This window comes from Serratia sp. PL17 (assembly GCF_017832355.1).
In the GTDB taxonomy this organism is placed as follows: domain Bacteria; phylum Pseudomonadota; class Gammaproteobacteria; order Enterobacterales; family Enterobacteriaceae; genus Serratia.
In genome coordinates this window covers 1-113,887 of the sequence record NZ_JAFIBY010000008.1, presented here as the reverse complement: position 1 = coordinate 113,887, position 113,887 = coordinate 1, and the positions used below count along the sequence as shown (strand labels likewise).

The following is a 113,887-nucleotide window of genomic DNA, read 5'->3' as shown; positions in this document are numbered from 1 at the left end:
GACCTGATGCTGGGCCGAAAGCAGCCGTTCAGGCATCATGGCGTTACTGTCATCCAACGAAAACGACAGTGGGAAGCGGCTTAAAGGCAGTTGTTTTACTGCAACCGGCACCGGATTGGTGCCATCGGTCACCGAGATTACCAGCGTACCCTGCTGCGGCAAAGCGTTAGTCGCCTGCGGCGATAACGTCACGTTAACAGCAAGTTTAACAGTTTCTCCGCCCGCCTGGGTTTTTGCTTGTTCAATGCTGCGCTTTATCACTTCAGCACGTTGATCGTTAGCCGGCAGCAGCTTCAACATCACCTGCCAGGCACCGATCGCCTGCTTGAAATCCCCTTGCTCGAAGGCGTTAAACGCCAACAGGCTCAGCACCCGCAAATTGGTATGATCTTCGGCGATCATCTTGCGCAGCATCTGTGTGGCTTGCTTGTTATCCTCTGGATCATTGGATCGCGTCAAGACTTCTGCATAACCGAGGCGCACTTCCAGACTATTCGGATCCAGTTGATAAGCATGCGCAAATGCTTGGGTCGCCGTGGTCGCATTATTCAGCGCCATGCCGACACGCCCCAACATCATCCAGTCATTGATATTGCGATCGTCCTGCTGCAACGCAGTGCGTAGGCCCAATCCAAGACGGGCGATCTCTTCCATACTTAGCGGCTGGGCGCGTTCATTGACAACGCGCGCGCGCAGTTCTGGCATTTGGGCTTCCACCTGTTGCCAGTCCAGCACCTGCGCCAATCCGCCGGTTTTCAGATAAAAACCCACAGTGACCACAACCAGCAGCACAACACCCGGCACCAAAGCCCAACGGTTGATCGGCTTGGCCTGCGTTTCTTGCTGGCCAGGTATGTCGTTCAGCAGGTTTTGCTGAAGCTCCTTCACCAACTCCGGGCGCTCTGCAACCACGCCCTGCTCTTCGTCCTGCTCAAGCTCGTGCAGGCGATCCTGGTAAAATGCCTTGTTCAACGCATCCCGGCTCGCGGCCGTGTTTTTGCCGCTGTGGCGCATTGCCGGCACCACCAGCAACGCCGCAGCGCCAACCAGCAACACAATAATCATCAGCCAAAAAGCCATTAGGGTTTCTTCCTGTCAGTCTCTTTCAGCAGCGCCGCCAGACGCTGTTGCTCTTGCTCGGAGAATTCATCGCTCGCATTAGCGGTACCGGCACGGCGATGGCGAGTGCGCAGTATCACCACCGCCCCGCCAATCAGTACGAACAGCAACGGGCCAACCCACAAGATCAACGTCGCCGGGGTCACCGGGGGCTCGTAGGTAACAAAATTGCCGTAACGCGCGACCATGTAATCGATGATCTGCTGCTTATTCTGTCCCTGCATCATCAATTCGTACACTTTGGTACGCATGTCTGCCGCGATGATGGCGTTAGAGTCGGCAATGCTGTTGTTCTGGCATTTCGGGCAGCGCAGTTGTTCTGTCAGTTCACGGTATTGCTGTTCCTGCTCCACCGATGTGAACTGATAGGTATCGATAGCCGCTGCTGCGCTCCAGCTCAGCAATGCGGCAAATACCAAGACAATCAGCTTCATGCCTCACCCCCGTACTTTCTGTACAGTGGTAATACTTCCTGCTGCCACACGCGTTCGTTCATATCCCCAGCGTGGCGATAGCGAATAATGCCTTGTCCGTCGATCAAGAACGTTTCCGGTGCACCGTACACCCCCAAATCCAGCCCCAGCATGCCATCGCCGTCATACAGGCTCAGCGCGTAGGGGTTGCCCAGCGAGTTCAACCAAGTGACCGCTTTGCTACGATCATCTTTGTAGTTCAATCCCACTACGCGGATGCCACGCGTGGCCAGGGTATTGAGATATTGGTGCTCGGCGCGGCAGGTTGGGCACCAGGTCGCCCAGACGTTTAGCAACATCGGTTTACCGTTGCGCAGCACGGCCTGATCGTAGGTCTTGCCGGGTTGATCGAGGGATTCCAGCTTGAAGGCCGGTACAGGTTTGCCGATCAACGCCGATTCCAGCATCGTCGGGTCTTCACCACCGGCGTTACGCGTCAACTGCACCATAAATGCCGCCACTAACAGCAAGAACAGGATTAACGGAATAAACAGCAGTTTACGGTTCATGCCTGCTCCTCCAGTTTGCCTTCACGCTTGAGTTTCTTGCTCATACGATAGCGTGGATCGAGTATGCACAGGATGCCGCCCAGCGCCATAAACACCCCACCGAACCAGATCCAGCGTACGAAAGGTTTGTAGTACAACCGCACGGCCCAAGAGCCGTCGTCCAGCTCCTCACCCAATGCCGCATACAGATCGCGGCTAAAACCGCCGTCAATCGCCGCTTCGGTCATCATGCTGCGTGCCACACTGTAATAGCGCTTTTCTGCGTGCAGAGTCGCTTCCGGCTTGCCGTTTCGGGTGACATCGATGATGCCAACACCACCGCTGTAGTTCGGTCCGCGAATATCATGCACGTCACGGAATACAAAGTGATAGTTATGAATGTCTACGCTGTCGCCGGCCTTCATGCGCACATCGCGTTCCACACTGTAGTTCTGGCTAAATGCGATGCCGATCACCGTCACCGCGACACCAAGGTGGCCCAACACCATACCCCAGTGGCTACGGGAAAGATGGCGCAGGCCGCGCCAGAACCCGTGACGATGCGTCGCACGTTCGTGCAACTCCATCAGCGTCAGGATAATCACCCAAACCGCCATGATCAGCCCTACCACCGTCATCCCGGCAATGCTGTCTTGCAACAGCCACGGCAACAGAATGGACAGCACCAGCGTAATCACCAGCGCTACGCTCAGACGGCGCCACAGCTTGGTCGGCTCATCACGGCGCCAGCGCACCAAAGGCCCGATGCCCATTAACAGCGCCATCGGCGCCATTAGCCAGGTGAACATGGTATTAAAGAAGGGCTCGCCAATTGAGATGCTACCCAGCCCCAACTGTTTGTGCACCAGCGGTAACAACGTACCCAACAGCACCACCAGCATGGCGGCGATCAACAGCACATTGTTACCTAACAGGAAGGTTTCACGCGAGAAGGTTTCGTGCTGCACCCGGCTACGCACTTGCCCGCCCTTGACCGCATACAGCAGTAAAGAACCACCGATTACGATGACCAGATAGGCGAGGATAAACATGCCACGCGCCGGATCGGACGCAAAGGAGTGCACCGAAACCAACACGCCTGAACGCACCAGGAAGGTCCCCAGCAGGCACAGCGAGAAAGCGGTAATGGCCAGCAATACCGTCCAGGCCTTGAAGGTACCGCGCTTCTCAGTCACTGCCAGTGAATGCATGAGCGCCGTACCGGCCAACCACGGCATAAATGACGCGTTTTCGACCGGATCCCAGAACCACCAGCCCCCCCAGCCCAGCTCGTAGTACGCCCAGGCAGAACCCAGCACGATTCCCATGGTGAGGAACACCCAGGCCGCCGTAGTCCAGGGGCGTGACCAGCGTGCCCAGGCGGTATCGAGCCGGCCGGCCATCAATGAAGCGATGGCAAACGCGAACGCCACCGAGAAACCGACATACCCCATGTACAACAACGGGGGATGGAAAATCAGACCGATATCCTGCAGCAGCGGATTGAGATCGCTGCCGTCGATCGGGAAGTTCGGCAGTGTGCGGGTGAACGGATTGGACGTCATGATGATAAACAACAGGAAACCTGCGGTAATCATGCCCATCACAGACAACACGCGCGCCACGGCATCCTGTGGCATCGAACGGCTGCACAATGCCACGGCCAGCGACCAGCAGCTCAGCAACAGCACCCACAGTAACAGCGACCCCTCATGGGCGCCCCAGGTAGCGGCAATGCGGTAATACACCGGCAATTGGGTGTTAGAGTTGGCGGCCACATAGGCCACGGTAAAGTCATTGACGACAAAAGCATATACCAGGCAGATGAAAGCCATCGCAATGGCGGCAAACATACCGTAGGTCAACGGGCGGGCGACCGCCATCATGCGACGGTCCTGACGCGCAGCGCCCCATTGTGGATAAATACTCAGCAGGAGCGAGATCGCTAATGCCAGGCACAGCAGAAAACTTCCCGTTTCCGGCATCATGATTTAGCGCCCTCATTCTGCGGAGCCGCATAGGTCGACGCCGGTCCTTTATGGTTTTCTTTCATTGCATCAGCCACTTCCGGCGGTGTGTATTTTTCATCATGTTTCGCCAGCACTTCACGGGCATTGACCACGTTGCCTTCACCCAGCACACCTTGTGCCACCACACCCTGCCCTTCGCGGAACAGGTCCGGCAGGATGCCGGTGTAGGTGACATCAATCGCGCCACGTGCATCGTAGACTTTGAAGCTGACCTGTAATGTTTTCTGATCGCGCTTCACCGATCCTGGCATCACCATGCCACCGATACGCAGGCGTTGCCCCACTTCCGGTTTTTCATGATTTTCGCCCTTGCCCAGCAGAATTTCACTCGGGGTATAAAACAGATCGATGTTGGAACGCAGCGCATACAGCATCAGGGTTGCAGTAAGCGCGACGCCGATCAGCACTACAATCGCCAGGTACAGGCGACTTTTACGACGTGGATTCACAATGATTTCTCCCGCGAGTTAGCGGATTTTTGTTTCGACTGCTGCGACTGACGAATCCGTCGTTCGCGCGCCTGACGACGGCCAATCTCACCCAGCAATTGCCGGCGCTGCCAGAAGGTGTGGACGACCAGGCCCAACAACGAGAGCAGCGTAATAGACACCGCCAGCCAGACGTAAAAGGCATACCCCCCCATAGCGAAGAACGCCTGCCAGCTCGTAAATGCGGCATTCATGATTGGCGCTCCTTATTGATCAGGCTGGCAACCCACGGACGCTGACGTTCCTGAGACAGGATCAGATTACGCAAACGCATCAGCGTGAGGGTGATAAAGAAAAGCAGGTAACCGAGGATTGCCCAGCGCAGCGGGGTTCGCATGCTTGGCGCTATACTCTGTTGCATATTAGTCGAACCCTGATGAAGCGTATTCCACCATTCGACAGAGAAATGAATAATCGGGATATTCACCACCCCGACCAGCACCAAAATGCCCGCGGCGCGGCCTGCCAGACGCCGGTCTTCGAAGGCGTTGTACAGCGCAATAATGCCGATATAAAGGAACAGCAGCACCAACTCGGACGTCAGACGCGCATCCCACACCCACCAGGTCCCCCACATCGGCTTACCCCAGGCAGAGCCGGTGACCAGGGCAATAAAAGTAAATACCGCCCCCACGGGCGCCATCGCAGCGACAACGGTATCCGACATTTTCATCTGCCACACCAGACCGATAAAGGCGGCAACGGCCATCGAACCGTAGATCCCCATCGACCACATGGCAGCCGGCACATGGATATACATGATGCGGAAGCTATCACCCTGCTGATAGTCCTTCGGGGCGAAGCCAAAGCCCCATACCCAACCCAGCAGCAGACAGGCTGCACCGGCTAGCCCCAGCCAGGGGATAAAACGTCCACAGACGTGATACAGCCGTTCAGGCTGGGCAAATTGATGTAACCATTTCCACATTGTCGTCATTGCTCACGGTAAATTTATACGGTGGCCGCCCCGTCTACCGAGGCGACGAAAATTACTTGTGCGGTGGAACACGCTCTTTGTGGCGTTAACCCGCGTTTCAATAAGTTAGCTAGTGCACGCTCACTCGCAGCGCTGCTGCGGTGGCAAAAGGCGCCAGCGTGATGCTGCCCGCCAACATCGCCCCCAGAATTGCCAGGTAACCGTCTATTGGCATGCCCATAGAGGCGGCGTCGATGGCGGCGGTGGAAAATATCAGCACCGGTATATACAGTGGCAATACCAGCAGACTCAGCAGCACGCCACCTTTGCGTAACCCAACGGTCAACGCCACACCGATAGCACCAATCAAACTGAGCGTCGGCGTACCCAGCAAGAGCGTCAACGCAACCGCCTGCCAGGTATTTATGTTCAACGACAGCAACAAGGCCACCAGCGGCGACAGGATTAACAAGGGCAAGCCGGTGACGACCCAGTGAGCACACACTTTGCCTAACACCGTCATTGGCAGCGGCGTCGGCAACAGCAGAAGTTGCTCTAGCGAACCATCAAGAAAGTCATCGCGGAACAAGCGCTCCAACGACAACAACGCCGCCAACAACGCAGCGACCCAAATTATCCCCGGCGAAATGCGCGCCAGCAGCTGTGGTTCTGGCCCAATACCTAACGGAAACAGCGTGATAACGATCAGGAAGAACCACAGTGGATTGACGATTTCCGACCCTTTGCGAAAGGCAATCTTCAGCTCACGGCGCAATACAGTCAGAAACATCAAAAGTTCTCCACGCGGTTTTCCGTCAGGCTGATTTTCCTTACAGCCTGTGTCGCGCCAGCCAAATCCTGATGCGTAGTCAACAATACCATGCCGCCCTGCTGCGCATGTTGCTCAAAAAGGCTAATCAATTCAGCCACGCCTTGCTTATCGATTGCCGTTAGTGGCTCATCCAGGATCCAAAGTGGGCTGTCGCTGAGCCACAGGCGAGCCAACGCAACCCGGCGCTGCTGCCCAGCGGAAAGCTGCGCCACCGGTAAATCTTCATAGCCCACCAACCCCACTTGCTCCAACGCCTGCCAAATCGCCTGGCGATCGGGTGACGTGCGCACTGCCTGGTAAAACTGCAGGTTCTCAAAAGGGGTCAACATGGTTTTAATCCCCGGCTGATGGCCGAGAAACAGTAAATCCTGATGGTAGCGTTCGCGCTGGCGTAACGTATTTTGTCCGTGCCAGCAGACCTCTCCGCTATCTGGCCGAGCCAAACCGGCCAAAATGCGTAACAGGCTGGTCTTACCCGCACCGTTTGGCCCTTCAACCTGAATAATATCGCCCGGCGTTACCCTAAAGCTTAACGCGCTAAACAGGGTGCGTTCATCTCGGACGCAACTCAGATTTTTAGCTTCCAGCATCGGGAGAACTCATATTTTTCTTTGGGATAGCGATCATAGCATAAGCCATCTGCAGCACGTACCCCGCGACAGGCCGCTCAGCTACTCCAATAGGGGTAATATTGCGTACCAGATCAAGAATGCGTAGAAAAAAACGGCGGCGTTAAAGTCTTGTTACTTTTTTCTGCCATTTGCAGCATGGCTTTCGCGGGAGCGCTGGGCCAACTACGCTTAATGCGTGGCCTTGGCAGCATCAATGGAGAGAGCAGATAATGAGCGACCAACACCCTCACCCGCAGGCAGATACGGATAATGACGTGCAAGTCGAAAGCAAGGAGCATGAGCAGGGCAAGAGCGAAATCGAGATAAAAGAAGAGAATTTACCTTCACGCGCGGCGGCAGTACATGAGCAGATCCGCATGGAAGGTGAGAAAGAGCTGGAACGCGACGGCTGGGCGTTACTGTGGTCAGCGGTGGCTGCCGGGCTGTCGATGGGCGCCTCGTTGATGGCGAAAGGCATTTTTCACGCCCGCTTGCCGGACGACCCCAGCCGCTTCTTTATCGAAAATATTGGCTACACCTTTGGCTTTATCATCGTGATCATGGCGCGTCAGCAGTTGTTTACCGAGAATACCGTGACCGCCGTACTGCCGATCATGCATAAACCGACACCGAGAAATATCATCATCCTGCTTCGCCTGTGGGGTGTCGTGTTGCTGGGTAACCTGGTTGGCACCGGGCTGGCGTCGCTGGCATTTATCCATATGCCGATTTTTGATGAAAATACCCGGAACGCCTTCGTTAGCCTGTCTGAAGAGGTCATGCAAAACTCACCGTCGGAAATGTTCGCTAACGGCATTCTGGCCGGTTGGATCATTGCAACCATGGTGTGGATGTTTCCGTCCGCTGGCGCAGCCAAGATTTGGGTGATCGTACTCATGACCTACCTGGTGGCGATTTGCGATCTCACCCATATCGTGGTCGGATCGGTAGAGATCCTTTATCTGGTGTTTAGCGGCATCATTCCGTGGCACGATTTCATCTACCCGTTCGCTATCCCTACGCTAGCAGGCAACATTATTGGCGGCACCTTTATCTTTGCGTTAATCAGCCATGCGCAGATCCGCAACGACATGAGTGACAAAAACAAGGCTGAGCGGCTAAAGGCAGAAAAACAAACCGACAAGACAAGGAAACCGTGATCGCGATCAGCGCAGCAGGCAAAATTCAACGCATATTGGCGATGTAATGAGCAAACGCACCGCTAAGCGCTTATTCTGCGGGTAAAAAAAGGTATACTACCCCGGCAGCCTCAGGTTGCCAGCCCGCAGCGTCCCCGTAGTTAAACGGATATAACAAGCCCCTCCTAAGGGCTAGTTACTGGTTCGATTCCAGTCGGGGACACCATTCCGATGCCGAACAAAATCTACTTTACTCAAAAAACAATGAGTTAACCAACTCACTTTGTCTTCTATACTCTACCGAAACTCTACCGAATTCTACCCACAGCCACGCTTAATTGTCGGTACAAAAGTTGGTATGGCAGGTTCGATTTACGCCACACAGCCATAAATCACGTTAAATGGAAAACTCAGCGTGTTTCATTAGAAAACACGCTGAGAGAGAAAATCAGCGATATACCGGGTTACTCATAACGGAATAACGGCCACTGCCGTACAGCGCAATCACAACGGCTGCCATGAAGTAATACACGATATCTTCAATCGCCCACGCGCCGACCGGTGACAGCGCGAAAGTTTGGTGGATACCGACCATCAACCACGCAACAACCATAGTGGCTGCGGCTGACAGCGCTGCAAGACGGGTGAAAATGCCCAGCATAATCATGATCGGGGCAATGACTTCCCCGATGATCACACCATACGCCACGAACGCCGGGACTCCATAGCCTGCCAGCATGCCTTCAATCCCGGCGAGGCCATCGTGCACCTTGTGCCAGCCATGGAAAATCAGCAGACCGTAGGTGATTCTCAGCAGTAAAATGGCCAGATCAGGTTTGTTCAGCGCAGTGGTAAAGCGGATATAAAGTTGCCTCATCATTATCACTCCCGAAGACGTTTTCTTGTTTCTATAAAGTAATTGCTAATCGCTAAACGAGTGGAGAATTATTCTCATTTGGGTTGATCTGGGTTAAGTTTTGTCCAGTTAATCCAGTGGCATAAAGGGATTTGAGGGGCATTGAAACGAAAACATTGCATTGCAGCATTCTACAACGGCACCCGCCACAGTCATTTCAGTGGCATTGGTCCTGAAGCCTTCGAAAGGCCTCTCAGGGTTACCAGGATAACGCATGACCCGGTTTCAGAATCTGGCACAGTGTCGACTATTAAAGGTATAATCCCAGACACGATTTAATCGATTTTAGAAACGAACATGACAAAACTCACATTACAAGAGCAGATGCTTAAAGCTGGACTCGTCAGCAGCAAGAAGCTAGAAAAAGTGCAAAGAACGGCTAAAAAGTCACGCGTCCAGGCTCGTGAGGCGAGAGAAGCCGTAGAATTAAACAAGAAGACGCAAATCGAGCGTGACAAACAGTTAAGTGAGCAACAAAAACAAGCGGCCTTATCGAAAGAGTATAAAGCGCAGATTAAACAACTCATTGAAATGAACAGAATCGTTATTTCAAAGGGTGATATTAGCTATAACTTCACAGATAATAATCTGATCAAAAATATCTCTGTAGATAAGGCGACTCAAACCCAATTGATCAATGGTCGCCTCGCCATTGCCCGCCTGATTACTGACAATAACAGTGAGGGTGAGTATGCGATTATACCTGCGGTCGTAGCCAATAAAATCGCACAACGGGATGCGAGCTACATTGTATTAAGCGCTGAACTCACTCAGGAAGCGCAAGACGAGGAAGATCCTTACGCAGATTTTGTTGTCCCTGATGATTTGATGTGGTAACCAAGCTCCTTAGGGCAATGGACTGTCATCCTTGCCCGCCCCCTTCCGTACCGTTGAATTTTCTGCATAAAAAACACGTCATAAAAAATATTACCCCCACATGCCAGCGTGGCTAAAAAACACGTCAATTCGTATTTTAGTTACCTTCATTAAAATGTTACCATTATTACATCACGTGAATGGAGTAATAACATGTTCCCCAACAAGAAGTATTCAAAAAGAGCAAGTCCACTGACGAGCTATCAATTTTCTCGCTTGCATACTTTTGAATGTGTTGCCCGCCACTTATCCTTTTCATTGGCGGCAGAGGAACTTTCAATTACCCCCAGCGCTGTAAGTCATAGAATTAACCTGTTAGAAAAAGAACTGGGTTTTCTTTTATTTCAACGATTTCATCGCAGAATTACGCTAACACCTGAAGGCGAGCGTATGCAGTGGTCGTTAAGCCATTCCTTCGACGCCCTAACCCAAGAAATTCTTGATATTAGAAACCGTGAATTGACGGGCACCTTGACCATTTACTCGCATCCTTCGATTGTACAATGTTTACTGATACCCAGAATCAGCGATTTTACTGCTCAGTATCCCACCATTCATTTAAACATTCTCACGGGCCAAGAAAATATCAATCTGGCCAATCGAGGCGTTGATTTAGCGCTGTATTTCGGTCGCCTGCCATCGGGCAAGCAACTGGACGAAGCCTTTATGCACGAGTCTATGGTCCCAATCTGCACTGCGCAATACGCCCAAAAGCATAATCTCTACAATGCGCCTGAAAACCTGGCCGATTGCACTCTGCTGCACGACCGATACAACTCGGGTGAAGACGAGTGGCTAACCTGGTCACAACATTTTGAACTGGGGTTGGATACCGACAGCAAAAGCATGGAATTCGATCGCTCAGATCTGGCCGTGCTGGCGGCAACGCAGCATCTTGGCGTCGCAATGGGCCGGCTTAATCTGGTGCAAGACTGGATTAAAAGCGGAGAGCTGATTATTCCGTTTACCAATATGACTCTGCCTTGCGAACATTGTTATTTTATTTCAACCACCACCGAACGCCAGTGGCCGAAGATCATCGCTTTCAAACAGTGGATGATGAAGATAGCACCTCTGGCCTGATGGCCGGAGGTATGAGCAGAGTGCGTATTACCATTTCTTTGGAACATAGGAAAAATCCAGCGCACAGCTGTACAAACGCCCTGACTTCGAATAATAAATATGCTTACGGTTGTTATCCCATGCTACAGAGTCATTATTAGTAAAGGTTATTATTTCCACCGGCATCTGATTAGGCAATCGCCCTCGCCGGGTGTTTTCCATCACAAAAAAATCACCGTTATCACTTAAGGTTATTAAAGGATAACCCCAGGCATATTTGGATATTTGCAGAGTAATAGTGAATTGGCTTTCGCAGATCATTTGGTAGCTGTGAATATCAACATCCATAATTTATATTTTTTTGGTACTATCCTTCTGTCAACATGGAAAAAAAGAATATGACACATCCTCACCACGAATAAAAAATGGCGATATGTGAACCTGATAAACACGTAGTCTTTATTCTTTATAGACGACTATTTCCTGGTACATTTTAATCACCTCACTATCACTGTCCACGTCACCGGTATATTCCGTCTGCTGTGCCACGTGAATAACCTTCCAACCACGCTTAGCTAAGTCAGGAATAGTGAACTGACCGACTCCGCGGCAAGTAAAAGTCGTATCATCGCTCAACCTTAACTTGCCAATACTCGCATAATCATATGACTGCGAATGGCAGACGTGAGACTCCGCCGCCATTAGCGGCAATGAAAAAAGCCCTATCAACAGTGCGAAATAAAATCTCATAGCGTTCTAAACGTCCCTTGTTAGCTCGGTAAATTTTGTAAAATAAAACGAAAAAACCACGTATTAAACTGTCTCTGGCCGCAATGAAATTACACGGCATATGGCATTCTCTGACAAGTGAAAAATATAATGCTTTGTGTTAGCTGAGTTCATCCGAACGCTGTCCCCCTAACCGGTCGATACGTTGAAGCCCGCCATAACGCCGGTTTCTTGCACGCCCGCCCTTGCAGGTGATTAAAAACAAATCAAATAATTAGCAAGAAAAGTAACTTTTTGTGATCAAAATCGTGTTAAATATGCGCCCGCTTTTACAAAACCAAGAAAAGCGATGAAAACGCTCAGGAAATTTACTGAGCCAATCACTGATACCCGAAGGTCCAGTGAGAGTGGCAAGCATACACAGGGATATAAAATGACATACACATTGCGCGCATTAACCCAGGCCGTTGCTCTGGGACTGATCGTGGGTAGTACTTCTTTTGCTGCCCAAGCTGAAATCACTTTGCTGAAGCAGGACCCGCAGGCGGGCGATCCGCTGAGCCGCCTTAACTTTACGGTCGGTGGCAGTATCCGTCCGCAGTTCAACAATATGACCGGCGATGGCGATAAGGGCTCTTACAAGCGTAACGGGTTCGACGGAGGCACCCGCTTCCGCTTTGCCGCTGATTACTACCTGTTCGATGACATTAGCTGGATCAGCTATTACGAGCTGGGCGTGAACATTCCTGCACTCTTCAACTGGGATAATCACTATGCCGATGGTGCCAACAACACCAGCCGCCGCATGCTATATACCGGTCTGAAAAGTAAAACCTGGGGACAATTGACCTTTGGTCAGCAAAACAGCGTGTACTATGACGTAGTCGGCGCCAAAACCGATATCTGGGACTATGACATGCTGGCCCAGGCTCCGGGGAACGGCATCAACGGCGATTACGACGGTTCTTACCGCTCACGCAAAATGCTGAAGTACAAAAATACCTTCGGTGACGCGGACGTTTATGCGTCCTATCTGTTCAGCGACAACGAATATCTGCCGGGTAATGGCCTGCGCTACAAGCGTGAAGGCGGCGGTTCATTGGGCGTGGATTACCACCTGACGCCTGATCTGACCTGGGGCACCGCGTGGAACTATACCCGTGCAGAGATGCGCGATCCCGCTACCCACACCACCAAAGATTATGACCAAAACATTCTGGGTACTGCGCTGAGCTGGAAACCAGATAACTGGACACTGACCTTCGGCGGCGGTTGGTACAACAACTTCCTGACCACCAAGAAAGCCAACGTTAACGACTACTTCGCCGGTGACGCTTGGGGCATTGAGTATCTGGCCGGTTACACCCTACCTGTGGGGCAATATGCGGTGAAATCCGTGATGCCATACTTTATGGGTGACCGCCTGCAGTACGTGAGCGGCCGCGATTATCAGCGTATCGATAACGGTCTGGGCGTTACCGTACAGTTTGATTACGGCTTCCGCGTCGATGTGGAACACGTGCTGACGTCAAGCACCGACAATCTCGGTGATATGACACTGGTACGCCTGCGTTACGATTTCTAATCCCTACCGACGTAAAAAAGGCCGCTTCAGCGGCCTTTCTCATCAGTGCTCACGAGTTTAGAACCCGCCGCGCGCCGAACGGCCCACCGCCTCTCCCAACTGCCACACTGCCATCGCATAGTGGGTGCTGTGGTTATAGCGGGTAATGGTGTAGAAGTTAGGTAATCCATACCAATACTGATAGCCGGTGCCAATATCCAGACGCAGCAGGCTGGCCTCTTGGTTATCGCCCAAGGAACCCTGTGGAGTCAGGCCTGCCGCTGCCAGGCTGGCAACGGAGTAACGCGTTTTAAACCCATTTTCCAACCCTGGCGCCTGGCCGTTAGCCTGCACCGCAACAGGTTCGCCCTTGGCCCAGCCGTGTGCTTTAAAGTAGTTAGCCACACTGCCAATCGCATCCACCGGATCCCACAAGTTAATGTGACCATCACCGTTAAAGTCTACAGCGTAACTTTTGAATGAGGATGGCATAAACTGGCCGTACCCCATCGCTCCGGCAAATGAACCACGTAGATCCAGCGGATCATCCCCTTCAGTGCGTGACATCAGCAGGAAGGTTTCCAGCTCGCCGGCAAAATAATCGGCACGGCGGGGATAGTCGAAGGCCAAGGTAGCCAGCGCATCAATAATACGGGTTTTACCCATCACGCGGCCCCAGCGGGTTTCAACACCGATAATACCGACAATGATTTCGGGTGGTACGCCATAGACCTGATAAGCACGCTGCAGCGCATCCTGATACTGGTTCCAGAACTGCACGCCATTTTGCACGTTATCCGGCGTAATAAATTTATTGCGATAGCGCAGCCAGGAGCCGTTCGGTCCTGAGGGTGCCTGTGTGGATGGCGTTGGCGCTTGGCGATCCATCAACCGCAACACGGAATCCAGTCGCTTGGCTTGGGCCAGTACATCATGCAGCTGTTGACGATCAAAACCGTGTTCCTGAACCATTTTATCGATAAAACGGGCCGTATTGGGGTTATTGGCAAAATCACCGCCCAGTGGCTGACCGGAATGCGCTGGCGTCAGCAGGAACCCACCTTTCACCGTGCTGTCCTGAGGCGTAGCTGGGGTCGGCTTCGGCCCGCTGCTACAGGCAGTGAGTAAGGTAAGCAGGGGGAGAAGAGCAACTAAATGACGCATCGGATATCCATATAAGCCAGGCCAGTGATAAGTGGTGATTATGTTAATCCATTGTCTGGTGCGAACAAACTGGATTATGTCGCTCATCACAAGGCGGTAAGCCAAAATAGCCAAAAACGTGATTTGAAGCACAGAAACAAAGAATTAGTTAGGGTAGGCAACTATTCCGCCGAAACGTAAACCTTGATTAAATGAGAACAATTATCATATTGACACGCCACAGCGCATCACTACACTGCCCCTCTTTTTGGCTGCAACCCTGTCAGCAATGACGGATACAACGGAATGTTATTTTGGATTCTCTCGGACAGATCGCTAAAAATGTCTTTAAACGCCGCATAGCACGCAAGGAGTATGTTTTCTCCGTGATGGTGTTCGCCGCGGGCCTGGCACTGTTGTTATACCTGTCACCTTATCTCGATCAAAATCTCTTCCGAACTTACGCGCACAGTGATATCAGCACGTTTTTTGCGGTGTTTGTCTACCTGCTGTGCATTATGCTGTGGTCACTGTGTTGGATAGGTTTAACCCTTTGGCTGGTAGCCCGCACCGCATTTCGCCTTAATGACATAGGTACACCTGGTTGGCCTCTGGCGTTAGCCCTGTATCTGCTCAGCGTGGTGAATAATTATTACCCCGGCCCAGTGACGCGCTGGCTCATCATTATTAGCCTGATTGGCCTGTTATGCGCGTTGTTGTTGCCTACGGGATTATGCACGCGTAAACCGATGAAGGCCTGACCATCGCCACTGGCTATCTGCACGCCGAGCGGTCACAATGCCGCATTACTTCGCGCCAAACAGGAAATACCATGTCTTGCCACTACCCCGCCCATTACAGCTTTGATAACGATAGCGATGCCTGGCAGATCCACTTTCGTGATTTTCCTGAACAACAGGCCGCCTGCTATAAGCGTGAAGATGTAGAGCTTGAAGCCCAGGAAAGCCTGTTGATTGCCATCAAGCTGGAAATGGAAGAGGGCCGACCGGTACCTCCCCCTTCCCGCGCCTTACCGGAAGAATTAGCGATCCATGTGCCCGTATTGGTCAAACTCAAACTCGAACTGCATAACATTATGCTGTCCAGCAGCGCCTCTAAAGCCTCTCTGGCACGTCAATTAGGGTTTAACGCTGGGCAGATGGATCGCCTGCTGGACGTCGCCTACGCCTCAAAAGTGGAAGCGCTGGAGCAAGCCCTCTACCTGTTAGGATATGAAGTTCAAACCTCGGTAGCAGAGATTCGCCAGCAATAAGATAAATATTTTTTGCGGGGGCTAAATATTCTTCATTTTTCGCCGATGTGTTCATTACCGAACCATCAAGAGCAAAAGTGAAGGCTAAAAATGGAGTGGAGTCGCCGTAATATTTGGACCGTTATTCTGCTGTCGTGCCTTGTCTTCTGGGTCATCTTGTTGACGGGCGCAAACGCCGTCGCCTGATCCCTTTTCATAACATCACAGCAAACATAATGATAAAGCCCGTTTCAACGGGCTATTCCCTTCTTTTACCTGATAAAAAAGGTAAATAAAAATCGTTTCAAAACAGTAATCCTTGGTTAATAAACCGTCAAAAAGTGTGATCAAAAACACAGTATTGTAATCATGCTCATATTGGGAGTACATTAGCCCCGATCCTGTCGTGGTTCATGTTTTACCTCACGGACGTTGAAACACGACAACCGGATAATCTGTGGCCAAGGACGTTGTTCTTCATGTTGAAGGATCCGCCTAATCGCCACAAAGTATCCACAAAATACTCAGCACAACAATCGGGATCATTGGCTTGCGAGGGACTCCAAAAGGGAGTTGTTCAGTGAAATATTTTGTTATGGGCGTTTCATTCATGTTGGTTACATGGATTGGCACCTTTATGCTGATGGTTGCATAACCAAGGCATGACCAGGAACATAGATAAAGGGGCGCATAAGCGCCCCTTTGTTGTTTCTGCACGCGGCTATTTTCCCGGCATCATGCGGCGCAAGGTGTCATCCTTGCGCAGATAATGGTGGTATAGCGCCGCCAGCGTATGTGCGCCAATAATAAAATAGCCGGTATTGGCGAGCGTTTCGTGCGTGCTTTTAATCACGCTACGCAGCACCGGATTGGGTGTGACGACTTGCGGAACTTGCCAGCCCAGCAACACCCACTCTTTACCCCCATAAACCAGCGTCAGAACACCCAGCACCGGTAAGGCCAGGAACAGCACATAAAGCAGCACGTGGAAAATTTTGGCCCCCCACTCCTGCCATTCCTCAAGGGGTGGCGTGGTCGGCGGTGTGGCATAACGCCGACGCAATCCAAGCCGGATGAACATCAACAAGAAGACCATCAGGCCAAAGTTAAAATGCAGATTTTTGACCAGTGACGCCATATCATCCGGTACCGAATCTTTCAGCAGCATGGCTGAGTAAGTGAGGATCACCATCAATAACGTCAGCCAGTGCAAAACAATCTGTGATTTCGCGTAACGTTTGCCCATACACTCTTCCTGATAAATAAAGAAAATCTTATTGAAGGATAGTGGGTAAATGATGAAGAAAACCTTAGCAGAAAGAAAAAAGGCCGGAGCGAATGCACCGGCCTAGAGGAATTATTTGGTTGGCGTCGGGCTACTTTTGGCTGGCTTAATCAGCCCGTCAGCCCGGAACATGGCTTTGATACCGCGCACGGCCTGACGGATACGGTCCTGGTTTTCGATCAGCGCGAAACGCACGTGGGTATCACCGTAGTCACCAAAACCGATGCCTGGCGATACGCAGACCTTGGCTTCCGCCAGCAGACGCTTGGCAAACTCCAGTGAACCAAGGTGCGCATAAGGCTCTGGGATTTTTGCCCAAACGTACATTGAGGCTTTCGGGTTCTCCACCATCCAGCCCGCTTCATGCAGCCCTTTTACCAGCACATTACGGCGTTGACGATATTGCTCTGCAATATCCAACACGCATTGCTGATCGCCTTCCAGTGCCGCAATAGCCGCTACCTGTAAGGGGGTGAAGGTGCCATAGTCGTGATAACTCTTGATACGCGCCAGTGCGTTGACCAGCTCAGGATTACCGACCATGAAACCAATTCGCCAGCCTGCCATATTGTAGCTTTTCGACAGCGTGAAAAACTCCACCGCAATGTCCTTGGCACCAGGAACCTGCATAATGGATGGCGCTTTCCAGCCGTCATACACGATGTCGGCATAGGCCAGATCGTGGATCACCAGTACATTGTATTGTTTAGCCAGCGCAACTACGCGCTCAAAAAAGTCCAGCTCTACGCATTGCGCCGTCGGATTCGATGGGAAGCCGAGGATCATCATTTTCGGGCGCGGAATGGTTTCGCGTATGGCACGCTCCAGCTCACCAAAGAAATCCACACCGTCCACCAGCGGTACCGAACGCACCTGGGCCCCGGCAATCACCGCACCGTAAATGTGGATCGGGTAGCTTGGATTTGGCACCAGCACGGTGTCGCCGTGATCGAGCGTCGCCAACATCAGGTGCGCCAGCCCTTCTTTTGACCCTATGGTGACAATGGCTTCGCTTTCGGGGTCGATCTCCACCTGGTAGCGATCGGCGTACCAGCGTGAAATAGCACGGCGCAAACGCGGGATGCCGCGCGAGGTGGAATAACCGTGGGTGTCGTCACGTTGTGCAACGGTGCAGAGTTTTTCCACAATGTGCGGCGGCGTTGGCCCGTCGGGGTTGCCCATGCTGAAATCGATAATATCCTCGCCGCGACGGCGTGCGGCCATCTTCAGTTCGGCGGTGATGTTAAATACATAAGGGGGGAGACGTTCAATACGCGTGAAACGGCGTTGCGGACTATTATCAGCCATAGATACCTCGAAGAGACGTTAGCGCCCGGACCATCCGAGCGACGCTGGCCAACCTAAGATTGACCGGATATTGAACATATCTCAGCCTTGGCAGGCTTGTCGATACCCGGCACAACATTTTTATTTGACGCCCCTAAACTCCGACACCAATAACCCGAACTGCCAGTCATCGCGCCATTGCCCCGCCAACTGGTAGTTCTCGCGCAACGTGCCCTCCAACAGAAAGCCACAGGATTCCAGCAGTCGGCGCGAAGCAATATTGCCCTCGGTCACCGTGGCTGTCAGCTTATGAAAATCGCAGGCGTTAAAAGCAAAATCCAGCACTGCCCGCAGAGATTCCTTGCCATAACCCTTACCCTGCGCGAGCGGCAGGCTGCCATATCCCACTTCTGCCTGCCGGTAGGGGTGCCATTGTGGGCGAAAACCGGTCATACCAACCGCGTCTTCACTGGCCTTTTCTCTCATCACCAGGCACAGCCACTGCTCCCCATATTTGTCCCAGGCGGGGAGTCGGGCCTCAAAACGCGTGCGAATTTCTGCTTCACTGAGCGGGTCGGCAATATAACGAATCACCTCTGGATCCTGATACAGACGCAGGAACAGCGGCCAATCGTCGGCAGTGATTGACTCCAGGATCAAACGTTCAGTGACCAGTTTCATTGTTTCTATCTCCTAAAAACATAGACCTCCGAAAAACGAAAATGAGGAAGTTACGAATGAAAGATATCCCTTTATTTTCCTCTATTAAATCCAGATAATCATTAACGTTAAAACAACAAAACCATAACGCCTTACCCGGTCCCCTACAACCGTTCGTCGTTGCCTGCTGGCAGCGAGAGGAGAACACCATGGCTTCTTTACGCATTGACGATATTCCAAGCGCGATTAAAAACGTCAAACAGCAACTGCGGCAAGCATTACCAAATTACCGAGAGACTTTCCTGGCGCTGGAGGACAATATCCGCCAGCAAGTCGAGAAAATCCGCCAGGAATTGGCAGCGGGTGAGAACCCGGTTCCGCAAATCGATGCCGAAGATATCCTGCAACAACGCGTCAGCGAACAGCAAAAAAAACTGATTAAACAGCGTGGCGCATGCGCCATCCGTGGCGTATTTCCCCGTGAAAAAGCCGCGGCCTGGAACCGTGAAATCGGTCACTACCTCGATCGCAACAATTTCGTCGAACGCTTGAAAGGCGCGGCCGAAGACAACTATTTCGGCAAACTGGCTGCCAGCAAGCCGCAGATTTACGGTATTTACTGGTCAAAACCGCAGGTAGAAGCGCGCCAGGACGCACGCATGCATGCGGTACAAGTATTCCTCAACAGCCTATGGGAAACCGAAAGCAACGGTAGACAACATTTTGATCCAACGCGCGTCACGACCTATGCCGATCGTACTCGTCGCCGTCCGCCAAACTCTTCATCGCTGGGCCTGTCGCCGCACGTAGACAGCGGCACCATTGAGCGTTGGCTGGATGAGAACTTCCGCTATGTCTATCGTCACGTGTTCTCCGGCAATTGGCAATCGTATGACCCGTTCGCCGCCGATGGCCGTACTGAAGTACGTGAGATCGCCTCTCCGGCTGTGTGTTCGATGTTCCGTACCTTTCAGGGATGGACGGCATTGACGCCACAGCGAACCAACGCAGGCACACTGAATCTGGTCCCCATCGCCAACGCCATGGCCTATGTGCTGCTGCGTGCGCTGCAAGATGACGTCGCCGATGACGATCTGTGCGATGCCGCGCCTGGCCGCGCACTGTCAATCTCGGAAAAATGGCATCCCCTTTTATTAAGTGGGATTTCCCCTATTCCTGATTTAGAGCCCGGCGACACCGTTTTTTGGCATTGCGACGTCATCCATGCGGTAGAAAACGAACATAACGGCGAGTTCGACAGCAACGTGATGTACATCGCCGCCGCGCCAGGTTGCGAGAAAAACGATGCCTACCTGCAACGCCAACTGCCCAGTTTTATCTCGGGCAGAACACCGCCGGATTTTGCGCCAGATGATTTCGAAGTGGATTTCATTGGCCGTGCCACCGTCGATTTGCTGACGCCGCTCGGCAAGGAACAGTTAGGTATCAAGTAACGTTATCCCCGTGGTGCGCCGCTCGGCCGCCACGGGGTCACTAGGCTGTGATATACTTCCCTCCCTATTCCCACCGCAACGAGAGCCTGTCGTGCACCCTTTTTTTGAAATGCTGCTAGCGGTGTTTGACCGCGCCGCGTTGATGCTAATTTGCCTGTTCTTCCTCACCCGCACCCGGCTGTTCCGCCAATTGCTGCAAAAAGAGGACCATACGCCGCTTGAGCTGGGCATGGTTACCGCCATTTTCTCGCTGTTTGCGCTGTTCAGTACTTACTCCGGTGTCAATGTTGAAGGCTCGCTGGTCAACGTGCGGGTGATTGCCATTATGGCTGGCGGCATTTTGTTCGGGCCTTGGGTGGGGGTCATCACCGGCATCATCGCCGGGGTGCACCGCTACCTGATCGATATCGACGGCATTACCTCCATTCCTTGCCTGATCACCAGCATTATTGCCGGTATCAGCGCCGGTTATATCAATCTGAAGGTAAAAAAGGAGCAGCGTTGGCGCGCCGGGATCCTCGGCGGCATGTTGTGCGAATGCCTGACCATGCTGTTGATTGTGCTGTGGGCTAAGCCGACCGAGTTAGGGCTGGATATCGTTTCCAAAATTGCGCTACCGATGATCCTTGGCACGGTGTGTATCGGCCTTATCGTGCTGCTGGTGCAAAGCGTTGAAGACGAAAAAGAAGTGATCGCCGCCCGCCAGGCCAAGCTGGCGTTGGACATTGCCCGCAAAACCCTGCCCTATTTCCGCAATATTAACAGCGAATCGCTGGCGACCATCTGCGACATCATCCGCCATGATATTCAGGCCGATGCGGTAGCCATCACCGATACTCACCAGGTGTTGGCTTACGTTGGCGTGGGCGAAGAAGCTTATCCGATGGGCCGTGAAGGGTTGAGCCGAGTGACGCGGGAAAGTATCCGGCACGGCAAGATCATCATCAAAAACAACCTGGAGAACCCCGCGACGCCGCAAATCCACTCGCAGTTGGTGATCCCGCTGTGGGAAAAAGGTGAGGTGACTGGCGCGCTGAAAATTTACTACTGCCATGCCCACCAGATCACCAATACGCTGAAAGTCATGGCCGTTGGCCTGTCGCAGATTATCTCGACCCAGATGGAGGTGTCGCGTATTGAGCATCTACGCCAGATGGCGGATAAAGCGGAAATGCGCGCCCTGCAGAGCAAGATTAACCCGCACTTTCTGTTTAATGCGCTGAACGCCATTTCCTCTTCAATCCGCCTCAATCCAGACACCGCGCGGCAGTTGATTATCAATCTGTCACGCTACCTGCGTTATAACCTGGAACTGAACGACGAACTGATCGACATCCGTAAGGAACTGCATCAGATCCAAGACTATATTGCGATCGAACAAGCGCGGTTTGGCGCCAAATTGACGGTGATTTATGACATCGATGACGATATTTCGGTGCGTATTCCCAGCCTGCTGATCCAGCCATTGGTGGAGAATGCCATTGTACACGGCATCCAACCCTGTAAAGGCAAAGGTGTCGTGGTGATTGCCGTGAAAGATCAGGGCGACAGGGTTAAAATTTCGGTCAAAGACACGGGGCACGGTATCGATCAGAAGGTCATCGACCGCGTCGCCCGCAACGAAATGCCGGGGCACAATATTGGCTTACTGAACGTACATCATCGGGTCTCTTTGCTGTACGGTGAAGGGCTGCGTATCCGCCGCCTGGAACCCGGCACTGAAATTGCCTTTTACATCAGCAAAAATGGCGGCAAACTGCAGGTGGAAAACGGCGGACTGCCGGCCGGGGAGCCATCATGAAAGCCATCATTGTTGAAGACGAGTTCCTCGCCCAGGAAGAACTCAGCTACCTGATCAAAAAACACAGCAATATTGTCATCGAAGCCACCTTCGAGGATGGATTGGATGTGTTGAAATACCTGCAAAACCATCAGGTCGATGCAATTTTCCTCGACATCAACATCCCGTCGTTGGATGGGGTTCTGCTGGCGCAAAACATCAGTAAGTTTGCCCACCGCCCTTCGATCGTATTTATCACCGCCTATAAAGAGCACGCGGTTGAAGCCTTCGAGATAGAAGCGTTTGATTACATCCTCAAGCCTTATCATGAAGCGCGTATCGTCACCATGTTGCAAAAGCTCGAAGCGTTGCATAACCGCCCCGCGGCCCTGCCGGAACAAGCCAGCGCACCAAGCCGCAACAAGAACAGCATTAATTTAATCAAAGACGAACGGATTATCGTTACCGACATTAACGACATCTATTATGCCGCTGCCGATGAAAAAGTGACGCGGGTCTACACCCGGCGCGAAGAGTTTGTGATGCCGATGAACCTCACCGAGTTTTACGGCCGCCTGCCTGAAGAACATTTCTTCCGTTGCCACCGCTCTTATTGCGTCAATCTGTCGAAGATTCGCGAAATTGTGCCCTGGTTCAACAATACCTATATTCTGCGGCTGAGCGACCTGGATTTCGAAGTGCCGGTCAGCCGCAGCAAGGTCAAAGAGTTTCGCAAACTCATGCGGTTATGATCGCCAGCGATTACCAGCGCGGCCCAGGAGCATAGTAATAGCCCGGAGGGGGTGGCGGTGGCATACGGTAATGCGGTCGATCGCGCCATTCACGCCGTGGCGGGCCGTAATAAATCACCCGTGGCGGCGGGCCATAATAATAACCACGCGGGCGCTCATAAACCCGATGTTCAGACCACCAACGAGGATCGCGCCAGCGGTAACCGTCCCAATAATGGCCACGGTTATCACGATCGCCAATGTGCAATGACAAACCTGGCACATTCACGCCGATGGAGACGTCCGCATGGCTCACCAACGGCAGTGACAGCAATGCGGCCAATAACAACACTATTTTCTTCATTTCAACGACTCCTGCAGAGCGGAACCCGTCCGTTCACAGATAACATAGATCTGCGCCAAGCCCCGCTCTATAGGAACAATGCCCATTTACGCCATTCACACACATCCTTCACAATTCGAACACAATCGTAATGGGGAGATGCGCGATAAATCGCTAACATTCTTGATGTAGATCACGTGGCATCAGGTGCATTTCATCCCGTTTTAGCCCCTAAAACGGCAACTCATGCACCGCCAGATGCATTTCATTCCTTCCCCTGTGCAACTCATTCCCGATCCGCCGTCGTGTGGTACTACCAGCCATATAATATGCCCATACCGCGGGGTTCACGACACCGCCCGCAAATTTCAGCCAACGGCTAACGCCCGGCAATGCACATACAGGAAGGAGCCCGGCCATGAACACCAAACCGGCAAATCGCAGCTTAATCGTTCTGGGTACCATCATCTGTCAGATGGGCCTCGGTACTATCTACACCTGGAGCCTGTTCAACCAGCCGTTGGTCGACAAGTTTCACTGGGGCCTCGGCGACGTCGCGACCACCTTCTCCATCACCAGTTTCTTCCTGGCTTTTGCCACGCTGTTTGCCGGTAAGCTGCAAGAGCGTTTCGGTATCCGCAACCTGACACTGTGTTCGGGTATTTTGGTTGGCCTGGGTCTGATTGCCAGCGCTTACGTCAGCTCACTGGACATGATTTATCTGCTGGCCGGCGTAGTGGTCGGCTTTGCGGTCGGTATTGCTTATATCTCCACCCTGTCTAACCTGATCAAATGGTTCCCAGCCAACAAAGGGCTGATCTCCGGTATCTCTGTGGGTGCTTTCGGCAGCGGTAGCCTGTTGTTCAAATACGTTAACGCCGCGCTGATTGCCGACATCGGCGTCTCGTCCGCTTTCTTCTACTGGGGTGCCATTGTGATGGCGCTGATTGTACTGGGTTCCCTGCTGCTGAAAGAACCGGTGCTGGTGAGCAAATCTGCACATCAAAGCGCAGGCAGTTTGGGCAATGACTTCAGCGTACGTCAGATGTTGGCGACCAAAGAAGCCTACCTGCTGTTCACCATTTTCTTCGCGGCCTGCATGAGTGGCCTGTACCTGATTGGTATCGTGAAAGACATGGGCGTTCAACTTGCAGGGATGGATTTAGCGACCGCCGCCAATACCGTGTCCGCCGTTGCTATCTTCAACACCGCAGGGCGCATCATTCTGGGTACGCTGTCAGATAAAGTGGGCCGCATGCGCGTCATTAGCTTCACCATGCTGGTTACCGTGCTGGCGATTGTGGCGCTGAGCTTCCTTACCCTGAACCACACGCTGTTCTTTATCTGCGTCGGCGCCGTCGCCTTCTGCTTTGGTGGCAACATTACCGTATTCCCAGCGATTGTCGGTGACTTCTTCGGCCTGAAAAACCACAGCAAAAACTACGGCATCATCTACCAAGGTTTCGGTTTGGGCGCACTGGCCGGTTCGTTTGTCGCCAAATACTTCGGCGGCTTCCACGCGACCTTTATGGTGATTGGCGGACTGTCTGTTGTTTCTCTGGCTATCACCCTGTTCATCAAGGCACCAAAAGCGGTGGCGCAGGAAGAAGAAGACTTCCCACAGGCGGATCTGGTCAAAGCCTAATCCCTTGAATGACAAAAGGGGCGCAACCCACGGGTTGCGCCCCTTTTTTTATCACGGCTTTCGGTTACAAATGCATACCCAGCGTCTGGCGCAAGTGAGCGCCAGCACCCAGTAAACCGGGTTGCCCATGGGTGATCATAAATACCGGGATATCCTGTACGTAATCCTTGAAACGCCCTTTATCCTCGAACGCCGCACGGAAACCGGAGGCTTTGAAGAACGCCATAAAGCGCGGCACGATACCACCGGCAATATAAACACCGCCAAAGGTGCCCAAATTCAGCGCCAGGTTGCCGCCAAAGCGGCCCATGATCACGCAGAACAACGACAGAGCACGGCGGCAGTCGATGCAGCTATCAGCCAAGGCGCGTTCGGTAATGTCCTTCGGCTCCAGTTTTTCTGGCAGACGCTTATCTGACTTGACGATAGCGCGGTAGAGATTGACCAATCCTGGCCCAGATAGCACGCGTTCTGCGGAGACATGCCCAACTTCAGCGCGTAACACTTGCAGAATGATATCTTCTTCTTCACTGTTCGGTGCGAAATCAACGTGCCCCCCCTCACCCGGCAAGCTCACCCAGCGACGGTCAACGTGCACCAGATGCGCGACCCCTAACCCCGTACCGGCACCATATACCGCGATCGGTTTATCTTTCTGCGCACTGCTACCGCCAAACTGCAATACGTCGTCTTGCGACAACATCGGGATCGCCATCGACACGGCGGTAAAGTCATTGATCACTTCCAGATGACTCAGCCCCAGATTGGCCTTTATCTCTTTGATTGAGAATGCCCAGGTATGATTGGTCATGGCCACCCAGTCTTCAGTGACAGGACAGGCAATCGCAATACAGGCATCCTGAACCTGGATATTCTGCTCTTTTAAATATTGGCGAATCACGGCTTCCAGGCTGTCGAACTCCAGGCCGGAATAGGTTTTCGCCTGGGTAATTTCACCCGTCGCCACAGTGCACAACGCAAGGCGGGCATTGGTGCCGCCTACATCACCTACGAGGGCATAAGTCATCAGTATCTTCTCCGCAAAATGAATAATAGAAAGCTGCCCACACTGTAAAATCCCACTGCAAAAACAACAATCACCATCCTCTGCGCGGCCATCCATTAGCGATCTTGATCACAAAAAACGGTTCAGCCAACCCTTTCCAACCCCATTTGAAACAAATTGCGGCAAAAAACGGGCCACGGTCACTGTTAACCGTCATGACAGAAAGGCACTATTAACCGGCTGCGGCCTTTACGCCCGGCCAGAAATATCTTTGCGTGCCTGCGTGCCGATTGTCTGGCAAGCTGTGGCCACAACCATCACCCGTTCGGCCTGCCATCCAGGGCCATTGATAAGGGATCCCTGCATGCTGCACCCGCGCGCCAATGCCATGTTGGCTTTCGCTCTGCCCGCTCTCGTTATCGGTTCGGCCTCAAGCCTGGTCCTCATTCTGGTGATGAAATTCGCCGATGCATTGCAGCGGCTGCTCTGGGTGAATATTCCTGCGGCGATGAATATCGATACCCATTCGCCCTGGTGGCTGATCGGCATTCTGACGCTGACCGGCGTCGCCGTTGGGCTGATTATCCGCTACATGCCTGGCCATGCGGGGCCTGATCCGGCCACTGAATCGCTGATCGGCATGCCACTGCCGCTTTCGGCACTGCCGGGTCTTGCGCTGGCACTGATCGTTGGCCTGGTGGGCGGCGTCAGTCTGGGGCCGGAAAACCCGATCACCGCCATCAATATTGCGCTTGTCGTGGCCATGGGCTCGCGTCTGCTACCCAAAGTCCCACGGATGGACTGGATTATTCTGGCTGCGGCCGGCACCATCGGCGCACTGTTTGGTACCCCGGTCGCGGCAGCCTTGATCTTCTCCCAAACCCTGGCGGGCAATAATGATGTACCGCTGTGGGACAGGCTGTTTGCGCCGTTGATGGCGGCGGCGGCCGGTGCCGTCACCACGCAGCTCTTTTTCACCCCAAACTTTGCACTGCAGATCGATGCCTATGCCGCTACCCGGCTGACGGATATTTTCAGTGGCTCGATCGTCGCCCTCATCGCCGTCGCACTGGGCATGGTGGCCGTATGGAGCTTTCCTCATGCCCATCGCCTATTCCACTCCATTAAAAATCCGGTGCTGATGTTGGGGCTAGGTGGCTTTGTACTGGGATTGCTGGCGTTGATCGGCGGTGATATCACCCTGTTTAAAGGGCTTGATGAAATGAAACGGCTGGCGATTGACGAGAGTTTCTCCGTCACGGAGCTGTTGCTGATTACACTGACCAAACTGGCAGCACTGGTGATTGCTGCCGCCAGCGGTTTTCGCGGCGGACGTATTTTCCCTGCGGTCTTTATCGGGGTGGCGTTGGGCCTGATGCTGCATCAGCACGTCCCGGCGGTACCGGCTGCTATTACCGTATCCTGCGCCATTATGGGGTTAGTGCTGGTGGTAACGCGTGATGGTTGGCTTAGCCTGTTTATGGCCGTTGCCGTCGTGCCAGAATTGCACCTGCTGCCTGTGTTATGCGTCGTGATGTTGCCCGCATGGCTGGTACTGGCGGGCAAACCCCTGATGTTGGTGGGCAGACGCCAACCGCCCCACGACGATTAGGCCAGCGCGTATTCCGCCGCAGCGCGCGCATGGATGGCGGTCGTGTCAAATACCGGCACTGACGCATCCTGCGCGCCAACCAGCAAACCAATCTCGGTGCAGCCGAAAATAATGCCTTGCGCCCCCTGCTGTTCCAGGTCACCGATAATACGGCGATATTCGTCGCGTGACGTATCGCGGATTTTCCCCAGGCACAATTCTTCATAAATAATGCGGTGCACAATGTCACGATCGGCCGCCACCGGGGTCACGACTTCTATGCCAAATTTTTCCTGCAGCCGCCCGCGATAAAACGCCTGCTCCATAGTAAAGCGCGTACCGAGCAGCCCGACACGGCGAATATCCTGTTGCCGTACCTGCAGCGCCGTTGCGTCGGCGATGTGAATGAGCGGTAATCCGCTTGCCTGTTCAACCGCATCCGCCACCTTGTGCATCGTGTTGGTGCAAATGACGATGGCCTGCGCCCCCGCGGCACGTAGTGAGGCCGCCGCCGAGGCTAACAAGCGCCCTGCGCCGTCCCAATCGCCCTGATGCTGCAGGCGTTCCACCTCGTGAAAATCAACACTGTAGAGAACGATTTTGGCCGAATGCAGACCCCCAAGCCGGTCTTTCACCTGCTCATTGATCATGCGGTAATAGGGAATGGTCGATTCCCAACTCATTCCCCCCAGCAGGCCCAATACTTTCATCGTTTTCTCCTCAGTCATATTGCGGTCACTGCTCGACATTACCTGAGAATGACAGCGATGACGACGCCTTATTTAGCGGAAGAGTTGGCGGGTTGACGCGCATCAAACCAACGCTGGCGCAGCGTATCGTAGACCCAGTTATAAAGCATGGTGTACGGCAGGAAGAACAGGAAGAAACCGATCTCCAGCATAAACGCCTGCAGTAAAGAAATACTTAACATCCAGGCGGCGATAGGTACACCGATCAACACGAATCCCGCCTCAAAGCCCAGGGCATGAAACACCCGCACTTTAAGGTTACGTACCACACGGCCCACAGGCCACAAACGGTCAAAAAGGGTGTTATAAACCATATTCCACACCATAGCGACGGTGGACAACATCACCGCCAACGCACCGACCTGCACCATCGAACGGTTAAGCAACCACGCACCCAATGGGGCACAGATCATCACTGCGATGGCTTCAAACCCGACGGCATGGACGATACGTTCAATGAAAGACTTGTTTTGCAGTTGCATACATCACCTATTTTTTACCCTATTCATTGGTAAGGGCGCTGTAATCCGCGCCCCTATGACCAGGAACGAACTTATTCGCCCCTGACGAAAACCAGGTGATTATTATCGTATTTTTGATTAGATTAAAGATAGGTTCCATCGATAAAGTAGATACATCATGCGTTATTCCCCCGAAGCCTTACAGGCGTTTGTCGAAGCGGCCGCCCTCGGTTCCTTCTCTGCCGCCGCCCGCAAACTGCGCAAAAGCCAGTCAACGGTCAGCACGGCCATCGCCAACCTGGAAGCCGATCTCGGGTTAATCCTGTTCGATCGCCAGGCCCGGCAACCGGTCTTGACCGCTGCCGGGCACAAAGTCTTGGGTCACGTGCAGGAAATCCTCGCCGCCAGCGAGCGATTGGACGCACTGAGCATTCGGTTGGCGGACAACATCGAGCCGCGCCTCAGCCTGGTGTTCTCCGACACCTATCAGCCGAAGCACCATGACCGACTGATGCAACTTTTCGAGCAACGCTATCAGGATATCGAACTGGAGTGGATGATCGCCGAAGAAGGCGACGTGCTAGATCTGCTACAAAGCGGTCGCGCGCACATTGGCATGGTTGAAGTACAGGCCAGTTACCCACCTGACATTGGTTTTGCACGGCTGCCGGAGCAGACGGAAATGGGGTTGTTCATCGCGCATACGCACCCATTGGCGCAGACTGTCACCCCAACGCCTGAACAACTGTCCAGTACGCGTCAACTTATTTTGAACACCTATACCGGGGCTGTTCCCCCCCGCTCTGGCGGTTTGGTATGGTCTGCACCCAGCTACCTGCTGTTGCTGGAAATGGCAGAGCAAGGGTTCGGTTGGGCGGTACTGCCACACTGGCTGGTTAAGCAATATGGCCACAACAAACTGACCGAGTTACGCCCGCGCGGCTGGCCCAAGCTGATATCGGTGGATGCGGTGTGGTCAAAGCTGACCCCGCCGGGGCCGGCGGGGTATTGGATGTTGGAGCGGCTACTGGAAAGCGATCAAGATCAGGCCGCCACGTTACGTGACTGAATCGCGCGCGAGATGGTGTCCAGTAATTCGGGGATATCCATCTTCGGCAGCACCACTTCAACAAAAGCCAGTTGCTGGCTGTCCGCTAACGCTTTTAAAGCCTGGCGTAGCTGTTCCGGTTCGGTGACTCGCAGCGTTTTCACCGGATGCTCACCCGCCAATGCCTGCGGCAGCAGCGTCCAGTTCCACTGAGCGATATCGTTATAACGCTGCTGCGGGCCGTGGATTGCCCGTTCAACGGTATAACCGTCATTATTCAGCAGGAAGATCACCGGTTTTAGCCCATCACGCAACATCGATCCCAGTTCTTGCGCCGTAAGCTGCGCCGAACCGTCGCCGATCAACAGCACCACCCGCCGATCTGGCTCCGCCGTTTGTGCGCCGAACGCCGCCGGCAGGGTATAACCGATAGACCCCCACAGCGACTGGACGATAAACCTGCATCCCTGAGGCAGGCTAAGCCCCGCTGCGCCAAAACAGGCGGTGCCCTGTTCGACGATCAGGATATCGTTTGGCCGTAAAAAGTCCTGAATCTGCTGCCAAAAGCCATGTTGATCCAACCCTGTCCCCGTGGGGCCCGGCAACGTTGGGCGCTGGATAGTCGGTAATTGCCACTGTTTCGCCAGCGACAACGTTAATTGGTGTAGGGCGATGATCGCATCATGCATCGGGATCTGGCTGAATACCTGATGCCCAACGCGTGCTTCAAATGGCTGCACATCAATACGCTTCTCCACAGGCAAATGATGGGTGAAACCAGCCGTAATGGTATCGGTGAAACGCACGCCGACGGTAATTACCACGTCTGCATTCTCAATCAGCTGTTTCACCTGCGGATCGCTGGCTGCCCCAGCATAGGTGCCCGTAAAGCAGGCATGCGTTTCGTCCAACACGCTCTTTCCCATCAGCATCGTTGAATGCGGCATGTCGACCTCCGCCATCCACTGTTCCAACCCCCTTTCAGCACCAAAACGTTCCGCCAAAAAATCGGCCAGCAAAGAAACCCGTCGTGCAGGAAGCAACATCTCACGTGCGGCCGCGACAAATGCCTGCAGTGATGCCTGTGAAAGATTAGCCTGCCGCAACATAAGCGGTGTGGGTCGGGACGCCAACGGCGCTTCTGCCACCTCACTCGGCAGCAACAGGTAGACAGGGCGATGCTCAAACAGCGCGGTGGTCAGCAGGCGATCGATCTCTGCTTCTGCGTTGTCGGCAGTGAGGCTGGCCTGCGCCACTGTCACTTCTTTCGCCATCCGGGCAAAATGACCAAAATCCCCATCCCCCAGCGAATGGTGCAGTAAATCCCCAGCACGCTGCGCGCGTAGCGCCGGGGCACCAACGACATGGATCACCGGCAAATATTCTGCATAGCTGCCCGCAATGCCGTTGACCGCACTGAGTTCACCGACGCCAAAAGTGGTCAACAAGGCCGCCGCCGGTTTGCAACGCGCATAACCATCTGCTGCATAGGCAGCGTTAAGTTCATTGGCACATCCCACCCAGGTGATCTGCGGGTGAGCGATGACGTGATCGAGAAACTGCAGATTGTAGTCCCCAGGCACACCGAAGAAATGCCGGATACCAATCTGAGCTAAACGATCGAGTAGATAATCAGCCACCGTATAGTTTTTACTCATGATCATCACCTACCAATGGTTGTAATTTCTACTACTAAGTATCGAAGAAATTGCACAAATTTCGAACTTTGCGCTTAAAAGGCAATTGGCAACCTTGCGTTACATCCCCCGCTTTGGCATTTATGATAAATCCCCCATCAACGGGGTGAATCGTCACCCGCCAAGCGTGATCAAGCGCTCTGACAAAGACAGTGAAAACGCATACACTAAAATTCATTTCATCTCTGCTGAAAAGGGTTTGTATGCTTTATCAGGCTGATTCTTCACGCTATCAAAGTATGGAATACAGCCGCTGCGGACGCAGTGGTCTAAAACTCCCGGCAATCTCACTGGGCTTATGGCACAACTTTGGTGACACGACGCTGTATGACAATGCGCGTAAACTGATCCACTGCGCGTTCGATCACGGCATCACGCACTTTGATTTGGCAAACAATTATGGCCCGCCTCCCGGCTCCGCCGAGGAAAACTTCGGCCGCATTCTTAACGCGGATTTGAAGCCCTGGCGTGATGAACTGATCGTCTCCTCAAAGGCCGGTTACACCATGTGGCCGGGCCCTTATGGCGACTGGGGATCGAAAAAGTACCTGGTTGCCAGTCTGGATCAAAGCCTGCGGCGCATGGGCCTGGAATACGTCGACATTTTCTACCACCATCGCCCTGATCCAGATACACCACTGGAAGAAACCATGGCCGCGCTGGATCTGCTGGTACGTCAGGGCAAGGCGCTCTATATCGGGTTGTCCAACTACCCCGCCGACCGTGCGCGCCAGGCGTTCGGCATTCTGCAAAAGCTGGGCACGCCCTGTGTCATCCACCAGCCCAAATACTCTCTGTTCGAGCGTTGGGTTGAACCCGAATTATTGGATACGCTGGAAGAGCACGGCGTGGGTTCCATTGCCTTTTCACCGCTGGCAGGTGGCCTGTTAACCGATCGCTACCTGCATGGCATCCCGCAAGACTCGCGCGCCGCCAGCAGCAGCCAGTTCCTTCAACCCGGTCAGCTCACAGAGGAAAAGCTAGAGAAAGTCCGCAGACTCAATGCGCTGGCACAACAACGGGGGCAGAAGCTGTCGCAGATGGCATTGGCTTGGGTATTACGTGGCGATCGCGTCACCTCAGTGCTGATTGGTGCCAGTAAAACCAGCCAAATTGAAGACGCCGTTGGCATGCTGAACAACCGCACCTTCAGCGAAGATGAAATCGCCCAAATTGAACAGATACTAATGTAATCGCTTACAGTTATCGCCGGAATACCTCCCGGCGATAACCCCACGACGACAGACAAATCTTAAATCGTTCGCCCCACCCCGCTTTTCAGAATCCCTCTAAGATTCAACCCTATCCGCAACGGTTAATATGCCAATATTGCAGGTAAAACTATAAGGCTGTTTTATAAACTGATGAACGCGCTTCATTATCGATAAAACCGGCCAAACCGCTGCGGCGGATAGGAGTATTCATGTTTAAACCTCTGTTATTGGCCGCCCTCTTGGTGGTATCGACAGTGCCCGCCGTACAGCAGGCAAAGGCTGAAGGCATCAATATCGATTTGATGCCAGGCGTTTCACTACGCATAGGCGAACAAGACAACCGCGGCCGCTATTGGGACGGTTACGACTGGCGCGACCGTGACTGGTGGCAAGGCCACCAAGGCCGCTATCTGGGCGACCGTAGCCGGCGGGGATATTACTGGGACGGTTATCGCTGGCGCGACAACGACTACTGGCGCAAAAATTATTACTATCATGATGGTCGCTATCGTAAATACGATAAGCACTACTATAAGCATCATGATAAGCACCATTGGAAAGATCGGCGTCATGATGACCGTGATCATCGCCGCCATGGCAATGACGATCGCGACGATTAACGGCAAAAACCGGCATGATCCCCTAATGCCGGTAAGTTAATGTTTATCCAAAATGTGGGCAACGTTTCGGTCGAGCAAGGCCCCTAAGAACTTCAGGGTGCCTTGCTCGTTTATCGACCGGAAATAACGTGACACTCGCTAAAAACACCTTATTGGGTGCCCGCTCAAAGAACACTGCTCACCAACAGATAACCATTTAGCCCAATCACCACCAGCACAATCAACTTACCTGTCGCCTGTATAGTGCGGCTGTTCACCATATCCCCCATCAGCTCACGATTACCGGTGAACGACAGCAGCGGCACCAGAGCCAATGCAATACCGAAACTCAGTAAAACCTGGCTCAACACCAGAATGCGCGTCGCATCCATCCCCAACATAATGACGATAAACGACGGCAACATGGTAACGACCCGGCGTACCCACAGCGGTATGTAAAAGCGAACAAAACCTTGCATCACCACTTGCCCCGCCAGTGTTCCCACTACGGTGGAAGACAACCCAGCAGCTACCAGGCTCAGCCCGAAAATGGTTGCCGCCGCCTGGCCCAACAAGGGTTGTAGCGTCAAATAGGCCTGATCGAGATCGGTAATCCCGCTGTGGCCATTAAAGTGGAAAGCCGCAGCGGCGGTAGCCATCATCGCCAGATTTACAAACCCAGCAATGGTCATGGCAATAGCAACGTCAACCTTGGTGGCCGCGTAACGATCGGCCTTTGAGTTTTCCCCAGCGGTCTGGGTTAACGATGAATGCAGATAAATAACATGCGGCATGATGGTCGCCCCCAGCACACCTGCCGCCAGAAATACCGCATCGCCGTTCGGCAAATCCGGTATCGCCATGCCTTTTAATAATGGCCCCAACTGCGGCTGCGAAAACACCAGTTCCACCATGTACGCCAACGCGACAAACAATAGAAGGCTGCCGATCACCCATTCCAAGGGTTTCTCACCGCGTTTTTGCAACATCAGGATCAGGAAGGTGGCAATACCTGTCAGGATCGCGCCCTCCAGCAGCGTAACACCCAACAACAGTTTGAAGCCGATCGCCGCACCGATAAACTCGGCCAGATCGGTTGCCATTGCAATGATTTCTGCCTGCACCCAATAGGCCCAGACGGCCGGACGAGGGAAACGATCGCGAATATGCTCCGCAAGGTTTTTACCGGTAGCAATACCCAGTTTGGCGGACAACAGCTGGATCAGCATCGCCATGACATTGGCCCACACCACCACCCAGAGCAAGGTATAACCAAAAGAGGCACCGGACTGGATATTGGTGGCGAAGTTGCCAGGATCGATATAGCCGATAGCCGCGATAAAGGCGGGCCCCATCAGAGAAAGTTTGATCTTCCTGGATGAGCCCTGGGGACTTTCAGCCACACGACTGTTCAGCATTTTCTGAACCCTTACTTCTAATAAGCCTGTGGTTATCTTATGTAAATGATAATAATTATCAAGTGCATTTAGAGCGGTAATACTTATCTCTGTAATAGAGGAAAACGACGGGTTTAACGAAGGGTTTCGGCCAGAGGTGAACATTTTCCGCACTCTTCCGGGCCGAATTCAGAGCATAAAAGGACTTATAATCAAATTTATGCATGAATAGGAATTTCATATGCATTCATTAACCTATTGATTTTTTATGCTTTACCGTACTATTTTAAGACGTTTCCCACTATGATTTTCCATATTTGCAATAGAGCTCTCGTTTTTAAACGTGGCGTTACATAAAATGACATCCGAAATTCAGCCTGCCTCAAGTTTGGAGCAAACATGTCCCATATTGCGCACTTTGCGTTGGCGTTAGTGGTGGTCGCGATCCTGGCACTCTTGGTGTGCCGCGATCGTAAAAGCATCCGCATTCGCTACGTTATTCAACTGTTGGTTATTGAAGTACTGCTGGCCTATTTTTTCCTGCATTCGGAAGCGGGTTTAGGCTTTGTAAAAGGATTCGCAGCGCTGTTTGACAAGCTGCTCGGGTTTGCTGGGCAAGGGACTGAGTTTGTATTCGGTGGCATGGGTGATAAAGGTCTGGCCTTCTTCTTCCTGAAGGTTCTGTGTCCAATCGTCTTCATCTCCGCACTGATCGGTATTCTGCAATACATTAAAGTACTGCCGTTTATCATCCGGATTATTGGTACCGTGCTGTCAAAAGTAAACGGTATGGGCAAGCTGGAATCGTTCAACGCCGTTAGCTCATTGATCCTGGGCCAGTCTGAGAACTTCATTGCCTATAAAGATATTCTGGGCAAGATGTCAGAAAAGCGCATGTACACCATGGCGGCAACCGCGATGTCTACGGTTTCCATGTCCATCGTTGGTGCTTACATGACCATGCTGGATGCCAAGTTCGTGGTCGCGGCACTGGTTCTGAACATGTTCAGCACCTTTATTGTGCTGTCATTGGTCAACCCGTACGACACCAGTAAAGAAGAAGAACTGCATCTGGGCAATTTGCACGAAGGCCAGAGCTTCTTCGAAATGCTGGGTGAATACATCCTGGCTGGTTTCAAGGTAGCTATTATCGTTGCCGCAATGCTGATCGGCTTTATCGCCCTGATCGCCGCGCTCAACGGCCTGTTCAGCGCCATCTTTGGCCTGAGCTTCCAGGAAATTCTGGGCTACTTCTTCTATCCATTCGCTTGGATTATGGGTATTCCTAAGCACGAAGCGTTGCAGGTTGGCAGCATCATGGCGACCAAACTGGTTTCCAACGAATTCGTCGCGATGATGGAACTGCAGAAAGTCTCTGCTGAACTGTCACCACGCAGCATGGGTATTCTGTCCGTGTTCCTGGTGTCCTTCGCCAACTTCTCTTCCATCGGTATCGTTGCCGGTGCGATTAAAGGGCTGAATGAGCATCAGGGCAACGTGGTGTCTCGCTTCGGTCTGAAGCTGGTTTATGGTTCTACACTGGTCAGCATCCTGTCTGCATCCATCGCAGGCCTGGTTCTGGGCTAAGCCAAAACCCTATGACACAAAGGTCGCTTCGGCGGCCTTTTTTATTGTCTGGGATTTAACATCAGGCAGGAAAGACAGAAAGCAAAAAGCCGACCCTAAGGTCGGCTTTTCAAATGGTGGTGGAGCTAGACGGGATCGAACCGTCGACCTCTTGCATGCCATGCAAGCGCTCTCCCAGCTGAGCTATAGCCCCACAAAAGTGGTACGCTTTAACCGGCGTTACGGTATTCCCCAACCTTTCTGAGATAAAGGTTGGTGGAGCTAGACGGGATCGAACCGTCGACCTCTTGCATGCCATGCAAGCGCTCTCCCAGCTGAGCTATAGCCCCAATCCACAATCACAAAATCCTGTGAACGGGGCGCATAATATGAAACCCCTGAAACACTGTCAACGGCTAAATTGAATTACTCAGCCAAGCGCTGAAAAAGCCGCCAAATCAGCGCGTTTCACGCTAAAAAATCGCGTTTATGGGTAAAAATCAGCCGCAGCAAGCGCCATATCACAAAAACCAAAAAACCTTATCCATTGTGTTGATTTTTAATTAATGGAATGTTAGCGATTTAGGCTTGAGTCACCCGCCCCACAGGCATAGACTGCCCCCGTCGTAAATTCCACAACTATAAACCGAGTCAGTTATGTCGTTGCATTCACCAAAAGAAATCGCTGCGCTAGCCATTCAGGCAGGCGTAAACAAAAGCCAGGCGTCACTCGCCAACCTGCTCATTCTGGGCTTTCTCGCCGGGGCCTTTATCGCGACCGGCTTCCTGCTGGACATCCACGTTATCGGCACCTTACCGGCCGAATGGGGCTCCTTCGGCGCATTGCTTGGCGCCGCTGTCTTCCCGATCGGGCTGATCCTGACCCTTCTTGCCGGTGGTGAGTTACTGACCGGTAATATGATGACATTACCGATAGCCTGGTTTGCTCGCCAGATTTCGTTTTTCGCCATTTTGCGCAACTGGTTCTGGGTCACGCTGGCCAACTTCGTCGGCAGCGTGGCTGTCGCCTATTTCTTTGGCCACCTGCTTGGCCTTACAGAGGGCGCATTCCTGCACAAAACCCTGTCCATCGCACAAGCCAAGGTCGATGCCGATTTCCTGCACGCATTCATTTCCGGCGTCGGCTGCAATTGGCTGGTGTGTTTGGCAGTATGGTTAGCCTTTGCCAGCAAAGACGTGCCGGGCAAAGTGATTGGCATGTGGTTCCCGGTGATGGCTTTTGTGGCTATTGGTTTTCAACACGTGGTGGCAAACATGTTTATAATCCCGGCCGCTATCTTTGCCGGTGGCATGAGCTGGAGCCAATATCTGCCCAACTTCACCGCCGTATTCCTCGGTAACGCATTGGGAGGTGCAGGCTTCGTCGGTTTGATGTACTTCCTCGCTTACCGCCCTGCCGTTCCTGCCAGCGAACAGGCCTGATCGGCGCAGATAAAAAAAAGCCCCGGGATAACTCCACGGGGCTTTTTTATTTACAGGCTCAGAAACGATCAGGCCTGGGCTTCACGTCCGGCGATGTAAGCCAGCGCCAGATCAATACGCTGCAGAGAACGTGCCTGACCAATAGCATGTACGGTAACATCCATACCCGGTGACTGGCCGGCACCCGTGACCGCTACGCGCAGCGGCATGCCGACCTTGCCCATACCGACACCCAGCTCATCAGCCGTGCCCTGAATGGCGTCATGCACGTTTTCTGGCGTCCAGGTAGTGATAGCCGCCAATTTGGCACGTACGGCCTCCAGCGGCTGGCGTGCAACCGGACGCAGGTGTTTTTTGGCAGCGTCAGCATCGAACTCACTGAAGTCTTCGTAGAAGTAACGGCAAGACTCCGCCATTTCCTTCAGGGTTTTACAACGCTCGCCCAACAGCTTAACGATGTCTTTCAGCTCAGGGCCATTACGGGTTTCGATACCCTGTTGTTCAACGTGCCACGCCAGGTACACCGCCACTTCTTCAGCCGGCATATGGTTAATGTAATGGTGGTTCAGCCACTGCAGCTTCTCTGTATTGAAGGCACTGGCAGATTTGTTGATCGCTTCCAGAGTGAAATACTCTTTCATCTCATCAATAGAGAAAATTTCCTGGTCGCCATGGGACCAGCCCAAACGTACCAGGTAGTTCAGCAGCGCCTGCGGCAGGTAGCCGTCGTCACGATACTGCATCACACCTACTGCCCCATGACGTTTAGACAGTTTTTTGCCGTCGTCGCCCAGGATCATCGAAACGTGCGCGTATTCGGGTACCGGTGCGCCCAGCGCTTTCAGGATGTTGATCTGGCGCGGGGTGTTGTTGATGTGGTCTTCACCGCGGATCACGTGGCTGATTTCCATATCCCAGTCGTCTACGACTACGCAGAAGTTGTAGGTCGGTGAACCGTCGGTACGACGGATGATCAGATCATCCAGCTCTTGGTTGCTGAATTCGATCGGGCCACGGATCTTGTCATCAAAGATGACCGAACCTTCCTGCGGGTTACGGAAACGTACCACGTGTGGCTCGTCATCTGTATGGCTGCACTGGCTGTCCCGGCAGTGACCGTCGTAACGCGGTTTTTCGCCGTTTTCCATTTGCTTTTCACGCAGCGCTTCCAGACGTTCCTTCGAGCAATAGCATTTATAGGCGGTACCCTGCACCAGCATGTCGTCAATTACCGCGTTATAGCGATCAAAACGCTTGGTCTGGAAGTACGGGCCTTCGTTCCAATCCAGGTTTAACCAGTTCATGCCATCCATAATTGCGTCGATCGCATCCTGGGTTGAACGTTCCAGGTCGGTATCTTCGATACGCAGAACGAACTCACCGCCCGCATGGCGAGTGAATAACCAGGAATAAAGCGCAGTACGGGCGCCACCGACGTGAAGATAGCCGGTTGGGCTCGGTGCAAAACGGGTTTTGATTTTCATTGGGTTCACTGCCTTATTACGCAACGCGTGTCAGCGGTTGCCGACGATTGCTCGGAATTTAAAAAAGTGGGCAACATTGTATCACCACGCGCTAATTCCTCAACGCCGACACGATATTGCTGCGCCTGATTTCGCTCTCTCTGAAACGCGTTTCGCATAACAATGTGCAAAGAATCATCATTGCCGGTTATAAATATCGCATCCTGTTTAAATTTGCGGCGAACGATTGAAATCATTTTAAAAACCGTTGACTCACTTTCAACTATCCCTATAATGCGACTCCAACAAGACGGGGCGATTAGCTCAGTTGGTAGAGCATCTCCTTTACACGGAGGGGGTCGGCGGTTCGAGCCCGTCATCGCCCACCATCTTGTTGAGCAGTAAAGCAGTAAGAAATGAGAAGAATGAGGGTGATTAGCTCAGTTGGTAGAGCATCTCCTTTACACGGAGGGGGTCGGCGGTTCGAGCCCGTCATCACCCACCACTCATTCTCTTGTTTAGCAGTACCCGGAAGTCCTGAAGTGGGTGATTAGCTCAGTTGGTAGAGCATCTCCTTTACACGGAGGGGGTCGGCGGTTCGAGCCCGTCATCACCCACCACTTCTGCGGGTCGTTAGCTCAGTTGGTAGAGCAGTTGACTTTTAATCAATTGGTCGCAGGTTCGAATCCCGCACGACCCACCAATACAGAAAAAAGCGCCTTTTGGCGCTTTTTTCGCATCTGTGCCCCACTCCATTTCCCAAACACCTCTGCCTCAACGTGCACAGCGTCGTGCTGGAGGAGAACCTGCGTTCAGGTTCGAGCCGAGCGAAGCGAGACGACAACGCGCAGCGTTGCCCGCAGGGTGAGGCCAAAGGCCGAATCTATCCCGCACGACCCACCAATACAGAAAAAAGCGCCTTTTGGCGCTTTTTTCGCATCTGTGCCCCACTCCATTTCCCAAACACCTCTGCCTCAACGTGCACAGCGTCGTGCTGGAGGAGAACCTGCGTTCAGGTTCGAGCCGAGCGAAGCGAGACGACAACGCGCAGCGTTGCCCGCAGGGTGAGGCCAAAGGCCGAATCTATCCCGCACGACCCACCAATACAGAAAAAAGCGCCTTTTGGCGCTTTTTTCGCATCTGTGCCCCACTCAATTTCCCAAACACCTCTGTCTCAACGTGCACAGCGTCGTGCTGGAGGAGACAAAATTGGCCTGACAATTTTGAGCAGCGCTTGAGTTTGGTGACAACGTTGTCTTTACGTCCGAGCTACCCGGGCCTAGCACACCGAGGGGCCATTATGGGACACGTCCGTGTGTCCCACCCTTCGGGCCGACTGGAAGTCGTTCCCATTTGCTCCCGGCAAATGGGTCGGCGGGCAAGCCGCTACGACCCCTTTGGCACGCTCTCCCTAATAACGGGCTTTATCAGCAGTCTGAGGCGCTTTTTTCGCATCTGTCGTTCGGCCCCCCCATTACCTTTTCCCTCCTTGCTAAGCCCATGAAAAAAGCGCTGCAAGCAGCGCCCTATGGTCATAAATAATTCGAGTTGCAGAAAGGCGACAAGAGCGAGACAAATCGGCTTTAGCTGATTCGGGTGAACGCTTGCAGTTAACGCCCCCTGCAGCTTGAAGTATGACGGGTATATCAGGCCGCCAGCGTCGCCCCGCCATCAATCACAATATCCTGCATGGTGATATGACCGGCACGATCGGAAGCCAGGAACAAAATCGCATCGGCGATTTCCTGCGGCTGAGCTATTTTCCCCAACGGAATACCCAGTTTGAACTGTTCCGGGAAACCGTTAATCGTTTTCTGCTCACCCGTTTCGTCCTGCCACATACCACGCTGCATTGGCGTATTGGTTGAACCCGGCGAAACCAGGTTGCTGCGAACGCCATAAGGGGCCATTTCCAACCCTACGGTCTGGCACAGGCTACGCAATGCCGCCTTGGAGGCACAGTAGGCCGCCATGCCGACACGCGGCACATGGGCTGCGTTGGACGCCACACTGACAATCGCACCACGCCGTTGACGGCGGAACACCGGCAAGGCATGGCGGAACATATTGAATGCCCCACCCGCATTGACAGCCAGACAAGCCAGCCAATCCGCAGCGCTGGTTTCATCCGTCAGCCCCATACGCAGAATACCCGCCCCATTCACCAGCACGTCTAATTCACCCTGCTCAGCCAACAAACGTCCGCACACAAGATCGACAGCATCACTGTCGGCGATATCCAGTACTTCGGTACGGAAGGCATATTCCGGCTCGCCAAAGTGCTTATCAAAACCAATCACCTCGGCACCGGCCCGCATAAAGGCTAACGCCGTTTCCAAACCAATCCCGGCCCCTGCACCAGTGACCCAGACGCGTTTACCTGCAAAATCGCCCGGTTGCGCCATCAGGCTTTCCCCTCTGACAACAGCGCCCACCAGCCATCAATGCTCGGGTTCTTGGCCAGGGCGATAAAATCGATATCGCCACGGATTTTACGCCAGCGCGCGGCCAGCTCCATAATGCGCACCGAATCCAAACCGTAGTCGATCAGGTTTTCGTCGTCACCCATGTCCTCGCTGTCTTCGTCGAGGAAAGGCATGATTTGCTGACGCAGTGCCGCCTTACTGGCGATTCCTGGCAACAGTTCGGCGGTCGTTACCACACGGCCACAACGGCCTGCGGTATAGCGCAACGCCATCAGATGCTCTTCACGAGAGAAGTCGGCCAGGCCGTCAGCCACCATAAACGGCTGAATATTGCGCATGAAGGCATCAATCGCCGTGGTCATACAACCGATATGCGCGTACACACCGCAGATAATCAACTGATCGCGGCCTGATTCCTGCAGAATGTCCTGCAATGGTGAGCGGTGGAAAGCACTGTAGCGCCACTTCACCAATACAGTATCGTCGTCTTCCGGCGCCAACGCGGCAACCACCGCCTGCTGTTCCGGATGTTTATTCAAACCCGGTCCCCACATGTCATTGAGCAAAGCGCGATCTTCATCGCTTTGCTGGTTCGGTTGGGCGGTATAGAACACCGGGATCCCCTGTGACTTGCAGTAACGGCGCAGGTTGGCAATGTTCTCCACCACCTGTTTGATCAACGGGCTGTCTTCGCCCCAGAAATTCAGAAAATACTGCTGCATGTCGTGGATCAGCAGTGCAGCGCGCTGCGGTTCCACCGCCCAGGTCACTTTGTTGGTTGGCAGCTCAGCCTGAGTCGGCAACGCGTAATCATTAAGTTTTGGAATGGCCATGACTTATTCTCCCTGGACCAGAGTCAGTTGTTGCGCTTCCAGGCGTTGGCGCAACAGTTTTTTATCCACTTTGCCAACCGGGGTGAGCGGCAGCGTATCAACCTGTATAAAACGGTCGGGTAATTTGAATTCGGCCACGCCCTCGGCGCGTAAATGGCGACGCAGCACGACCGGTTTCAGTGCCGTGGTGGCGATAATATAGGCGCAGCTTTTTTCGCCCATCAGCTCATCCGGCATCGATACCAGCGCCGCATTGATCACTTCCGGATGACGCAACAGCAGATTTTCGATTTCCTCGGCGGCGATCTTTTCCCCGCCGCGGTTGATCTGATCTTTCTGTCGCCCTTCAACCTTCACATAGCCGTCTTCAGTCAGGCTGATCAGATCGCCGGAACAGTAAAACCCGTCGTGATCAAAAGCCGCCGCGTTATGCTCCGGGCTTTGGTAATAACCGCGGAAGGTATAGGGCCCGCGGGTCATGAGACGCCCGGTTTCCCCTACCGGCAGCGGGTTGCCATCATCATCGGCCACCCATAACTCGTCATCCGGTGACATTGGGCAGCCCTGGGTCGTCAGAATATGCCGGTCGTCATCATCCAGCCGGGTGTAATTCACCAGGCCTTCAGCCATACCGAACACCTGCTGTAACTGACAGCCGATTTCCGCAGGAATACGCGCCGCCAGCGTTTCCCCCAGCTTGGCACCGCCCACCTGCAGCAGCTTAAGGCTGGTCAGTTGTTGGCAAACGCCCCACTCTTCAATAGCCTGCAGCCACAGCGTCACCGCCGGTGGTACGAGCGCCGTCACATTAATCTGATGCTGTTCGATCAGTCGGAAGCATTGTCCGGCATCGGGATCGCTGGCAAACACCACCAACCCGGCACCATAGAAAACCCCCAGGACACCCGGCGAGCTCATTGGGTAGTTATGCGCAACCGGCAATGCGCACAGGTAGCGAGTATCCACGTCGAAATGACAGATCTCCACGCTACGGCGGATGCTGTAGTAGTAATCATTGTGGGTGCGTGGAATGAGCTTTGGCGTCCCGGTGCTGCCACCAGACAGTTGGAAAAATGCCACCTGGTCCGCCGGGGTTGGCGCAGCAACAAAATCACCGCTGTCCTCTTCCAGCCAGGCTGACAGTGACAGTTCGCCCCCCTCCTGGCTACGCAACCCCACCACACGCAAGGAAGGATGCTCGGCACGGAACGCCGTCAGGAATTCGTCGTTACCAAACAGAGCATGCTGACGGTCGGCAATCAGTAATGCCGGTTTGATCTGCGCAGCATATGCATTTAGCTCGTTGCGTTGATGACTGAACAATGCGTTTACGGGCACAACACCCATTTTCAGCAACGCAAAAAACGTCACATAGAACTCGACCACGTTACCCAGCTGTACCAACGCGGTATCACCGCTTTGCATGCCCCGGCGCTGAAGGGCGGCAGCCAGCCGATCGGAAAGCTGGTTAAGCTGGCGATAGCTCAGGCTACGCTGTGGGTCGATCAACGCGATGGCGTCATTTTTGGCCTGACGAGTGGCGATGTCGGTCAAGGGCCGATCGGTCCAATATCCGCGTTCACGATAACGACGGGCTAAATCATCAGGCCAGGGGGTAAAAGCAATACTCATGGGAATGTCTATCCTTGGTTCAGGCCAAACGCCCGCGAAATGGTACTGAGTTTGGTGCCGGTTTCATGCCATTCAGATTCCGGCGAAGAGTCTTGCACTATGCCGGCACCGGCAAACAGTCTCACCTGGTTGCCCTGCACCGTGCCGCAACGAATCGTGACCACCCACTCACCGTTACCTTCAGCATCACACCAGCCGACAATCCCGCCAAACAGGCCGCGATCAAAGGGTTCAAGTTGTTTAATCACCTGGTGTGCCAATGCCGTCGGCGTACCGCACAGCGCAGGCGTCGGGTGCAGCAGGCAGGCCAGCGAGAGCGCATTCTCCGCACGGCTGGCTGCCTCACCGTCGATCGGTGTGGACAGGTGCCACAGCGTGGTGGTGCTCAATAATTCTGGCGTGGTTGGGATATTCAGATAGCTGCAGCGTTCTGTCAGCACCTGCCGCATCCCTTCGGTGACAAACTGGTGCTCATAGCGATCTTTTTCTGATACCAACAGCTGTTGACTGATCTCGCGATCTCGCTGTGGATCGGCATGGCGTCGAGCGGATCCTGCCAATGGGTTAGAGAAAAATTGTGCGCCGGACTTACGTAGCAGAAGTTCTGGGCTAGCGCCCAGCAATGCCCCCTGATCCAGCGGTACGTGGAAGTGGAAACCATGCGGGTTCTGGGCGATGATACGCGCCATCAACGCCTGGCGGTCCACCGGCTCACGCGTTTCAATCTCCAGCAGACGCGACAGGACCACTTTATCCAACTGGTCGCCTTTGGTCGCCTCTACCGCATCCGCCACCATTTGCATGAAGGGTTGCTGGGCAGGCACTTCTCTTTGCCGGGTAATCTCCGGCAAAGCGTCCTGTGGGGATGTCACGCTGGCCAAAAAGGCATCGCGTTCAAACCATTGGGTGCGCTGGGGAATAAACAGCGCTGAGGGTTGATGAGTGTCAAAAGGGATCGCACCGCACAAAACCGGGTTCTTAACTCCCGCCAGTTTGGCCTCGGCAAACGCATGCTGCACCGCCTGTTGGAATTCGCCATTCAATTGGTCGCCATCCAGGGCCGGCAGCGTGATTTTGGCGAAGCAGCCTTGCGTGCTCAGGCTACGGAAAGGAGAGGTAAAGAAAAAGCCGGAAGTCGGCGACACACCTGCGACAGGCTGTTCGCTGCCCTTGCTTTGTGGCTTCTTCTGCCCGGTACCCTTTGCTGTCACACTCATCGGTTCTCCCTTTCGTATCATTAACAATAACCTGTATAATAATGATTATCATTTGTATTGAATCGCGTTAAATTACCCTCGTGAATATGCTATGTCAATAAATGTAAACAGTTCTTCCAATCATAATCATGATATAAAACCAGCAGCTTTAATTATATAAATGATAAGTATTACTATTTAACGTCTGAGGAATGCTTTATGAAGAAGAATCTGCTCATCAGCCTGGCGCTATTTGGCATGATGGCTATCGGTGCAGCCCATGCCGCAGACGCTGGCTGGCCGCGTAAAATTGAAACGTCACACGGCGTGGTGACGCTCGCACAGCCCCCTGCCCGTATCGTTTCCACCAGCGTTACCGTTACCGGCACCCTGTTGGCGATCGACGCGCCGGTGGTCGCCAGTGGTGCCACTACGCCCGGCAGCCGTCTGGCTGATTCACAGGGCTTCTTCCACCAGTGGAGCGCTATTGCGGCGCAACGCGGCGTTAAACGCCTGTACATTGGTGAACCCAACGCCGAGGCCATCGCCGGTGAAGCCCCGGACCTGATCATTATTTCGGCAACCGGTGCCGATTCCGCCCTGCGCTTGTACGATCAACTCTCCGCCATTGCCCCGGTGTTGGTCGTCAATTACGACGACAAAAGCTGGCAGGCGTTGGCGACTCAATTGGGTCAGGCCACTGGGCATGAAGCCCAGGCACAAAAAGTCGTCAGTGATTTCGATGCCCGCGAGAAATCGCTGAAACAGCGTATGACCCTGCCGGAACAACCCGTCTCCGCCTTGGTATTCAGCGCCGACGGTAAGTCTGCCAATCTATGGACCGCTGAATCTTCCCAGGGCCAAATGCTCAAGCAGCTTGGTTTTACGCTGGCCGTCCCACCCGCCAAGCTGAACAACAGCCGCAGCATGGGAATGCGCAAAGACATTATTCAACTTAGTGGAGAGAACCTGGCGGAAGGCCTGAACGGCCAGACGCTGATGCTATTTGCCAACAACGACAGTGACGCGCAGCGGCTGATGGCGAATCCTTTCCTGGCTCATCTGCCGGCAGTGCAACACAAGCGGGTTTATGCTCTGGGGAATGATACTTTCCGACTGGATTATTACAGCGCCAGCAATCTGCTGACGCTGTTGGAAAAACAGTTTATTTCTCAGTAGATTCTGCGGCGGGCTGGAGATCATTTTCTTGCCCGCCACTGCCAACCTGACGCAAACCACGCATCGCGAAAGCCAGCACTACGCCGAGTACCGCAACACCAAAACCAAAGCTGGTTGATGTCATCGCCGGCAGCATAAACGCCCCCATCGCCCCTAACAGCAACGCACCCAGAGCATCCCCTACCACGTTTTGCGCCGTCCACAAGCCATTAATACGCCCAAGGAACGCATCAGGCGTCAGGTTCTGGATCAACCCGTACTGCAACAGTGAGTTCAACGCACTCAGGTAACCGAAAACCACCAGGAAAAACAGCGCCAGGCCATACCACGGCATGAGACCGAACAGACCAATGGCAATAAAGGCGCCAATCGCCGTCATCAGCATCATCCAACCCGGACGTGCAACCTGGGCAACTCGCCCACTGGTGAAAGCCCCTATAGCCGCACCCAGTGGAACAGCAGAGTACATAAAGCCCAATTGTGCTGCGCTGACATGCCACATGCCGGACATGGCCGGATACAGTACTCGCACTGCACTGGCCATGGTCAGCAATGCGCCGATCAGCGCCACCATACCGATCACCCGGTTGCGGAACAGGAAGCCGAAACCGCCGGCGAGCGCACGCAGCGGGTGCTCACGCGGCTGCGGTGGCGGCAACAGCTGAGGCAGACGCAGTAAAGGGATCAACGTCAGCAAGGTCCCAAACGCCGCCAAACCGTAGTTCCACGTCACACCGGCATTGGCGATCACCAAACCCCCGATCGCCGGAGAAAGGATTGAGCCAAAGCGGACGGTCAACATGCTGATAGCCCCGGCCTGCACGATATTTTCACGCCCTACCAGCGCGGGCGTTGCCGCCAACAGTGCCGTAACGCCGACCGCACCAAAGAAACCGTCCCAGACCGCCAACAGATAAATCAGCGTCAATGAAGGTGCTGGCAACGCGGCGTTCAGACACAGACCGATAAAACCAATGCCGCAAGTGGAGCGCGCAAACAAAATCAGACGGCGACGTTCGTAGCGATCGGCCAGTACACCGCCCATCAGCAACCCGGCAAACATGCCGCTACCTGCCAGCGTTACGGACAACCCGACCAACAACGTCGATCCGGTCAAGGCTTGAATCTGAACCGGGATCGCAATGGCCATCAATCCCAGTGCGAGAATGGAAATAAAGCGCGCACAGAATACGGCGCGAAAAGCGCCATTGGTCTTAAGCAGGCCAAAATCAAGCAAAATAGAGGGCTTACTCATCAGCTTTCTCACCACAACTAAAGAAAAGGGGCAGCGTCTATAGCCAAAATAATTGGCGTTGCATCAAGGCGGCAAGAGCGAGCATCCCCAGGGTGCTTACTCAAGTAAGCCACCGGGCCAGCGCTCGCAGCCAACACAGATGCAGCTTCAAGAATGAAGGGTATGTGCTGCAATAGCGAAGGAACTCATGGTACCATAGATGAAAACAATCAATAATGATAATAAATATCATTTATATTCAATTAAATAATGGATTGTTATGTTACGGATTACACGCCATTGCACACAGCCCGTTCCCACCTCAGGGGGGCGTCACCTTGGGGGCACTCCCCGTTCATTTCGCCGCAGGCTGTTTGGTCTGCTGATTGCTCTTTTCGCACTGTTGGTCATCATGCTGCTCAGCCTGTCGCTTGGCGCCAAGTCTATTCCCTTTGATACGGTTATCCAGGCGCTGAATGGGCAATGCAGCGGGGCGGATTGCACCATCATTACCAATGCCAGGCTGCCACGCACGCTGGTTGGCGTGTTGGCGGGTATCGCATTGGGTCTGTCTGGGGTACTGATGCAAACCCTCACCCGCAATCCGCTGGCCGATCCCGGTATTCTTGGGGTTAACGCCGGTGCGGGCTTTGCCGTAGTGCTGGGTATCACCTTCTTTGGTGCCGCCAACATCAGCCAATATCTGTGGTTCGCCTTTGCCGGTGCGATGTTTGCCGCGCTGCTTGTCGCACTGATCGGTGCTCTGGGTGGCAGCAGTTTGAACCCGGTGCGCCTGACGCTAGCCGGGGTCGCAATGGCGGCGGTGCTTGAGGGACTGACCTCTGGGATTTCCCTGTTAAACCCGCTGGTGTTCGATCAGCTGCGTTTTTGGCAGGCCGGTTCTCTGGATATTCAAAATATGCAGGTGGTGCGTACCGTCGCCCTGCCGATCTTATTGGGCACGCTGATTACGCTGTGGATGAGTAAGTCGCTCAATAGCCTGAGCATGGGCAATGAATTGGCTACCGCACTGGGTACCGGCATTGTTCGTACCCAGTTGTTGGGCCTGCTGGCGATTACCTTACTGTGCGGCGGTGCTACAGCTGCCGTCGGTCCGATTGCCTTTGTCGGCCTGATGATGCCGCATATTGCCCGTCGGTTGGCCGGTTCAGAGCTGCACTGGATGCTGCCCTGGACGCTGGTATTGACCCCTATCCTGCTGCTGAGCGCCGACCTCCTCGGTCGTTTCCTGGTTGCCGGTGAATTACGTGTCTCCATCGTCACCGCCCTGATTGGTGCACCGCTGCTGATCGTGCTGGTGCGTCAGCGCCATATGTTCAGGAGGCAGCGCTAATGTCGATGTCTGCAGCCCGTCGGATGGCTAACCACAAAATTCGCGCCTTGTCGCGTCCGACGCTGACCGCGATGTTGCTCATGTTGGCCGCTCTGGGGCTCGCCATTTACGCCCTGGGCTCTGGCGCACTGTCGCTGAGTGCCTCGCAGGTGATCGACGCCTTGCGCGGTGAAGGCCCGGCAAACCTGGCGGTGATCGTCACCCAATGGCGCTTGCCACGCGTGATGATGGCTCTGTTGCTGGGGGCGGCGCTCGGCCTCAGCGGGGCCATTTTCCAATCGATATTGCGCAACCCGCTCGGCAGCCCTGACGTAATTGGCTTTAACACCGGCGCCTACAGCGGCGTATTGGTAGCCATCGTATTGTTTAATGGAAGTGTCTTCGGCATCACCGCTGGAGCGTTGGCCGGTGGCTTACTCACCGCCGCGTTGATTTATTTGCTGGCGTGGCGAAATGGTGTCGAATCATTCCGTTTGATTATCGTTGGCATTGCGGTGCGTGCCCTGTTGGTCGCCGGTAATACCTGGCTTCTTATCAGCGCCTCGCTGGAATCAGCGATGTCTGCCGGGCTGTGGAACGCGGGCTCACTTAACGGTGTCAGTTGGGCGAAAAGTCTGCCCGTACTGGTCGTGATTGTACTGTGCTGCCTGCTGTTATTGACGCTGGCTCGCCGTATGCGGCTGCTGGAAATGGGGGATGACGCCGCCTGCGCGCTCGGTGTGTCAGTGGAACGTTCGCGCGTATTGCTGCTGCTGGTCGGGGTCGTCCTGACGGCGGCCGCAACCGCCGTGGCGGGGCCCATCTCCTTTATCGCACTGGTGGCACCGCAGATTGCGCGACGCCTGTGCGCCAACCGTAGCGTACTGCTGCTGACTGCTCTGACGGGCGCCCTGCTGCTGCTGCTCGCCGATGTCGCCGCACAACGCCTGTTTATGCCTTATCAGTTGCCGGTCGGTGTACTCACCGTCAGCCTGGGTGGCATTTACCTGATTTGGTTATTAATCCGTGAGTCACGAACAAAATGAATGCTGATCCCTTGCAGACCGCGCCATTGCGCGCTGAACACCTGACGCTCGGTTATGACAAAAAAATCGTCGCAAGCGACCTTTCCGTCTCCATCCCGCACGGTGAACTGACGGTCATTATCGGGCCAAATGCCTGTGGAAAATCTACCTTGTTGCGCACCCTCAGCCGTCTGATCCAACCACAGGCAGGCGCGGTCTGGCTAAACGGCAAACAGATTAGCGAATATGCGACCAAAGAGGTGGCACGCCAACTGGGGTTGCTGCCGCAAAGCTCAACAGCGCCGGGCGACATTACCGTGTTTGATTTGGTGGCCCGAGGCCGCTATCCGCATCAGCGTCTGTTCAGTCGCTGGCGTGAGGAAGACCAACAGGCAGTGGAACAGGCCATGCGTTCGACCGGCGTTTTTGAGCTGTCCGAACAGCCGGTGGATACGCTTTCTGGCGGGCAACGCCAACGCGTGTGGATTGCGATGGTATTAGCGCAGCAAACACCGCTGTTGCTGCTGGATGAACCGACCACCTGGCTGGATATCACCCATCAGATAGATTTGCTGGAGCTCATGCGCCAGTTAAACCGTGAAAACGGTCATACGTTGGTGGTCGTGCTGCACGATCTTAACCATGCCTGCCGTTATGCCACGCATCTGATCGCCATGCGAGACGGCAAGGTCGTTGCCGAAGGTGCGCCTAAGGATATTGTGACGCCGGAACTGATCGAAAAGGTGTACGGCCTGCGCTGCATGATCATTGATGATCCGGTTTCGCACACGCCGTTGGTGGTACCACTGGGTAAGTAATCGAGATTGTAGGGGCCCAGCATGCTGGGCCCGCGTTAATCGGGACGAATGTATTCATCCCCTACCCTCACTGGGGATTACAACGCTCGAAGTATGCGGTTCAATAACGGCCCCAATACTTTGAATGAGGTGGGTGAAACGATATCTACGTGCGCACAATCGAGTTCATGCACCTGCAAGGTATCCACGTATTTCGCCCAGGTCTGCTGGACATCCATCCCTTCCTGCAAGGTCTGACGTGCAACAAACAGCGTCGCCTGCCCTTTGAAGTTCGCCGTATTGGTCGCAGAAAGCAGGCGTACCGAGTCGGCGTAGTTGGCTTCGATATTATCGAACATCGCCACACGGGTTTCACCCAATGCCGGATCAAGCGCATCCTCGGACACTGCCAGGAATTGCTGACGTTCGCGCTGAACTTCTTTTAGCACGTTGTCATCCAGCATCACGTCCCAGTTCTGCGTTTCCGGCGGGTAGGTATCCAGCAACCCAAGGAAGGCCACGTCTTCACCCCGCGCCTGCAACCTGGCTGCGATACCCTGTGCCAACGTGCCACCCAGCGAATAACCGATAAAGTGATACGGACCGTGCGGCTGCACCTGCAATACTTTCTCCAGATGCGCGTCGCACACCTGATCCATGTGCTCACTGAGCGCCAGCGGGCCGTCGGGGCGCGGTGACTGAATCCCCACCAGCGACCAATGCTGATCGATATAGCGCGGCAGTACGCTGAACTGCCAGGAGAATCCAGAGGCCGGATGCAGACAGAACAACGTCGGCCCCTCGGTGGTACGCAGTGGCAATATGCTGTCAAAACCCGTCTGGTCCGCTTCTTCCTGCGTGCGCTCTTGCGCCAGCAACTGCGCCAGTTGTTCCACGCGAGAAGCGACCATCACCTGCCCGACAGACACCGCCTTGCCCAGATCACGACGCAGTTCCGCCGCCAGGCGCATCGCCAGCAGCGAGTGCCCGCCGAGAGCGAAGAAATCGTCGTCGGCAAAGACAGTTTCACGCTGCAGCAACCGGGCGAACACGGTGGCGATTGCCGTTTCCAGCCCCGCTGCAGGTTCACGCCCTGCGGCTCTGACGCCGCTTTGCGGTTGCGGTAAAGCTTTACGATCCAGCTTGCCGTTGGCACTCAGCGGCAGAGACGCCATCTCAACCAACGCTACCGGCACCATATGTGGCGGCAGACGATCGGCCAGCGCAGCACGCAGCGCGTCCAGATCAAGACGTACGTCCGGCTGCGCCACCAAATACCCCACCAGTTGGCGGGCATCGCCGCCGGCAGAATCGGTTGGCGTATTATTCAGCACCAGCGCATGCGTAACCGCCTGCTTGATGCCCGGCAACGACAGCAGCGCATGATCGATTTCACTCAGTTCGATGCGCTGACCACGAATTTTTAATTGATCGTCACTACGGCCAAGGTATTCGACCTCGCCGCCTGGCAACCAGCGGGCAACGTCGCCCGTGCGGTACATTCGGCCACCCTTACCCTCAGGATCGGCCACAAAGCGGCTGGCCGTCAGCTCCGGTCGCCCCAAATACCCCTGTGCCAGCTGTACACCGGTAAGATACAAGTCGCCAGCAACACCCGGCGGCACCGGACGTAGACGGGCGTCAAGGATGCGCAACCCGGTATTCCACACCGGCAAACCGATCGGCACGTTAGCCCCCGTGACAGCGGCCAACGCCTCGCCCCAAGCCGGGTGCCAACTGACATCCACAGCGGCTTCGGTCGGACCATACAGGTTGTGCAACGGGACAGCGGTGCGGCTTTGCCATAAGCGACACAGCTCGGCAGGCAGTGCTTCGCCGCTGCAGAACACCTGTCGTAATGGTGCGCAGCAGGCCACCGCGTGTCGGCTGTCTAGCGCCCCCACAAAGGCCGCCAGCATCGAAGGCACAAAGTGCATGGTGGTCACCCGATACCGGTCAATCAATTGCAGCAGCTGTTCCGGATCGCGATGCGCCTCCGGCGGTGCCATCACCAATTGCGCCCCCACCATCAGCGGCCAGAAAAACTCCCACACCGAAACATCAAAGCTGCAAGGGGTTTTCTGCAACACCACGTCGCCCGCGGTCATCGGATACTGATGCTGCATCCACAACAAACGGTTGACGATCGCCTGGTGACCCACCAGCACACCTTTTGGCCGCCCGGTCGAACCCGAGGTAAAGATAATGTAGGCCGGATGATACGGCGTAGGCCCGTGGAGCACAGCATCCGCTGCACTGTCAGCCGCCAGCGGTGCGTCATACAGGAAAATATCGCCCTTGCCGGCAAAACGCGCTTGCTGGCCAGGTTCGGTGATGATCAGGCGTGGGGAGGCGTCCTCCAGCATCATGCTGAGGCGTTCGTCAGGATAACCGGTGTCCAGCGGTAAATAAGCCGCGCCAGCCTCAACAATGGCCATTAATGCCAACGACAGGAACACGGAACGCGGCAACGCGACGGCGACGATATCCCCAGGCTGTACGCCCTGAGCGGTCAATTGGCGCGCCAACGCCATAACCTGTTCACGCGTTTCCCGGTAGCTGAACTGGTATTGCGCATCAGCCAGTGCCGGGGCATCCGGGGTTTTCAGCGCCTGGTCTGCCAACAGGTCTGTCAGCGTTTGCGGTGCCACCGGATGCGCAGTGTCGTTAACCCTGGCCAGCAGTTCATGATCTTGCTCGGTAAGCAAATCGGCTTCGCTAATCGGCATCTGGGGCTGTGCGGCAAACTGACGCAACAATAACGGCAAACGCTGTAAATGCGCAGCCAACTCATCACGCTGATAGCGCTCGGCATTGGCCAGCAAATCAACCTTCAGCGTACCGGACTCATCCAGGTACAGCGCTACCTCCAGATCCCGAACGGGCCCTGATGCCAATTCATGGGTAATACCGTCAATACCGCCAAAGTCCAACTGGAAGTCGAACATTTTAAAGTTGAAAACCGTGCCGTACAGCGGCTGAGCATCGCCAATCCGCCCCAGATCCCGTTGTACCTGTTCCGCCTCATAGCGCTGATGGCGACGGACGATTTTCAGCTCGCGGCCAATATTGCCGGCAACGTCGCTCAAGGTCGCCTGCGGCTCGAGGTGCATTTCGATCGGCAATACGTTAATCACCGGGCCGTTGGCACACAACGCCGCCGAACCGGTACGGCGCATAAAGATGAAACCGGCGCTGAAACTGGCGTGGCCACTCAGACGAGACACCCATAACGCCACCAGTGCCAGCGCCATATCTGCCACGCTAAATTGCTGCTGACCGGCGTTCACCAGTTGGCTAAAGTCCTGCTGGTCGCACAGTTGCGACAACCGATGAATACGGGTGGTCGGCGTCTGTCCAGCCAAGGGTTGCGGGCAAAGGGTTGCCGGTGCCGGCAACTGTTGTGCCTTATTGAGCCAAAACGCGGCGTCGCGTTGGCTCGTAGCCGACTGCGCATAGCGCTGATACTCCTCGACCACCTCACTGAATGCGCTAAACGGCGTCGGATCCGGCTGTTCATTACGTAACATCCGGGTATAAATATGGGCAATTCTACGGGCAATAGCAGTGAAACTGAAGCCATCAACCAGAATATGGTGATAACGCTGATACCAGAACCAACGTCGTTCCGACAGACGAATCAAGATATGCCGATACAGCGCATTGCCGCTGCCGATACGTAAATCACCGGACATATCCAGTTGCATGACAGCGCGTGCCGCCGCCGCGGCATCAGGAGAATCGCTGAGATCAAGATATTCTACCGGCAGGATCGCGAGTGACGGATCATGCCATTGCACAGGAACCCCATCACGCTCGTCAAAGCGGTACTGCAGGGTATCCACTTCGGACAAGCCCTGTGCAATCGCCTGCATCAAACGATCCTGATCCAACGCGCCATTGAGTTCGATGTAGTGGGAAACCGCATACGCATTGGCATGCGGTGAAATTTGATCGGCAACCCAAATTCCAGGTTGCGCGGCGACCAACGGCAGCTCAGTGGCGAGCTGCTGTTCGGCCGATAACAAAGTGCTGTCTGACAAGGTACTGACTCCTGTTTTCGGTATTGACGCCATCACGCCTTACGCAGTGATGCGGGCCGTATATCCTGCCAATGCTGTTCCAGCCAGTTCACGCATTGTGACCGTGCTGCCGGGCCGAATACCGGCGTCCACCCCGCCGGTACTGCGCTAAAATCAGGCCACAGGCTGCATTGCTGCTCGTCATTGCGCACAATCAGGCAGATTTGTTGTTCGTCATCGAACGGGTTCAGAGTTTCCATCGCGGACTCCTTGGGCAGAAAAAGTTAGCTTGGCCGCAGACGCAGGGTACTGATCTGCCCACAACGCCTGTAGTCCATCGATCAAACCGCCACGCCAACAGAGGTAGTCATGCCCACCCGCCACCGTCCGGTATTGCACCCGGTGACCGGCATCACGCAACAAATCTGCCATTCGGTCATTTACCCGGTGCGCGACTTTTTCGTGCACGCCGGCTTCCATAAACACGTTCAATTTACCTTTACCAACGCCCTGCTCGACTTGACGCAGCAACCAACCCGCATCGGCCGGTATCGCTTCGCGCTGGTACATATCACGTCGTGGCCACCAGAAAGAGCCTGACTGGCTGATCACCCCGCCGAAGCACTGTGGCCAGTGCAACCCGGCGTACAGTGAAGATAAACCACCGAAACTTTGGCCACACACCAGGGTGCGGGCCGGATCGCGGCTGTGCGGTGCCCATTCGGCAACCTGCGGCAACAGTTCCTCTTGCACCGCCAGCCAGAAATCTTCATTGCAGGCCAGCTCCTGAGTACGGTGCTTGAGATCGATAATGTCGATCAGTAAATAAACCGCTTCCGGCAGTGTGCCTTCTCGGGTTAACTGCATCAGCGGATCCCAGACGGGCATATTGCTCGACCAAAACTGGCCATCCAATAACACCGCCAACGGGCGCTGCCCCGGATTGCTGTCGCCAGTGGTATACACCCAGACATTACGGGTGTTGCCCAACCGCTTGCTGTGCCAAGGGTGGCGCTGCAATCTCGCCGGCGGTGCTGGCGTACAACGACCGCTGGCGACCGCGTAGCGATCAAAATCCTGCCAGGCGGGTTGCGGCGGCGCTTCCGGCATATGCAAACCCGACAGTACATTGCCGCTGACACCGGCCCAAGAACGGTGAGGATTAAGCAGGTCTTGCGTCGCGCCGGCAAACACCTGATGCCACCAGTGACGAATCGAATGCATATTTGCATGCGCATCGTCATCACTGTGTTCCAAAGGGCGGTCGTCCATACAGGGGATAAAACAGTAGCTGCCACGCCAGTCGGCGCTAAGTTCCGTTTGCCAGTACCAGACGTCGGTGCCTTCTAATCGTTGCAGGCTCTGCGGCGGCGATGATTGATGGTGGTCGGTCAGGCAATTGATGTGGATCCAGACGCGTTGATAGGCTGAAGTGAGCTCACATCCCTGAGGATCACGCCATAAAAATGTGACCTTCCCTCGCCCATCCCCTTGCAGCTCCACCAGCGGCGTGCCGCGTTTGGCGATATTCAGCCACCATCCATGGCGCCCGGCGTGCTTGCTCGATAATAATCTGCTGCTTTCTGACTCGGATTTTGTTTTCAAAACGCCTATTCACTATTTAGCTGGCAGCTTCAGGAAAGCCGGTAAATTCGCGGCGCGAGGCGCTGCCCAAGAAAACGGTAAACCGAATACTATTGATAATTATTTGCGTTTGCAATAGTGTGTGTAGGCTCGCAAACAGGGCAGGTATTCTTCAACAGGGATGGATACCGGATTTTAGCGCTGAATCCGATGCTGTTGCCGTTGCGTCTCGGCCAGTTGGATTTTTATTTTCGAAAACACAAAAACTACAACCGCCCTTCTCTCAGCCGGTGGCCTACTGCGTCGGTGCCCCGGGAAAGGCAGCAAGGTAGGAACTCTCACATGAACCGCAAATTATCTCGTTACTCCTTAGCCACACTCATCGGGTTAGGGTTAGGCGCGTCCGCCTTTGCGCACGCCGCACAGCAAACTGATACCACCGCCGAAACCGACAACGTCGCCAAAAACAAAAAAGAAACCCACGAGGACACCATCGTCGTCACCGCCGCCAAGCAGAATTTGCAGGCGCCGGGGGTATCCACCATCACGGCCGAAGAAATTAAGAAACGCCCACCCGCACGCGATATCAGCGAACTGATCCGTACCATGCCTGGCGTTAACCTGACCGGTAACTCTACCAGCGGTCAGCGCGGCAACAACCGCCAGCTTGATATCCGTGGTATGGGCCCGGAAAACACCCTGATCCTGATCGACGGCAAACCGGCAACCAGCCGCAACTCCGTGCGCCAGGGCTGGCGTGGCGAACGTGATACCCGCGGCGACACCGGTTGGGTACCTCCAGAGATGATTGAACGCATCGAAGTGTTGCGCGGCCCGGCTGCGGCACGCTACGGCAACGGCGCTGCCGGTGGCGTGGTTAACATCATCACCAAGAAGGACACCAAAGAGCTGCACGGCTCTCTGAATGCGTTCTTCAACGTACCGCAGCATAAGCAAGAAGGCGCTACCAAGCGTACCGACTTCAGCCTCTCCGGCCCGCTGACCGATGAACTCAGCTTCCGCTTGTTCGGTGGTTACAGCAAAACTCAGGCCGATGCGTGGGATATTAACGAATCGCATAAATCTTACCGTGCGCCAGCCTACGCCAACAGCACCCCCGCCGGACGCGAAGGCGTAGAAGACAAAAATATCGATGCCATGCTGCATTGGGACTTTGCGCACTTGCAGTCACTGGAGTTTGAGTATGCTTACGGCCGTCAGGGCAACCTGTATGCCGGTGATACTCAAAACACCAACGCCAATGCGTTGGTACAGAGCAACTACGGTAAAGAGACCAACCGCATTTACCGCGAAACCTTCGGCCTCAACCACCGCGGTGCCTGGGATAACGGTGTCAGCACCAACAACTATATTCAGTTCGAACGAACGCGTAATACGCGTCTGAGCGAAGGTCTAGCCGGCGGTACCGAAGGCATCTTTGATCCTAAAAATAACGGTTTCGGTACGACCAAACTGGACGACTTCCTGGCGCACAGTGAAGTCAGCGTGCCATTTGAACTGGGCGTGACGCAAACTGCCACGGTGGGAACCGAGTGGAACCAACAGAGAATGAAGGATGGATCTTCCACCAGCCAAACGCTGATGGGCGGAACCATTCTTGGTCAAGAAACAGGAACCCGCAGCCCTTACGCCTCCGCGCATATCTTCTCGCTGTTTGCCGAAGACAACATGGAGCTGACGGATACCACCATGCTGACACCGGGCCTGCGTTACGATCTGCACTCTGAGTCCGGCAACAACTGGAGCCCGTCCCTGAATCTGTCACAGGAACTGGGCGACTTCTTCACGCTGAAGATGGGCATCGCCCGCGCCTATAAAGCGCCTAACCTGTACCAGACCAACCAAAACTATTTGCTTTACAGCAAAGGCCAAGGTTGTTCCTCCAGCGATGTCAAAAATGGTTGTTACCTGCTCGGTAACGACGATCTGAAGGCGGAAACCAGCGTCAACAAAGAGATTGGCCTGGAGTTCCATAATGACGGCTGGCTGGCCGGTGTGACTTACTTCCGTAACGATTACCACAACAAAATCGAAGCGGGTAATAGCCGAATCGGCATCAGCAGCACCGGTACCGCCATTTACCAATGGGAAAACGTACCAAAAGCGGTTGTGCAAGGGTTGGAAGGTACGTTGAACGTCCCGGTCAGCGAGACCGTATCCTGGACCAACAACGCCACCTATATGATTGAAAACAAGAATAAGAGCACTGGTGATTACCTGTCGATTATTCCTAAGTTCACCATCAACTCGACGCTGAGCTGGCAGGCAACCCAGGAACTGTCGATGCAATCGACCCTGACCTGGTACGGCCGTCAGAAGCCGAAGAAATACAACTACCAGGGTAAACCGGTTAGCGGTACCGAAACCAAAGAAGTCAGCCCATACGCTGTGGTTGGCGCCAGTGCAACTTATGATGTGACCAAAAACGTCAGCCTGACTGCCGGTATCGACAACCTGTTCGATAAACGCCAATTCCGTGAAGGTAACTCGCAGAACGTCGGCGACCCAATAACCGGCACCATTAACATTGCCGGTGCAGGGGCTGCAACCTACAACGAACCTGGCCGCACTTACTATATGAGCGTAAACACCCACTTCTAATCGCTACAGTAAACAGGGGCTGCCAATGCAGCCCCTGTTTTATTATTTCTCCAGTGAGACCTGTTTGAAGATGTGCTTACCAAACGGGTCGATCTCGTAGCCTTTCACTTCTTTGCGTACCGGTTCAAAAATGGTCGAATGGGCAATCATCATTGCCGGCATTTGTTCATGCATCATCACCTGTGCCTGCTCGTACATCGCCACCCGTTTGGTATGGTCGTTCTCCTCACGCGCCTGCAGAATCAGTTTATCAAACGGCGGATAGCACCACTTGGCCGAGTTTGACCCGCCGTTGGCCGAAACGCAGGTAAACAGCGGCCCGAAGAAGTTATCCGGATCGCCGTTAGCGGTGGTCCACCCCATTAGCGCCGTCTGATGCTCACCATTTTTTATCCGTTGCAGATATTCACCCCACTCAAAGGTGACAATCTTTGCCTTCACGCCGATCTTCGCCCAGTCAGACTGGATCATCTCCGCCATGCGTTTGGCGTTCGGGTTATACGGGCGCTGCACCGGCATCGCCCACAGATCGATAGCGAAACCCTGCCCTAACCCCGCCTCCTGCAGTAACTGTTTGGCTTTCTCCGGCGAATACGGGTAATCCTCAATGTTATCGTTGCTGCCCCATTGGGTTGGCGGCAGCAGGTTCTTCGCCGGCTGACCGGCGCCGTGGAACACGGCTTCCAGGATCGCCGGTTTGTTCACAGCCAGCGCCAGCGCCTGCCGCACCTTGACGTTATCCAACGGTTTTTTCTGGGTATTGAACGCCAGAAAACCGATATTCAGACCGGATTTTTCCATGAGCTGGATATTGGGATCCTGACGCATGCGCGCCAGATCCGCCGGGTTAGGGAACGGCATCACCTGGCACTCATTCTTTTGCAGCTTGGCATAGCGCACTGCCGCGTCTGGGGTGATAGAGAACACCAACCGGTCGATCTTCGGTTTGCCCTCCCAATAGTGATCAAACGCCTTGTAGAGGATTTTCGCATCCTTCTGGTACTGCACCAACTGGAAAGGACCGGTGCCGATCGGGTCGTTGTCCACCCGCTGCGGGGTACCGGCTTTCAACATGGCATCAGCATATTCGGCGGAAAGGATGGTGGCGAAGTACATGCCGAGATCGGCCACGAATGGCGCTTCGGCGCGCGAAAGCTCAAAGCGCACGGTGTTGTCATCCACTTTGACAATCTGGTTGATCAGCGTGCCAAACTCCATTGACTCAAAGTTGGTGTAAGCGCCGTTAGAGACCTTGTGATACGGATTATTGGCGTCTTTTTGCCGCATGAAGGAGAAGATAACGTCATCGGCGTTGAAATCACGGGTGGGGGTAAAATATTTATTGCTCTGGAATTTCACCCCTTTTCGCAGATGAAAAGTGTAATTTTTGCCGTCTTCACTCACCTGCCAGCTTTCCGCCAGGCTGGGCTGTAGCTCAACGGTGCCCGTTTTGAAGTCCACCAGCCGGTTGTAAATCGTTGCCGAACTGGCGTCTACCGTTGGGCCAGAGGTAAAGAGCTGCGGGTTAAACCCTTCCGGCGAGCTTTCGGAACAATAAACCAGCGTATTGGCGTGCGCACCGCTCATCACTGCCATCGCTAACAATCCCAGCATTGCTTTTGTTTTCATCCTGCCATCCCCGGTATAGAAAATAGACTCGATGGATACCAATAAATCATGCAGTTAGGGATGTAAAGGACAAATGATGAACACAAAAAACGGGGAGTGCTGGATGCTGCGCCCCCCGTGGTTAACACGCCTGCTGAAATTAAATCATCTGGTCAAAGTTCATCTGCGCCATCAGTTTATAGTTGTCAGCGTAATCGACCGGAATAGCCACAACGACGGGCCCCTGAATGTCCATTGCTTTACGCAGCATCGGGCGTAAATCCTCCACCGACTGCACGGCAAAACCGACCGCACCACAGGCTTCCGCATAGGCTTTAAAATCGATTGGGCCAAATTCCACGCCGGATTTACGCTGGTATTTATTTACCTCCTGCATTTCCACCATGTTGTAGGCGTTATCGACCCATATCACGTGCACGATATTACTTTTCAGCCGTACGGCCGTTTCCAGTTCCATGCTCGATTGCATAAAGCCACCGTCACCGGAAATCGACACCACTTTGTCTCCCGGGCGTACCAACGCCGCACCGATCGCCCACGGCAACGCCACCCCCATGGTCTGCTGGCCGTTAGAAATCAACAGCTGACGTGCACGGAAGCTGTATAGATAGCGCGCAATCCAAATGTGGAAACTGCCCATGTCGACGCACAGCGTCACGTCGTCACTGACAATGTCCTGCAGCTCTTTCACAATACGCAGTGGGTGGATCGGCATGCCACCGCGGCGCGCGGCGCGTTCCGCCAATTCGGTGCGCTGGCGGCCAAGATCACTGAGGATCAACTCCACCTCCGCAGGCACACTCACGACCGTATTAAAGGCTTCAGTCATCGTGTTGAGAGTGGCACTGATATTGCCCACCAGCTCAACGTCCGGGCGGTAACAGGTATCAATGTCTGCCGGTAACACGTCAATATGCACCAGTTTTAATTTGCCCTGGCTGTTCCACATGCAGGGATCGTATTCGATCGGGCCATAACCGACGCTGACCACCAAATCTGCCTTCTGCAATAGCTGATCGGCAGGTTGGTTGTTGAATAACCCGACGCGGCCGGCAAAACGCGCAAAGTGGTTAACGTCGATCACCCCCGCCGCCTGATAAGTCCCCACGACCGGCATATGAGTCCGGTGCAACAAATGGCGCACCGCCTCGCTATTTTCCGGGCGGCTGGCTTGTAGCCCCAACAATAGCACCGGGCATTTCGCTTGCTGGATCAGTTTTACTGCGGCGTGGATATCCTCGGTAGCCGCAGCGCCCATGCGCGGCAATCGGCACCCTGCCAGCACAGGCGCACTGACAGGTTCATTGACGATGTCCATTGGCAGGCTGACGAACGAAGCCCCCGGGCGACCAAATTCGGCGTGACGAAACGCATTGGCGATCACTTCAGAAATTGCCGAACCGGCGTGGACTTCGGCGCAATACTTGGTCACCGGCCGGAACATGCTGACAGTGTCCATACTCTGGTGAGTCTGTTTCAGGTTATCAGCACGTTTCACCGCGCCACCGAACGCCACCACCGCATCCCCTTCCGAGGTCGCGGTTGCCAGCCCGGTAATCAGGTTGGAACTGCCCGGCCCTGAGGTCACCAGCGCGACCCCGGCCTTGCCGGTTAGGCGCCCGACCGCCGCCGCCATAAATGCCGCATTGGCTTCATGACGCACGACGACGGTTTCTATCGATGGCGCGTCTTCCAGCGAATCGAATACGCGGTCGATCTTGGCCCCTGGGATACCGAATACGTGTTTGACGCCCTGCGCCTCCAAATTTTTCACCACTAAATCTGCGCCGCATGACCAGTTATGGTCTGTATTTGCCTTGCTCATGGAATACCTCCTGAAAATAAACCCAAGACTGTCGCGGAATTAACCCTCGGCAGAACGAATCGCGCGATCCAAATCCTCTGGACAGAGGTCGGCACGCAGAAAATCCGCATCATGCGGCAACTGAAGATTGAGACGGGTGATCACGCCAAATTGCAGCCGGCCGTGGTCAAGCTGGTAATCCAGTACGTGACCACCACCGTTACGATCGTCGGTGATAAAATGTTCGTGATAGCCAGCAACCCCAACGCCCTGCATATAATCAGGCGAACGAAAGCCAACTAACGTGCCCTGCCGCTGATGGAAGGCAAATGTAGGCTGCTCCTCGATCGCTTCTAACATTGGGCGATAGGGGCGTTCCTGACGAGGCACCGTGCGGGTTTCCACATGGCTGAACTCACCGTCAACACGCACTGCACAGAACAGGTTTGGTGACGCAACTTGCTCGTCAATACACTGGTGCAGCTGTGCCTTGGTGATCGGACTGTCAAAGTGTTGGGTGACGCTCGGTTGGAAAAAGGTGACAACGGCAAACGGGGTTTTCTGCTGCAAGCTGGCCGGCCGCGCGCTACCGTCGGCGCGTAGCTGGTGAATTTCCTTGTCGAAGGCGATCAGCTCACCGTCAAGGTGATTGAAAGTCCCCAGGCCGAAGTTACCGTGCCTGAGCAATTCGGCAATGGTGGTATCCCCTTCGTAAACGCCGCTGATTAACGCGCTCATCAGCGAGATTTGATAAATCTCGCCCTCCCCAACGCTCAGCGACTGCCTGGCAAACCCCTGCGCCAAATGCTGCGCACAGGAACAGCCGTGGTTTTCGTTCATAACCTACTCCTCCACCAGCACGGGATGAAATACCCCGCGTGTTCAAAAATGCTCACATGAGGGTGAGCAAAGATGTCGCCTGTAGCCCGCTCGGTTGGAACGATTCAGCTCATGGCGACAAAAAAACCGGCACGGCTGGCCGGCGACACTCAACATCAACAACGGTTTAGATTCACTAATCATTGTTGGTAAATAGAGTGTCAAATTGAACGGTTTATCTGGTGTTGAAGCAGTCATCAATGTCACAGGCACACGCTGGAGCCTGAGAAAACTCTGTTATCTAACGTTCTTATAACCGCACGTTTTATGCATTTTCTCTCTGAGCGGTGGGATCACAGCCAATTCTGGCCTGCCGTAAGCCCTCAAAAAGAGTAGCTGCAATAGGGTAAACGGAGAACCTGGTATTCATAAGAAACGCTTTTGCATATAATGCAAAGATGAATGACGCACGGTATGTCGAACATCTCCCCATCTTTCTTGAGGTCGCCCTGCAAGGCAGCTTCTCCGCCGCTGCCCGCAAGTTGGGAATGGTGCCCTCTTCACTGGTTCGCCATGTTGATGCGCTGGAAAGCGCGCTAGGCGCCACGGTGTTTATCCGTTCAACACGCGGTCTGATGCTGACGGACGCCGGGGAAATGCTCCAGGCCAGAGCGGCCACGCTGCTGGCAGATATCACCGATATTCGTGCCGAACTGGCATCGTTAAGTGATATGCCGCAGGGCACCTTACGTATCAGTTGCTTGCCGACCTTTGGAAAGACATACATTTTGCCGCTGTTACCGACGCTGGCTGAACGCTATCCGCAGTTATTTGTTGATCTGGATTTAACCGAGCGTCAAACCGACCCGACACAAGAGCTTTTGGATGCCGCCATTCGCATCGGCGAACAAAAAGACAGTGGGTTGTACGCCAGCCGGATAGCGACCCAACGCTGGGTGATGTGCGCCAGTCCCGACTACCTCGTTCGCTACGGCCAACCGGCCGACCTTAACGCGTTACCTGAGCATCGGCTGATTGCCCGCTACCACAAACAGCAGCCCGCCTGCTGGGCACAAATTCTCAGTGTTCCGCTCATGAGCCGATGCAGTATGGTACTGCGTTGCGACGACTTCACCGCTCAACATCAGGCGGCGCTGATGGGCATGGGGATCGCTTTCTTACCCAATTGGGTCGTCGGACCGGATATTCAGGCCGGTCGATTGGTGCAGGTACTTGAAGATCCGCGTCAGGAGCAGCAAGGGATTTACCTGCTGCGGCCCGTAGCAAAAATGTCAGTCCGATTGAACCTGTTCATTACCTTACTGAAGCAAAGCATCGGTCAGCCACCCAGCTGGGAATGAAGGGGTGATATTCGGCCATACAGCGCTGGGTTATCGCTTTCGTCTTTCAGTTCTATTCCGGTCAATCGGCGCTGAAAAGCCTGTTCCAGCAGCCATGCCAGTTTGAACGCCGCCTGCGGGTAATCCAGCCCCTCAGGGCGTACGTTGGAAATGCAATTACGCTCCGATTCACGCCGCTGGGTGTTCGGTCCCCAGGTGAGGTAGATCCCCAGACTGTCCGGTGATGATAACCCCGGTCGTTCGCCGATCAACATCACCACCGCCTTGGCCCGTAAACACTCACCAATATCATCCCCAAGCGCGACCCGGGACTGGTGCGCCAAAACCACGGGTGCCACCGAAAGTGATAACTGTTCGAGATAAGGCCGCAATGCCTGTAACACGGGTAGCGCCTGACGATGTACCGCTTTGGAGGACAAACCGTCGGCAACCACCAGCAAGACATCCGCAGCCTTGCCCGTTAAGCCCAGCAGCAGATTGCGGCTGTCCGACGCCAACCTGCGCCCCAGATCTGGCCGGCTGAGATACGCGGTGCGATCGGCGGCCTGGCTGTGCACCGTCAACGTTTGCCAGCCTTGTTGTTGTATCGCCTCCGCCAGCGTATCGCTGTCGAAGGGTTGATGTACCGCATCGCGCGCCTGCGCATGCGCCAAGCCAAATTTAAGTAACTCCTGGGTCGGTAAGCTGGACCCCGTGCGCCCCAGTGCAATACGTGCATCGGTAAAGGCGCGCAGCGCGTCCCAACTGTTGACGTGGACAGGTTTGCTCATCCCCGTTCTCCTTGTAACCCCAGCAACAGCGGGTGATTGGCGGCGGTGTCGCGCAATCGTCCCTGTTCGTCGGTGATATGCATTTTCGTTAGCCAGTCGGCGAATTCCGGCGCGTGCTTCAACCCCAGCAGTTCACGGATGTACAACGCGTCGTGGAATGAGGTGCTTTGATAATTGAGCATAATGTCATCCGCGCCCGGTACGCCTATCAAGAAGGTCAACCCGGCCGTAGCCAACAGCGTCAGCAACGTGTCCATGTCGTCCTGATCCGCCTCGGCGTGATTGGTGTAACACACATCACAACCCAGCGGCAGGCCAAGCAACTTGCCACAAAAGTGATCTTCCAGCCCGGCGCGGATAATCTGTTTACCGTCAAACAAATACTCCGGGCCGATAAAACCCACCACGGTATTGATCAACAACGGGGAGAAATGCCGTGCTACCGCGTAGGCGCGCGCCTCGCAGGTTTGCTGATCGACGCCATGGTGGGCATTGGAGGATAAACAGCTGCCTTGTCCGGTTTCGAAGTACATGACGTTATTGCCTAGGGTACCGCGATTGAGGCTCAGTGCTGCCTGCTGAGCCTCCGCCAGCAACGCCAGATTAATGCCAAAGCCGCTATTGGCCGCTTCAGTGCCGGCGATAGACTGGAACACCAAATCCACCGGAGCACCGCGCTCCATCAAACGTAGCGTATTGGTTACATGCGTCAGCACGCAAGATTGGGTAGGAATAGCGAAACGTTGAATGACGTCGTCCAACATGTAGTTCAACTTTTCCAATAACGGCAAGCTGTCGCTGGCGGGGTTAATGCCGACCACCGCATCACCACTGCCATACAGCAGGCCATCAAGCATACTGGCTGCAATACCCTGCAAACTGTCGGTTGGGTGATTCGGCTGTAACCGCACGCTGAGGTGGCCAGGAAGACCGATGGTGTTGCGGAAGCGCGTGACGACCCGGCACTTCTTCGCCACCAAAATCAGATCCTGATTGCGCATCAGTTTGCTCACTGCTGCCGCCATTTCCGGCGTGATGCCTGGAGCCACCCGCGCCAACATCGCGCTATCTGCCTGTTCACTCAGCAGCCAGTCACGGAAATCCCCCACGGTCAGATGAGAAATTGATGCAAAGGCCTGGGCATCGTGGCTGTCGATGATCAGCCGCGTGACCTCATCGTGCTCATACGGCACCAGCACCTGCTGGAGAAAAGCCTTCAGCGGCACATCCGCCAAGGCCATGCGCGCCGCCATACGCTCCTCTGCGCTGTCCGCCGCCACCTCCGCCAGACAGTCGCCGGAACGAGCCGGCGATGCCTTGGCCATCAACTGACGTAAATCACTAAAGCGGTAGCTGCGCCGGCTAAGCGTTGTCTGATACATTGCACCCCCTGTTCTGCCCTGATGACACAGCTAAAGTTGCAAACCCTGTACCAAGTGTAGTCAGTCCACAGTCGAAATTATTTTGTACCGGAAATCATCCGATTAACCTCTATTGACACCACTTCGCCCCCAGAACCAATGCACTAAAATCATGCACGGCATTCCGCCCGCAGGCGCTTCGGGTTAAAGTAGCCGCAACAAAGGAGAGGTAATGAACCGGCAACAGCAAATTATCCAGTGGTTACAGCAAGATAGTGGACGAATGGCCGCATTGCGTACCGCGCGGCGACTCGGTCTGAATGACTGGTGCCTGGGCGCTGGCTTTGTGCGTAATCTGGTGTGGGACCAGTTGCATGGGTACGCCACACCGACACCGCTCAACGACATCGACGTGATACATTTTGATCCGCAGCGGCCAGAGGCAGAGCGTGATCAAATGCTGGAACTACGGCTGCAGGAGTGGATGCCACAGCCGTGGTCGGTCAAGAACCAGGCGCGTATGCACTTACGCAGCGGCCGAGCACCCTATCTCAACAGCGAAGAGGCCATCAGCTTTTGGACCGAGAGAGAAACGGCGGTTGGCGCACGCCTGAATGCCGACGACAGCATTACATTGGTCGCGCCATTCGGCCTCGATGGGTTGTTTGATGACACCATCACCTTCAATACCAAAAACGGCAACCTCGACACCTATGAACAGCGTGTGGCAAGCAAGGGCTGGTTGCAACACTGGCCGCGTCTGCGACAAATTCGTGGGTAAAGTTTTACCCCGCACGGCCGATACCCTGAACAGCCACATCAAGACGCAGGGAGAGCAATATGTCGACCAATATCACCATGATTGTCCCAGTGAAAAACACCATACCCGGTGTCAGCAAGGTTTTTAGCGCCCCGGGTAACGAAGGCCAGTTGCTGATGGCCAAACCGGTCAACCAGCAACCGGAAGGCGGCAAAATGAAGGAAGCCAAGGAAGGTGGGCTTAACGACCGGGTAAAAATCACCGACAGCAACGCCTCGGCACGCATCAAGGTGTTGAATAAACAGATTCAGGATCTGCAACAGAAGCTGGTGGATCTGAAAGACTCAGACGCCGATCCCAAAGAGATCGAAAAACAAAAACAGCAGATCCAGGCGTTGATTAAAATGCTGCAAGCCGAGATCGCACGAATTCAAAGAGAAGAGATGGAAAAGCAGCAAGCTGCGCAAATGGCCAAGGCTGCTGGCGGTGTTTCCCCCGCTAAAGGCGATGGTATTAACCGCCCAACCGCGCACAACGCGGTGGACGTGTATATCTGACTCAGTAATCTGCCTGTTGGCCGCGCTGCTGTTGCAATAACGCCGCCTGCTGCCCGACCACCTGCCAGATGACTTCCGCGGCGGGTGTCAGCGAGCGGTTTTTGCGCCGCACCAACATCAATGCGCGGTTGATTTCCGGCACCAATCGACGCACTTTTAGCTGGCCGCCTTCCGGCAACGGTAACGCCAGCGCCGGGAAAATGCTGATACCTATGCCCGCCGCCACCATCGGGAACAGCGTCGCTGGGTGGCCAATCTCTTGCACCACCGTGGCGTCCACCCCTTGCTGGCGCAGTGCGCTGTCAATCAGTGGCCGGCTACCGGAAGCATAATCCTGCAATACCAGGCGGCTACCGGTCAGCGCCGACCAATGGACTTCAGGTTGGCTGGCAAACGGGTGATCATTACGGCACAGTAACAGAAAGGGTTCGTACAGAATCGGCTCGCAATCAAGGTCCATCGCCTGCACCGGATCAACCACAATACCGAAATCCACTTCAGCGTTTCTAATGCTGTGAAGCACCTGCTGTTGTGCCTGGTCACGCAGCATAATGCGAATATCCGGGTATTTCTTTTCACCCGCAGCGATACATTGCGGCATCAGATGTGCGGAAATAGTCTGGCTCGATGCGACGCGTACCGTACCGCTGCGCTGCACACCAAAGCTGCGTGCATCAAGCAATGACGATTGTAACTCATCGAGTAAGCGCTCTACGCGGTTTGCCAGACGCTGTCCGGCATCGGTCAGCAGCACTTCACGCGTCGTGCGATCGAGCAAGCGCACACCTATCTCCGCCTCTAACTCTTTCACGCTATGGCTGACCGCCGACTGCGTCAAGCCAATCGCCTCACCCGCCCGGCTGAAACTGCGATGCCGCGCAATGGCCACAAACACTTTGAGCTGCTTAATCGAGTAATTCATGTTTTTTATTCATAAATGAATTAAATAAATCAATTTAATTATTATATCTCGCCGCGCGACAATGCGTGCATTGATTTCTTTCCCGAGTGCGCCACCATGAGATTTCTGCCCGATCGCTTTACTCTGACGCTGATCGCCACCGTGCTGTTGGCTTCATTTCTGCCGGCACGCGGCGAGTTTGTCGGTTGGCTGAACGCCCTGACCATCGCCGCCATCGCTCTGCTGTTCTTTATGCACGGTGCCAAACTGTCGCGCGAAGCCATTTTGGCCGGTAGCAATAACTGGCGGCTGCATCTGTGGGTGATGTTCAGCACCTTTATTATTTTCCCGGTGCTCGGTGTGCTGTTCAAATGGTGGTCACCGGTCAACGTCAGCCCTGAATTGTATTCCGGTTTTATTTACCTGTGCATCCTGCCTGCCACCGTGCAATCGGCCATTGCATTTACGTCGCTGGCAGGTGGCAACGTTGCTGCTGCGGTGTGCAGCGCTTCAGCTTCGAGCCTGCTGGGAATATTCGTTTCTCCCCTGCTGGTCGGGCTATTGATGAATGTCCACGGTGAAACCGGCAGCCTTCAACAGGTCGGCTCCATTGTGCTGCAACTGCTGGTGCCCTTTGTCGCTGGCCACCTGTCACGGCCACTCATTGGCAAATGGATTGAACGTAACCGCAAGTTGATCGGCAAAACCGACCAGACGTCGATTCTGCTGGTCGTCTATGCCGCTTTTAGCGAGGCAGTTACACACGGTATCTGGCATCAGGTCGGCATTGGGTCGCTGGTGTTTATTGTGGTGGGCAGTCTGGTATTGTTGACGATTGTGTTAGTGGTCAACACCTACATGGCGCGCTGGCTGGGCTTTAGCAAAGCCGATGAGATCACCATTGTGTTTTGCGGTTCGAAGAAAAGCCTGGCAAACGGCATCCCGATGGCCAATATCCTGTTCCCGGCCGCGACCGTTGGGATTATGGTGCTACCGCTGATGGTGTTCCATCAGGTGCAGTTGATGACCTGCGCAGTACTGGCACGGCGCTATCAGAAGAAACAGCAGGAAAAACAGGCGGTGCCAAACGCAGAAACGGCACGGGGATAATGAAATGGGCGCGGCAAGACACCGCGCCCGGCAACTCAGCTTTTCTTCAGCGGCTTGACCAGGTTGTCGAGCCCTTCGATTTTAATCGCCAACGTCATTTCCATCAGCATGCCCAGTTTGCCGTTGGGGAACTCCCCTTTGCGGGCGAACCACAGCAGATACTCTTCAGGCAAGTCAATCAACACCCTTCCCTGATACTTGCCGAACGGCATCACGGTATTGGCAATTTCGATCAGGTTCTCTTTTTCCATCAGGCACCCAGCAGGCGGATCATTTCCGCTTCGTCGATCACCTCAATACCCAGTTCCTGTGCCTTCACCAGTTTGGAACCGGCGGCTTCACCGGCAATCACCAGATCGGTTTTCTTCGATACGCTGCCGCTGACTTTCGCGCCCAGCGCCGTCAGGCGATCTTTGGCTTCATCGCGTGAAAGCTGGCTAAGCGAACCGGTAAGCACCACCGTTTTACCGGCAAATGGGCTGTCGATCTCTTCAGCGACGATCACCACCGGGGCTGGCCAGTTAATGCCAATTTCGTCGCTGACCAGTTCCTGGATCACCTGCTGGTTAAGCGCTTCGTCAAGGAAATGGCGCGTGTGCTTCGCCACCACGTCACCGACATCCGGCACCTCTTTCAACGCCTCAATATCGGCGGCAAACAGCTTCTCAAGCGTGCCGAAGTACGCAGCCAGATTCGCGGCCGTCGCCTCGCCAACTTCACGAATACCCAGCGCATACAGGAAACGAGCAAAGGTAGTCTGCTTGGACTTCTCCAGCGCATTGACCAGATTCTGCGCCGACTTTGGCCCCATGCGATCCAGGCCGGTCAGAATTCCTGCGGACAGACGGAACAGATCGGCCGGGTTCTTGACGTACTCTTTTTCCACCAGCTGTTCGATGATTTTGTCCCCCATGCCTTCGACGTCCAGCGCACGACGGGAGACGAAATGCTTCAGCGACTCTTTGCGCTGTGCGGCGCAGATCAGCCCACCGGTGCAGCGCGCTACCGCTTCGCCTTCCACTCGTTCGACGTCAGAACCGCAGACCGGACAATGCTGAGGAAACAAAATTTCACGCGCGTCCGCTGGGCGACGATCGGTCATCACCCCCACCACCTGTGGGATCACGTCGCCCGCGCGACGGACAATCACGGTGTCGCCGATACGCAGGCCCAGCCGTTCAATTTCATCAGCATTGTGCAAGGTGGCATTGCTGACAATCACACCCGCAACCAGTACCGGCTCCAGACGCGCTACCGGCGTAATTGCCCCGGTGCGCCCCACCTGGAACTCCACCTCACGCACCACGGTGATTTGCTCTTGCGCCGGGAATTTAAATGCCGTCGCCCAGCGCGGCGCACGCGCCACAAAGCCGAGCGTTTCTTGCAGATCGATATCGTCGATCTTCACCACCACGCCGTCGATATCAAAGCCGAGTTGCGTGCGGTCTTGCTCCACCTGGCGATAAAACGCCAGTACCTCATCGCTGCCAGTGCAACGTTGAGCGCGATCGCTGACGGGTAAACCCCAGTCTTTGAACTGCATCAGGCGCTGCCAGTGGCTACGCGGTAACTCGCCCCCTTCCAACAGGCCAACACCATAGCAAAAGAAGGTCAGCGGGCGCTTGGCGGTGATCCGCGGATCAAGCTGACGGATCGATCCGGCGGCTGCGTTACGCGGGTTAGCGAAGATCTTGCCGTCTTTACGACGCGCTTCTTCGTTCATCTGCTCAAAACCCGCTTGCGGCATAAAGACTTCGCCACGCACTTCCAGCCGACGCGGGATATTCTCGCCGGTCAACCGCAGCGGAATAGCGCGGATGGTGCGCACGTTGGAGGTAATGTTTTCACCGGTGGTGCCGTCGCCGCGCGTGGCCGCACGAACCAATTCCCCCTCTTCGTACAACAAGCTGACCGCCAGACCATCCAGTTTCAGCTCGCAGCAGAAGGTCAGTGGGTCACTGCTCTTCAGGCGATCTTGCACTCGCTTGTAGAACGCCAGGAAGCTTTCTTCGTCAAAGACGTTATCCAATGACAGCATCGGCACTTCGTGACGGACCTGATCGAATGCCGCCAGCGGAGCTGCACCCACGCGCTGAGTGGGCGAATCCGCGGTGATCAACTCCGGGTGCGCGCTTTCCAGCTCACGCAATTCGCGCATCAGGCGATCATATTCCGCATCCGGCACTTCCGGCGCGTCCAGCACATGATATTGATATTCGTGATGGCGCAGGGAGGTTCGTAGTTGATTGATTTGTTGGATTATCGATTCCATGGCTCACCATCAAAGATATCCCCGTCATATTTCAAGCTGCATCTTTGTGGGCTGCCTTTACTGACCCGTGACTTAGTTAGCTAAGTTCCCTGGGCTTCGCTCCGTTGCCGCTTTGATGCAGTTCGACGTATTTAGGGTAACAAAACCCCCGACTAGCGGGGGCTTTAGGATTACGGGTATTGAGTGCGCGTAGCAGCCGATCAGTCGGTGTTATCCAACACTTCACGAATGCGCGCTTTGTAGGTTTCCAGCTTCTGCGGGGTCATCATGCGGCGCTCATCGTCCAGCACCACACCACCCACATCGTCGGCGATTCGCTGAGCCGACTGCAGCATCAGCTTGAAGTTCTGATTAGCGTCGCCATAAGACGGCACCATCATGAACATCGACACGCCTGGCGTGGAGAAATCAGACATCATCTCAGGATCAAAGGACCCCGGTTTAACCATATTCGCCAGGCTGAACAGCACAGGGCCGCTGCCCGCAGGGCTGATATGGCGATGGAAAATGCCCATTTCGCCAAACTGGAAGCCCGCTTGCAGCACGCTCTGCAGCAAGACTTCGCCGCCGATCACGCCACCCTGATGTGCAGTAACGTGCAACACCAGTACGGTTTCTTTCAGTTTTGCCGGTTTGATGGCGGCAGGAGCAGGCTGAGGCTCGTGCACCACCGCTGGCTTCTCTTCCGGCTGCGGCTGCTGAGCAGGCTCGGTGTGGAACACCGGTTCTGCTGCATGCGCCACTGGCGGGAGATCGTCAACGCGCGGTTCACGGCGTGTCGCAGGCTGCTGCGGCTCATCGTCTTCGTCCTGCGCGTAGTTGTCCAACAGGATGTCATCATAATCCGGCCGCTGAGACAGCGGTGGCGGAGACTGATGAGCAGCCGGTTGAACGGCACGCGGTGCTGGCTCAGCCGCTGGAGCAGGCTTGGGCGCAACCACGGGTTCTTCGCGAGCGGCATCAAAATGACCAAAGGACGGCTCATCCTGCGGGTGAGCGGAGCGTACACGCACCTCTCCCACGCCTTCATCGAGATCGTCGATCGGGGATTGTTCACGTTCTTTTTTAGAACGTTTGGCTGGGCGATCGCGGAAAAGCGATGAGCGTTCCTTACGGCTGGTCCAAAGACCGTGCAATAACAACGCTATTATGGCGATCGCGCCAACAACGATTAATATCAGACGCAAATCCTGCATCATTGCTATCTCTGTTGTTCCAATACATTGCCACCGCGGCAAACATTCACTCTTTAACTCTATTTGCCCGAGCACACAAGTGCAAGTCCGTGCTGAACTTTATGCCAATAAAGATGATTACACTGCCTTTTTTTGCTGTTTTTTCAGCCAATGTCACCCTAGCCAGTAGAAAATCATCCCGATATGATAGCGATGCCTGTTCAGACAAAGAGATAACTTAAGATATGTCCTATTCGCAGTCACCTTCTCACTCCACCAACGGCCTTCATTATTTTGCCGAAGGCTGGCGCCTGATTTCGCGCCCGGGGATTAAACGCTATGTCGTATTACCGTTGCTGGTCAATGTACTGCTGATGGGGTCCGCTTTCTGGTGGTTGTTCAGCCAACTGGGCGACTGGATCCCGAGCATGATGAGCCATGTTCCCAGTTGGCTGCAGTGGCTGAGCTATTTGCTGTGGCCACTTGCGGTCATTTCCGTGCTGTTGGTGTTCAGCTATCTGTTCAGCACCATCACCAACCTGATCGCTGCCCCCTTCTGTGGCCTGCTAGCCGAACAGTTGGAAGGCAGCCTGACCGGCAAGCCGTTACCGGACACCGGTATCTTCGGCATTGTGAAAGATCTGCCGCGCATTATGGCGCGTGAATGGCGCAAGCTGGCTTACTATCTGCCACGCGCCTTATTGTTGCTGATTCTTTATTTCATTCCTGGCATTGGCCAAACCGTGGCGCCTGTGCTGTGGTTCCTGTTCAGCGCCTGGATGCTGGCAATTCAGTATTGCGACTACCCTTTCGATAACCACAAGGTGAGCTTTGCCGATATGCGCAGCGCACTGCGTCAGCATAAAACCGATAACCTGCAGTTTGGCGCGATGGTGAGCCTGTTCACCATGATCCCCATCCTCAATCTGGTTATCCTGCCGGTCGCGGTTTGCGGCGCCACCGCCATGTGGGTCGACCGTTATCGTACGCAATTCGTACGTTCCTAAGCCATTTTCGGCCCCGCATTACGATTAATTCTTCGACAGGGCGCGCAATATGCGCCCTTATCCTTGTGCTTAAAACTTATTTCCTAATAACATATAGATATACCAATTCTTTACTTCCCTGCCGGTACTGTTAGCGTATGCTTTCGATGTTCCCCACATTTTCATAGAGTTAAAGGACGGGCTATGAGCAAGATATATGAAGATAACTCATTAACAATCGGCCATACGCCGCTGGTTCGTCTGAACCGTATCGGCAACGGACGCATTCTGGCCAAGGTTGAATCTCGCAACCCTAGCTTCAGCGTTAAATGCCGCATCGGTGCCAATATGATTTGGGACGCGGAAAAACGCGGCATCCTGGTCGCCGGCAAAGAACTTGTGGAGCCGACCAGCGGCAACACCGGTATCGCTCTGGCGTTCGTCGCCGCGGCGCGTGGCTACAAGCTGACGCTGACCATGCCGGAAACCATGAGCATCGAACGCCGTAAGCTGCTGAAGGCGCTGGGCGCCAACCTGGTGTTGACCGAAGGCGCAAAAGGCATGAAGGGCGCGATCGCCAAGGCGGAAGAAATTGTCGCCACCGATCCGAATCGCTACATCATCCTGCAGCAGTTCAGCAATCCGGCTAACCCAGCAATTCATGAACAAACTACCGGCCCAGAAATCTGGGACGATACCGATGGCGAAGTGGATGTTTTCATTTCCGGCGTGGGTACCGGCGGTACGCTGACGGGTGTCAGCCGCTATATCAAGAATACCAAAGGCAAGGCAATCACCACTGTCGCGGTGGAGCCTACCGACTCACCGGTCATCACCCAGGCGCTCGCCGGTGAAGAGATCAAACCAGGTCCCCATAAGATTCAGGGCATCGGTGCAGGTTTTATCCCGGGCAACCTGGATCTCAAGTTGGTTGACCGCGTCGAACAAGTCACCAACGACGAAGCCATCAGCATGGCGCGCCGTTTGATGGACGAAGAAGGCATTCTGGCGGGCATTTCCTCCGGTGCCGCAGTGGTGGCAGCCGTGAAATTGGCCGAAGAACCTGAATTCGCCGACAAAACCATCGTGGTGATCTTGCCGTCCTCCGGCGAGCGCTATTTAAGCACCGCTCTGTTCGCTGATTTGTTCACTGAGCAAGAATTGCAACAGTAGTGCCACTGTGCACAAATCGCTAAAAAAGCACCTTTCGGGGTGCTTTTTTGTGGACTGGATCAAAGTTTATAGCAGTCAAAGATTGATTTTACCTGCCAGCTTTAGTATTTAACGGTGCATTATTTCGGTGCGCAAAATTAATCACTCATCATTCCTTGTTTAAGCTGAATCGATTTACTCATTTGTCGGTGATGCGTTAAACACGGCATAATGGGGAGCTGATTGAAACGACGACAGAAGCTGAATTTTTTGATCTGAAGTGCCTAACTCGTCGTTTTCTGTTGCATCAATGCTCGCCCCTGTACCATAGTCAGGCGCTAACCAGACAAGCTAAAGTCACACCCTTGGGCTAAACTTTAGCTCCACAACACACCAATAAGTTGGGGAAACATCAATGTTCCAGCAAGAAGTTACTATTACCGCTCCTAATGGTCTGCACACTCGCCCTGCCGCTCAGTTCGTAAAAGAAGCTAAAGGCTTCACGTCTGACATCACCGTGACCTCTAACGGTAAAAGCGCCAGCGCCAAAAGCCTGTTCAAACTGCAAACTCTGGGGCTGACTCAAGGGACCGTAGTGACCATCTCCGCTGAAGGTGAAGACGAGCAGAAAGCCGTTGAGCACTTGGTAAAACTGATGGCAGAGCTTGAGTAATCGGCCCGTCTTCTTAGTTAACACCAGTCAAGAGTAAGGTAGGGTTATGATTTCAGGCATTTTAGTATCACCGGGTATCGCTTTTGGTAAGGCTCTCCTACTGAAAGAAGATGAGATTGTCATCAACCGGAAGAAAATCTCTGCAGATGATGTAGAGCAGGAAGTCTCACGTTTTCTTGCTGGCCGCGCCAAAGCGTCCGAGCAGTTGGAAGCGATCAAGACCAAAGCTGGCGAAACCTTCGGCGAAGAAAAAGAAGCGATCTTCGAAGGCCACATCATGCTGTTGGAAGACGAAGAGCTTGAGCAGGAAATCATAGCCCTAATCAAAGATGAGTTGGCTTCTGCGGACGCAGCTGCCTACACCATCATCGAAGGCCAGGCGAAAGCACTGGAAGAACTCGACGATGAATACCTGAAAGAACGTGCGGCCGACGTACGTGACATCGGTAAACGCCTGCTGCAGAACATTCTGGGCCTGGCTATCGTCGATCTGAGCGCCATTCAGGACGAAGTTATCCTGGTCGCTACCGATTTGACTCCGTCTGAGACCGCACAGTTGAACCTGGACAAAGTGCTGGGTTTCATCACCGATCTCGGCGGCCGTACGTCTCACACCTCCATCATGGCGCGTTCTCTGGAATTGCCGGCAATCGTAGGCACCAGCGACGTGACCAAGCAGGTGAAGAACGACGATTACCTGATTCTGGACGCGGTTAACAATAAAATTTACGTTAACCCAACCGCTGACGTTATCGATCAGCTGAAAGCAGAACAGAACCAGTACGTCACCGAGAAAAACGATCTGGCCAAGCTGAAAGATCTGCCGGCCATTACGCTGGACGGTCATCAGGTTGAAGTCTGCGCCAACATCGGCACCGTGCGCGACGTCGCAGGTGCAGAGCGCAACGGCGCTGAAGGCGTCGGCCTGTATCGTACCGAATTCCTGTTTATGGATCGCGACTCACTGCCAACCGAAGACGAGCAATTCCAGGCTTATAAAGCCGTTGCGGAAGCCATGGGTTCACAGGCTGTGATTGTCCGTACCATGGACATCGGCGGCGACAAAGACCTGCCGTACATGAACCTGCCGAAAGAAGAGAACCCGTTCCTCGGCTGGCGTGCCATCCGTATCGCCATGGACCGCAGAGAAATCCTGCACGCTCAGCTGCGCGCTATTCTGCGTGCCTCCGCGTTCGGCAAACTGCGCATCATGTTCCCGATGATCATTTCCGTGGAAGAAGTCCGCGATCTGAAAGGTGAAATCGAGACGCTGAAAGCCCAGCTGCGTGAAGAAGGCAAGGCGTTTGACGAAACAATTGAAGTCGGCGTGATGGTCGAAACACCGGCTGCGGCGGTGATTGCTCACCACCTGGCGAAAGAAGTCGACTTCTTTAGTATTGGGACAAACGATCTAACCCAGTATACTCTGGCAGTAGATCGCGGCAACGAGCTGATTTCTCATCTCTATAACCCGATGTCCCCATCAGTACTTAGCCTGATCAAACAGGTTATTGATGCATCTCATGCAGAAGGCAAGTGGACCGGTATGTGCGGTGAACTGGCTGGCGATGAGCGTGCTACACTGTTGTTATTGGGCATGGGGCTGGATGAGTTCAGCATGAGTGCGATTTCAATCCCGCGCATCAAGAAAATTATTCGTAATACTAATTTCGAAGATGTGAAGGCGTTGGCAGCGCAAGCCTTGGCACAGCCAACGGCGCAAGACCTGATGAATTGCGTGAATAAATTCATCGAAGAAAAGACGCTCTGCTAAACTTCCACGACACTGGAACGCCGCCCAATTTAATGCTTAGGAGAAGATCATGGGTTTGTTCGATAAATTGAAATCTCTGGTTTCTGATGACAAGAAAGACACGGGCACTATCGAGATCGTAGCTCCACTTTCTGGCGAAATCGTTAATATCGAAGATGTACCTGACGTTGTATTTGCTGAAAAAATCGTTGGTGACGGTATTGCTATCAAACCAACAGGCAACAAAATGGTTGCCCCGGTTGACGGCACTATCGGCAAAATTTTCGAAACCAACCATGCTTTCTCTATCGAATCCGACAGCGGCATCGAGCTGTTTGTCCACTTCGGTATCGACACTGTTGAACTGAAAGGCGAAGGCTTCAAACGCATCGCTGAAGAAGGTCAACGCGTCAAGAAAGGCGACGTCGTTATCGAGTTCAACCTGGCACTGCTGGAAGAGAAAGCCAAGTCTATCCTGACGCCGGTTGTTATCTCCAACATGGACGAGATCAAAGAGCTGATCAAACTGTCCGGTAACGTAACCGTTGGTGAGACCCCGATCATCCGCATCAAGAAGTAATTGCGGATGGACATAAAAACGGCGCCCTCGGCGCCGTTTTTCTTATTCCCTTCGTCTTTCAAACTGCAGCGTTGTTGGCTGCACGTGCTTACCCCAGTCACTTACCAAAGTAAGCTCCTGGGGATGCCCACGCTTGCCGCCTAGCTGCAATTCGAAATCCTTTGGGAATACCCTGGTAATAGTCGCCATCGGCGCAAACAGTTTGGACAGCGCAAAGCCCTGTTCAAAATGGCAAGTAAGAGAGCTTATTACCCCCAGCGCGGGATGCGGAGGGTGATAACTAACCCCCCCTGTCCACCATTGCGCGCTTCAACCTGGCCACCGTGTGCCAGCACCACCTTGCGGGTGATCGCCAGCCCCAGCCCGTAGCCCTTGCCTGACATCGCCGATTTAACCCTGACGAACGGATCAAAAATGCTGGAAAGTTTCGATTCTTCCACACCCGGGCCCTGATCGCTGACCTCTATCTGGAACAGTTGATCAATACGCGTCAGCACCACCGTCACTTGCTGACCGTGGCTGGAGAAACGCAGCGCATTGCGCACAATATTATCCACCGCACGCCGCATCAGCTCGGCATTCCCTTTAACGGTATATTCCACGTCCGAACTGGCCTGCAGCACAATATCCACCCCGGGGATCTGCGCTTCGTAGCGTGCGTCACTGACCACCGCATCCACCAGCCCATACAAGTCGAAATACTCTTCATCCGGCAGATTGTTGCTTTCGGCGCGTGACAGTGCCAACAGCTCGCCAATCATTTTATCCAACCGCCCCGCTTCATGCTCAATACGCTGCAGCGAGTTTTCTACATTGCCTTCATTCTGCCGCGCCAGACCAATGGCCAACTGCAGGCGAGCCAGCGGTGAACGCAACTCGTGGGAGACGTCATGCAACAGCTGTTCCCGGGCGCTAACCAGCAGTTCTAACCGTTCAGCCATGCTGTCAAAATCACGCGCAACCTCAGAAAGCTCATCATGCCTGCGGCGCATCGCAGGGAATAAACGCACCGATAAATCCCCCTGCGCCACGCGATCAAAACCGTCGCGCAATTTGCGCATTGGCCGGGTCAGGTTCCAGGCCAGCACGGCACTGAATAACAACCCTGCCAACCCACCGACCCACAGCATCGGGGCGGGGATGTTGAAGAAATGCGAACGTTTGTTCGGGCGGTATTCCTCCCGCAGCCCACGCATGTCGTAGCTCAGCAGATACCCTTTACCGTCCCCGTCGTCTGCGACCCATTCCGTAACGGCTTTCGGCATCCGGCGGCCTTCAAATGCCGGCTCCTCCGGTGCAGGGGCGGGCGGCTGCGCCAATGCAGTCACGGACAGCAAGCGCCGGTCATCTTCCGGCCAGTCCTTCAGCATTGCCTCGAGTGCCGGCATACCGCCGCTACGCAGTTGCGTGGCGGCAGAGGTTAAATGCAGCGCAATCACTCGCCGCGCCATAGCGTTTTCCGGCGGCTCGTAGCGATCGCCATACAATGAAAAAGCCACCCACAATGCCTGGGTCATGATGATAAAGGTCAGCCAGAAACCGAGCAGGATTTTCCAGAATAGTCTTCCGCGCATGGGCATTATCGGATTCGGTAGCCGATGCTGCGCACCGTTTCAATACTTAACGCATTGTCCGTCAATGCACCCAGCTTCTGCCGGATATTGCTGATATGGACATCAACGCTGCGGTCATAAGCTTCGCGCGGGCGCCCCAAGCCTTTTTCTGACAGCTCATCTTTAGACACTACGCGCTCAGGTGCACGCAGCAGCAACTCCAGCAGGTTGAATTCGGAAGCGGTCAGATCGAAAGGTTTACCGCGCCATTCGCTGCTGCGAGTAGACGGATTGAGGCTCAGCTCACCAAAATTAATGGCAATCCCGTCGTCCACCTCATCCGGGCGTTCGTCAAAACGGCGCAGCACCGCACGCAAACGCGCCACCAGCTCTCGGGGATAGCACGGCTTAGGCATGTAGTCGTCAGCGCCCATTTCCAGGCCGATAACCCGATCGATGTTATCGCCTTTGGCTGTCAGCATAATGATTGGCATACGGCTCTTTTTACGCACGTCGCGCAGCACGTCAATGCCGCTCATGTCCGGCAACATGATGTCGAGGATCATCGCGGTGTACTCGCCCGACAGCGCGCCTTCCACACCGGCTTTGCCAGTCAGTACCAGCGTGGCGTTAAAACCTTCGCCGGTCAGGTATTCGCTCAGCATGGTGCCGAGTTCGAGGTCATCATCGACCAATAAAATTTTCATGCCTTGCTCCTTCGCGGATTTTCGCCATTTTCACGCCTATTTGTCTGCTTCGCAGCCGGTTTTACTCAATCCTTACATATTCCTGAACGCCACTTAACCGCAGGCCCGTCGGCGGCGCGTTAAATTAGTGCCAACAGATTTTTACCGCGCTTTCATGCCAGGGAATCCCATCGTCATGCCATCGTTTCAACGCTCAAAACGTTATCTGCTGCCAACTGTTATTGTGGCCGCTATCGCCCTATTTCTCTACTTCAGATCTCAAGGCGATACCGCGACGCCCCGTTATATCACCGCCGTGGCGCAAACGCGCGACCTGGAACAAACGGTATTGGCTGACGGCACCATTGAGGCGCAGAAACAGGTCAGCGTCGGCGCCCAGGTGTCTGGTCAAATTAAGGCCCTGTACGTGGCGCTGGGCGATAAAGTGCATAAAGGCCAACGGGTCGCTGAGATTGACGACTTAACCCAGCAGAACGCCCTGAGGGACGCAGAAGCAGCATTGAAAAACGTTCAGGCGCAACGCGCATCAAAAATGGCGGCACTGCATAACAATCAGCGCGCTTATCAACGCCAGCAAGCCATCGTGGCGCATGGCGTCGGTGTACAGGCAGATTTGGACAATGCTCAGGCCACACTGATTGCCACTCGTGCCGATGTCAATGCCCTGGATGCCCAGATCGTTCAGGCGCAGATTGCCGTCAACACAGCCCAGGTCAACCTCGGTTACACCAAAATCACCTCGCCGATAGATGGCACCATCGTCGCGCTGCCGGTGGAAGCTGGGCAAACGGTGAATGCGGTACAAAGCGCTCCAACCATCGTCAAAGTCGCTCAATTGGCGACCATGACCATTGAGGCGCAGATTTCTGAAGCTGACGTGGTCAAGGTAAAAACCGGCATGCCGGTCTATTTCACTATCCTTGGTGAACCCGGTAAGCGCTACAGCACCACACTGCGGGCGATAGAACCGGCCCCAGACTCCATCAACGATGAGACCACGTCGTCCAGTACCAGCAGTTCCAGCAGCGCCTCCAGCTCAAGTAGCGCGATTTACTATAACGGTCTGTTCGACGTGGCCAACCCTGACGGCGCACTGCGTATCTCAATGACCGCACAGGTGTATATCGTGTTGGACAAGGCTGAAAACGCAGTGGTCATCCCTGCGACAGCCTTACAAGGCGACTGGGTGCAGGTAGTCGATAAACAGGGAAACGTTGATCGACGCCCGGTAAAAGTGGGGATTAACAACAACGTTGATGCACAGATTATCAGCGGCATATTGGCCGGTGAGAGCGTGATTGTCAGCCAGGTGAATACGGCGGCCAAAAGCAGCACGCGCCGTATGGGCCCACCACCAATGGGAATGTAACAATGAGCCAACAACCTCTGTTGCAACTGCGCGGCATCAGCCGCCGTTTTCAAGCCGGTGAACAAAACGTAACGGTATTGAACAATATCAACCTCGACATTGATCAGGGGGAAATGGTGGCGATCGTCGGCGCTTCCGGTTCCGGTAAGTCGACGCTGATGAACATTCTCGGTTGTCTTGATCGCCCGAGCGAAGGCGATTATCAGGTAGCTGGCCGCAGTACCGGACAGCGAGATCGCGATAGCCTGGCTGAACTGCGACGCGAACACTTCGGTTTTATCTTCCAACGCTACCATCTGCTGGGCGATCTGAGTGCGCAAGGCAACATAGAGGTACCCGCAGTGTATGCCGGCCATCCACGCCATTCGCGACAACAGCGGGCAGCCGATCTCTTGCAGCGGCTTGGGTTAGCGCAACGGTTGAATTACCGACCGAGTCAACTCTCCGGGGGCCAACAACAGCGGGTGAGCATCGCCCGCGCATTGATGAACGGCGGCGAAGTGATTCTGGCGGATGAACCGACCGGTGCGCTGGACAGTCACAGTGGGCAGGAAGTGATGAGCATCCTGAAAGACCTGCACGCACGCGGTCACACGGTGGTGATCGTCACTCACGACATGCAGATCGCCGAACATGCTCAGCGCATTATTGAACTCAGCGATGGCGAGATCGTTGCCGATCGACAGAAAACCGTCCAACGCGTCGTGCGCCTGCCAAAAGCATTGGATAACACCAGCGGCCGTTGGCATTCACAACGCGATCGCCTGCGCGAAGCATTCAAAATGGCGCTGTTGGCGATGGCTTCTCAGCGCCTGCGCACCCTACTCACCATGCTTGGGATTATCATTGGCATCGCCTCGGTTGTATCAGTGGTGGCTCTGGGCAAAGGCTCTCAACAGCAGGTGTTGGCCAATATCAACGCCATGGGCACCAGCACACTGGAAGTCTATCCGGGCAAGGATTTCGGCGATATGCGCTCAGCCGCAGTGCAAACGCTGCGTGCGACCGACGCTGACGCGTTAGCCCAGCAAGGATACGTGCACAGCGTGACACCGACCCTTTCCACGAGCACCACGTTCCGCTATGGCAACCAATCGGTCAGCGGCACCGTCAATGGCGTCGGGGAACAGTATTTTCTGGTCCGTGGCTATAACATCGACAGCGGCATGGCATTTAACCGCCGTAGCATTGACCAGCTGATGCAGGAAGTGGTGATTGACGAAAATACCCGCGACACGCTGTTTCCTCACGGAGCCAACCCGCTGGGCGAAGTGATCCTGCTCGGTTCGCTGCCGTGCCGCATTATCGGCGTCGCGGCCAAAAAGCAGAGTGGCTTCGGCAGTGATGAAAACCTGAATGTCTGGATCCCCTACACTACCGCGATGAAACGCATGCTGGGCCAGAGTTACCTGAAAAGCATTACCGTACGCGTAAACGATGATATCGATCTTGCCAGCGCTGAAGATGGCGTCACGCGTCTGCTGAGCCAGCGCCACGGCGGCAAGGATTTCTTCGTGATGAACACCGACAGCATTCGCCAAACCATTGAGCAGACCACCGCCACCCTGACGCTACTGGTGTCGATGATCGCGCTGATTTCGCTTGTGGTTGGCGGCATTGGGGTGATGAATATCATGTTGGTGTCGGTCACCGAGCGCACCCGTGAAATTGGCGTACGCATGGCGGTTGGCGCACGTGCCAGCGACATCATGCAACAGTTTCTGATTGAGGCCGTGCTGGTGTGCCTGCTGGGAGGCACCTTGGGGGTGTTATTATCACTGGCGATCGGCGTGGTATTCAGCCAATTCAGCGATAACTTCACGATGGTTTATTCCAGCGCATCTATCGTCGCCGCCTTTATCTGCTCGACATTAATCGGGGTGATTTTTGGTTTCTTCCCGGCGAAACGGGCCGCCGGGATGGATCCGATACATGCGTTGGAAAGGGAATAGCACTCAGCCAAAAACGCCGGTAGAAAGATAGCGATCACCGCGATCACAGATGATCGCCACAATCACACTGCCGGGGTTGTCTGCGGCAATCCGCAATGCGCCGGCAACGGCACCACCGGAACTGACGCCGCAGAAAATACCTTCACGCTGCGCCAACTGACGCATGGTCTGCTCAGCGTCCGTTTGCTCAATGTCCAACACCTGGTCCACCAGATCCGGGCGGAATATGCCCGGCAGGTAGGCTGGCGCCCAGCGGCGGATACCGGGAATATGGCTGCCCTCTGCCGGTTGCAGACCGATGATCTGCACCTGGGCATTCTGGCTCTTCAGGTATCCGCCCACACCGGTTATCGTGCCCGTCGTGCCCATGCTTGATACGAAATGGGTGATACGCTGCTCGCTCTGCTGCCAGATTTCCGGGCCAGTGGTGGTGAAGTGGGCATACGGGTTATCCAAATTATTGAACTGGTCCAATACTTTGCCCTGCCCCTGATTGTACATTTCCAATGCCAGATCGCGCGCGCCTTCCATCCCGACGTCTTTGCTCACCAGAATCAATTCTGCGCCATAAGCACGCATGGCCGCCTGACGCTCCAGGCTCATGTTTTCCGGCATCAACAACGTCATCGCATAGCCTTTCAACGCCGCGATCATCGCCAGCGCTATACCGGTGTTACCACTGGTGGCCTCGATCAGACGGTCACCGGGCTGTATCTCACCGCGCAGCTCCGCCTGTTGAATCATCGCCAACGCGGCACGATCCTTCACCGAGCCCGCCGGGTTATTGCCTTCCAGTTTGACCCAAACCTCGCTGTTTAGTCCTGTAGCCAGACGTTGTAATTTTACCAGCGGGGTATTACCGATACATTGTTCAAGCGTTGTCACGATCTTTGCCTGTGTGTTGAAGTACGTAATATAAAAAGGCAACCCCGGGGTTGCCTTTAACGTCAGTTAAAACCTATGCCCAAAATATTTCAGGGTGCAGGAAGGGCGGCAACTGCACGAGTCCCCAGGCGCTTATATCAGTAAGCGACTGGGGCAAGTAAAGGCAGCCAACACACCTGCAACTTGAAAGATAAAGGGTATATCAGGCGCTTTTAGCTAACGCAACAGGTTGTAGCAGTTGGTCACCGGCATACAGGCGTGCATTCAGGCTGCCAACGTAATAACGACCGCCGCGCACCGGGGTTGGGTTGCCTTCTGGCAAAATCACGCTGATAGGCTCCTGATGCCAGCCGATTGGCTGTACGGTCAATTGCCAGAAGTGGCCACGCGGGCTGACTTCCAGCACCTGTACCGGCAACGGGCAGCGCTCACTGCTCTCGGTGCCCACTTCCATTTCCCAAGGCCGCAAGAACAAGTCTACGCTGCCTTGATGCATTGGCTGGAACGAAAGCGGCCACTGGTGTGCACCAACAAACAGCTGCGAACCACGGATCTCGCCGCTCAGGCGGTTCACTTCGCCCATAAATTCCAGTACGAAACGGCTGGCAGGCTCACGGATAATCTCTTCCGGTGAACCGACCTGCTCAATATTGCCCTGGCTCATCACCACGATACGGTCAGCCACTTCCATCGCCTCTTCCTGATCGTGGGTGACGAACACGCTGGTGAACTTCAGCTCTTCGTGCAACTGGCGCAACCAGCGGCGCAGCTCTTTACGCACTTGCGCATCCAGTGCACCAAAGGGTTCATCCAGCAGCAAAATCTGCGGTTCTACCGCCAGGGCGCGCGCCAACGCCACGCGCTGCTTCTGACCGCCGGAAAGCTGTGACGGGTAGCGGTTAGCCAAATGAGCCAATTGCACCATCTCAAGCAGCTGGGTCACTTTTTGTTTGATCGCCGCCGCATTTGGGCGTTCACGACGTGGTAACACGCTCAAACCAAAGGCGATGTTGTCAAATACGGTCATATGACGGAACAACGCATAGTGCTGGAACACGAAGCCAACCCGGCGGTCGCGCGCATGCACATGGCTGACGTCGGTACCGTGGAAGCCCAACTTACCGCTACTCTGGTTTTCCAACCCCGCGATAATACGCAGCAGCGTGGTTTTACCGGAGCCGGACGGCCCCAACAATGCCACCATCTCGCCAGAAGCAATGTCGAGCGAGATATCGTTCAATACCTTGGTACGACCGAAAAACTTATTGATACCGTTAATCTCAATGCTCATGATTTTCCTCCCGCTCGAGACGTGCATTCTGACGTTCCAGACGCCATTGCAGGCCACTCTTCAAAAATAGGGTCACTATCGCCATCAGGGTCAATAAACCGGCGGCGGTAAAGGAGCCAACCGTGTTGTAATCCTGCTGCAATAACTCAACCTGCAGCGGCAGGCTGAAGGTTTCACCGCGAATAGAACCGGACACCACTGATACCGCACCGAATTCGCCGATGGCACGCGCGTTGGTCAGTACCACGCCGTACAACAGCGCCCAGCGAATGTTTGGCAGCGTCACCCGGCGGAACATCTGCCAGCCAGAAGCGCCCAGCAAAATGGCGGCCTCGTCTTCCTGGCTGCCCTGGCTCAGCATCATCGGCACCAGCTCACGCACCACAAACGGACAGGTAACGAAAATGGTCACCAGCACCATGCCCGGCCAAGAGAACATAAGCTGGATGTTATGCGCATCCAGCCAACCGCCCAGCAGGCCATTGCTGCCGTAAAACAACAGGTAAATCAGCCCCGCCACCACCGGTGAAACGGCAAAAGGAATGTCGATCAACGTCAGTAACAGTTGACGCCCTGGGAAGGTAAAACGCGTCACCAACCATGCCAATAACGTACCGAAAACCAGGTTGAAGGGTACGGTAATCAAGGCAATCAGCACCGTCAGCCAAATGGCGTGCAGCATGTCGCGATCGACCAGGTTGCTCCACATCACCCCAGCGCCTTTAGAAAAGGCCTCGGCGAAAATCGAAATAATCGGTACCACCAGTAGCAGTACCGAGAACAGCACACCGATACCGATCAGTGTCCACTTGCCCCAGTTGACGCGCGGCCGTTCGACGCCGTTGAACTCAGAGATATCCGCCATCAGTGCCCCCCGATGCGTCGGCCAAAGCGGCTCTGCAGAACGTTAATGCTGAACAGCAACAGCAACGATGCCGCCAGGATCACCGAGGCAATCGCACTGGCTGCCGGGTAATCGAACTCCTGCAAACGGACAAAAATCATCAGTGAGGTCACTTCCGTCTTCCAGGCGATGTTACCGGCGATAAAAATCACCGCACCAAACTCACCCAGGCTACGGGTAAATGAGATAGCCGTGCCGGCTAACAGCGCCGGCGCCAATTCGGGTATCACGACGCGACGAAAGCTCTGCCAGCGAGTGGCACCCAGCGTTTCTGCCGCCTCTTCGTATTCCGGCCCCAGCTCTTCCAACACCGGCTGAACGGTACGCACCACAAAGGGCAGGCTGGTAAATGCCATCGCCACCGCAATACCCAACCAGGTAAAGGTCACTTTGATGTCAAAATGCGCCAACCATTGGCCATACCAGCCCGTGGTAGAAAACAGCCCCGCCAATGTCAGGCCAGCCACGGCGGTCGGCAATGCAAACGGCAAATCGATCAGGCCGTCCAACAGCGTGCGCCCTGGGAAGCGGTAGCGCGTGAGGATCCAGGCCATCAGCATGCCAAACACCGCGTTAAACAGACTGGCAACCCCCGCAGCAAGCAGCGTAACTTTATAGGCTGCAACCACCTGCGGATTGGAGATCACGTCCCAATACTGCGCCAGGCTCATTTGCGCCAATTGCATCACCAGCGCACTGAGCGGCAACAGCAGAATCAGGCAGGTGTAAAACAGGCTGCTCCCGAGGCTTAAACCAAACCCAGGCAGAACCCGTTTGCTGGACAACGACAACATTACTTATGCCCTGCTGCTAATAACTGATCCAACTCGCCACCGGTCGAGAAATGCGTTTTCATTACCTGTGGCCAGCCGCCAAACTGATCTTCGACCCGGAACAGCTTGGTATCCGGGAATTGGCCCTTCGCTGCTGCCATCGCCTGTTTGTCGTAAACGCGATAGTAGTAGCTGGTGATCACCTGCTGCGCTGCCGGGCTGTAGAGATAATTCAGGTAGTCTTTAGCTGCCTGCTCAGTCCCGTTTTTTTCCACGTTTTTGTCTACCCAAGCCACCGGGAACTCCGCCAGAATATCGACCGGCGGTACGATCACTTGGTATTTGTCTTCACCATATTGCTTGCGAATATTGTTCACTTCCGACTCAAAACTTATCAGCACGTCCCCCAACCCCCGCTCCACGAAGGTGGTTGTCGCACCGCGGCCACCGGTGTCAAACACCAAGACGTTTTTTAGGAAACGGGTCATAAAGGCGCGCGTTTTCGCCTGGTCATTGCCATCGGCCTGATTCGCAGCCCCCCAGGCAGCCAGATAGGTATAACGGCCATTGCCGGAGGTTTTTGGATTCGGGAACACCAGCTTCACATCGTCACGCACCAAATCATTCCAGCTATGAATGCCTTTTGGATTGTCCTTGCGCACCAGGAAAGCCATGGTGGAATAGAATGGGGAGCTGTTGTTCGGTAAACGGCTCTGCCAGTCGGCCGGTATCAGCTGCCCACGGTCGTGCAGGATCTGTACGTCAGTCACCTGGTTGTAAGTCACCACGTCAGCACGCAACCCTTGCAGGATCGCCAGCGCCTGTTTAGAAGAACCTGCATGGGACTGTTTGATGGTGAGCTTGTCGCCCGGATGCTGCTGGTTCCATTGCTGCTCAAAGCCCGGATTCAGTGCGGCAAACAATTCACGGGAAACGTCATAAGAGCTGTTCAGCAATTCAGTTGCCGAGACGGTGCCACTGGCTAACAGCGCCGCTGCCAACCAACCTTTCAGCACAATATTTTTAACCCGCGTTTGTTTCATTCTGCACCTTAGCTAACTGAGTCAATCTGTCGGGCTTTCGCCCTGATGTTGACCAGTGTATTTATAACTAGGTGCGGAGCTGTAACGCTTTTATATACCGTTTAGTGATTTTCAAGCATCAAACGCTATAAGGCAGGGCCGGGGCGGTTTTGGCGAGGAGGGGTGATGATGCCGGAGCCGAGGGTAGCCGGCTCCGGAGGGATGATTACAGCGACAGCAAGCGCGTCAGCGATGGAGCAAAATAGTAGCTACCGGTCACGGCACGGCTGAAACGCAGCATGGCGTCGCGTTTGCCGTCGAGATCGCCGAACATGCTCAGCAGTTGCTTTTCAATGTTATGCAGACGGGCGCAATAGGCGATGAAATACAATCCGTGTTTACCGCTGGCAGTGCCATAAGGCAGGCTCTGGCGCAGAATTTTCAGGCCCTTGCCCTCTTCTTTCAGATCAACGCGGCTAACGTGAGAGGTGTCCGGGCGCTGCTCTGGCGGCAACTCTTCACTGTCATGTTTGGTGCGGCCGATAATCTGCTCTTGCTGTTCAGTAGTAAAGCGCTGCCACTGACGCAGGTTGTGTTCGTAACGTTGAACCAGCACGTAGCTACCGCCTTCGTCCTCTTCACCCTCGGCAATCACCGCCACTTCAGGACGTTTGTCGCCCTGCGGGTTTTCGGTACCGTCGATAAAGCCGCTCAGGTCACGCTCTTCTACCCAGCGGAAACCGTGGGTCTCCTCTTCGATTTTGATCGCATTGCCGAACGCCGCAAGCGCAGCCTGCGCCAGCGTGAAGTTAACGTCATGACGCAAAGATTGGATATGGATCAACATGTCGCGCTGGGTCGCCGGCGCTAAACCTTTACCCAAGGGGGTAAAGGGCTTCAGCTCTTTGGCACCCTGACCGCTGGACAGATCGTGCCAAACGTCATACCCAAAGGCGATCACCGCACCCAAGTGGGCGTCCGGGAACTGCTGTTGCAGCTCGGTCAACGTTTGGCAAAATTGCTTACAGCCCTGGCGCAAATCGGCAAATTCGCCCTGTACGGTGGCTTCCATAAAAATGGCGAAACGGCAGTGCTCCAGCAAAATGCCGCTCTGAACCTGTGTCATTGTCGTTATCCTCAAATCAAAATCGAGTAACAGGCTACTGTTTGCGCACGGATTTCCTGTTACGAATGCGCAGTATCATACCCCATGAAAACGGGATTGCCTTGCATCAGCGCAAAGAAAATAGGGATACCCGTTACCGAAAAAATCCGCGCTGAGGCGACGGTAGTAGGGAGTGCAGCAGGGATTAAAACCCGATAAATCATGGGCGCCGCGGTTTGGGCGCCCAAAAAGAAAGGATTACTGAGGTTTGGCGTGCCAGATGATCTTGCTGACCGTCCAGCTTTTTAGCGTGTCATCCGGTGGAATAATGTCCTGCGGGCCAGCCCATTTTCCGCTGAAGATGTAGGTAACAGACTTACTCTGTTCTGCCACACACTCCACTTTGCCTGCGTCTTCGCCACCGGCCGGTTTACAGGCACCGAATGCCTTCTTGTACATGTCACTGAACGGCGTGCCGAGTTTGCTGCCCCATTCGGTCGCCACTTTGCTGTCCATCACGTCAACACGCTGCACGTGGCCCTTGGGCTCACCGGTGATCACCAGTTTCACATCGTTGCCGTCCATCGCCTGATAGTAAGAAACAATCTGACCCTGACTGGTGGCCATGCCGCCACGCAGACGATAATTGCCGTTCAGCCCGTCGTTGATCGCGCTTTCTGACATTGGCGTGCCGGCATTGAGATCGCCAACGCCTTTCGCGCTGACCTGAATGCTGCTGCCAAACCAGTTAAAGGGGGACAGGCTCGACCAAGAGAAGTTGGACATCGTCGAACAGCCGGTCAGTACCAGCGGGAGCCCTAGCAACAGTGGGCGGATATTCATCTTTAGCTCCTTAACATCAAAGGCATAGGCATAGCCTGCCGCGCTCGGCGTTTTTCTGCGTGTCAGCCTCTCACAACTGCCCACGCTTCGCCATCAGTTGCGAGCTTGGAGTGCGGAAAATAAGAAAAGTGCCGCACAACGCGGCAATTAACCTAGCTCGTCCTGCGCGGTGAAACAGGCTTTCAGGCGTGCGTTCAGCAACAGGTAAGCCAGCGCCAGCCCATCGAGCAATACCAACAGGATATCCAACGGTGGTTGATTGTCCGCTTGCTGCCACAGGCTGAACAGAGAACCCCCCAGCGCCGCCAGGAGCGAAACGCAAAGGACCCACCGCCAGATACGCCACAATTGCGGCCATTGATGACGACGTGGGGCAATCAAAAATGCCAACGCGGCCGGCAACCCAAGCATGATCCCATACCAGAACCTTTGGGTATCAGGGTAGAACAGCTGCAACAACCCTTCCCCCTGCTGGCGTGAAGCACCGGCCATCACAAACAGGATCCAGGTTCGGGCTTGTAAAACCAGTACCCCCCAAAACCACAGTGGCAAACGCAGCGCACCGTGATGATCGTAATCGTCGGGGGAAAAACGGTGTGGGGAGGACTTCAACGTCGATTCCTTATCAATCTCATGAGTATTTCTTCAGATGGGAGTCACATTTATGGTTTTCAATGCGCACGCTTAAGAACCTCTTAAGATTTCCATGCTTTACTTAATCCCATCAAACCAGCAGTCCTGATTGGCAGGGCTTTGATTCTCGATTGAGATAAGGAAGCTTAAGATGAAAAAATATACCCTGGCCGCATTAATCGCGCTGTGCAGCGCACCGGTTTTGGCACAACAAGGTGGGTTCCTCGATCCTGCCGCGCCGCAAACACAAACTACCCAGCAAGGGGGCTTCTCTGGCCCAAGTGCCGCGCTGACCACCGTAGACAAGGTGAAATCAATGAGCGATGACACCTGGGTCATGCTGCAGGGCAACATTGAGCAGCGCGTCGGCGACGATACCTATACCTTCCGCGACGCCAGCGGCACCCTGACGGTAGAGATCGACAAAAAACGCTGGAACGGTCAGACCATCACCCCGAAAGACAAAGTGCAGTTGGAAGGGAAAGTCGATAAAGACTGGAGCAGCGTGGAAGTCGATGTGAAAAACATCAAAAAATTGCCATAACGCATAGCAACGGGCGGTGAAACGTCACCGCCCAGAGTACGACTCAATATTCTTGATCTTCAATCAGCCGTTTACCCAGGCTGGTCACGTTCTGGATCTCGTAACCGAGTTTTTCATACATCTCAATGACCGTGTCGTTATCTTCACGGACCATCAATTGAATCTTAGGGCAACCGCGCGCGATCAGTTTCTTCTCCAGACGGCTAATCAACGCATTGGCAATGCCGCGTCCGCGATAATCCGGATGAACCCCCAGATAATACGCCGAGCCACGATGACCGTCGTAACCCCCCATCACCGACCCCACGACTTCCCCGCCCACTTCGGCGACCAGAAAAAGCGCCGGATCGTGGTTCAATTTACGTTCAATATCCATCTCAGGATCATTCCACGGTCGCAGCAAATCGCAGCGCTCCCACAGAGTAATGACTTCTTCAAAGTCGTCTTGTCGAAATACGCGAATTTCCATCGATGTTCGCCGCTGTTAATTAAGATGTTTATCTGATTATCGCGTGATTATTTACTTACGCAATATCTATATCCTAAATAATTGGCGTGGTATCCCGGCGGCAGGCCCGTTAGCCTCCGGGAGCATTGACAACTATTATGACCGGGGTGAATGGGCATATAGCTTCAACGATGACGCGTGTCACTGGGATTTCCCCTATCAATGACCGGGAAATACCCCGTTACACGCGTAATAAATGGACATAGTTATAAGGTCGATTAATGATTATCAATACGATATAACGTCGCAAAATAGAATTTGTCGATGGAGCGTCGCGTTATGAAAAAGCAGGTTAATCAATTCCTCAATTTTAAGCCGCTTTCCACTTCCCCCACGCGACGCCAATTATTGCTCTCCGGCCTGGCTCTGGTGCTGCTCGGCAGCAAAAGCCAAACGGCTAATGCCGAATCCGGCGGGATGCTGCGCAAGCCGCACAGCAAACCCGCGCCTAAACCGTCAGGCAGTAAAAGGCTGGTGATGATCGATCCCGGTCACGGCGGTATCGACTCCGGCGCGGTTGGCAGCGAAGGCTCGCAGGAAAAGCACGTGGTGCTGGAGATAGCCAACCATGTCCGCCGTATTCTGCACGAACAAGAGCATGTCGAAGTGCGCCTGACACGGGAAGAAGATGAGTTTATCCCCTTGTTCCAACGCGTTGAGATTGCCCACCAGCATCAGGCCGATCTGTTTATCTCCATTCATGCCGACGGCTTTACCAGCCCGGAAGCCTCTGGCGCGTCGGTGTTTGCCCTGTCCAATCGCGGCGCCAGCAGCGCCATGGCACGTTACCTGTCCAACCGCGAAAATGCCGCCGATGATGTGGCGGGCGGGAAATACAAAAACCAGGACAACTACCTGCAACAGGTGCTGTTCGATCTGGTGCAGACAGATACCATCAATAACAGCCTGACCTTGGGTCGCCACGTACTCGGACAGATTCGCCCGGTGCACCATCTGCATAGCAACAGTACGGAACAGGCGGCGTTTGCCGTGTTGAAATCCCCGTCAATTCCATCGGTGTTGGTCGAAACCTCGTTTATTACCAACCCGGCGGAAGAACGCCTGCTGGGTACCACCGCTTTTCGCGAAAAAATCGCCCGCGCCATCGCCGACGGTATCATCAGTTTCTTCAGTTATTACGATGCGCACCAACGAAAACCCGGCTAATACTGCCAGCCACGGCGATTAAAGGTATACTCTGCGCCTTGTTCAGTCAGACGCTGTGAATTATTCCGTATGAGTTTATCGACCATCGCAGAAGTAAAATCCTTCCTGCTGGCACTGCAGGATCGCATCTGCACGCAATTAGCCCAAGCCGACGGCGGTGCCGTTTTCAACGAAGACCGCTGGACGCGTGAAGAAGGCGGCGGTGGCCGCAGCCGGGTATTGACCGACGGCGCGGTGTTCGAACAAGCAGGCGTCAACTTCTCACACGTTTCCGGCGCCACCCTGCCGGCCTCCGCTACCGCACACCGTCCTGAGCTGGCCGGTCGCAGCTTCCAGGCCATGGGCGTGTCGCTGGTCATCCACCCACGTAGCCCCTATATTCCCACCAGCCATGCCAACGTGCGTTTTTTCATCGCGGAGAAACCCGGTGAAGAACCTGTATGGTGGTTTGGCGGCGGCTTTGATCTGACGCCGTTCTACGGCTTTGAAGAAGATGCTGTCCATTGGCATCGTACCGCCGAACAGCTGTGCGCGCCCTTCGGTGAACAGGTCTACCCCAAATATAAAAAGTGGTGCGACGATTATTTCTTTATCAAACACCGCAACGAGGCGCGCGGTATCGGCGGTCTGTTCTTTGACGATCTGAACACTCCGGATTTCGCCACCTGTTTTGCCTTTACCCAGGCGGTGGGCGAAGGCTTCCTTGATGCTTATTTGCCGATCGTAGAAAAACGCAAAACGCTGAGCTGGGGCGATAACGAACGCCAGTTCCAACTGTATCGCCGTGGCCGCTATGTAGAATTCAATTTGGTTTGGGACCGGGGCACGCTGTTTGGCCTGCAAACCGGCGGACGTACCGAATCCATCCTGATGTCGATGCCGCCGCTGGTTCGCTGGGAATACAATTATCAACCGGAAGAAGGCAGCCCGGAAGCGGCGCTGTACCGCGATTTCTTACCGGTACGCGATTGGCTGAAGGAGCCTGAATAATGCAGATTTGGGTTGATGCGGACGCGTGTCCGAACGTGATCAAAGACGTGCTGTTCCGCGCGGCGGATCGCACCGCCATGTCGGTGACGTTGGTGGCTAATCAGCCACTGAGAACGCCGCCGTCGAAGCATATCCACACGCTGCAAGTGGCGGCCGGTTTTGACGTAGCGGATAACGAAATCGTGCGCCGCTGCGAGAAAGGCGATCTGGTGATCACCGCCGATATCCCACTGGCAGCGGAAGTGATTGAGAAAGGTGCGGTGGCGCTGAACCCACGCGGTGAACGCTACACGCCGGACACCATTCGTGAACGCCTGAACATGCGCGACTTTATGGATACGCTGCGATCCAGCGGTATCCAGACCGGTGGCCCAAATACGCTGAACCAGCGTGACCGCCAGCAGTTCGCCAACGAGCTGGACAAGTGGTTACAGCAGGCAAAACGGGCGCAGTAATTGCGCCCGTACTCTAGGTTAGAATCGCACCTCCCCGCCGAAGATATAGGTTCGACCGCGGGCGGTGTTGGTCGGTGTGAAATCCTGTGACTGAGACGGCAGCGAATTCATCTTGTTCAGGGCATCCGAATAATCTTTGTCCATCAGGTTCTGCACGCTGAATTTCAGCAGCAGGTTACGGTTAAACTGGTAGGTGCTGTACAGATCGATAACGGTCGGGATATGCGGCGCCGGTTCCTTCAGCAACTGCTCATTTTCATCAACGTTGGAATCCGGGGAAAGACGCACCGCCTTGCCGGTATATTTCACCAACCCGCCCAGCGTCAGTTTCTCATCCAATAGGCGCACCCCGCTGTCCAGCGTAAAATACAGCTCCGGCAATTCACTGATGTCGCCGGCGCCGAACACATTGCTGGCCTGATTGGTCGGCTGGCTGGTGTGCTCCTTGCTCAAAGACAATTTGGTGTAGGCAAATCCGGCGTCATACATCGCTTCCACTTCAACCCCACGTGACCAGACCGGCTCGTAGGCGTTGCTGTACATGGTCATGGCGACGTCAGGGCTCGCATCTTCCCACTCTTGCGCCGTCGCCTGGCTGCGATTGCACTTCTGCCGATTGTTGCACACCATGTAACTTTGGCTGGAAATGTAGTTTTTGATTTTCGATTCAAAATACACGGCTTTGAGCTGGAAGCTGTCCTGCTTAAACAACAGATCATGCGCATTGGCATTGAACCCCGCCTGGTACGTTTCTGCGGTTTCACCCTTCAGGAACGGGTTCATCGACTGCCCGCCGCTGTTGGCAAAGAAGACTTCCTGAATATTCGGCCCTCGCATGGATTTGCTGTAGCTGACAAACGGCTGCAGCCACGGCGTCACCTGTGCTGACAGCAGCACCGACGGGTTAAAACCGTGCTCTTTCAAATTGATATTGCTGGCCCCCTGCGGGAAGCAAGCCACACGCTCATCACAGGCAGGTTTATACCCGGAAATGTCATAAGAGCTATAGTTCAGATCAACGTTGCTCTGCCAAATCCCATAGTTAAGCTGCAGCCCGCTGTAAAGGCTGGCAATATTTTGTTTGCCCGCGATCCCCACCGGGGAGCTTTCCGCCTGGTTCTCATCCGTCACCAGCCCGGAAGCGTGTTTCTTGTATTCATTGCGGATCAGCTTACCGCCATAGCTGAAGGCAAAATCGACCTCCTGCAGGCTGAAACGGCTGGTATTATTTAAATCCAGCGCGTCCGAGATATTTTTGGCTTTGCTGTCGCTAAACCCCGCCATATTGTCCGACATGAACTTCTGTTCACCGCGGCTGGTGCTGGCGGTCAGGTTAACGTCAATCAGCTCAGAAAAAGGCGCATAGTGGTATTTAATATAGAAGTCATTACTGTCGATATGACGGCGGGTTATTTTATTCTGGTAGGTTCTGGCTGACAGTTCGATGCTATTAAAGGCATCAGGTTTAATATCCACTTTGAATAATTGAGATTTTGGGTTCTGGCGATAGGTTTTATCGACATTAAAGGCTTCGCTGTCGAAACCCGAACCGTTCTTATAATTAGACGTGATGGAACTGCCGCTGATGGCCGCCATCGCGCCCAGGCTACCGCCATCACCAAAAGCATCGGTTTTTCCGCCCACGGCAACCATGCCGCTGCGGCCAATGCCGTTATTGCCCACAGAAAATTTGGTGCGTATACCAAAGGGATTATCGGAAAACACCACATCGTCCACGCCAATGGTACGGAAGTTGGCGCTGCCTGCCAGCGCGTTCACCCCGGCGGACCCTGTCGCATTGCCACGCGCCACATCAACGCCGACGATAAAGTTAGGATCGATCAGCGCACCGAACTGACTGGTAGGTAAACCACCGTGCGCGGCATCACTCGGCGAGCTGCCGTAATAGTTCTGAGTGATACCATCTACCATGGTGTTAACCCGGCCAAAACCGCTCATACCGCGAATATTGACGCTGACCGATCCCTGGCCCGGATCGATTTGGGTATAGGTACCCGGCATGCTGCGCAGAATACTGTCTACCGATTCCAGATTTTTATTTTCCCCACGTGAACTGAACGCCCCCGGTTTCTCCAACGCGTCCCTTTCACTGCTGTTACTGTTGTCTGCCGCTGACACATTTAACGGGCTGAAAACCACCTTACCGCTGCCCTCTTTTGCCTCACTCTGTGCAGCCGCCGCCCCCCCGCTCAGCGCTATTCCCGCGCCGATCAGGCTTACTATTAATTTAATTTTCATATATCCCCAGAAATTGCCAAAAAGGTTTGATGGCCGACAATGCCCAGCAAAAATCCCCGCCCCAAAAGACGGTAAATATTGTTATTGTTTTAATACGCCGCAGCTTACTGCGGCGTTAGATATTATTTCTGCGCCTGTTGATCCATCGCCAGAATAAAAGCGTACTCCAGCGCACTGTTTTCCAACCGTGCCAGACGGCCCGATTTACCGCCGTGGCCTGCGGTCATATCGGTGGACAACAGTAGCAACGAATCCCCTTGTTTAAACTGTCGCAGCTTCGCCACCCACTTGGCAGGTTCCCAATACTGAACCTGCGAATCATACAGGCCGCTGGTCACCAACAGGTTCGGGTAATGCTGCTTGCGCACGTTGTCATACGGGCTGTAAGACTTCATCAACGCGTAGGCCTGTGGCTCGTTCGGATTGCCCCACTCTTCATACTCGCCGGTGGTCAATGGAATACTGTCGTCCAACATGGTGGTCACCACATCAACGAAAGGCACCTGCGCCACCACCGCGTTATACAGATGTGGCGCCTGATTGATCACGGCCCCCATCAGCAATCCACCCGCGCTGCCCCCCATGGCGTAGATACGGCCCGGTTGGCCATAGCCATCCTTGATCAAGGCTTGGGTGGCGTCGATAAAGTCGCTGAACGTATTCGGCTTATGGGTCAGTTTTCCCTGTTGATACCAGTTTTGCCCTAACTCTCCGCCGCCGCGTACGTGAATCAGCGCATAGACGAAACCGCGATCCAGCAAACTGATTCGATTCGCGCTGAAGGCCGGATCCATGCTCATGCCATAAGCACCATAGCCGTACACCAACAGCGGACTGTGGCCCGGCTTGAACATTGCCTTGTTGTAGACCAGCGAGACCGGCACCTTCACACCGTCGCGCGCGCTGATCCACACCCGCTCACTGTGATACAAGCTCGGGTCAACGCCTTTCACGTCCTGCTGCTTGAGTAAGGTTCGGCTGCCCTTATTCAAATCCCACTCGTAGGTACGGGTTGGGGTTGTCATCGCCGAATAACCGTAACGTAAGCGATCGCTGTCAGGATCGGGGTTATAACCCAACCAGGCCATGTAGCTGGCATCGTCAAACGGAATACTGCGTTGGGTCTTACCGTCCCAGCTCATCTGCCGCAATTGCACCAATCCATCGCCACGTTCTTTTACCACCAGCCAATCACGGAACAGAGTAAAGCCTTCAACCTCACGCTTTTCCTGTGGTGCAATTAGCGTCTGCCAAGGTTGCTGCGCAGACGCGGTGTGATACAGACCGAAATGCGGGCTTTGGTGGTTGGAGCGCAGATAGAATTCGCCACGATAATGATCGAGATAATATTCACGCCCGCTGTGCCGGGCCGCAAACAACTGCGGCGCACGTTGCGGACGATTGGCGTCGATCAGACGCACTTCAGAGGTGGTATTGCCGCTGATAGTGATAATGACGTAGTCACGGGAAGCGGAGCTACCGAGGCTCAGATAGAACGCAGCATCGTCTTCCTGATACACCCGTTGATCTTCCGTTACCGGCGTGCCAAACGTATGCCGATAAACCTGATAGGGCAGCAAGGTTTGCGGGTGATTGCGCACATAGAACAGCGTCTTGCCGTCGTTAGCCCACACCATATTGCCGGAGGTGTTCTCTATCACTTCCGGCGCCCAACGTTTGTCAGCAATATCCTGCAGGGAAATCCGATACTGGCGGCGCCCCTGCACATCTTCAGATACCGCCATACACCGGTTGTCTCGGCTGATGTCCATCCCGCCGACGCGGTAATAATCATGGCCTGCCGCACGCTGATTGGCGTCCAGCAAGGTTTGCCACGGCGCATCGGCAGTCAGTGCCTGCCGTTGATACAGCGCGAAGTTTTTACCGGCTGCGTAGCTTTCCTGATAACGGTAGCCGTTCAATTGATAAGGCACCGAACGGTCTTCCGGGCTAATGCGGCCCAGCATTTCCTGATACAGCTTATCGCGCAGTGCTTGATAGGGCTGCATCATCTGTTCGGTATAGCGATTTTCCGCCGTCAGATAATCCAGCACTTTTTTGTTCTTTCGGCTGTCGTCACGCAACCAGTAATAGTCATCGGTGCGTGTTTCCCCCTGCGCAACCAGCAGCTTGGGCACTTTTTCTGCCTGCGGCGGTTGTGGCTGCGCATCGACCGCAGAACTTAAAAATCCGAACGAAAGCACGAAAGCGGTGACCAGGCGACACTGCTTATTGGACGACAGCGGGTGATTCATAATCCCTCACGAAGTTTGGAGCTGCAGGTACCCCGTTGGGATAGCCCCTGCAGATGTTATTTGCCGGCATTCAACGCCGCCAGATTAAAATCAATCGGCATCGTCACGCTGACGGAGCCATTTCGTAACATGTCAGACGGGGGGACGGGCAACGGCTGCGCCCGCTCTACCACGGCGAGCGCTTCACGATCGAGTGACGCGGTGCCCGAGCGAACCAACAGTGTCACCTCCGACACTCGGCCCTGAGCATCAACGCGGAACGTCACCTGCGGCATGCCGGTACGTCGACGACTGCGAGCATCTGGCGGATAGCGTTTAATGTTGTTCAGATAGCCTTTCACCCGGCTTTCCCATGACAGCTTGGCTTGAACGCTGCTGTTGGAATCGCTGTTGAGCGGCGCAGCGGTTTGGCGGGCAATGTTCTGCGCCTTTGGCGCAGCAGCACTGGAGGCCGCGGCATGACGCATCTCTTTGGCCTGCTCTTCCGGGTTCGGCTGGGCTTTCTGCGGCGGCCGGTGTTCCGTGCGTTTTTTTTCTGCCACGGCAATCTTGGTCTTTTCGGCGCGCGCCAACGTCGGTAAATCAGGTTGCTCCTGCTGCTCAGCCGGTTGCGCCGCAGAGGATTCCGCCTGTTGCACACCCAGCGGTAGTGGCTTGGGGCTTTCCGGGGCCTCAACCTGCTCCGCCCAGCTCATCATCACTGCCGGCGGAGGTAATTGCATCATCGGCAATGGCTGTGACGGCCAGTAAAACACCAATACCAGCGCGACGTGGGCCGCTATCGCACACAAAAAACCACGCACCCAACGCGGCTGCGGCATAGCAACGACCGGATAAAATAAAGACTGACTTAACATAGGGACATTAGAATACTTAATCGCGAATGATTGCAGATCACATTTGCTAATGATAATCATTTGTAACTGTTATTAACAGTTCTTTTCGCCGTGTTTACTCTATGAATTTCAAGTTGCAACAAACAGCGCTGCAACTTGAAAGGCACCGGTAATGGTTTCATTACTTCAGGGCCGGGGTAATCCACAGATAATCTGCCACCTGTTTATCGACCTGCACACCGGGTTCTGCCAGCATCAATACCGTCGGCAGCGCTGCCGGTTGCAGATCTTGCACGTGAAGTGGCACCCCCACCGATTTGGACGCATGATAACCACCGGCAATCAGCAATGCCGGCGTCGGTGCGGCCAACAAACGTTCGGCCATACGGCGATCGCGTTGCTGCTGGATTGCCAGCATCGCATGCAATTGTTGAGGTTCGATATTTCCGCCATGTGAGGTGCGAATCGTTTCCTCTAGCGCTTTTTGTACCACTGGCCGCACCGACAACGTCCCCTGCGGGAAACTCGGCTGCTGATAAAATGCCATGATTTCATTACGATCCAGGTTGGCAGACCACAGTGGATAAGGCGCGCGCATTGCCGCCATTACCACATCACCGTACAGCGACCACTTCCAACCTGGCTGCCAATCAATCAGCTCTGCTACACGACTGTCACGCACCGTCGGATTTGACTGCAGCCAGTGCTTCACCTGATCCACCTTAGCCTGCTGGTTCGGGTTTAGCATTTCCATCAGCACGCTGCCTTGTGGCCGCTGCCGAGGCAATTGCTGTACCAACCATTGTTCAATCTGATGGTGGTAAGGGTTGTCATGTTTCTCCCCAACAATCACCCGTTGCTCGGCAGACAGTCGGGCCAATAGCTGGTCAGGCGTCAGGTTTTCCCCACTGCGCAAGTCGGTAATTTTCCCCCGTTCGGCAAGCGTATTTTTTTGCGTTGGAGCGGGAGTTTGGCTACAGGCACCGAGCGCCAGCGCGGCCAGTAAAATCAAAAATCTCATGATGCTGCCCTGTAATAAAAAGTGGCGACATTATAGATAATAATTATCATTTGCATATAGGCGATAACCTATCCTGAGATGCCGATAACTATTTTTACGCTATGGTTTTGGTCTCACATTGATTTCATGAGGTATTGCAGGTATAACCAATAGCCATTTAGCTGCTTAGACGTCTATACGGATAGAATATCATGCACTCACCTGTTCCCGCCGAAGGGCAATTCAAACGCACCATGAAAGCCCGTCACCTGGTGATGCTGTCGCTGGGGGGGGGTCATCGGTACCGGACTGTTCTTCAACACCGGTTATATCATCTCGACTACCGGTGCCCTCGGAACCCTGCTGGCCTATTTGATCGGTGCGCTGGTGGTCTATCTGGTGATGCTGTGCCTGGGTGAGCTGTCGGTAGCGATGCCGGAAACCGGCGCCTTTCATGTCTACGCCTCCCGCTATCTTGGCCCGGCGACCGGTTATACCGTGGCTTGGCTGTACTGGCTCACCTGGACGGTAGCGCTGGGTTCCAGCCTGACCGCCGCCGGTTTCTGCATGCAGTACTGGTTTCCGCAATCGCCAGTTTGGCTGTGGTGCTTGATCTTCTGCGCGGCGATTTTCCTGCTCAATGTGGTCACTACCCGGTTCTTTGCTGAGAGCGAATTTTGGTTTTCGCTGATCAAAGTGGTCACCATTTTGGCATTTATTATCCTCGGTGGTGCGGCAATGTTCGGCGTGCTGCCGATGAAAGACGGCACTCCTGCGCCCTTCCTCCATAACTTGACCGCCTCTGGCTGGCTGCCAAACGGCACACTGCCGATCCTGATGACCATGGTCGCGGTGAACTTCGCGTTCTCCGGCACCGAGCTTATCGGTATTGCCGCCGGCGAAACAGAAAACCCGGAAAAGGTGGTCCCTTGGGCAATACGCACCACGGTGATCCGTCTGATGCTGTTCTTTATCGGTACCGTGTTTATTTTGGCTGCGCTGATCCCGATGGATCAGGCCGGGATTGTCAAAAGCCCGTTTGTCTTGGTATTTGAACGCATCGGTGTCCCTTATGCTGCCGATATCTTTAATTTTGTCATCCTGACCGCCATCCTGTCTGCCGCTAACTCGGGCCTGTACGCGTCAGGCCGCATGCTGTGGTCGCTGGCCAACCAACGCACCCTGCCGGCCTATTTCTCACGCGTCAATAAACGCGGCATCCCCATTAATGCCCTGACCTTCAGCATGCTTGGCGGTGTGCTGGCCCTGCTGACCAGCGTAATCGCACCAGACACGGTGTTTGTTGCCCTGTCGGCAATCTCCGGCTTTGCGGTGGTGGTGGTCTGGTTAAGTATCTGCGCGTCGCACTACGCGTTCCGCCGCCATTACCTGCGTAGCGGTCAGCCGATCGGTGGCCTGAAATACCGCGCTCCGGGTTATCCGTTAACGCCGATCCTGGGTTTTGCGCTGTGCCTGCTGGCCTGCGTCGGGCTGGCATTCGACCCGGAACAACGCATTGCACTGTATTGCGGCTTGCCGTTTGTGGCCCTGTGCTACGCCGCCTATTATCTGACCCGCCGCAGCGGGCAAACAACCTCTTTGGGAGACAATCATGCCGGTTAACAACCCTGTCGCGACCTTATTAGCCACTCAGCGCACGCTGATTTTAGATGGGGCACTGGCCACCGAACTGGAGGCGCGCGGCTGCGATCTCAGCAATCCCCTGTGGTCGGCAAAAGTCCTGATTGAGAACCCTGAACTGATTTATCAGGTTCATCTCGACTATTTCAACGCGGGTGCACAATGCGCTATCACCGCCAGCTACCAGGCCACCCCACACGGCTTTTTACGCCGCGGTTTGGATCACGCACAGTCCCTGGCGTTGATCGCCAAAAGCGTGCAGTTGGCGCAGCAGGCACGCAACGACTATCTGGCACAACAACCGCAGGCGGAACCGCTGTTGATCGCCGGGTCGGTCGGCCCCTACGGGGCTTATCTGGCCGACGGGTCCGAATATCGCGGTGACTACGCCTTGCCGCAGGAAGAAATGATGGCCTTTCACCGCCCACGCATCAAAGCGTTGGCCGAAGCCGGGGTTGATTTGCTGGCCTGTGAAACCCTGCCGTCGTTTGGTGAACTGCAGGCCTTGTTGGCCCTGCTACACGAATTCCCAACGCTCGGTGCATGGTTTGCCTTTACCCTGCGTGACAGCCAACACCTCAGCGACGGCACGCCGTTAACCAGGGTCATGGCCGCACTGCACGCTAATCCGCAGGTATTGGCTATCGGCGTTAACTGCATTGCACTGGAAAATGTCACCCCAGCGCTGCAGCAGTTTGCCGCACTGGCTGACAAGCCGCTGCTGGTCTATCCGAACTCCGGTGAACACTACGATGCGGTAACCAAAACCTGGCATGCCTGTGGTGGCGCGCACGGCAACCTGATTGATCAAATTAGCGAATGGCAACGTATAGGCGCACGGCTGATTGGCGGCTGTTGCCGCACGACGCCGCAGGACATCCATCAGATCGCCGCCCGCTGTAAGGCATAAATTCACGCTTCTGTTAGCTGGCGTAATTGGTCGGCAACTTGTTCTGTATTGAGATGCCCCTGGGCTGCCTCGATCGTTAATTCAACCAGTTGCGCGTCTTCGCGCAACGAAACACCATTAATGCCCAGAAACAGCGCCATGCTCTGAAAAGCGGTACGCTTGTTACCATCGAGAAAAATGTGTCCGTGACTGATGGCAATAAGATAGATAGCGGCAAGCCGATAAACATCGCTTATCCCATCATAGTGAAAGGCATTAAGCACCCGATTGGCCACGGCCTCAACTTTGCCGCCTTCCTGGCGGCCGTTGGGCACAATTTCAGCATTGAATTCCGCAATATCCTCTGCGGTTAAAAAAATCATTTATCGGCAAGTGCTTTTATCGTCGTGGCGTGTTTAGCCTGAATACGCGCTTTGATTTTAGCTTTGACCAAAACCTCGTAGTCCGCCTTGCTAATGATGTAGACCTCATCATGCCCGCGACGCGTAACTTCTACCGGCTGATTCTGGGCTTCAGTGAACACTTCGGCCAGATTACTTCGGGCCGCCGTATAACTTATGGTTGTCATACCTCAACACCTGTACATGTACATATTTGAACAATATTTGTACCATAACATGCCAATATAAAAAAGCCCCCTGCACCGAAATGCAGGGGGCGGGTTATCATTCAAGGCTTATAGCGGTTCGGTTTGCGCTTCTACCACGGCCAAGGCCACCATGTTGACGATGCGGCGCACCGAGGCGATTGGCGTCAGAATGTGTACCGGTTTTGATACCCCCATCAGCACTGGCCCGACGGTCACCCCTTCGGAAGACGAAACGCGCAGCAGGTTATAGCTAATGCGTGCGGCTTCCATATTGGGCATGATCAACACGTTGGCCGCCCCTTTCAGCGGGCTGTCTGGCATCAGATCATTACGAATGCTTTCGACCAGCGCGGCGTCACCGTGCATCTCACCGTCAATTTCCAGCTCCGGTGCCATCTTGTTCACCAGTTCCAGCGTTTTACGCATCTTGCAGGCTGCAGGATTATCCGAAGAACCAAAGCTGGAATGGGACAACAGCGCCACCTTCGGCTCAATGCCGAAACGACGCACCGTTTCCGCTGCCATCAGGGTGATTTCTGCCAGTTGTTCCGGCGTCGGATCGTCATTGACATAGGTGTCAGCAATAAAGGTGTTGCCGCTAGGCAGCAGCAACGCGTTCATTGCCCCGGCGACGTGTGCCCCTTCGCGGAAGCCAAACACTTTCTCTACCACATCGTAATGCTCGTGATAGCTGCCGATGGTGCCGCAGATCATCGCGTCCGCTTCACCACGATGTAGCATGATGGCTGCAATCAACGTCGGGTTGCCAATGACCGCACGGCGTGCCTGCTCTTGCGAAACGCCACGACGCTTCATGATCTGGTAGTACTCGCCCCAGTATTCATTGAAGCGCGGATCGGACTCGTTGTTCACCACTTCAAAGTCTTTACCCGGCGTCAGTTGCAAACCAAGTTTTTTCAGCCGCATTTCAATTACGCTCGGGCGTCCCACCAAAATAGGGTAAGCCAGCCCTTGCGACACCAGTTCCTGCGTCGCATGCAGCACCCTTTCTTCTTCACCTTCTGCCATCACCACACGTTTTATTTCTTTCTTCGCCTGGGCAAAAATGGGCTTCATGAACAAGTTGGTTTTATAGACGAACTCCGACAGTTTCTCGACGTAGGCATCAAAGTCTTCAATCGGCCGCGTCGCGACACCAGACTCCATCGCCGCCTTGGCGACCGCAGGCGCAATTTTTACAATCAGGCGTGGGTCGAAAGGTTTTGGAATAATGTATTCAGGGCCGAATGACAGGTCCTGATCGCCATAGGCTGAAGCCACCACGTCACTCTGCTCTGCCAGCGCCAGATCGGCAATCGCATGTACGCAAGCCAGTTTCATTTCTTCGTTAATGGTGGTTGCGCCGACATCCAGCGCGCCACGGAAGATGAACGGGAAGCAGAGGACGTTGTTCACCTGGTTGGGATAGTCAGAACGGCCGGTACAGATGATGGCGTCTGGACGCACGGCTTTCGCCAACGGCGGCAGGATCTCAGGCTCTGGGTTGGCCAGCGCCATGATCAGCGGATCCTTGGCCATGGTTTTCACCATATCCTGCGTCAACACACCCGGACCAGAACAACCCAGGAAGATATCCGCATCAGGGATAGCATCCCCCAGCGTACGTTGGCCATTATCTTCAATGGCGTAAGCCGCCTTGGTTTGCTCCATATTGGCGTCGCGTCCCTTATAGATCACCCCTTTAGAGTCGCAAACAGTAATATTCTGCTGACGCAGCCCCAAGGCCACCAACAGGTTTAAACAGGCAATCGACGCCGCGCCGGCACCGGAAACCACCAGGCGCACGTCGGAAATGTTCTTTTTCACTACCCGCAAGCCGTTCAGCACCGCAGCCGTGGTGATGATGGCCGTGCCATGCTGATCATCATGGAACACCGGAATCTTCATGCGCTCACGCAGTTTCTGCTCAATGTAGAAGCACTCTGGCGCTTTGATGTCTTCCAGGTTAATACCGCCGAAGGTCGGTTCCAACGCGGCGATAACGTCAATCAACTTGTCAGGGTTAAGTTCATCCACTTCGATATCAAATACGTCGATACCGGAAAATTTCTTGAACAGGACACCTTTCCCTTCCATCACCGGCTTACCGGCCAATGCGCCAATATTGCCCAGCCCCAGCACTGCCGTGCCGTTGGAAATGACCGCCACCAGGTTGCCACGCGCAGTGTATTTGTAGGCTGCCAACGGATCGGCGGCAATTTCCAGACAGGGTGCAGCAACGCCCGGCGAGTATGCGAGCGCCAGATCGCGTTGCGTAGCCAGCGGCTTAGTTGGGGAGACCTGGATCTTGCCTGGGACCGGATATTGGTGGAAATCAAGCGCACTCTGTTTGAGCTGTTCGTCCATTATGGGTTCCTATGCTTTTTGCTTTTATGTTGAGGTAAGACTTGTAAATCTTTAAGGCTATGAGGCTGTACGCACCGCTTATTTGGCCCACCAAACCCCATGGCCGCGCCTTGTTGCGCGTTCAAATGACCGCCAGCGGCGCTCACGTACAATGGCAGGGCACAGCCTTTAAGTATAGTGAGAGAAACGTCACAAACTTTGAAGCGGCCCATAACCTTGATCGAAATTGTTTTTTAAAAGTAAAAAAAGAAGTACCACAGGACGAGACAAAAAACACGGCCGTCAGTGCAGCGGCAGTTCAGCTCGCCAGGCATTGAGCGTCGCCACCCGGCCTGCGCAAATTTGTAACGAGGTTTGTAGTGCCAGGGTGTAACTCAGCGCATCGCCCCAGGTGTTACCCAGTAACTGCGGCTGTTCACACGGGGTAAACACCGACTCAGGGGGCAACAGCACCACCGGCGCTGCCGCCTGCGGCGGTTGGGCGCAGGAGCTCAATAACAGCGCCAGGCAGAGGCTGCCCAGCACAGGCGTCATTTTTAATCGCTTCACGGTATTTCCTCTGGTAAACGTCGCTTTGCTGACGCAGCTGACGTTCCTGTTGCTGTTGAGCCGCCATCAGCGCACGGTTCTGCGCATCCTGGGTTTGCAGTGTGACAATCAACCCCGCCTGCTGCGCCAGTGTCTTTTGCTGTTCGCTCGCCTGCTGTCGCACCAGATCCAGCCTGTGCGACAGCAGTGAGTTGTATGCACCGAGGCAAATTGCCACCATCAACAGCAGCAGCAATCCGCCTTGTGACAACCTGCTTAACCAACCGCTCATGCCGGATAATCCCTAAAGGAAAGCTGGAAATGCGGCCCATCTTTCAGGGTTTTCCATTCGCCGCCCCACTCAACGTTGACTGCACACTCGCGCGCCGCACGACGCACTGCCACAGCAATTTGCGCGTAGTAGTCCCATTCCCAGGACACCACACCCGCGGGCATGGCCACCACATCCACTGCATGACCGGTCAAATGACGGCTTTTCAGCGTTTGGCTTTGCCCCCCGCGCACCAGTTCACGCTGACGTGCCATGGTGCGTAATCCCTCGGTGATGGAAAACGGCACCAGCGAATAATGCAATGCCAACCGAATCACCCGTACCAAATCCGGGTGAACACCCACTAAATTGGCTTCGCTGCGGGCGGTGAAGCGAATATCTTCTATTTCATTTATCATTTTTGAACCCCGTTTTATTTCCAATGAATTTTTTAATTAAACCGCTGATATAATCGGCCCCAAGAAAGCCAATCAGTACGCTGGCAAGATTCGCCCATTTTAATTCCAGCCCGGCCAGTGCCAATGCATCGCGTACCGTCCAGGCCAATAAAGCGCACATTCCTGCATTTAATAGGCGTCGCCGCATACCCACGTTACGATAGGCCCCGTGTAATAACGCCATGAGGCCTGCCAAAATGGCATTCATCACCGGCTGAAGATATTCACATGCTCGCTGGATAATTAAGCCAACAGCGTCTGGCTCTAAGCTGGACATAGCTACACTCCTATTTTACTTTAATTAAATGCCAATCACGGCCGGTGGAATATCGGTACCATCAGAATCTAGTTAAGGATGCTATAACAAAGCAAATGAATAAATACAGCCTCTAAGGTCAAATTCATTCACGCTCAACCATGACACAACAATGCCCAGTAAATAACGACACTGCTCGATGAAAAAATTCATCCTTACTGTGATTTATTTCGACTTTTATTTACCTTAAAAATAAACATTAATAGCGGCGGGAGATTCACTCTCAATAACAAAAAACCTCAACCTGGAGAAATACCATGTCCGAACGCAAAGCCGTTATTGGTTATTACTTTATTCCAACTAACCAAATTAATAACTATACCGAATCTGATACCTCAGTCGTGCCTTTCCCGGTGTCGAACATTACACCGGCCAAGGCCAGGCAGCTCACCCACATTAATTTCTCGTTCCTCGACATTAACAGCAATCTGGAATGTGCCTGGGATCCGGCAACCAATGACGTCAAAGCTCGCGATGTCGTCAGTCGGTTGACGGCGCTAAAAGCGCATAACCCTAACCTGCGCATTATGTTCTCCATCGGTGGCTGGTATTACTCCAACGATCTGGGCGTTTCCCACGCCAACTATGTCAACGCGGTGAAGACCCCGGCGTCACGCACCAAATTCGCGCAATCCTGCGTCCGCATCATGAAAGACTATGGTTTTGACGGTGTAGACATTGACTGGGAATACCCACAGAGCAGCGAAGTGGATGGTTTTGTCGCTGCACTGCAAGAGATCCGTACCCTGCTCAATCAGCAGACCCTGGCCGATGGCCGCCAGGCACTGCCTTATCAACTGACCATTGCCGGTGCCGGCGGCGCATTCTTCCTGTCACGTTATTACAGCAAGCTGCCGCAGATCGTCGCCTCACTCGATTACATCAACCTGATGACCTACGATCTGGCGGGCCCATGGGAAAAAATCGCTAACCATCAGGCCGGGCTGTTCGGCGACAGCGCCGGGCCAACCTTCTATAACGCACTGCGTGAAGCCAATCTGGGTTGGAGTTGGGAAGAACTGACTCGCGCCTTCCCTAGCCCATTCAGCCTGACGGTGGACGCCGCGGTACAACAACACCTGATGTTGGAAGGCGTACCAAGCAGCAAAATCGTTATGGGCGTGCCTTTCTACGGCCGCGCATTTAAAGGCGTCAGCGGCAGCAACGGCGGCCAGTACAGCACTCACAGCACACCGGGGGAAGATCCGTTCCCAGGCACCGACTACTGGTTGGTGGGGTGTGAAGAGTGCGTCCGCGACAAAGATCCCCGCATTGCCTCTTATCGTCAGCTGGAACAAATGCTGTTGGGCAACTACGGTTATCAGCGCCTGTGGAACGACAAAACCAAAACGCCGTACTTGTACCATGCGGCCAAAGGCCTGTTCGTCACCTACGACGATGCCGAAAGCTTCAAGTACAAGGCTAAGTACATCAAACAACAGCAACTGGGTGGCGTCATGTTCTGGCACCTGGGCCAGGACAACCGCAATGGTGACCTGCTGGCCTCGCTGGACCGCTATTTCAATGCTGCGGACTACGATGACAGCCAATTGGATATGGGCACTGGTCTGCGCTATACCGGCGTGGGTCCCGGTAATCTGCCGTTCATGAGCGCGCCTGCCTACGTCGCCGGCACCGTCTATAACCAAGGTGCGCAAGTGTCTTATCAAGGCTATGTCTGGCAGACCAAATGGGGTTACATCACCTCGGTACCTGGCTCGGATACTGCCTGGCTGAAAGTGGGCCGCGTGGCATAACAACCGGTTGCACCATAAAAAAACCCCGTAGCCGACGGCGACGGGGTTTTTATTGTTTAATTTTCGCATCCCTTCGTCACTGTTCCCTTAGTTGTTACACCAAGGGTAACCTCCATCACGTATGACTTCGCGCCCCATCAGGCTAAAAACGTCGCTTTTACGCGTCAGGCGCTCATGCCACCAGGTAAAACCAGCCCCTTTACTGGCCGGATGCCAAGCCAGCCAAATCATTTCGTCACCTTTTTGCATATCAACCGGAACCGTCACCAGTTCACCACTTGCCAACTCTTTTTCGATCAGCGCTGGCGGCAAGAAACCATGACCAATACCCCGTTTCAACAGCGCCAGTTTGCTCTCAACATCGCACACCACCAGTTGACGCTGTAACGGCATGGTGCCGTGATTACGCTTTGGCAATTCGTGACTGCTGTCGGCAATCACCACCACGATGTCGTTCAGCCGCTGGTTTTTGTCCACCGGCTTTTTCTGCGCCGCAAACGGATGTGAAGGCGAGACACATAACACAAAGTTCAGCTTGCCCAGCATCAGCGTTTTCGCCTGCACGCTGTCCGGGATCTGGCCGATAGCGATAATCAAATCCGCCCGGTTGTTCTTCAAGGCATCCCAGGTACCGTTCAGTGCTTCTCGCTGCACAGAAATGTTGGCGTTTGGGCTGTGCTGAATATACTCACGGATATCCTGAGTGATCGTTTCTAACGGAAAGAAATTATCGACGACGATGCGGATATTATTATCGAGTTTGGGGATGTTTCTTACCCTACTTTCGAGATCCTGTACCGCATTTAAAATCCAACCGCCCTCCTGCAACAGAAATTCCCCTTCATCTGTTAGGGTAATCATCGGGCCATTACGATGAAAAAGTTTCACACAGAGCTTACTTTCAATATTGGACACACGGTAGGATATTGCCGAAGGCGTTTTATGCAGCGCCTCCGCCGCCATTGAGAAAGAGCCCGTACTTTTGATGGTGCTGATTATTTTAATCGCATCCAGGGATAATCTAGTCATACAAATTCCTCTTTGACATAAAATAAGAAAAAATTGACACTAAATTCCCAAGTGGTTGGCGCGTAAAGTCGTTCAAGTCACACAAGAGTAAGTAAAACCACAAGCAATATACTCCATATCAGAGAAAATCATCTGAAAGAGTATTCATCAATCCTTTAAATAAAATTCATCATGGCATCGATTTTTTAGACTGTAGCGTTTAAATAAATTCAACAAAGAAATAAAAGACAATCATCATAACAATTTTAGTTAATAGCCTATAAAACATTCCACCCTGACGAGAGAGACTACGCGTAAAAATAAATCAAGCCGCCAAGAATGATGTTTTTAATTCCATTAATGACCCCTCATTTTACCGGTGAAAATAAACCCAACTTACAATACAACTTCAGTCAGGAGTGACTTATGAACAATACTTCCCGTACCCTTATGTCTCTTGGTTTGCTGAGCGCGGCACTGTTCGGCGTATCTCAACAGGCTTCAGCCCACGGTTATGTCGAAACACCCGCCAGCCGCGCCTATCAGTGCAAACTGCAGCTCAATACTCATTGCGGCAGCGTGCAATATGAACCACAAAGCGTTGAAGGGTTGAAAGGCTTCCCGCAGGCCGGTCCGGCTGATGGGCACATTGCCAGCGCCGACAAATCCACCTTCTTCGAGTTGGATCAGCAAACACCTACCCGTTGGAACAAGATCAACCTGCATACTGGCCCGAACTCCTTCACCTGGACGCTGACAGCACGTCACAGCACCAGCAGCTGGCGTTATTTTATTACCAAGCCAAACTGGGATGCATCGCAGCCACTGACCCGCGCTTCGTTTGATCTGACGCCGTTCTGTCAGCAAAACGACGGTGGTGCCATCCCTGCTGCGCAGGTCACCCACCAGTGCAACATACCGGCAGACCGTAGCGGTTCGCACGTCATCCTCGCCGTGTGGGATGTAGCAGATACGGCCAATGCCTTCTATCAGGCCATTGACGTTAATTTGACCAAGTAATAAGAAGAGGAATACCCTAGGGCTCAGCCAAGGCTGGGCCCTTTTTTATTGTCTGATGCCGCATAGGCCTCTCCCTCGCATGCCCATGAGGCCGCTTTTCGGCACATGCCAATGGCTAACAAGCCTTACTCTGCCTGGCTTCGAACGGGATCCATTGTTCTTATCCATCGCAACAATCAGAAAAAGCGCATTTTAATCATTACGCTTCTGATGCAGTGTGTTCAGCCTATGATGGAAAACGTTCTCATTTCCCTACATTGACGTTTGGTCAAGGAGCTTATAAATGAACCAATTAGACGCACTCAAGCAGCTAACCACGGTTGTGGCCGACAGCGGCGATATCGAATCTATTCGCCAGTTCGAACCGCAAGATGCCACCACCAACCCTTCACTGATCCTGAAAGCCGCTGCGCTGCCTCAATATAAGCCACTGATCCTCGAAGCCCTGAGCTATGCTCGCCAGCAGGGTGGCAGTAAAGAAACCCAACTGATCAACGCCAGCGACAAACTCGCCGTGAACATCGGCGTCGAAATTCTGAAAAGCGTACCGGGGCGCATTTCCACCGAAGTGGATGCCCGCCTCTCCTTTGACCGCGGCATGTGCGTTGCCAAAGCACGCAAACTGATCGGTCTGTATCAAGAACAAGGCATCGACAAGTCACGTATCCTGATCAAACTGGCCTCTACCTGGGAAGGCATTAAAGCCGCCGAGGAACTGGAAAAAGAAGGCATCAATACCAACCTGACACTGCTGTTCTCTTTCGCCCAGGCGCGTGCCTGCGCCGAAGCCGGGGTCTACTTGATCTCTCCCTTCGTCGGCCGTATCTATGACTGGTATCAGGCCAAACAGCCTGCCGCTGACTATGATGCCGACCAAGATCCAGGCGTGAAATCCGTACGCACCATCTACGAATACTACAAACAGCACCGTTATCAGACGGTGATCATGGGAGCCAGTTTCCGCAAGGTTGAGCAGATCCTGGCATTGGCCGGTTGCGATCGCCTGACCATCGCACCGAATCTGCTGGAACAGCTTAAGCACAGCAATCAACCGGTCGAGCGTAAGCTGACGCCTTCCACTGAAGCCTTCCACCAACCTGCCCCGCTGGCTGAGGCCGAATTCCGCTGGCTACATAATCAAGACGCGATGGCGGTTGAAAAACTGGCTGAAGGTATCCGCCTGTTCGCCGTTGACCAGCAAAAGCTGGAAGACATGCTGGCCGCTGAACTGTAATCACTCTGGAGTCCCGTAATGTCTTCTCGTAAAGAACTCGCCAACGCCATCCGCGCACTCAGCATGGACGCCGTACAAAAAGCAAATTCCGGCCACCCGGGTGCACCTATGGGCATGGCGGACATCGCCGAAGT

Annotated in this window: 105 protein-coding genes, 7 tRNA genes, 2 other RNA genes and 1 pseudogene (1 of these 115 cut by a window edge); 50 read left to right on the top strand and 65 right to left on the bottom strand. The window is 54.3% G+C overall.

Translation table 11 applies throughout. The features are described from left to right. The 9 genes from ccmI to ccmA form a co-directional block, all read right to left on the bottom strand. On the bottom strand, positions 1-1,080 hold the 5' portion of the coding sequence (gene ccmI / locus JOE25_RS21675; protein ID WP_209638788.1) for a c-type cytochrome biogenesis protein CcmI. The gene continues 132 nt to the left of window position 1, outside the view; only the first 1,080 of its 1,212 coding nucleotides appear in the window; it begins with the start codon at positions 1,078-1,080; its stop codon lies beyond the left edge, outside the window. After that, complete coding sequence (locus JOE25_RS21670; protein ID WP_209638786.1) at positions 1,080-1,553, bottom strand: cytochrome c-type biogenesis protein; 474 nt, start codon at positions 1,551-1,553, stop codon at positions 1,080-1,082. Before JOE25_RS21670 ends, ccmI begins: the two co-directional genes overlap by 1 nt. Next, entirely contained in the window at positions 1,550-2,101 is a 552-nt protein-coding gene (locus JOE25_RS21665; protein WP_209638784.1) for a DsbE family thiol:disulfide interchange protein, read from the bottom strand. The genes JOE25_RS21670 and JOE25_RS21665 overlap by 4 nt, the downstream gene beginning before the upstream one ends. Next, complete coding sequence (locus tag JOE25_RS21660; RefSeq protein WP_209638782.1) at positions 2,098-4,068, bottom strand: heme lyase CcmF/NrfE family subunit; 1,971 nt, start codon at positions 4,066-4,068, stop codon at positions 2,098-2,100. The genes JOE25_RS21665 and JOE25_RS21660 overlap by 4 nt, the downstream gene beginning before the upstream one ends. Next, the gene (gene ccmE / locus JOE25_RS21655; RefSeq protein ID WP_037423650.1) at positions 4,065-4,559 is read right to left on the bottom strand and encodes a cytochrome c maturation protein CcmE; all 495 of its coding nucleotides are present in this window, start codon (positions 4,557-4,559) and stop codon (positions 4,065-4,067) included. Before ccmE ends, JOE25_RS21660 begins: the two co-directional genes overlap by 4 nt. Beyond that, on the bottom strand, positions 4,556-4,792 hold the full coding sequence (gene ccmD / locus JOE25_RS21650; protein ID WP_209638780.1) for a heme exporter protein CcmD: 237 nt from the start codon (positions 4,790-4,792) through the stop codon (positions 4,556-4,558). The genes ccmE and ccmD overlap by 4 nt, the downstream gene beginning before the upstream one ends. Continuing rightward, positions 4,789-5,526, bottom strand: a complete 738-nt coding sequence (locus tag JOE25_RS21645) for a heme ABC transporter permease (RefSeq protein WP_209638778.1) — start codon at positions 5,524-5,526, stop codon at positions 4,789-4,791. The genes ccmD and JOE25_RS21645 overlap by 4 nt, the downstream gene beginning before the upstream one ends. A 118-nt stretch (positions 5,527-5,644) precedes the next feature. Further along, positions 5,645-6,304, bottom strand: coding sequence for a heme exporter protein CcmB (ccmB, locus tag JOE25_RS21640; protein WP_209638776.1), 660 nt, complete (start codon positions 6,302-6,304; stop codon positions 5,645-5,647). Continuing rightward, positions 6,304-6,936: a cytochrome c biogenesis heme-transporting ATPase CcmA gene (gene ccmA, locus JOE25_RS21635; RefSeq protein ID WP_209638774.1), complete on the bottom strand. Its 633-nt coding sequence runs from the start codon at positions 6,934-6,936 to the stop codon at positions 6,304-6,306. Before ccmA ends, ccmB begins: the two co-directional genes overlap by 1 nt. 251 nt (positions 6,937-7,187) lie before the next feature. Here ccmA and JOE25_RS21630 point away from each other — a divergent pair, with 251 nt between their 5' ends. Together JOE25_RS21630 and JOE25_RS21625 are read left to right on the top strand one after the other, a co-directional pair. Further along, the gene (locus tag JOE25_RS21630) at positions 7,188-8,117 is read left to right on the top strand and encodes a formate/nitrite transporter family protein (RefSeq protein WP_209638772.1); all 930 of its coding nucleotides are present in this window, start codon (positions 7,188-7,190) and stop codon (positions 8,115-8,117) included. 130 nt (positions 8,118-8,247) lie between these two features. Beyond that, a tRNA-Arg gene (locus JOE25_RS21625) sits at positions 8,248-8,322 on the top strand. A gap of 222 nt (positions 8,323-8,544) precedes the next feature. On the opposite strand, the gene JOE25_RS21620 is transcribed toward JOE25_RS21625, so the two are convergent. Then, entirely contained in the window at positions 8,545-8,973 is a 429-nt protein-coding gene (locus JOE25_RS21620; RefSeq protein WP_209639041.1) for a DoxX family protein, read from the bottom strand. A gap of 336 nt (positions 8,974-9,309) precedes the next feature. On the opposite strand from JOE25_RS21620, the gene JOE25_RS21615 reads away from it, so the two are divergent. Next, positions 9,310-9,849, top strand: coding sequence for a DUF2058 domain-containing protein (locus JOE25_RS21615; protein ID WP_209638770.1), 540 nt, complete (start codon positions 9,310-9,312; stop codon positions 9,847-9,849). Between the two features lie 192 nt (positions 9,850-10,041). Beyond that, entirely contained in the window at positions 10,042-10,971 is a 930-nt protein-coding gene (dsdC, locus tag JOE25_RS21610) for a DNA-binding transcriptional regulator DsdC (RefSeq protein WP_209638768.1), read from the top strand. Between the two features lie 27 nt (positions 10,972-10,998). Here dsdC and JOE25_RS21605 read toward each other — a convergent pair whose 3' ends face one another. Next, complete coding sequence (locus tag JOE25_RS21605; protein ID WP_209638766.1) at positions 10,999-11,298, bottom strand: hypothetical protein; 300 nt, start codon at positions 11,296-11,298, stop codon at positions 10,999-11,001. A gap of 111 nt (positions 11,299-11,409) precedes the next feature. Then, positions 11,410-11,700, bottom strand: coding sequence for a hypothetical protein (locus JOE25_RS26740; RefSeq protein ID WP_314591854.1), 291 nt, complete (start codon positions 11,698-11,700; stop codon positions 11,410-11,412). Positions 11,701-12,112: 412 nt separating this feature from the next. On the opposite strand from JOE25_RS26740, the gene JOE25_RS21600 reads away from it, so the two are divergent. After that, positions 12,113-13,264: an autotransporter domain-containing protein gene (locus JOE25_RS21600; RefSeq protein WP_209638764.1), complete on the top strand. Its 1,152-nt coding sequence runs from the start codon at positions 12,113-12,115 to the stop codon at positions 13,262-13,264. Positions 13,265-13,321: 57 nt separating this feature from the next. Here JOE25_RS21600 and mltB read toward each other — a convergent pair whose 3' ends face one another. Beyond that, positions 13,322-14,407, bottom strand: a complete 1,086-nt coding sequence (gene mltB, locus JOE25_RS21595; RefSeq protein ID WP_209638762.1) for a lytic murein transglycosylase B — start codon at positions 14,405-14,407, stop codon at positions 13,322-13,324. A gap of 293 nt (positions 14,408-14,700) precedes the next feature. Here mltB and JOE25_RS21590 point away from each other — a divergent pair, with 293 nt between their 5' ends. From JOE25_RS21590 to ypdK, 3 genes are all read left to right on the top strand, one after another. Then, the gene (locus JOE25_RS21590) at positions 14,701-15,147 is read left to right on the top strand and encodes a DUF805 domain-containing protein (RefSeq protein WP_209638760.1); all 447 of its coding nucleotides are present in this window, start codon (positions 14,701-14,703) and stop codon (positions 15,145-15,147) included. A 71-nt stretch (positions 15,148-15,218) separates the two neighbouring features. Then, positions 15,219-15,659, top strand: a complete 441-nt coding sequence (locus tag JOE25_RS21585; protein WP_209638758.1) for a hypothetical protein — start codon at positions 15,219-15,221, stop codon at positions 15,657-15,659. A 559-nt stretch (positions 15,660-16,218) separates the two neighbouring features. Continuing rightward, positions 16,219-16,293, top strand: coding sequence for a membrane protein YpdK (ypdK, locus tag JOE25_RS21580; protein WP_104410986.1), 75 nt, complete (start codon positions 16,219-16,221; stop codon positions 16,291-16,293). 66 nt (positions 16,294-16,359) lie between these two features. Here ypdK and JOE25_RS21575 read toward each other — a convergent pair whose 3' ends face one another. The 3 genes from JOE25_RS21575 to JOE25_RS21565 form a co-directional block, all read right to left on the bottom strand. Further along, on the bottom strand, positions 16,360-16,884 hold the full coding sequence (locus JOE25_RS21575) for a cytochrome b (RefSeq protein WP_209638757.1): 525 nt from the start codon (positions 16,882-16,884) through the stop codon (positions 16,360-16,362). A 111-nt stretch (positions 16,885-16,995) separates the two neighbouring features. Further along, positions 16,996-18,231 carry an alanine transaminase gene (alaC, locus tag JOE25_RS21570; protein WP_209638755.1) on the bottom strand — a complete coding sequence of 412 codons (1,236 nt, stop codon included), beginning with the start codon at positions 18,229-18,231 and terminating at the stop codon, positions 16,996-16,998. Positions 18,232-18,351: 120 nt separating this feature from the next. Further along, complete coding sequence (locus JOE25_RS21565; RefSeq protein ID WP_209638753.1) at positions 18,352-18,891, bottom strand: GNAT family protein; 540 nt, start codon at positions 18,889-18,891, stop codon at positions 18,352-18,354. Positions 18,892-19,079: 188 nt separating this feature from the next. Between JOE25_RS21565 and JOE25_RS21560 the strand changes: the two genes are divergently transcribed. From JOE25_RS21560 to JOE25_RS21550, 3 genes are all read left to right on the top strand, one after another. Then, complete coding sequence (locus JOE25_RS21560; protein ID WP_209638751.1) at positions 19,080-20,324, top strand: DUF1479 domain-containing protein; 1,245 nt, start codon at positions 19,080-19,082, stop codon at positions 20,322-20,324. 109 nt (positions 20,325-20,433) lie between these two features. Next, positions 20,434-22,125 (top strand): sensor histidine kinase, encoded by a 1,692-nt coding sequence (locus tag JOE25_RS21555; protein ID WP_245210056.1) that lies wholly within the window; start codon positions 20,434-20,436, stop codon positions 22,123-22,125. After that, positions 22,122-22,856, top strand: coding sequence for a LytTR family DNA-binding domain-containing protein (locus JOE25_RS21550; protein WP_209638747.1), 735 nt, complete (start codon positions 22,122-22,124; stop codon positions 22,854-22,856). Before JOE25_RS21555 ends, JOE25_RS21550 begins: the two co-directional genes overlap by 4 nt. 10 nt (positions 22,857-22,866) lie before the next feature. Here JOE25_RS21550 and JOE25_RS21545 read toward each other — a convergent pair whose 3' ends face one another. Further along, entirely contained in the window at positions 22,867-23,199 is a 333-nt protein-coding gene (locus tag JOE25_RS21545; protein WP_209638745.1) for a DUF2502 domain-containing protein, read from the bottom strand. 397 nt (positions 23,200-23,596) lie between these two features. Between JOE25_RS21545 and JOE25_RS21540 the strand changes: the two genes are divergently transcribed. Next, positions 23,597-24,823: an OFA family MFS transporter gene (locus tag JOE25_RS21540; protein ID WP_209638743.1), complete on the top strand. Its 1,227-nt coding sequence runs from the start codon at positions 23,597-23,599 to the stop codon at positions 24,821-24,823. Between the two features lie 64 nt (positions 24,824-24,887). Here the strand turns inward: JOE25_RS21540 and glk are convergent, their stop codons facing one another. After that, positions 24,888-25,853 carry a glucokinase gene (glk, locus tag JOE25_RS21535; RefSeq protein ID WP_209639040.1) on the bottom strand — a complete coding sequence of 322 codons (966 nt, stop codon included), beginning with the start codon at positions 25,851-25,853 and terminating at the stop codon, positions 24,888-24,890. A gap of 340 nt (positions 25,854-26,193) precedes the next feature. On the opposite strand from glk, the gene JOE25_RS21530 reads away from it, so the two are divergent. Further along, the gene (locus JOE25_RS21530) at positions 26,194-27,441 is read left to right on the top strand and encodes an ion channel protein (RefSeq protein WP_209638741.1); all 1,248 of its coding nucleotides are present in this window, start codon (positions 26,194-26,196) and stop codon (positions 27,439-27,441) included. On the opposite strand, the gene JOE25_RS21525 is transcribed toward JOE25_RS21530, so the two are convergent. Together JOE25_RS21525 and JOE25_RS21520 are read right to left on the bottom strand one after the other, a co-directional pair. Continuing rightward, a complete protein-coding gene (locus tag JOE25_RS21525) occupies positions 27,438-28,130 on the bottom strand; it encodes an aspartate/glutamate racemase family protein (protein WP_209638739.1) in 693 nt (230 codons plus the stop codon). The two genes, JOE25_RS21530 and JOE25_RS21525, sit on opposite strands and share 4 nt — an antisense overlap. 68 nt (positions 28,131-28,198) lie before the next feature. After that, positions 28,199-28,651 carry a multidrug/biocide efflux PACE transporter gene (locus tag JOE25_RS21520; protein WP_209638737.1) on the bottom strand — a complete coding sequence of 151 codons (453 nt, stop codon included), beginning with the start codon at positions 28,649-28,651 and terminating at the stop codon, positions 28,199-28,201. A gap of 157 nt (positions 28,652-28,808) precedes the next feature. Between JOE25_RS21520 and JOE25_RS21515 the strand changes: the two genes are divergently transcribed. Then, on the top strand, positions 28,809-29,699 hold the full coding sequence (locus tag JOE25_RS21515) for a LysR family transcriptional regulator (protein ID WP_209638735.1): 891 nt from the start codon (positions 28,809-28,811) through the stop codon (positions 29,697-29,699). On the opposite strand, the gene JOE25_RS21510 is transcribed toward JOE25_RS21515, so the two are convergent. Then, positions 29,675-31,336, bottom strand: a complete 1,662-nt coding sequence (locus tag JOE25_RS21510; protein ID WP_209638733.1) for a thiamine pyrophosphate-binding protein — start codon at positions 31,334-31,336, stop codon at positions 29,675-29,677. The genes JOE25_RS21515 and JOE25_RS21510 overlap by 25 nt on opposite strands. 242 nt (positions 31,337-31,578) lie before the next feature. Here JOE25_RS21510 and mgrA point away from each other — a divergent pair, with 242 nt between their 5' ends. Beyond that, entirely contained in the window at positions 31,579-32,568 is a 990-nt protein-coding gene (gene mgrA, locus JOE25_RS21505; protein ID WP_209638731.1) for an L-glyceraldehyde 3-phosphate reductase, read from the top strand. Between the two features lie 230 nt (positions 32,569-32,798). After that, positions 32,799-33,209: a DUF2502 domain-containing protein gene (locus JOE25_RS21500; protein WP_209638730.1), complete on the top strand. Its 411-nt coding sequence runs from the start codon at positions 32,799-32,801 to the stop codon at positions 33,207-33,209. A 164-nt stretch (positions 33,210-33,373) separates the two neighbouring features. Here JOE25_RS21500 and JOE25_RS21495 read toward each other — a convergent pair whose 3' ends face one another. Beyond that, positions 33,374-34,606 carry an Nramp family divalent metal transporter gene (locus JOE25_RS21495; protein ID WP_209638728.1) on the bottom strand — a complete coding sequence of 411 codons (1,233 nt, stop codon included), beginning with the start codon at positions 34,604-34,606 and terminating at the stop codon, positions 33,374-33,376. A 378-nt stretch (positions 34,607-34,984) separates the two neighbouring features. On the opposite strand from JOE25_RS21495, the gene JOE25_RS21490 reads away from it, so the two are divergent. Continuing rightward, complete coding sequence (locus JOE25_RS21490) at positions 34,985-36,172, top strand: NupC/NupG family nucleoside CNT transporter (protein WP_037423734.1); 1,188 nt, start codon at positions 34,985-34,987, stop codon at positions 36,170-36,172. A gap of 117 nt (positions 36,173-36,289) precedes the next feature. Here the strand turns inward: JOE25_RS21490 and JOE25_RS21485 are convergent. Continuing rightward, positions 36,290-36,365: transfer RNA gene (locus JOE25_RS21485), tRNA-Ala, on the bottom strand. Between the two features lie 60 nt (positions 36,366-36,425). Next, positions 36,426-36,501, bottom strand: a tRNA-Ala gene (locus tag JOE25_RS21480). Positions 36,502-36,808: 307 nt separating this feature from the next. On the opposite strand from JOE25_RS21480, the gene JOE25_RS21475 reads away from it, so the two are divergent. Next, the gene (locus JOE25_RS21475) at positions 36,809-37,594 is read left to right on the top strand and encodes a formate/nitrite transporter family protein (protein ID WP_209638726.1); all 786 of its coding nucleotides are present in this window, start codon (positions 36,809-36,811) and stop codon (positions 37,592-37,594) included. 68 nt (positions 37,595-37,662) lie between these two features. Here the strand turns inward: JOE25_RS21475 and gltX are convergent, their stop codons facing one another. Further along, positions 37,663-39,078 carry a glutamate--tRNA ligase gene (gltX, locus tag JOE25_RS21470; protein WP_209638724.1) on the bottom strand — a complete coding sequence of 472 codons (1,416 nt, stop codon included), beginning with the start codon at positions 39,076-39,078 and terminating at the stop codon, positions 37,663-37,665. 292 nt (positions 39,079-39,370) lie between these two features. Here gltX and JOE25_RS21465 point away from each other — a divergent pair. From JOE25_RS21465 to JOE25_RS21440, 6 genes are all read left to right on the top strand, one after another. Next, positions 39,371-39,446, top strand: a tRNA-Val gene (locus JOE25_RS21465). 40 nt (positions 39,447-39,486) lie between these two features. Further along, positions 39,487-39,562, top strand: a tRNA-Val gene (locus JOE25_RS21460). A 39-nt stretch (positions 39,563-39,601) separates the two neighbouring features. Further along, positions 39,602-39,677, top strand: a tRNA-Val gene (locus JOE25_RS21455). 7 nt (positions 39,678-39,684) lie between these two features. After that, a tRNA-Lys gene (locus JOE25_RS21450) sits at positions 39,685-39,760 on the top strand. A 74-nt stretch (positions 39,761-39,834) separates the two neighbouring features. Beyond that, positions 39,835-39,960: non-coding RNA, RtT sRNA (locus JOE25_RS21445), on the top strand. Positions 39,961-40,034: 74 nt separating this feature from the next. Beyond that, positions 40,035-40,160, top strand: a non-coding RNA gene (locus JOE25_RS21440) — RtT sRNA. A 543-nt stretch (positions 40,161-40,703) separates the two neighbouring features. Here JOE25_RS21440 and dhbA read toward each other — a convergent pair. From dhbA to JOE25_RS21420, 4 genes are read right to left on the bottom strand one after another with little or no spacing between them, the layout of a single operon-like run. Next, complete coding sequence (dhbA, locus tag JOE25_RS21435) at positions 40,704-41,462, bottom strand: 2,3-dihydro-2,3-dihydroxybenzoate dehydrogenase (protein ID WP_209638722.1); 759 nt, start codon at positions 41,460-41,462, stop codon at positions 40,704-40,706. Further along, positions 41,462-42,316, bottom strand: coding sequence for an isochorismatase (locus tag JOE25_RS21430; RefSeq protein WP_209638720.1), 855 nt, complete (start codon positions 42,314-42,316; stop codon positions 41,462-41,464). Before JOE25_RS21430 ends, dhbA begins: the two co-directional genes overlap by 1 nt. Before the next feature lie 3 nt (positions 42,317-42,319). Then, a complete protein-coding gene (locus JOE25_RS21425) occupies positions 42,320-43,948 on the bottom strand; it encodes a (2,3-dihydroxybenzoyl)adenylate synthase (RefSeq protein WP_209638718.1) in 1,629 nt (542 codons plus the stop codon). Between the two features lie 8 nt (positions 43,949-43,956). Continuing rightward, positions 43,957-45,165: an isochorismate synthase gene (locus tag JOE25_RS21420; RefSeq protein ID WP_209638716.1), complete on the bottom strand. Its 1,209-nt coding sequence runs from the start codon at positions 45,163-45,165 to the stop codon at positions 43,957-43,959. Between the two features lie 198 nt (positions 45,166-45,363). Between JOE25_RS21420 and fepB the strand changes: the two genes are divergently transcribed. Further along, a complete protein-coding gene (gene fepB, locus JOE25_RS21415) occupies positions 45,364-46,323 on the top strand; it encodes a Fe2+-enterobactin ABC transporter substrate-binding protein (protein ID WP_209638714.1) in 960 nt (319 codons plus the stop codon). Here the strand turns inward: fepB and entS are convergent. Beyond that, the gene (gene entS / locus JOE25_RS21410; protein WP_209638712.1) at positions 46,310-47,578 is read right to left on the bottom strand and encodes an enterobactin transporter EntS; all 1,269 of its coding nucleotides are present in this window, start codon (positions 47,576-47,578) and stop codon (positions 46,310-46,312) included. The genes fepB and entS overlap by 14 nt on opposite strands. 259 nt (positions 47,579-47,837) lie before the next feature. On the opposite strand from entS, the gene fepD reads away from it, so the two are divergent. The 3 genes from fepD to JOE25_RS21395 are packed head-to-tail and all read left to right on the top strand — an operon-like array spanning position 47,838 to position 50,733. Then, positions 47,838-48,911: a Fe(3+)-siderophore ABC transporter permease gene (gene fepD, locus JOE25_RS21405; protein ID WP_209638710.1), complete on the top strand. Its 1,074-nt coding sequence runs from the start codon at positions 47,838-47,840 to the stop codon at positions 48,909-48,911. Continuing rightward, complete coding sequence (gene fepG / locus JOE25_RS21400; RefSeq protein WP_209638708.1) at positions 48,911-49,936, top strand: iron-enterobactin ABC transporter permease; 1,026 nt, start codon at positions 48,911-48,913, stop codon at positions 49,934-49,936. Before fepD ends, fepG begins: the two co-directional genes overlap by 1 nt. Continuing rightward, positions 49,933-50,733 (top strand): ATP-binding cassette domain-containing protein, encoded by an 801-nt coding sequence (locus tag JOE25_RS21395; RefSeq protein WP_209638706.1) that lies wholly within the window; start codon positions 49,933-49,935, stop codon positions 50,731-50,733. Before fepG ends, JOE25_RS21395 begins: the two co-directional genes overlap by 4 nt. A 77-nt stretch (positions 50,734-50,810) precedes the next feature. Here the strand turns inward: JOE25_RS21395 and JOE25_RS21390 are convergent, their stop codons facing one another. From JOE25_RS21390 to fes, 3 genes are read right to left on the bottom strand one after another with little or no spacing between them, the layout of a single operon-like run. Further along, on the bottom strand, positions 50,811-54,755 hold the full coding sequence (locus JOE25_RS21390) for an enterobactin synthase subunit F (protein WP_209638704.1): 3,945 nt from the start codon (positions 54,753-54,755) through the stop codon (positions 50,811-50,813). 32 nt (positions 54,756-54,787) lie between these two features. Next, positions 54,788-54,994: an MbtH family protein gene (locus tag JOE25_RS21385; RefSeq protein WP_209638701.1), complete on the bottom strand. Its 207-nt coding sequence runs from the start codon at positions 54,992-54,994 to the stop codon at positions 54,788-54,790. Beyond that, a complete protein-coding gene (gene fes, locus JOE25_RS21380) occupies positions 54,969-56,339 on the bottom strand; it encodes an enterochelin esterase (protein ID WP_209638699.1) in 1,371 nt (456 codons plus the stop codon). Before fes ends, JOE25_RS21385 begins: the two co-directional genes overlap by 26 nt. A gap of 321 nt (positions 56,340-56,660) precedes the next feature. On the opposite strand from fes, the gene JOE25_RS21375 reads away from it, so the two are divergent. Beyond that, complete coding sequence (locus tag JOE25_RS21375; RefSeq protein ID WP_209638697.1) at positions 56,661-58,940, top strand: TonB-dependent siderophore receptor; 2,280 nt, start codon at positions 56,661-56,663, stop codon at positions 58,938-58,940. A gap of 42 nt (positions 58,941-58,982) precedes the next feature. On the opposite strand, the gene JOE25_RS21370 is transcribed toward JOE25_RS21375, so the two are convergent. The 3 genes from JOE25_RS21370 to budA all read right to left on the bottom strand — a co-directional run bounded on the left by JOE25_RS21370 (position 58,983) and on the right by budA (position 63,213). Then, on the bottom strand, positions 58,983-60,569 hold the full coding sequence (locus tag JOE25_RS21370; RefSeq protein ID WP_209638695.1) for an ABC transporter substrate-binding protein: 1,587 nt from the start codon (positions 60,567-60,569) through the stop codon (positions 58,983-58,985). A 139-nt stretch (positions 60,570-60,708) separates the two neighbouring features. Next, complete coding sequence (alsS, locus tag JOE25_RS21365) at positions 60,709-62,394, bottom strand: acetolactate synthase AlsS (protein WP_209638693.1); 1,686 nt, start codon at positions 62,392-62,394, stop codon at positions 60,709-60,711. A gap of 39 nt (positions 62,395-62,433) precedes the next feature. Further along, on the bottom strand, positions 62,434-63,213 hold the full coding sequence (gene budA / locus JOE25_RS21360; protein ID WP_209638690.1) for an acetolactate decarboxylase: 780 nt from the start codon (positions 63,211-63,213) through the stop codon (positions 62,434-62,436). A 437-nt stretch (positions 63,214-63,650) separates the two neighbouring features. On the opposite strand from budA, the gene JOE25_RS21355 reads away from it, so the two are divergent. Then, complete coding sequence (locus JOE25_RS21355; RefSeq protein ID WP_209638688.1) at positions 63,651-64,553, top strand: LysR family transcriptional regulator; 903 nt, start codon at positions 63,651-63,653, stop codon at positions 64,551-64,553. On the opposite strand, the gene eutC is transcribed toward JOE25_RS21355, so the two are convergent. Together eutC and JOE25_RS21345 are read right to left on the bottom strand one after the other, a co-directional pair. Then, the gene (gene eutC, locus JOE25_RS21350; RefSeq protein WP_209638686.1) at positions 64,532-65,323 is read right to left on the bottom strand and encodes an ethanolamine ammonia-lyase subunit EutC; all 792 of its coding nucleotides are present in this window, start codon (positions 65,321-65,323) and stop codon (positions 64,532-64,534) included. The genes JOE25_RS21355 and eutC overlap by 22 nt on opposite strands. Beyond that, entirely contained in the window at positions 65,320-66,705 is a 1,386-nt protein-coding gene (locus tag JOE25_RS21345; RefSeq protein ID WP_209638684.1) for an ethanolamine ammonia-lyase subunit EutB, read from the bottom strand. The genes eutC and JOE25_RS21345 overlap by 4 nt, the downstream gene beginning before the upstream one ends. A gap of 211 nt (positions 66,706-66,916) precedes the next feature. Here JOE25_RS21345 and JOE25_RS21340 point away from each other — a divergent pair, with 211 nt between their 5' ends. Continuing rightward, positions 66,917-67,465 carry a nucleotidyltransferase family protein gene (locus JOE25_RS21340; RefSeq protein WP_209638682.1) on the top strand — a complete coding sequence of 183 codons (549 nt, stop codon included), beginning with the start codon at positions 66,917-66,919 and terminating at the stop codon, positions 67,463-67,465. Between the two features lie 59 nt (positions 67,466-67,524). Beyond that, positions 67,525-68,001: a FlxA-like family protein gene (locus tag JOE25_RS21335; RefSeq protein ID WP_209638680.1), complete on the top strand. Its 477-nt coding sequence runs from the start codon at positions 67,525-67,527 to the stop codon at positions 67,999-68,001. Between the two features lies 1 nt (position 68,002). Here the strand turns inward: JOE25_RS21335 and JOE25_RS21330 are convergent, their stop codons facing one another. Continuing rightward, positions 68,003-68,923 carry a LysR family transcriptional regulator gene (locus JOE25_RS21330; protein WP_209638678.1) on the bottom strand — a complete coding sequence of 307 codons (921 nt, stop codon included), beginning with the start codon at positions 68,921-68,923 and terminating at the stop codon, positions 68,003-68,005. 96 nt (positions 68,924-69,019) lie between these two features. Here JOE25_RS21330 and JOE25_RS21325 point away from each other — a divergent pair, with 96 nt between their 5' ends. Next, positions 69,020-70,012, top strand: a complete 993-nt coding sequence (locus JOE25_RS21325; RefSeq protein ID WP_209638676.1) for a bile acid:sodium symporter family protein — start codon at positions 69,020-69,022, stop codon at positions 70,010-70,012. A 35-nt stretch (positions 70,013-70,047) separates the two neighbouring features. Here JOE25_RS21325 and JOE25_RS21320 read toward each other — a convergent pair whose 3' ends face one another. The 3 genes from JOE25_RS21320 to zipA all read right to left on the bottom strand — a co-directional run bounded on the left by JOE25_RS21320 (position 70,048) and on the right by zipA (position 73,483). Next, on the bottom strand, positions 70,048-70,263 hold the full coding sequence (locus tag JOE25_RS21320) for a DUF3820 family protein (RefSeq protein ID WP_209638675.1): 216 nt from the start codon (positions 70,261-70,263) through the stop codon (positions 70,048-70,050). Further along, on the bottom strand, positions 70,263-72,284 hold the full coding sequence (gene ligA, locus JOE25_RS21315; RefSeq protein WP_209638673.1) for an NAD-dependent DNA ligase LigA: 2,022 nt from the start codon (positions 72,282-72,284) through the stop codon (positions 70,263-70,265). The genes JOE25_RS21320 and ligA overlap by 1 nt, the downstream gene beginning before the upstream one ends. 200 nt (positions 72,285-72,484) lie before the next feature. After that, entirely contained in the window at positions 72,485-73,483 is a 999-nt protein-coding gene (gene zipA / locus JOE25_RS21310; protein ID WP_209638671.1) for a cell division protein ZipA, read from the bottom strand. Between the two features lie 221 nt (positions 73,484-73,704). On the opposite strand from zipA, the gene cysZ reads away from it, so the two are divergent. From cysZ to crr, 5 genes are all read left to right on the top strand, one after another. Further along, positions 73,705-74,466, top strand: a complete 762-nt coding sequence (gene cysZ, locus JOE25_RS21305; protein WP_209638669.1) for a sulfate transporter CysZ — start codon at positions 73,705-73,707, stop codon at positions 74,464-74,466. 183 nt (positions 74,467-74,649) lie between these two features. Next, complete coding sequence (gene cysK / locus JOE25_RS21300; protein WP_037424010.1) at positions 74,650-75,618, top strand: cysteine synthase A; 969 nt, start codon at positions 74,650-74,652, stop codon at positions 75,616-75,618. Between the two features lie 394 nt (positions 75,619-76,012). Continuing rightward, positions 76,013-76,270, top strand: a complete 258-nt coding sequence (gene ptsH, locus JOE25_RS21295; protein WP_004936458.1) for a phosphocarrier protein Hpr — start codon at positions 76,013-76,015, stop codon at positions 76,268-76,270. A 46-nt stretch (positions 76,271-76,316) separates the two neighbouring features. Continuing rightward, positions 76,317-78,044, top strand: coding sequence for a phosphoenolpyruvate-protein phosphotransferase PtsI (gene ptsI, locus JOE25_RS21290; RefSeq protein ID WP_209638667.1), 1,728 nt, complete (start codon positions 76,317-76,319; stop codon positions 78,042-78,044). A gap of 49 nt (positions 78,045-78,093) precedes the next feature. Further along, positions 78,094-78,603 (top strand): PTS glucose transporter subunit IIA, encoded by a 510-nt coding sequence (gene crr / locus JOE25_RS21285; protein WP_037424016.1) that lies wholly within the window; start codon positions 78,094-78,096, stop codon positions 78,601-78,603. A 248-nt stretch (positions 78,604-78,851) separates the two neighbouring features. Here crr and JOE25_RS21280 read toward each other — a convergent pair whose 3' ends face one another. Together JOE25_RS21280 and JOE25_RS21275 are read right to left on the bottom strand one after the other, a co-directional pair. Beyond that, positions 78,852-80,177 (bottom strand): ATP-binding protein, encoded by a 1,326-nt coding sequence (locus tag JOE25_RS21280; protein WP_209638665.1) that lies wholly within the window; start codon positions 80,175-80,177, stop codon positions 78,852-78,854. Positions 80,178-80,182: 5 nt separating this feature from the next. Then, on the bottom strand, positions 80,183-80,863 hold the full coding sequence (locus tag JOE25_RS21275; protein ID WP_209638663.1) for a response regulator transcription factor: 681 nt from the start codon (positions 80,861-80,863) through the stop codon (positions 80,183-80,185). 175 nt (positions 80,864-81,038) lie between these two features. Between JOE25_RS21275 and JOE25_RS21270 the strand changes: the two genes are divergently transcribed. Together JOE25_RS21270 and JOE25_RS21265 are read left to right on the top strand one after the other, a co-directional pair. Beyond that, positions 81,039-82,232 carry an efflux RND transporter periplasmic adaptor subunit gene (locus tag JOE25_RS21270; protein WP_209638661.1) on the top strand — a complete coding sequence of 398 codons (1,194 nt, stop codon included), beginning with the start codon at positions 81,039-81,041 and terminating at the stop codon, positions 82,230-82,232. Positions 82,233-82,234: 2 nt separating this feature from the next. Further along, positions 82,235-84,184 carry a MacB family efflux pump subunit gene (locus JOE25_RS21265; RefSeq protein ID WP_209638659.1) on the top strand — a complete coding sequence of 650 codons (1,950 nt, stop codon included), beginning with the start codon at positions 82,235-82,237 and terminating at the stop codon, positions 84,182-84,184. 3 nt (positions 84,185-84,187) lie between these two features. Here JOE25_RS21265 and cysM read toward each other — a convergent pair whose 3' ends face one another. The 8 genes from cysM to JOE25_RS21225 form a co-directional block, all read right to left on the bottom strand. Continuing rightward, positions 84,188-85,069: a cysteine synthase CysM gene (gene cysM / locus JOE25_RS21260; RefSeq protein ID WP_209638657.1), complete on the bottom strand. Its 882-nt coding sequence runs from the start codon at positions 85,067-85,069 to the stop codon at positions 84,188-84,190. A 202-nt stretch (positions 85,070-85,271) separates the two neighbouring features. Beyond that, positions 85,272-86,360 (bottom strand): sulfate/thiosulfate ABC transporter ATP-binding protein CysA, encoded by a 1,089-nt coding sequence (cysA, locus tag JOE25_RS21255; RefSeq protein ID WP_209638655.1) that lies wholly within the window; start codon positions 86,358-86,360, stop codon positions 85,272-85,274. After that, positions 86,350-87,225: a sulfate/thiosulfate ABC transporter permease CysW gene (cysW, locus tag JOE25_RS21250; RefSeq protein WP_209638653.1), complete on the bottom strand. Its 876-nt coding sequence runs from the start codon at positions 87,223-87,225 to the stop codon at positions 86,350-86,352. The genes cysA and cysW overlap by 11 nt, the downstream gene beginning before the upstream one ends. Then, positions 87,225-88,058, bottom strand: a complete 834-nt coding sequence (cysT, locus tag JOE25_RS21245; RefSeq protein ID WP_209638651.1) for a sulfate/thiosulfate ABC transporter permease CysT — start codon at positions 88,056-88,058, stop codon at positions 87,225-87,227. Before cysT ends, cysW begins: the two co-directional genes overlap by 1 nt. Further along, complete coding sequence (locus JOE25_RS21240) at positions 88,058-89,080, bottom strand: sulfate ABC transporter substrate-binding protein (protein ID WP_209638649.1); 1,023 nt, start codon at positions 89,078-89,080, stop codon at positions 88,058-88,060. Before JOE25_RS21240 ends, cysT begins: the two co-directional genes overlap by 1 nt. Positions 89,081-89,285: 205 nt before the next feature. Then, positions 89,286-90,185 (bottom strand): Dyp-type peroxidase, encoded by a 900-nt coding sequence (locus JOE25_RS21235; RefSeq protein WP_209638647.1) that lies wholly within the window; start codon positions 90,183-90,185, stop codon positions 89,286-89,288. Between the two features lie 237 nt (positions 90,186-90,422). Continuing rightward, complete coding sequence (locus JOE25_RS21230) at positions 90,423-91,007, bottom strand: RpoE-regulated lipoprotein (protein WP_209638645.1); 585 nt, start codon at positions 91,005-91,007, stop codon at positions 90,423-90,425. Positions 91,008-91,154: 147 nt separating this feature from the next. Beyond that, complete coding sequence (locus JOE25_RS21225) at positions 91,155-91,619, bottom strand: DUF2919 domain-containing protein (RefSeq protein WP_209638644.1); 465 nt, start codon at positions 91,617-91,619, stop codon at positions 91,155-91,157. Between the two features lie 172 nt (positions 91,620-91,791). Between JOE25_RS21225 and JOE25_RS21220 the strand changes: the two genes are divergently transcribed. Next, positions 91,792-92,184: a YgiW/YdeI family stress tolerance OB fold protein gene (locus JOE25_RS21220; RefSeq protein ID WP_209638642.1), complete on the top strand. Its 393-nt coding sequence runs from the start codon at positions 91,792-91,794 to the stop codon at positions 92,182-92,184. 43 nt (positions 92,185-92,227) lie between these two features. On the opposite strand, the gene JOE25_RS21215 is transcribed toward JOE25_RS21220, so the two are convergent. Then, complete coding sequence (locus JOE25_RS21215) at positions 92,228-92,653, bottom strand: GNAT family acetyltransferase (protein ID WP_209638640.1); 426 nt, start codon at positions 92,651-92,653, stop codon at positions 92,228-92,230. A gap of 318 nt (positions 92,654-92,971) precedes the next feature. On the opposite strand from JOE25_RS21215, the gene amiA reads away from it, so the two are divergent. The 3 genes from amiA (at position 92,972) to JOE25_RS21200 (ending at position 95,304) form a co-directional block, all read left to right on the top strand. Then, positions 92,972-93,859 carry an N-acetylmuramoyl-L-alanine amidase AmiA gene (gene amiA, locus JOE25_RS21210; RefSeq protein ID WP_209638638.1) on the top strand — a complete coding sequence of 296 codons (888 nt, stop codon included), beginning with the start codon at positions 92,972-92,974 and terminating at the stop codon, positions 93,857-93,859. A gap of 69 nt (positions 93,860-93,928) precedes the next feature. Continuing rightward, the gene (gene hemF, locus JOE25_RS21205) at positions 93,929-94,849 is read left to right on the top strand and encodes an oxygen-dependent coproporphyrinogen oxidase (protein WP_209638636.1); all 921 of its coding nucleotides are present in this window, start codon (positions 93,929-93,931) and stop codon (positions 94,847-94,849) included. Beyond that, positions 94,849-95,304 (top strand): YaiI/YqxD family protein, encoded by a 456-nt coding sequence (locus JOE25_RS21200; protein ID WP_209638634.1) that lies wholly within the window; start codon positions 94,849-94,851, stop codon positions 95,302-95,304. Before hemF ends, JOE25_RS21200 begins: the two co-directional genes overlap by 1 nt. A gap of 18 nt (positions 95,305-95,322) precedes the next feature. On the opposite strand, the gene JOE25_RS21195 is transcribed toward JOE25_RS21200, so the two are convergent. The 4 genes from JOE25_RS21195 to JOE25_RS21180 all read right to left on the bottom strand — a co-directional run bounded on the left by JOE25_RS21195 (position 95,323) and on the right by JOE25_RS21180 (position 101,675). Beyond that, complete coding sequence (locus JOE25_RS21195; protein ID WP_209638632.1) at positions 95,323-97,563, bottom strand: TonB-dependent receptor; 2,241 nt, start codon at positions 97,561-97,563, stop codon at positions 95,323-95,325. Positions 97,564-97,685: 122 nt separating this feature from the next. Next, complete coding sequence (locus JOE25_RS21190; RefSeq protein ID WP_209638630.1) at positions 97,686-99,818, bottom strand: S9 family peptidase; 2,133 nt, start codon at positions 99,816-99,818, stop codon at positions 97,686-97,688. 56 nt (positions 99,819-99,874) lie between these two features. Continuing rightward, positions 99,875-100,639: an energy transducer TonB gene (locus JOE25_RS21185; RefSeq protein WP_245210047.1), complete on the bottom strand. Its 765-nt coding sequence runs from the start codon at positions 100,637-100,639 to the stop codon at positions 99,875-99,877. A 196-nt stretch (positions 100,640-100,835) separates the two neighbouring features. Further along, positions 100,836-101,675: a ChaN family lipoprotein gene (locus JOE25_RS21180; protein ID WP_209638626.1), complete on the bottom strand. Its 840-nt coding sequence runs from the start codon at positions 101,673-101,675 to the stop codon at positions 100,836-100,838. Positions 101,676-101,866: 191 nt separating this feature from the next. Here JOE25_RS21180 and mmuP point away from each other — a divergent pair. Both mmuP and mmuM read left to right on the top strand, forming a co-directional pair. Further along, positions 101,867-103,277, top strand: a pseudogene (gene mmuP, locus JOE25_RS21175) (S-methylmethionine permease). Beyond that, positions 103,267-104,205, top strand: a complete 939-nt coding sequence (gene mmuM / locus JOE25_RS21170) for a homocysteine S-methyltransferase (RefSeq protein WP_209638624.1) — start codon at positions 103,267-103,269, stop codon at positions 104,203-104,205. The pseudogene mmuP and the gene mmuM overlap by 11 nt, the downstream one beginning before the upstream one ends. Positions 104,206-104,207: 2 nt before the next feature. Here the strand turns inward: mmuM and JOE25_RS21165 are convergent, their stop codons facing one another. The 7 genes from JOE25_RS21165 to JOE25_RS21135 all read right to left on the bottom strand — a co-directional run bounded on the left by JOE25_RS21165 (position 104,208) and on the right by JOE25_RS21135 (position 108,695). Next, on the bottom strand, positions 104,208-104,567 hold the full coding sequence (locus JOE25_RS21165; protein WP_209638622.1) for a type II toxin-antitoxin system death-on-curing family toxin: 360 nt from the start codon (positions 104,565-104,567) through the stop codon (positions 104,208-104,210). After that, complete coding sequence (locus JOE25_RS21160; RefSeq protein ID WP_209638620.1) at positions 104,564-104,773, bottom strand: type II toxin-antitoxin system Phd/YefM family antitoxin; 210 nt, start codon at positions 104,771-104,773, stop codon at positions 104,564-104,566. The genes JOE25_RS21165 and JOE25_RS21160 overlap by 4 nt, the downstream gene beginning before the upstream one ends. Positions 104,774-104,881: 108 nt before the next feature. Continuing rightward, the gene (gene maeB / locus JOE25_RS21155; protein WP_209638618.1) at positions 104,882-107,161 is read right to left on the bottom strand and encodes an NADP-dependent oxaloacetate-decarboxylating malate dehydrogenase; all 2,280 of its coding nucleotides are present in this window, start codon (positions 107,159-107,161) and stop codon (positions 104,882-104,884) included. A gap of 282 nt (positions 107,162-107,443) precedes the next feature. Next, positions 107,444-107,617 carry a hypothetical protein gene (locus JOE25_RS21150; protein ID WP_209638616.1) on the bottom strand — a complete coding sequence of 58 codons (174 nt, stop codon included), beginning with the start codon at positions 107,615-107,617 and terminating at the stop codon, positions 107,444-107,446. Next, positions 107,598-107,981, bottom strand: a complete 384-nt coding sequence (locus JOE25_RS21145; protein ID WP_209638614.1) for a DUF2570 family protein — start codon at positions 107,979-107,981, stop codon at positions 107,598-107,600. Before JOE25_RS21145 ends, JOE25_RS21150 begins: the two co-directional genes overlap by 20 nt. Further along, positions 107,978-108,379: a M15 family metallopeptidase gene (locus tag JOE25_RS21140; protein WP_209638612.1), complete on the bottom strand. Its 402-nt coding sequence runs from the start codon at positions 108,377-108,379 to the stop codon at positions 107,978-107,980. The genes JOE25_RS21145 and JOE25_RS21140 overlap by 4 nt, the downstream gene beginning before the upstream one ends. After that, a complete protein-coding gene (locus JOE25_RS21135; RefSeq protein ID WP_209638610.1) occupies positions 108,369-108,695 on the bottom strand; it encodes a phage holin, lambda family in 327 nt (108 codons plus the stop codon). Before JOE25_RS21135 ends, JOE25_RS21140 begins: the two co-directional genes overlap by 11 nt. A gap of 296 nt (positions 108,696-108,991) precedes the next feature. On the opposite strand from JOE25_RS21135, the gene JOE25_RS21130 reads away from it, so the two are divergent. Then, positions 108,992-110,491, top strand: coding sequence for a glycosyl hydrolase family 18 protein (locus JOE25_RS21130; RefSeq protein ID WP_209638608.1), 1,500 nt, complete (start codon positions 108,992-108,994; stop codon positions 110,489-110,491). An 87-nt stretch (positions 110,492-110,578) separates the two neighbouring features. On the opposite strand, the gene JOE25_RS21125 is transcribed toward JOE25_RS21130, so the two are convergent. Further along, positions 110,579-111,520, bottom strand: coding sequence for a LysR family transcriptional regulator (locus tag JOE25_RS21125; protein ID WP_209638606.1), 942 nt, complete (start codon positions 111,518-111,520; stop codon positions 110,579-110,581). A gap of 405 nt (positions 111,521-111,925) precedes the next feature. Here JOE25_RS21125 and JOE25_RS21120 point away from each other — a divergent pair, with 405 nt between their 5' ends. The 3 genes from JOE25_RS21120 to JOE25_RS21110 form a co-directional block, all read left to right on the top strand. Further along, complete coding sequence (locus JOE25_RS21120; RefSeq protein WP_209638604.1) at positions 111,926-112,519, top strand: lytic polysaccharide monooxygenase; 594 nt, start codon at positions 111,926-111,928, stop codon at positions 112,517-112,519. Positions 112,520-112,802: 283 nt separating this feature from the next. Beyond that, entirely contained in the window at positions 112,803-113,753 is a 951-nt protein-coding gene (gene tal, locus JOE25_RS21115) for a transaldolase (protein ID WP_209638601.1), read from the top strand. A gap of 18 nt (positions 113,754-113,771) precedes the next feature. After that, positions 113,772-113,887 (top strand): hypothetical protein (locus tag JOE25_RS21110; RefSeq protein ID WP_139815935.1); only part of this gene is annotated, 116 nt, incomplete at its 3' end.

What these genes read in the sequence shown, in the direction of transcription:
- JOE25_RS21140 (WP_209638612.1), bottom strand. Translation starts at nt 108,379, where the DNA reads ATGATAAATGAAATAGAAGATATTCGCTTCACCGCCCGCAGCGAAGCC.
- JOE25_RS21475 (WP_209638726.1), top strand. Translation starts at nt 36,809, where the DNA reads ATGTCGTTGCATTCACCAAAAGAAATCGCTGCGCTAGCCATTCAGGCA.
- JOE25_RS21280 (WP_209638665.1), bottom strand. Translation starts at nt 80,177, where the DNA reads ATGCGCGGAAGACTATTCTGGAAAATCCTGCTCGGTTTCTGGCTGACC.
- zipA (WP_209638671.1), bottom strand. Translation starts at nt 73,483, where the DNA reads ATGATGCAGGATTTGCGTCTGATATTAATCGTTGTTGGCGCGATCGCC.
- alsS (WP_209638693.1), bottom strand. Translation starts at nt 62,394, where the DNA reads ATGAGCAAGGCAAATACAGACCATAACTGGTCATGCGGCGCAGATTTA.
- JOE25_RS21335 (WP_209638680.1), top strand. Translation starts at nt 67,525, where the DNA reads ATGTCGACCAATATCACCATGATTGTCCCAGTGAAAAACACCATACCC.
- JOE25_RS21215 (WP_209638640.1), bottom strand. Translation starts at nt 92,653, where the DNA reads ATGGAAATTCGCGTATTTCGACAAGACGACTTTGAAGAAGTCATTACT.
- ccmB (WP_209638776.1), bottom strand. Translation starts at nt 6,304, where the DNA reads ATGTTTCTGACTGTATTGCGCCGTGAGCTGAAGATTGCCTTTCGCAAA.
- JOE25_RS21600 (WP_209638764.1), top strand. Translation starts at nt 12,113, where the DNA reads ATGACATACACATTGCGCGCATTAACCCAGGCCGTTGCTCTGGGACTG.
- cysT (WP_209638651.1), bottom strand. Translation starts at nt 88,058, where the DNA reads ATGTTGTCGTTGTCCAGCAAACGGGTTCTGCCTGGGTTTGGTTTAAGC.
- JOE25_RS21355 (WP_209638688.1), top strand. Translation starts at nt 63,651, where the DNA reads ATGAATGACGCACGGTATGTCGAACATCTCCCCATCTTTCTTGAGGTC.
- JOE25_RS21620 (WP_209639041.1), bottom strand. Translation starts at nt 8,973, where the DNA reads ATGAGGCAACTTTATATCCGCTTTACCACTGCGCTGAACAAACCTGAT.
- JOE25_RS21605 (WP_209638766.1), bottom strand. Translation starts at nt 11,298, where the DNA reads ATGGATGTTGATATTCACAGCTACCAAATGATCTGCGAAAGCCAATTC.
- JOE25_RS21530 (WP_209638741.1), top strand. Translation starts at nt 26,194, where the DNA reads ATGCTGCACCCGCGCGCCAATGCCATGTTGGCTTTCGCTCTGCCCGCT.
- JOE25_RS21125 (WP_209638606.1), bottom strand. Translation starts at nt 111,520, where the DNA reads ATGACTAGATTATCCCTGGATGCGATTAAAATAATCAGCACCATCAAA.
- JOE25_RS21510 (WP_209638733.1), bottom strand. Translation starts at nt 31,336, where the DNA reads ATGAGTAAAAACTATACGGTGGCTGATTATCTACTCGATCGTTTAGCT.
- entS (WP_209638712.1), bottom strand. Translation starts at nt 47,578, where the DNA reads ATGAGTAAGCCCTCTATTTTGCTTGATTTTGGCCTGCTTAAGACCAAT.
- JOE25_RS21135 (WP_209638610.1), bottom strand. Translation starts at nt 108,695, where the DNA reads ATGTCCAGCTTAGAGCCAGACGCTGTTGGCTTAATTATCCAGCGAGCA.
- JOE25_RS21200 (WP_209638634.1), top strand. Translation starts at nt 94,849, where the DNA reads ATGCAGATTTGGGTTGATGCGGACGCGTGTCCGAACGTGATCAAAGAC.
- JOE25_RS21645 (WP_209638778.1), bottom strand. Translation starts at nt 5,526, where the DNA reads ATGTGGAAATGGTTACATCAATTTGCCCAGCCTGAACGGCTGTATCAC.
- JOE25_RS21120 (WP_209638604.1), top strand. Translation starts at nt 111,926, where the DNA reads ATGAACAATACTTCCCGTACCCTTATGTCTCTTGGTTTGCTGAGCGCG.
- JOE25_RS21130 (WP_209638608.1), top strand. Translation starts at nt 108,992, where the DNA reads ATGTCCGAACGCAAAGCCGTTATTGGTTATTACTTTATTCCAACTAAC.
- JOE25_RS21270 (WP_209638661.1), top strand. Translation starts at nt 81,039, where the DNA reads ATGCCATCGTTTCAACGCTCAAAACGTTATCTGCTGCCAACTGTTATT.
- eutC (WP_209638686.1), bottom strand. Translation starts at nt 65,323, where the DNA reads ATGAGCAAACCTGTCCACGTCAACAGTTGGGACGCGCTGCGCGCCTTT.
- fepD (WP_209638710.1), top strand. Translation starts at nt 47,838, where the DNA reads ATGTTACGGATTACACGCCATTGCACACAGCCCGTTCCCACCTCAGGG.
- JOE25_RS21430 (WP_209638720.1), bottom strand. Translation starts at nt 42,316, where the DNA reads ATGGCCATTCCAAAACTTAATGATTACGCGTTGCCGACTCAGGCTGAG.
- JOE25_RS21575 (WP_209638757.1), bottom strand. Translation starts at nt 16,884, where the DNA reads ATGGGCAAACGTTACGCGAAATCACAGATTGTTTTGCACTGGCTGACG.
- JOE25_RS21585 (WP_209638758.1), top strand. Translation starts at nt 15,219, where the DNA reads ATGTCTTGCCACTACCCCGCCCATTACAGCTTTGATAACGATAGCGAT.
- JOE25_RS21420 (WP_209638716.1), bottom strand. Translation starts at nt 45,165, where the DNA reads ATGAGTGTGACAGCAAAGGGTACCGGGCAGAAGAAGCCACAAAGCAAG.
- fepB (WP_209638714.1), top strand. Translation starts at nt 45,364, where the DNA reads ATGAAGAAGAATCTGCTCATCAGCCTGGCGCTATTTGGCATGATGGCT.
- JOE25_RS21520 (WP_209638737.1), bottom strand. Translation starts at nt 28,651, where the DNA reads ATGCAACTGCAAAACAAGTCTTTCATTGAACGTATCGTCCATGCCGTC.
- JOE25_RS21180 (WP_209638626.1), bottom strand. Translation starts at nt 101,675, where the DNA reads ATGAGATTTTTGATTTTACTGGCCGCGCTGGCGCTCGGTGCCTGTAGC.
- JOE25_RS21145 (WP_209638614.1), bottom strand. Translation starts at nt 107,981, where the DNA reads ATGAGCGGTTGGTTAAGCAGGTTGTCACAAGGCGGATTGCTGCTGCTG.
- JOE25_RS21320 (WP_209638675.1), bottom strand. Translation starts at nt 70,263, where the DNA reads ATGGAAAAAGAGAACCTGATCGAAATTGCCAATACCGTGATGCCGTTC.
- ccmD (WP_209638780.1), bottom strand. Translation starts at nt 4,792, where the DNA reads ATGAATGCCGCATTTACGAGCTGGCAGGCGTTCTTCGCTATGGGGGGG.
- JOE25_RS21670 (WP_209638786.1), bottom strand. Translation starts at nt 1,553, where the DNA reads ATGAAGCTGATTGTCTTGGTATTTGCCGCATTGCTGAGCTGGAGCGCA.
- ptsH (WP_004936458.1), top strand. Translation starts at nt 76,013, where the DNA reads ATGTTCCAGCAAGAAGTTACTATTACCGCTCCTAATGGTCTGCACACT.
- cysK (WP_037424010.1), top strand. Translation starts at nt 74,650, where the DNA reads ATGAGCAAGATATATGAAGATAACTCATTAACAATCGGCCATACGCCG.
- JOE25_RS21490 (WP_037423734.1), top strand. Translation starts at nt 34,985, where the DNA reads ATGTCCCATATTGCGCACTTTGCGTTGGCGTTAGTGGTGGTCGCGATC.
- JOE25_RS21560 (WP_209638751.1), top strand. Translation starts at nt 19,080, where the DNA reads ATGGCTTCTTTACGCATTGACGATATTCCAAGCGCGATTAAAAACGTC.
- JOE25_RS21550 (WP_209638747.1), top strand. Translation starts at nt 22,122, where the DNA reads ATGAAAGCCATCATTGTTGAAGACGAGTTCCTCGCCCAGGAAGAACTC.
- JOE25_RS21660 (WP_209638782.1), bottom strand. Translation starts at nt 4,068, where the DNA reads ATGATGCCGGAAACGGGAAGTTTTCTGCTGTGCCTGGCATTAGCGATC.
- cysA (WP_209638655.1), bottom strand. Translation starts at nt 86,360, where the DNA reads ATGAGCATTGAGATTAACGGTATCAATAAGTTTTTCGGTCGTACCAAG.
- budA (WP_209638690.1), bottom strand. Translation starts at nt 63,213, where the DNA reads ATGAACGAAAACCACGGCTGTTCCTGTGCGCAGCATTTGGCGCAGGGG.
- JOE25_RS21340 (WP_209638682.1), top strand. Translation starts at nt 66,917, where the DNA reads ATGAACCGGCAACAGCAAATTATCCAGTGGTTACAGCAAGATAGTGGA.
- JOE25_RS21330 (WP_209638678.1), bottom strand. Translation starts at nt 68,923, where the DNA reads ATGAATTACTCGATTAAGCAGCTCAAAGTGTTTGTGGCCATTGCGCGG.
- JOE25_RS21495 (WP_209638728.1), bottom strand. Translation starts at nt 34,606, where the DNA reads ATGCTGAACAGTCGTGTGGCTGAAAGTCCCCAGGGCTCATCCAGGAAG.
- ccmA (WP_209638774.1), bottom strand. Translation starts at nt 6,936, where the DNA reads ATGCTGGAAGCTAAAAATCTGAGTTGCGTCCGAGATGAACGCACCCTG.
- JOE25_RS21240 (WP_209638649.1), bottom strand. Translation starts at nt 89,080, where the DNA reads ATGAAACAAACGCGGGTTAAAAATATTGTGCTGAAAGGTTGGTTGGCA.
- maeB (WP_209638618.1), bottom strand. Translation starts at nt 107,161, where the DNA reads ATGGACGAACAGCTCAAACAGAGTGCGCTTGATTTCCACCAATATCCG.
- mmuM (WP_209638624.1), top strand. Translation starts at nt 103,267, where the DNA reads ATGCCGGTTAACAACCCTGTCGCGACCTTATTAGCCACTCAGCGCACG.
- JOE25_RS21545 (WP_209638745.1), bottom strand. Translation starts at nt 23,199, where the DNA reads ATGAAGAAAATAGTGTTGTTATTGGCCGCATTGCTGTCACTGCCGTTG.
- JOE25_RS21165 (WP_209638622.1), bottom strand. Translation starts at nt 104,567, where the DNA reads ATGATTTTTTTAACCGCAGAGGATATTGCGGAATTCAATGCTGAAATT.
- JOE25_RS21325 (WP_209638676.1), top strand. Translation starts at nt 69,020, where the DNA reads ATGAGATTTCTGCCCGATCGCTTTACTCTGACGCTGATCGCCACCGTG.
- JOE25_RS21425 (WP_209638718.1), bottom strand. Translation starts at nt 43,948, where the DNA reads ATGAGTATTGCTTTTACCCCCTGGCCTGATGATTTAGCCCGTCGTTAT.
- amiA (WP_209638638.1), top strand. Translation starts at nt 92,972, where the DNA reads ATGAAAAAGCAGGTTAATCAATTCCTCAATTTTAAGCCGCTTTCCACT.
- mltB (WP_209638762.1), bottom strand. Translation starts at nt 14,407, where the DNA reads ATGCGTCATTTAGTTGCTCTTCTCCCCCTGCTTACCTTACTCACTGCC.
- JOE25_RS21375 (WP_209638697.1), top strand. Translation starts at nt 56,661, where the DNA reads ATGAACCGCAAATTATCTCGTTACTCCTTAGCCACACTCATCGGGTTA.
- JOE25_RS21235 (WP_209638647.1), bottom strand. Translation starts at nt 90,185, where the DNA reads ATGACACAGGTTCAGAGCGGCATTTTGCTGGAGCACTGCCGTTTCGCC.
- JOE25_RS21385 (WP_209638701.1), bottom strand. Translation starts at nt 54,994, where the DNA reads ATGGAAACTCTGAACCCGTTCGATGACGAACAACAAATCTGCCTGATT.
- JOE25_RS21540 (WP_209638743.1), top strand. Translation starts at nt 23,597, where the DNA reads ATGAACACCAAACCGGCAAATCGCAGCTTAATCGTTCTGGGTACCATC.
- dhbA (WP_209638722.1), bottom strand. Translation starts at nt 41,462, where the DNA reads ATGGCGCAACCGGGCGATTTTGCAGGTAAACGCGTCTGGGTCACTGGT.
- JOE25_RS21195 (WP_209638632.1), bottom strand. Translation starts at nt 97,563, where the DNA reads ATGAAAATTAAATTAATAGTAAGCCTGATCGGCGCGGGAATAGCGCTG.
- JOE25_RS21615 (WP_209638770.1), top strand. Translation starts at nt 9,310, where the DNA reads ATGACAAAACTCACATTACAAGAGCAGATGCTTAAAGCTGGACTCGTC.
- JOE25_RS21630 (WP_209638772.1), top strand. Translation starts at nt 7,188, where the DNA reads ATGAGCGACCAACACCCTCACCCGCAGGCAGATACGGATAATGACGTG.
- cysZ (WP_209638669.1), top strand. Translation starts at nt 73,705, where the DNA reads ATGTCCTATTCGCAGTCACCTTCTCACTCCACCAACGGCCTTCATTAT.
- crr (WP_037424016.1), top strand. Translation starts at nt 78,094, where the DNA reads ATGGGTTTGTTCGATAAATTGAAATCTCTGGTTTCTGATGACAAGAAA.
- dsdC (WP_209638768.1), top strand. Translation starts at nt 10,042, where the DNA reads ATGTTCCCCAACAAGAAGTATTCAAAAAGAGCAAGTCCACTGACGAGC.
- tal (WP_209638601.1), top strand. Translation starts at nt 112,803, where the DNA reads ATGAACCAATTAGACGCACTCAAGCAGCTAACCACGGTTGTGGCCGAC.
- JOE25_RS21275 (WP_209638663.1), bottom strand. Translation starts at nt 80,863, where the DNA reads ATGAAAATTTTATTGGTCGATGATGACCTCGAACTCGGCACCATGCTG.
- mgrA (WP_209638731.1), top strand. Translation starts at nt 31,579, where the DNA reads ATGCTTTATCAGGCTGATTCTTCACGCTATCAAAGTATGGAATACAGC.
- JOE25_RS21665 (WP_209638784.1), bottom strand. Translation starts at nt 2,101, where the DNA reads ATGAACCGTAAACTGCTGTTTATTCCGTTAATCCTGTTCTTGCTGTTA.
- JOE25_RS26740 (WP_314591854.1), bottom strand. Translation starts at nt 11,700, where the DNA reads ATGAGATTTTATTTCGCACTGTTGATAGGGCTTTTTTCATTGCCGCTA.
- fepG (WP_209638708.1), top strand. Translation starts at nt 48,911, where the DNA reads ATGTCGATGTCTGCAGCCCGTCGGATGGCTAACCACAAAATTCGCGCC.
- JOE25_RS21190 (WP_209638630.1), bottom strand. Translation starts at nt 99,818, where the DNA reads ATGAATCACCCGCTGTCGTCCAATAAGCAGTGTCGCCTGGTCACCGCT.
- JOE25_RS21395 (WP_209638706.1), top strand. Translation starts at nt 49,933, where the DNA reads ATGAATGCTGATCCCTTGCAGACCGCGCCATTGCGCGCTGAACACCTG.
- JOE25_RS21565 (WP_209638753.1), bottom strand. Translation starts at nt 18,891, where the DNA reads ATGAAACTGGTCACTGAACGTTTGATCCTGGAGTCAATCACTGCCGAC.
- JOE25_RS21220 (WP_209638642.1), top strand. Translation starts at nt 91,792, where the DNA reads ATGAAAAAATATACCCTGGCCGCATTAATCGCGCTGTGCAGCGCACCG.
- hemF (WP_209638636.1), top strand. Translation starts at nt 93,929, where the DNA reads ATGAGTTTATCGACCATCGCAGAAGTAAAATCCTTCCTGCTGGCACTG.
- gltX (WP_209638724.1), bottom strand. Translation starts at nt 39,078, where the DNA reads ATGAAAATCAAAACCCGTTTTGCACCGAGCCCAACCGGCTATCTTCAC.
- JOE25_RS21525 (WP_209638739.1), bottom strand. Translation starts at nt 28,130, where the DNA reads ATGAAAGTATTGGGCCTGCTGGGGGGAATGAGTTGGGAATCGACCATT.
- JOE25_RS21370 (WP_209638695.1), bottom strand. Translation starts at nt 60,569, where the DNA reads ATGAAAACAAAAGCAATGCTGGGATTGTTAGCGATGGCAGTGATGAGC.
- JOE25_RS21160 (WP_209638620.1), bottom strand. Translation starts at nt 104,773, where the DNA reads ATGACAACCATAAGTTATACGGCGGCCCGAAGTAATCTGGCCGAAGTG.
- JOE25_RS21230 (WP_209638645.1), bottom strand. Translation starts at nt 91,007, where the DNA reads ATGAATATCCGCCCACTGTTGCTAGGGCTCCCGCTGGTACTGACCGGC.
- cysW (WP_209638653.1), bottom strand. Translation starts at nt 87,225, where the DNA reads ATGGCGGATATCTCTGAGTTCAACGGCGTCGAACGGCCGCGCGTCAAC.
- ptsI (WP_209638667.1), top strand. Translation starts at nt 76,317, where the DNA reads ATGATTTCAGGCATTTTAGTATCACCGGGTATCGCTTTTGGTAAGGCT.
- JOE25_RS21345 (WP_209638684.1), bottom strand. Translation starts at nt 66,705, where the DNA reads ATGTATCAGACAACGCTTAGCCGGCGCAGCTACCGCTTTAGTGATTTA.
- JOE25_RS21265 (WP_209638659.1), top strand. Translation starts at nt 82,235, where the DNA reads ATGAGCCAACAACCTCTGTTGCAACTGCGCGGCATCAGCCGCCGTTTT.
- JOE25_RS21515 (WP_209638735.1), top strand. Translation starts at nt 28,809, where the DNA reads ATGCGTTATTCCCCCGAAGCCTTACAGGCGTTTGTCGAAGCGGCCGCC.
- JOE25_RS21185 (WP_245210047.1), bottom strand. Translation starts at nt 100,639, where the DNA reads ATGCCGCAGCCGCGTTGGGTGCGTGGTTTTTTGTGTGCGATAGCGGCC.
- ligA (WP_209638673.1), bottom strand. Translation starts at nt 72,284, where the DNA reads ATGGAATCGATAATCCAACAAATCAATCAACTACGAACCTCCCTGCGC.
- JOE25_RS21555 (WP_245210056.1), top strand. Translation starts at nt 20,434, where the DNA reads ATGCTGCTAGCGGTGTTTGACCGCGCCGCGTTGATGCTAATTTGCCTG.
- JOE25_RS21500 (WP_209638730.1), top strand. Translation starts at nt 32,799, where the DNA reads ATGTTTAAACCTCTGTTATTGGCCGCCCTCTTGGTGGTATCGACAGTG.
- alaC (WP_209638755.1), bottom strand. Translation starts at nt 18,231, where the DNA reads ATGGCTGATAATAGTCCGCAACGCCGTTTCACGCGTATTGAACGTCTC.